Below are 114,397 nucleotides of genomic sequence, written 5' to 3'. Positions count from 1 at the left end.
GTGCATGAACGCGTACTTGAGCACGATCACCAGCAGCCCGAACGCGGCCGCGATCGCGACCTCACCCACCAGGGCGCGCCCTCGGACCCCCGCGCGGTGGGCCGCGAGCGCGGCGACGGCCGCGAGCATCGCGACTGTGAACCAGAGCGCGAGGAACGCCGCCCGGTAGACGTCCATGCCGACGAGCCTGCCGATCGCGAACACGACGAGCACCGGCAGGCTGCCCAGCAGGACCCCGGTGTTGTTGCGCAGCGCGTGCCGCAGTCGGTGCCCCGAGCTGTGGTCCTGGTCCTCGAAGCGGCCACCGACCGCGTCGGCGTACACGTGCGCCAGCCAGTAGGTGACGGACACCACGGCGGTGGCGAGGATGACGATGTCCCCGCTCTCGGCTCCCGCGCTCGTCGCCGCCAGGATGACGCTCGACACGAGCGCGCCGTAGAGGATCTCCGCCGGGCCCTTGTTCCGCATGAAGCGGTCCACGCGGGTGAACCGCTGTTGCTCCACGTTCATGTGCCCTCCGCGATCCGCCATGGGCTTCCTATCGTGGCGCACAAACTGCCGGGCTGTCGGGCTGGGCGACTCAGGCGGGCGTCGGCCAGGTCTGCAGTCGACCGCACATGCCGTACCGGCGCGGTGCAGGAGCTGCGTCCACGGCCGTCACGGACCCCCGAGAGAGGTGCTGCCCGACGCCCCTGATCAGGCCCTCGAGCGCGCCGGCCGTGGTCTCCGTCTCTGCGTAGACGGTCCGCGTCCACACGTCCTGCCACCGCGGCACCAGGGTCCGGACGATCCGTGTCGACGCCTCGTGCAGGGGCTTGAGGGCCGCGGCCGCGCCGATCCGGTCGACGGCCTCGCCCAGCTGGGCGTACCCCTCCAGCGCCAGGTCGCGCCGGCGACGGGCCGCGGCGGCGATCTCGTCCTCGGACGCGCCGGCGCCGGGCAGGGTGGCCGCCGCGCGGTAGGCGGCAGGGTCGGACAGCACGGAGGCGGGGAAGGTCAGGACGGCGTCCCCGGCCTCGGGCAGGCCGGCATTCGACATGAGGACGAGGACCTCGAGGTCACCGTCGTTGACCGCACGGTGCACGACACCCGGTCCGAACGAGACGATCGCCCCCGGCTGCAGCGGGTGCACGGTGAACCCCGCCGGGCCGAGGGTGTGCACGGAGCCGGAGCCGCCGAGCACCACGTACGCCTCCGACGACACGACGTGCAGGTGCGGCGATCCGCTGCCGGCGACGCCGACGCCGTCGGGCGCGGGCCAGTCGTACACGCGCAGGTTGCTGACCGAGACGCCCCCCGGAAGTCCGCTCATCCGACCAGGATCCCCCTGCCGAGCGTCGCGAGCGAGGCCGCCGACGCCGGGTCGGCGCCACCGTCGGCAATCACGACCGCGTACCGGAACCGGAGCGTGTCACCGGGAGCGAACGGGACCTCGGTGGAGAAGAACGGTGCGGGGTTGAGGCACCCGAAGTGCTCGGTGCGCGCGAACCACTGCGGCGGGTGCGAGGGGTTGTCGGCGCTGTCGACCATGACGACCGTCGACGCTCCCCCGGTCTCGTCGTGCCGGCCGACGAACCCCATCCACGGCCCGCGCGTCCCGCGGACCTCCTCGCCGCCGGAGAAGTCCGGGGCGAGCAGGGTGCCGCCGGTGAACGACCGGGGGCCGCGCCAGAACAGCCCGCCGTAGCCGGCGTTCTCCCGCCCGCGGGTGGTGGGCGAGCCGATGGTCAGGTCGGCGGACGACACGTTGGTCATGGTGGTCTCGAAGGTGAGCACCCAGGCGTCGTCGCGACCCGCGGGGACGACGAACCCGAGCGACCGGGTCTCGTCGATCACGTGCGCGCCCGCCTGCGTGTGCCAGGCGAGCGTGTGCGCGAGGTCGACCCGGTCGGCACCCACCGCCAGCGACGTGAGCGCCACGTGATCCATCGACCCGTCGTTCTCCAGCTGCACGTACCCCTGACCGTGCACGTAGGTGGGGCCGCCCCAGAAGTTGTGCTCGCCGACCACCGGCAGCGACCAGGCGATGCCCTTGTGCCAGACGTGGTCGTGCGGCCGGAACGCCGTGACCAGGTCGCCGCCGCGCGTCCGGACGGGGTGCAGGTAGGGGCGCGGGCTCTCGAGCTGGACGTCGGTGGGGACGTAGACGTACTGAGCGAGGGTGATCCCGTCGGCGACGACGTCGACGGCGCGGCCGACGCCGTGGAGGGCGGAGAGGCTGGTCACGAGGCGCCCGGCAGGGACAGGTCCGCGCCCAGGTCGAGGTCCGCGATCGTCACCGGCAGCCCGGTGACCAGCGACTGGTTCGCTGCGATGCCGACCGCCACGGCGCGCAGCCCGTCGAGGTACCCCGCCGGCCGGCCGAGCTCGTCGTCGGCGACGCGCAGGTGTCGTCGGAACACGTCCTTGAGCAGGATCGCGTCCCCGCCGCCGTGCCCGCCGATGCCGTCGGGGATCGCGTACTCGGTGGCCCTCTCCCAGTGCTTCTGCACGAGCAGCCGCTCCCCCTCGGGGCGCAGCGAGTCGCCGACGGAGGTCGGTGTGGCCGACGGGTCCAGCACCGCCTTCCCGAGCTCGTCGAGCTCGATCGCCCCCCGCTCGATCACCTCGAGCTCCGCGCGGCCGGCCGTGCCGTTGACGGTGACGCGGTAGCCCTCCCAGGGGCTGTGCGCGTTGAGCGAGTAGGTGAGGGTGGCGCCGCGGCGGTAGTCGACCAGCAGCGCCATGTTGTCCTCGATGGTGATGCCGGGGCCGAACACGTCCTGGTCGCGCAGGTAGCCGTCGTACTGCTCGGCGTCGAGGTAGAGGGACTTCAGGCGGGCGTCGTCGTGGAGGTCGAGCGTGAACGGGTCGCCGACGACGCCGGTGCCGCGAGCCGGCCGGGCGCCGAGCCCGCGCTCGGCGGCGTTGCGGTCGCCGTAGAACTTGAGCCCGCCGCGGGCGTAGACGCGGGCGGGCACGTCGCCGATCCACCAGTTGACCAGGTCGAAGTGGTGGCTGGACTTGTGCACCAGCAGGCCGCCGGAGTTCTTCTTCTCGCGGTGCCAGCGCCGGAAGTAGTCGGCGCCGTGCACGGTGTCGAGGGCCCACTCGAAGTGCACCGACGTGACCTCGCCGATCTCGCCGGACGAGATCACCTGGCGCAGGGAGGAGTTCCGCGGGGCGTACCGGTAGTTGAAGGTCATGACCACGTCGCGGCCGGTCTCGCGCACCGCGCCCGTGATCCGCCGGCAGCCGGGCCGGTCGATGGTGAGCGGCTTCTCGACGACGACGTCGGCCCCCGCGGCGAGCGCCCGCGCCACCAGCTCGGCGTGCGCGTGGTCGGGAGCGGTCACCACGACCACGTCCACCGATTGCTCGGCGATCATCTTCTCGAGCCCGTCGGGCGCGTACGTGGGCAGCGACGCGGGCCGCCCGAGCGCCTCGGACACGGCCGACTCGTAGTGCGCCATCCGGCCGGGGTTGGTGTCGAGGAGGGCGACCAGCGTCGCGACGTCGGCGTGCTCGCCGGTGATCGCGCCGATGTACATGCCCGCGCGATGGCCGGTGCCGGCGACCGCGTACCGCAGCTGCTCCCCCTCGGGTGCGGCGGCGAACTCGGGGATGACGCCGGGGCCGGCGGCGGTGCTGCTGCTCGATGCGGGGCGGGGTGCGGTCGGGTTCTGGTCGGTCACGGGTGTCCTCGGTGTCGTCGTCGCCTCGTTGCGGCGGACCGGTGCGGAAAGCGTTGTCCGTCACTAGGTAGCCTAAGCCGTGGGGCCCGTCTCGCACAGGCCTCACGGGCGACGGATCATGGACGAGTCGGCGGACTCGACGGACCACCCGCCCGCACCGAGCAGCGTCGCCCGATCCAGGAGAGACCCGATGTCCCAGCGCGCCACCGTCCTGCTGCACCCCGACTTCCGCGTGGGCGAGATCGACCGCCGCCTGTTCGCCTCGTTCGTCGAGCACCTCGGGCGCGCCGTCTACACCGGCATCTACGAGCCGGGCCACGAGACCGCCGACGAGCACGGGTTCCGCCGCGACGTCGCCGACCTCACCCGCGAGCTCGGCGTGAGCATGGTCCGCTACCCCGGCGGCAACTTCGTCTCCAACTACGTCTGGGAGGACGCCGTCGGGCCGGTGCAGGACCGCTTGCCGTTCATCGACCTGGCGTGGCGGACCATCGAGCCCAACACGGTCGGCACCGACGAGTTCCTCCAGTGGGCCGAGCGCGAGGGCATCGAGCCGATGATGGCCGTGAACCTGGGCACCCGTGGGGTCGCGGCGGCCGCGGCGCTGGTCGAGTACTGCAACGGCGAGGCGGGCTCGCGCTGGGCGGACCTGCGGATCGCGAACGGTCGCGAGAAGCCGTACGCGGTCAAGCTCTGGTGCCTGGGCAACGAGATGGACGGCCCCTGGCAGATCGGGCACAAGGACGCCGACGAGTACGGCAAGCTCGCCGCCGAGGCCGGCAAGGCCATGCGGCTGGTGGACCAGTCGATCGAGCTGGTCGTCTGCGGGTCGTCGTCGATGATGATGGACACCTTCGGCTCGTGGGAGCAGACCGTCCTCGAGCACACCTGGGACGTGGTCGACCACCTCTCCATGCACGCGTACTACGAGGAGCTCGACGGCGACCGCGCCTCGTTCCTCGGGTCCGGCACGTCCATGGACCGGTTCATCCGCCGGGTCGTCGCGTCCGCCGATGCCGTCGCCGCGCGCCGCCGCTCCGACAAGGTGGTCACCATCTCGTTCGACGAGTGGAACGTCTGGTACCTGCAGTCCCGCTTCCCCGGCGAGAAGAACCTGCCGCTGCAGCGCGACGCCCCGCGCATCATCGAGGACGTCTACTCGGCGCTCGACGCCGTCGTCGTCGGCGACCTGCTGGTCACCCTGCTCAACCACGCCGACCGCGTACCGGTGGCCTGCCTGGCCCAGCTGGTCAACGTGATCGCGCCGATCATGACCGAGCCCGGCGGGCCGGCCTGGCGCCAGCCCACGTTCCACCCCTTCGCGACGACGGCCCGGCTCGCCCGCGGCACCGCCCTCGACCTGCGGGTGTCCGGACCCACGATGTCGACCGCCGCGCACGGCGACGTCCCGGTGGTCACCGCCGCAGCGACCCTCGACGGCGACGACGTCGCGGTGTTCCTGGTCAACCGGTCCGCCGAGCCCGTCGAGGTCGAGCTCTCGCACCCCGGCGTCACCCTCGCGCTCGGCCGGGGCGTGCGGGTGACTGCCGACGACGAGCCCGCGGTCGAGGGACCGGAGCACGCCGCCGCCGTCGCCGAGCGTCACGTGTCGGAGGTCGACGGCCCCGCCGCAGCGACCGGCAGCACCGTGATCACCCTCGCGCCGGAGTCCTGGACCGCCCTGCCGGGGGTGCTCACCCGGGCCTGACGGTGGCGAGTGGCACCATCGAGGGATGAGGCGCATCGCGCTCGGGTTCGGATGGCTGCTCGGCGTGCTCGTCGCGGGCCTCGTCGGCGTCGGCATCGCCGCCCGGTTGAGCCCCCGGCCGGCATCGGTGGTGCTGCGGCGGAACATGGACCGCCACGGTTCCGCACGGTTCGTGGCGACCGCGCCCTTCGTGCCCGCGCACGTGGTGTCCGAGATCGACATCCCGTACCGCGACGGCGACCGCGACGCCCGGCTCGACGTGCACCGGTCGACCGGGTCGGACGGCACGCTGCCGACGATCGTCTGGGTGCACGGCGGGGCGTGGTTGTCGGGGAGCAAGGACCTCATCGCCAACTACCTGCGGGTCGTGGCCGGCGGCGGGTGCACGGTGGTGGGCGTCGACTACTCGATCGCCCCGCGCGCCACCTACCCGACCCCCGTCCTCCAGGTGCTCGACGCGCTCGCCTTCCTCACCGAGCACGCCGACGAGCTGGGCGTCGACCCGGACCGCCTGGTGCTCGCGGGCGACTCCGCGGGCGCGCAGATCGCGTCGCAGGTGATCGGCGTGGTGATCGACCCCGCGTACGCGGCCTCGATCGGCGCCCACCCGCGGGTCACCCGGGACCAGATCGCGGGTGCGGTGCTGTTCTGCGGGGTCTTCGACATGTCCCTCGCGCGCGGCCTGCGTGGCCGTCCCCGCTGGTTCGTCGACTCCGTGATGCGCTCGTTCACCGGCAGCGCGGACTACCTCGACGACCCCCGGTTCGCGGGCATCTCGGTGGTCAACCACCTGACCGCCGACTTCCCCCCGACGCTGGTGTCCTGCGGCAACGCCGACCCGCTGATCGGCCACTCCCAGTCGCTGCTCACCACGCTCGAGACCCTCGGGGTGCCCCACGAGACGCTGCTGTTCGAGCCCGACCACGAGCCTGCGCTCGGTCACGAGTACCAGTTCCACGTCCACACCGACGCGGGCCAGGAGGCACTGGCGACGATGCAGCGGTTCGTGGAGGGGCTGGACTGAGCTCAGCCCTGACGGACCGCCGCGCGGTGCTCGACCGCCACGACCGCGAGCGACAGCAGGCCCGGCACGATGACGACGAGCGGCGCGAGCATCCACACCATTACCGCGCACAGCCCGAGCGCGACGGCGAGCAGGAACGTGCCCGTGAGGTCGTCCCCGGCACGCTTGGCGGCGGTCTGCACGACGGTCGTCCACCGCGCCCCCGGCGACCAGCCGGCCGCCGCGCGCAGGACGATGACCAGCAGGATCGCGACCAGGAAGACGGTCGCGACCCGGACCCCGGCGCCGGCGGGCATCCCGCCCTGGCCGATGAGCTGCAGGTTGAACAGCAGGACCAGGAGCAGGACCGGCATGCCGATCGACACCAGCCAGACGCCGCGGCACGCCGCGCGGAAGTCCTCCCAGAGGGCCGCCACGGTGTCGGGGCGGCCGTCGAGGTGGCGCCGGACGTGGGACACCCCGGCGGCGAGCGCCGGGACGGCCGTGATGATCGGGAGGCTGAGCACCGAGACGCCGAGGCCGACGAGCAGGGCCTCGCTGAACAACCCGAACCGGCCGCCGCCGAGGAGGCGCTTGTCGGCGGGACCGGGCTGGGCGGCGTCGTCCGCGGGGCGGCCGGCGTCGTCGTCGGGAAGCGGGGTGCTCATGGCATCCAGCCTCACACGCTCGGGCCGCCCCGTGGAAACCGCCATCAGCCTTTGAGGCCCTGCGTGGCGACGCCTTCGACGAGGTAGCGCTGGAAGACCAGGAAGAAGAGCATGACCGGGATGAGGGCCAGGACGGCCATGGCCATCTGGGCGCCGTAGTCCGAGGTCGTTGTCTGGTCGACGAAGAGTCGCAGGGCGATGGGCAGCGAGTACAGGTCGGGCTTCTTCAGGTAGAGCAGGGGACCGAAAAAGTCGTTCCAGGACCAGATGAACGCGAAGATCGAGCTGGTCACCAGGGCGGGCTTCATCAGGGGCAGCATGATCGAGCGAAAGATCCGCACGTGCCCGGCGCCGTCGATGCGTGCGGCCTCGTCGAGCTCACGCGGCAGGTTGCGCATGAACTGGACCATGAGGAACACGAAGAACGCCTCGGCGGCCAGGAACTTGCCGATCAGCAGCGGCACGAAGGTGTCGACCAGGCCGAGCCGGTTGAACACGATGTACTGCGGGATGATCACCACGTGGAACGGCAGCAGGAGCGTGCCGATCATGAGGGCGAAGAAGATGTTCCGGCCGGGAAACTCGATGCGCGCGAACGCGTAAGCGCTGATCGAGCAGGAGATCGTGATCCCGATGACCGAGCCGACGGCCAGGATCACCGAGTTGCCGAAGAACGTCCAGAACGAGACGCCGCCGATGCCCTCGAGGGCCTTGGTGAAGTTGGCCAGGCTCGCGTTGGTGGGGATGAGGCTGACGTTGCCGACGATCTCGCTGGACGGCTTGAACGAGGACATCAGCATCCACACCGCGGGGTAGAGCACGATCACGATCAGGGCGAGCGAGCACAGGTGGAAGATCAGGGCCCGGCCGCGCTTGCGGTTCTTGGTGGACTGCCGCAGCCGTGCGCTGTCGTGGGCGCTGACGAGGTGGTCGGCAGTGGAGGTGACGGTGCTCATCTCACTTGCCCTCTCCGGAGTAGTGGACCCAGGACTTCGAGCTCCAGAAGAAGACGACCGCCAGGGCGCCGACGACGACCACCAGGATCCAGGCCATCGCCGAGGCGTAGCCCATCTGGAAGTCCTGGAAGCCACGGAAGTACAGGTAGAGCGTGTAGAACAACGTGGAGCGGGCGGGGCCGCCGGTGCCGTTGGAGATGATGAACGCCGAGGCGAAGATCTGGAACGCGTGGATCATCTCGAGCAACAGGTTGAAGAAGATGACCGGCGAGAGCATCGGTAGCGTGATCTGCCGGAACTTGCGCCAGGGCCCCGCGCCGTCGACCGACGCGGCCTCGTAGAGCTCGTTCGGGATCTGCTTGAGCCCGGCCAGGAAGATGACCATCGGCGCACCGAACTGCCAGACGGTCAGCAGGATGAGCATCGGCATGGTGCGCGACGGGTCACCGACCCAGCCGCCGGCCTCGAAGCCGAAGAACTGCTGGACCTGGTCGACGATGCCGTTGTCGATGAACATCGCCTTCCACACGATCGCGATGGAGACCGAGGCCCCGATCAGCGAGGGTGCGTAGAACGAGGACCGGTAGAAGCCCTTGCCGCTGAACGCGTTGTTCAGCAGCATCGCCACCGCCAGCGCGGCGAGCAGCTTGATCGGGGTTCCCAGCAGCACGTACGTGAGCGTGACCTTCCACGCCTGCAGGTAGTTCGGGTCCTGGGCGAGGCGCTGGAAGTTCTCCACCCCGATCCACTCGGGGGGCGCGAACAGGTTGTAGTTCGTGAACGCCAGGTACAGGGAGGCCAGCATCGGGCCTGCGGTCAGCAGGACGAACCCGAGCAGCCAGGGGCTGAGGAAGGCGTAGCCGGCCAGGGACTCGGACCGCTTGCGGCGCTTCCGGGCTGCGGAGTGCGCGGCGGTCGAGGGGCCTGTCGTCGGAGCCTCGGCAGTGAGGGTCACGAGCGTGATCCGTTCGTCGGTTTCAAGGTGGTGCTGGTGCGGGTGGTGGGCCGCCCGGAGATCACCGGGCGGCCCACCCCGTGTCACTGGGTGGAGAACTCGGCCTCAGAGAACCACTGCTCGGCGAACTCGTCGGGCGTGAGCGTGCCGTAGGCGAGCTCCTCGGCGAGGGTCCGCCACTTGGCCTCGATGGTGCCGAAGCCCTTGACGGGGATCGGCGTGGACTCGGTCACCTGCTCGGCGACCTTCTCCTCGTACGCGATCACCTGGGCGTCGACGCTGCCCTCGGTCGTGTCGACGGCGGCGCGCTGGTCGGCGTCGGCCGGCACACCCTTCGACGTGCCGAAGATCGTCCCGACCTCGGGGTCCGTGAGCAGGAAGTTGATCAGCGTCGCGGCCTGCTCGGGGTGCTTGGTGTTGGCCCCCGACGACAGCAGCATCGACGGCTTGAAGAACAGGGCCTTCTCGCCCGGCTCGATCGACGGGATCTGCGCCATGGACAGGTTCTGGGTGCCCGAGTCCGCGACGTAGGCGGCCAGGAAGTTGTCCCAGCTCATCTCCGAGGCGGTCTCGTTCACCGTGAAGCCACCCTTGGGTGCGAGGGCGAGGTTGCGGTCGACCGGGAAGACCTGCTTGTCGGCCCGCAGGTCGGCCGTGAGCTCGAGGAACTCGACCACGTCGGCCTCGTCGAAGCCGAAGGTGCCGTCGTCCTCGAAGGGCGTGATGCCCTTCTGCAGGAGCCACTGGATGAAGAACCAGAACGTGGCCGTGTAGTCGACCGCGCCGTAGAGGGCGTAGCCGTCAGCCGTCGTCGTGCCGGCGCCGGAGACCTCCGCGATGAAGTCGTTGTAGTCCTCCCACGTGTACTCGGCCTCGTCGGGGAAGGTGGCCCCGGTCTGCTCGATCACGTTGGGGTTCTGGAACATGGCGAACGTGTTGGTCGACGTCGGGATGCCGATCATCTTGTCCTCGAGCACGCCCGCCGTGGTGAGCGTCTCGTCGAAGCCGGAGAGGTCGATCGTCCCGTTGTCGACCCACTCCTGGAGGTCCAGCAGCTGCCCGTTCTGGTTGAACTCACGCAGGTACGACAGGTCGAACTGCATGACGTCCGGCAGCGAGCGTCCGGCGGCCTCGGTGGACCGTGCCGTCCAGTAGTCCGGGAACCCGGCGAAGCTGGTCTGGACCGTGATGTAGGGGTACTTCTCCTTGAACAGTGCCAGTGCCTCGTTGTACCGGGCTGCTCGGTCGTCGTTGCCCCACCACGTGAAGTTCAGGGTGACGGGGGACGTGTCGGGGCCGGTCGTCGTGGCCGTCGGTTCCGCGTCGCCGGATCCGCCGGACGAGCAGGCGGTCAGGGCGAGGGCGGCGACGGCCGCAACAGCGGCGGTCTTCCACAGGGTTCGCTTCATCGTCGTTGAGCCTCCTTGCTCGGGGGGTGAAAGCGCATTCCGGACGTTAGGCGAGCGCTTGCCGGGATGTCAACGGATCGCGCTGAATCGTTACAAACGCAGGAGGTCCCAGTTCCAGAGTGCCATCCACGACGCCGGGCCGCGCGCCGGTGTGTACGGTCGTGACGGCACGCGGTGGAGCCTGGAGGCGGCGTGTTGTATCGTTTCAATCTCCTGTGCTGCCCGACGACGCGCCTCACACCCTGGAGCCCCGGTGACCGACCGTCAGATCCCCTCGTGGTCCGAGCTCAAGCCCCTGATGCGCCCGAAGCCGCTGGTGCTGAACTCCACTGAGCGGCGCCTGGCCGATGCGCTGACCATCGCCGACCTGCGGACCGTGGCGCGCAAGCGCACCCCGCGCTCGGTGTTCGACTACACCGACGGCGCCGCCGAGGCCGAGATCAGCCTGCGCCGGGCACGCCACCTGTTCCGCGAGCTGGAGTTCCAGCCGTCGATCCTGCACGACGTGTCCCACGTCGACCCGACGACGGACATGATCGGCACCACGTCGGCGCTGCCCTTCGCGTTCGCCCCCACCGGGTTCACACGGATGATGAACCACGAGGGCGAGCGCGCGGTGGTCCGCGTGGCCCAGCGCCGCGGCATCCCCTACGCGCTGTCGACGATGGGCACCACGTCCATCGAGGAGGTCGCCAAGGCCGGCCCGGACGCCCACAAGTGGTTCCAGCTGTACGTGTGGAAGGACCGATCCGCGGGCGAGGACCTCATGGCACGCGCCAAGGCGGCCGGCTTCGAGGCGCTCATGCTCACGGTCGACGTCCCGGTGGCCGGCGCCCGCCTGCGCGACGCCCGCAACGGCTTCTCGATCCCCCCGGCACTGACCGTCAAGACGGTGCTGGACGCCGCGACGCACCCCGCCTGGTGGCTGAACCTGCTGACCACCGAGCCGCTGACCTTCGCGTCGCTGAGCAGCTGGTCCGGCACCGTGGCGGACCTGCTGGACAAGCTGTTCGACCCGACCATGACGATCGCGGACCTCGAGTGGATCCGCGCCTCGTGGGACGGGCCGCTGATCATCAAGGGGGTCCAGACGGTCGAGGACGCCCGCCGGGTCACGGACGCCGGCGCCGACGCGGTGGTCCTGTCCAACCACGGGGGCCGCCAGCTCGACCGGGCGCCCGTGCCGCTGCGCCTGCTGCCGGACGTCGCGGATGCCGTCGGCGACCGGACGCAGGTCTGGGTGGACACCGGGATCATGTCCGGCGCCGACATCGTCGCCGCGATCGCCCTGGGCGCCGACGCGACCCTCGTCGGGCGTGCGTACCTGTACGGGCTCATGGCCGGCGGCGAGCGCGGGGTGGAGCGGGCGGTCGACATCCTCGAGCGCGAGGTCCGCCGCACCATGGCCCTGCTGGGCGTCTCCACGGTCAAGGAGCTGGGCCCACAGCACGTCCGCCTGCCCTGAGACCCCACGCCCAGGCGGGACGTCCGCACTCGGGCAGCCTCCGACCCGCGGGAGTGCGGACGCTGGATCAGCAGTGAGCGGACACACGCCGGCCCGGGCGAGAGGGGTCGCCCGGGCCGGCCTGGTCGGTACTGACTAGCGCGTGACCTTGACCTTCACCTCCGGGCTGCTGGTCGAGCCGAGCGCGTTGGACAGCTCCGCGCGGTAGACGTGCGTGCCGATCGCGCGGCCGTTCACGGTCGTCGTGGCCTTCTGCGCGTTGGTGCCGTTGGCGGTCAGGGACCGGGTGTCGATGAGCACCCCGTCCTCGTACAGCCGGTAGGTCGTCGCGTTGGTCCCCCACCAGAGGTTGGTGGTGAGCGTGTACGACCCGTCGCCGTCCCAGTTGTCGTGGCTGAGCGCCGGGGTCCCCGGGTTGGCGGCCGTGACCTTGACGGTGAGCGGGGCGGTCGTCGTGGACCCGTGCTGGTTGGTCAGCACCGCGGTGTAGACGTACGTCCCGTTGGGCTTGCCGGCGATCTGGAACGCCGCCGACTGCGCGGACGGCGTGGCGTCGACGAGGTCGCGCGTGGCGACCGCGACGCCGTTCTCCAGCAGGGTCACGGTCTGGGCGTTCTGGCCCCACCACAGGTTCGCGGCCACCGTGAAGCTGCTGTCGTTGTCCCAGTTGTCGCTGGACAGGACCGCCTTGCCCGGCTTGGCGGTGGCCGGACCGGGCACCCGCTCGCCGGGACCGGTCGACGGTCCGGTGTAGACGATGCTCGGCGCCGCCGGCGTCGCCATGCCGTCACCGAGGAAGTACCCGGTGTGCGGCGGCTGGTTGTAGCCGGTGTTCTGCCACGCCACGCCCAGGCGGTACACCGGGTCGGACTGCAGGGTGCGCAGCCGGTGGTCGGTGAGGTCCACCGTGGTGGCGATCCGCAGGGCGGAGGAGTCGTCGAGACGCGTGACGATCTCCTCGCGCCAGTCGCCGAACAGATCGGCCTGCAGGGCGGGGGTGCCCTTGGTGCCGTTGTCGGAGAGGGTGCCGGTGGCCCGGTAGATCTCGTCCGACGAGGCCGACGACGGGTCCCACTTCGAGATCGTGGGGACGCCCGTGAGTGCCGTGGTGTCCCAGTCGTGGTCGGTGATCTCCCGCAGCAGGTCTCCGTCCCACCAGGTCAGGAAGTTCGCCGCGGGGATGGTGGTCCCCAGCAGCTCCCCGTCGGCCGCCCGCAGTTGACCCGCGCGCGAGTTCCACGTGCCGTCGGCCACCACGGCCCACGACTCGGCGCCGGGGTGCGACGCGTCGATGTCGTCCGAGGCCCCGCGACCGGTGTCGGCGGTGGCCGGCATCGACCAGAGCACCTCCCCGGTGGCGGCGTCGCGGAACGTCGCCCCGATGCCCTTGCTGTGCGGCGCCTCCTCGTGCACCGCGAACACCTCCAGGCCCGGCCGGCCGGGGTCGAGGTCGCTGACGTGCAGCGCGTCCCCGTGCCCGAGCCCGGTGCCGTAGAGCACCGTGCCGTCGTCGTCGATCGTCATGGACCCGAAGACGATCTCGTCCTTCTGGTCCCCGTCGACGTCGGCCACGGACAGGTTGTGGTTGCCCTGGCCGGTGTACTGCGAGCCGGCCTCGTTGGAGTCGAACGTCCACCGCCTCGTCAGCGAGGAGCCGTCGAAGTCGTAGGCCACCACCACGGTCCGCGTGTAGTAGCCGCGGCTGAAGATCACGCTCGGGTGCTCGCCGTCGAGGTAGACGACTCCGGCCAGGAACCGGTCGACCCGGTTGCCATAGGCGTCGCCCCACGCGCCGACGTCACCACGCGGCGGGGTGTAGTCGATCGTGTCGACCGCCGCGCCCGTGGCCCCGTTGAACACCGTGAGGAACTCCGGCCCGGTGAGCACGTAGCCCGAGGAGTTCCGGTAGTCCGCGCGCGCGTCGCCGATCACGGTACCGAGGCCGTCGACGGTGCCGTCCGCGGTCTTCAGGCTGACCTCGGCCTTCCCGTCTCCGTCCAGGTCGAACACCTGGAACTGCGTGTAGTGCGCGCCGGCCCGGATGTTCTTGCCCAGGTCGATCCGCCACAGCCGGGTCCCGTCCAGCTCGTAGGCGTCCACGTACACGTTGCCCGTGTAGCCGGCCTGCGAGTTGTCCTTGGAGTTGGACGGGTCCCACTTCACGACGATCTCGTACTGCCCGTCGCCGTCGACGTCCCCGACGGAGGCGTCGTTGGCGTGGTACGTGTACGGCTGACCGTCCTTGGTGTACGCGTCGGCCGGCTTGTCCAGCGGCACGTCCAGGTGCTGGCTGTCCCACACGCGGAACTCGGTGGTGGCCCAGCGCTCGATCCCGTCGACCACGGAGCTGACCCGGTAGACCGAGTCCGCGGTCCCGCGGACGTCCAGCACGTTGGTGCTCGTGGTGACCGGGAGCGTCGTGATCTTCGCGCCGTCCCGGTACACGTGGAACGCGATCGAGTCGGGGTCGAGGCCCAGCTGACGCCAGCCGACGTACACGCCGCCGTCGACCGAGACCGCGACCGGGGAGCGGTCGAGCCGCTCGGCCTGCCGGGCCAGGGTGGTGACGGCGGGCGTCGTGACCGTGGAGGACTGCGCGGAGACCCCGCCCGCGTTCACCGAGGCCACGCGGTACGTGTACTCGATGGTGGTGAGCACCGTGCTGTCCGTGTAGGTCGGTCCGCCGGCACGGCCCACGACGACGAACGAGCCGTCCTTGGCCTGCCGGTACACCTGGTAGAACAGCGCGCCGTCGACGGCGTCCCAGGTGAACGTGACGTCGTTCTTGTGGACGGCGCCGAGCGTCAGGCCCGTCGGCACCGCGGCCGTCGGGACGTCCGGGTCGACGGTGGTCACGTCGAGCGTGTCCGTGGGCACCGACTCCGCGCCGGCGGGGTCGAGGGCCACCACGTGGTACTCGTACGCCAACCCGACGTCCGGCGTGGTGTCGACGAACGACGTCGTGGTGACGTCGCCGAGCGCGACCGGAGCGGACGCCCCCGCGGACTTGCGGTAGACCCGGTAGCCGGCGGAGTCGGAGGTGCCGGTCCAGCTCAGCGCGACCTGCACTGACGTCCCGTCGATCGTGACGTCGTCCAGCGTCAGGGCGGACGGCGCCAGCAGCAGCGGCGTGATCTCGATGCCGTTCAGCCGGCTCGACGTCCCCGTCATCACGAGGTTCAGCTGGCCGTCCGTGACGAGCACCGGCTGGCTGACCTTCTCCGACACCGACCCCGCACCCGCGTTCGAGGCGCCGAAGTCCTTGCCCTCGAGCTGCACGTTCGAGCGGCTGGTGCCGATCCAGTCGCCGTTGTACGTCTTCACGGCGTAGGTGCCGTTCGGCACATCGACGGCGAACACGTGCTGGGTGCCCGGGAGCAGGAAGTCGCGCTGCAGGGCGTTCGGCGGCGGCGTGAAGTTGACGCCTCGGTCGCGGCCGCCCAGCCCGGTCGGGTTCAGCCAGCCCCAGCCGATCGCGGGGGTGTACGTCGAGTTCTGGTTCACCTCGGTGTAGCCGGGCATGAGCACGTTGCCGGCCAGCTGCACGTCGAACTTGTACAGCGCGGCCTTCGTGGTGACGCGCACGGCGACCGAGGGGACCGACGGTCCGCGGCCGTTCACCGCGACGACCCGCAGGTCGTACGACGCACCCTCGACGAGCCCACCGACCGCGGCCTGCGGGAGCGTGGAGGTGGCGACGAGCGCGTAGGCGTCGTCCCCGTCCGCGGCGGCCTTGCGGTAGATGCGATAGATGTCCGCGCCCTCGCTCGCCGTCCAGGTGAGCTGCACGCCGGCGTTGGAGACGCTGCCGGCCACGACCCCGGCCGGGGCGGCGGGCACGTCCGCAGGCGGCTCGACGTCCAGGACCTCGTCCGCGAGCGGGAGCGGCAGTGATGCGACATCCGTCGCGACCAGGCGCGCCAGCTGGATCGCCCCGTACTCCTGGAAGTGGGTGTCGTCGACGGTGCCGGTCGGCCGGTTGGGGTACACCCCGGCGGGGACGTGCAGGAACACGCTCGTCGACGCCTCGGGACCGATCTCGTCGAGGTACGACCGGCTGGATGCCGACAGGTCGACCAGCGGCGTGCCGGTCTCGGTGGCCAGAGCCGTGGCCGCGGCGACGTACTCGGGGAACGAGACGTTGAACGTCCCGGTCGCCGCGTCGAAGCTGCGTCGCGACACCGGCGTGACGATCACCGGCTGCGCACCGCGCTGGGTGGCACCGTCGACGAACGTCCGCAGGTACTCCGCGTAGTCGGCGGGCGCGGCGAACCGGTCGTCGACCCCGTAGGTGGCGTCGTTGTGGCCGAACTGCGCGAACAGGTAGTCGCCCGGCTTGACCTGCCGCAGGACCTCGTCGAGACGCCCCTGGCTGATGAAGTTCTTCGACGAGCGGCCGCCGATCGCGCGGTTGTCCACCGTGACGTCGTCGGACAGGAACCGGTCGAGCATCTGGCCCCAGCCGGCCTGCGGCACGTAGTCCGCGGTGTAGGTCTGCACGGTCGAGTCGCCCGTGAGCCACACGGTGGGCTCGCCGCCCGGCCCCCGCGGGCTCTGCGCGGCGATCCGGAGCTGGTTGAGCTTCGGGGCGGTGCCGGAGAAGTCAAGGTTGAGCTGGCCGTCCACGACTGCGATGTCGAACGACATCTCGAGGAACTGGCCCGCAGCCTGGGCCGTCGCCGCGACCTTCGCCATCTGCTCGGCGGTGATCGCGACGTCGGTCGCCTCGGTGGCGTCGCCCGCGATCAGGCTGACGGTGTAGTCGCCGTTGGGCAGGTCGACGACGAGCTCGGTGTCGCCCACGCTCACGAAGTCGGAGCGCAGCGCGTCGGCGGTGGCCCGGTCGGTCGCGGTGACGGCCCGGGTGTCGACGAAGCCGTAGCGGGTGGTCGCGCTGTACGCGCTGGTGGCGTCCAGCCGGATCGCGCCCGGAGCGAGCGCGCCGCTGCCCAGGTCGAAGTCGAGCACGTCCGGCACGGTCGGCGCGGTCGGCAGGCTGCTCACCGCGGCGGCCGACGGCACGGACAGTCCGGCCGCGTCGATCGCCTGCACCCGGTAGTAGCGCAGGACCGAGGTGTCGACGGCGTCGGTGGTGAGCACCGCACGAGCGCCCGTCCGGGCGACCTCGGTGTACGTCCCGTCGACGGTGTCCGACCGCGAGACCGCGTAGCCCGTCGCGCCGGCGACCTCGTTCCAGCGGAGCGTCACGGCGGTCGGGGTCACGTGCGCCAGGCGCACGGCGGCCGGCGCGGCGATCGTCGAGGTGCCGGGGTCCGGCTCCTCCGGCGTGGTCCCGGTCTGTGCGACGACGATCGAGCTCACGTACCCGCCCGCGCCGCTGCCGGTGATGCCGACGGTGAGCTGCCCGTCGGCGACCGTGGCGGGCCACGTGCCGGAGACGGTCGCGGTCTTGGTGCTCAGCGAGCCGCCACCCGCGCCCTCGAGGGTCACGGTGGTCTTGGTGGTGCTGCTCCCGGCGAGCAGGTCGCCCGAGCGCACCGTCACGTCGTAGGTGCCGTTGGGCACGTCGAGGACGAACGTCCACGCCGTGGCGAGCACGAAGTCGCGGTCCGCCGGGTCCTCGGCGCCACGGTCGCGGGAGATCGGCGTGATGCCGTCGGCCGGCACGATGCCGAAGCCGGTCGCGGCCGAGTAGCGGGTCGCGTCGGTCACCTGCTGGTAGCCGTCGGCCACCGGGCTCGTCGCGGTACCCATGTCGAACTTCCACGTGGTGACCGGGTCGGCCGCCAGGGCGGGCAGGCTCCCCGTCGCCGCGAGCGCGAGCACGGTCGCGCCGGCCAGCAGCGCCCGGGTCGTGCGTGGCGCCGGTCGTCCCTCGTCGTGCGTGCGCGTCGAGCGCATGGCATCACCCTTTGTCTCGTCGTTGAGAGCAGAGCCCGATCGGTCATCTTGGAACGATTCACCCGAGCAAGCAGGGACATTCCTACCGATCGCTCACCGGCCGCGCAAGAGTTTCGGGGAAACTGGGGAAAGCGCTCGCCGCACTGGTTTCCCGACGACTACGCAGTCATCCCCACGCGGTATCGCCCCTGATCAGCGGCAATGCCCGCGACCCGACTAGCGCGCGAGGTCGCGCCGCATCACGAAGTTCGTCAGCGCGACGCCGCGCAGCACGGGATGCTGCTCCGCCACGACCTCGAACCCCTGCCGCTCGAAGAACGGCCGCGCGGTGAGGCTCGCGTGCGTGGTGAGCTCGGTGGCGCCGAGGTCCCGTGCCGTCTCCCGCGCCCACCCGAACAGCGCCGTCGCCACGCCCGTCCGCCCGACGTCCGGGTCGACGAAGAGCATGTCGACGTACCCCTGCTCGTCGACGTCGGTGAACCCGACCACCCAGCCGTCGACCTCCGCGAGCTGCGTCCGGTGGGCCGCCCGCCGCGCCGACCAGCCCGCCACGTCGATCTCGTCCGACGCCCAGGCGGCCACCTGCTCGGACGAGTAGTCGCGGCTCGCCGTCGTCCGGATCGCGCGCAGGAACACCTCGAGGGTCGCGACGGCGTCGGACTCGCGGTACGGGCGCAGGATCACGACGACCGAGCCTAGGCGCCGACCGCACGATCAGACCGCGAACGGTGCCCCGAGCTCGGTGAACGTCGCGCCCTCGGCGGCCACCCGCGCGCACCAGTGCTCCACGTCCGCCACCACCGGGTGCCGGTCGCCGAGCTCACCGCGCCACTCGACGAACGCGTCCGGCACCGGTGTCGGGTCCGGGCCGGTCCGCACGGCCTCGAGCACCCGCAGGAACGCGCCGGTGTCCGCGACGGAGCAGCGCAGCCTGATCGCGGGGTGGGTGCGCGCCATGAGCAGCTGGGTGAGCAGGTCCACCCGCCCGCAGCGGATCCGCCGGGTGCCGCGCGGCGAGGACACCTCGATCTCGTCGGTCTCGTAGAACAGGGTCGCGGTGCCCAGCGTGCCGCGGACGGCGATCCGGGCGGGCGAGCGCTGCGGCGCGCACAGGGTCAGCCCCGCCGACACCTGCACCCCACCGCGCGTCCCGACGACGACCGCCGACGTGTCGTCCGCCTCGATCGGGTGGGCGCGGTGCAGGTCGACCCGCACGTCCGTCACGTCCTCCACGGTGCGCGCGCCGGCCAGGAGCAGCGCGGTCGCCACGGCGTGCGCGAGGGGGTTGGTGACCACCCCGTCCACCACCTCGACGCCGTCCAGCGTGCGCCGGCCGGCCCACCGGGCCCGCGCGAAGTACCCGGCGCCGCGCACCCAGGTGCCGACCGCGCCGACCCCGGTGAGCTCCCCGAGCTCCCCGGTGGCGACGATGCGCGCGACCTCGTCGACCGCCCCGGACCCGAACGTCTGGAACCCCACCTGGCAGAGCCGCCCGGTCTCCTCGACGACGGCCAGCAGCTCGGCGTGCTCGGCGAGCGACGCGGTGGTCGGCTTCTCCAGGAGCACGTCGCACCCGGCCCGCAGCGCGGCGGACGCCAGCGCGAGGTGGGTGTGGATGGGCGTCGCGATGACCACGACGTCCGGTCGGGCCTGCACCAGGAGGGTGTCGAGGTCCGGGAACCAGGGGACCTCGCCCTCGACGGGGCGCGGGTCGACGAGCGCGGTGAGGACGGCCAGGCCGCGTTCCTGCAGGTCGGCGACCTTGCGGACGTGCGTGGCGCCGTGGCCGTGCACGCCGACCACGGCGACCGTCGGCAGGTCCGTCGCCGGGTCGCTCACGGGCGTCGCCCCGCGAGGCGTCTGGGTGGTCATCCCCACGCCTGCGCGGCGAGGTGTCCCGCCTCGTCGGCACCGAGCGCCCGGTCCACCACGACGGCGGCGAGCCCCACGTCGAGCTGTCCGCCGTCGGGCACGTCGACCACGCGGTCCCACGCCAGGGCGGGGCCGGCGCCGACGTACTCGGCCACCCGCGCGAACCACGGCCGCAGCACCGCGGGGTGCTGCACCAGCAGGACGGTCGTCGTCGCCACCTCGCGGCGCTGCACGAACGCGAGCCACGGCGACAGGCTGCCGTGCACGGCCTCCTCGCCGACGAGCCCCTCGCCGAGCACCGTGGTGACGTCGGCCGACGGGAGGCGCCAGAAGATGCCGCCGTACCCGGCGCTGGGCCGGCCGTTGGTGCCGGGGCTCTCGATCCGCAGCGACCCGTGGGAGGCGTGCAGCACGCTCGACCAGCGCAGGGTCCAGCCGCGACCGTCCGCGAGGGGTGCCGCGCCCAGGCGGCGGTCCTCGGTCAGCAGGGGCCGGTCGCGCTCGTCGAGCCACTCGATCTCGTCGACGAGCGTCGCGCCCGCGTCGGCCAGCCGCGCACCACCGCTGACCTGCCGACCGTGGTTGGGCAGCAGGGTGGGGCCCTCGTCGCGCAGGAACGTGCGGCCGCCCCAGTAGCTGGTGCCGTTGACCACCGGCACGGCCATGGACACGCCGTAGTGGTGGCGGTGGTCGACCGGGCTGGTCTCGGTGAGCGCGGTGCCCGCCGCCGAGTGCACCGGGTGCAGGTACGGGCGCGGGGCGTGCACTCGGGGCACGCGCTCCCCCGACTCGTACCGGGCCAGCGGAACCGTCGAGGCATCCCTCGCCGTGCCGCTCAGCAGGTACGAGCCCAGGTCAGCGGCCCAGCCGGCCGTGGTGAGCTCGGGGACCTCGGGACCCACCGGGTCGGTCGCCGCGCGCCGCCCGAGCCGTGCCGCGGGGGGCACCGGGCCGCTGCTCGCACGGATCGCGAGGACGGGAGCGATCAGCGAGGGCGTCGGGTCGAGGGCGTCTCCGCCGACCAGCGAGCGCAGGTGCGCCCAGGCCTGCCGGCCGAGCTCGGCCTGCGGCACGGTCGCGGTGGTCAGCGAGGGCGTCGCGAACCGTGCGAGCTCGATGTCGTCGAAGCCCGTGATCGAGACGTCACCGGGTACCGCGACGCCGAGCTCGTTCAGGCGCGCGAGCAGCCCGAACGCGACCAGGTCGTTGTAGGCGACGACGGCCGTGGCCCGGGAGGCGAGCACGTCCTGCGCGGCGGCGTAGCCGGACTCGACCGACGATCCAGCGGGTCGCTCGCTCAGCCGGACGTCCTCGCGCCGGGCGGCCGCGGCGCGCAGCGCGTCGAGCCGGGCACCGTGCGACGCGCTGTCCGGCGGACCGGCCAGGTACAGCAGGTGGCGGTGGCCCAGGCTCGTGAGGTGCTCGACGATCTGGTCGATGCCGGCCGCGTAGTCGATGGCCAGGGTGGGCGTGGTGCCGTCCGCGGCGCGATTCACGACGACCACCGGGCGGATCTCGGGAAGCAGCGCGCGCAGGGTCTGCTCCGACATCCGCGGCGAGACCAGCACGAGGGCGTCGCAGCGCAGGCGGGCGTCGAGCGCGATCCGCTCCTCGTCGCCGGCGTGCTCGGCGGTGTCCGCCACCAGCACCCGGTAACCCTCTTCCGCGGCGGCCGAGGCCACCCCCCGGAGCACCTGCTGGAACATCGGGTTGGCCAGGTCGGGGACCACGACGGCGACGGTGTTGGTGCGTCCGAGCGACAGGCTCCGCGCGGTGTTGCTGGGTCGGTAGTGCAGCTGCTCGGCCACGTCACGGACGCGCGCGGCGAGCTCCGGGTCCACCGTGGAGCGGCCGTTCATCACCCTGCTCACGGTCGCCCGTGAGACGCCCGCGGCATGCGCGACCTCGGCGATGGTCGACGCGCTGCGCGTCCACCCGTTCTGCGTCACTGCAGCCTCCCGCGGTCACCCTCGAGCCACCGAGGTGGGGGTGGCTCCGCGCCGAACATACACCACGGGAAACCGGTTCCCAACCCACGGAAAGCGGTGCTACGGTACCGCCGAGGAACCGGTTTCTCGTTCGGGTCCTCCACGGCGAACACAGTGAGGTGTCGACGACATGTCCGTAGTGACGGAGCTACGCCGGACCGCCAGGTCCGCCCGGGGCGAGAAGGGCACGCCCTCGCGGCGCAGCCTGCGCAACGGTGACGGTAAGGCGGCCGCGCTCTTCCTGCTGCCCTGGTTCCTCGGCCTCGGCCTGATCACCATCGGCCCGATGGTCGCGTCGGGCTACCTGTCCTTCACGGACTACGACCTGCTGCAGCCGCCGACCTGGATCGGGCTCGAGAACTACACGCGGCTGTTCGAGGACCCCCGGCTCGCCAACTCGCTGCGCGTCACGTTCACGTACGTGTTCACCGCGGTGCCGCTGCAGCTCGCCGCGGCTCTGGGGCTCGCGCTGATGCTCGACCGGGGCCTGAAGGGTCTGCCGTTCTACCGGTCGGTCCTCTATCTGCCCTCGCTGCTCGGCGGTTCCGTCGCTGTCGCCATCCTGTGGCGGCAGGTGTTCGGCATCGACGGTCTGGTGAACCAGTTCCTGGCGCTGTTCGGCATCCAGGGCAAGGGCTGGGTGTCCGACCCGGAGACCGCGCTCTGGACCCTCGTCCTGCTGCACATCTGGACGTTCGGCGCTCCGATGATCATCTTCCTGGCCGGCCTGCGGCAGATCCCGGAGATGTACTACGAGGCCGCCGCGATCGACGGGGCCGGCGCGGTGCGCAGGTTCCGCTCGATCACGCTGCCGCTGCTCACGCCGATCATCTTCTTCAACCTGGTGCTCCAGGTGATCGGGGCGTTCCAGAGCTTTACGCAGGCGTTCGTCGTCTCCGGCGGAACGGGCGGACCTGCCGACTCGACGATGTTCTACACGCTCTACCTCTACCAGAAGGGTTTCACGGCCTTCGACATGGGGTACGCGTCCGCCATGGCGTGGTTGCTCGTCCTCATCGTCGCGGCGATGACCCTGATCAACTTCTTCGCCTCCAAGTTCTGGGTCTTCTACGATGACTGAGGTCCACGTGCGCCCCACGCCCACTGCCACCACGCTGTCGGCCCTCGCCGACGAGGCCCCCCCGGTGCAGCACCGCCGCTCCCCGTGGCCGGACCGCCGGCGCTCCGCGCTCAAGCACGCCGGGCTCATCGCGCTCTGCGTCCTGATGCTCTACCCGCTGATCTGGCTGCTGGTCAGCTCGTTCAAGCCGACCGAGCTGATCTTCCGGGACGTGTCGCTCATCCCGAGCGAGATCGACATGACCAACTACTCGGTGGGCTGGAACGCGCTGCAGTACCCCTTCGGGCGGTACCTGATGAACTCCGCGATCATCGTGCTCGGCTCACTGCTGGGGAACCTGGTGGCCTGCTCGATGGCGGCCTACGCGTTCGCCCGGCTGGAGTTCCGGGGACGCAAGCTGTGGTTCGCGGTGATGCTCATGTCGATCATGCTGCCGATCCACGTGATCATCGTCCCGCAGTACGTGCTGTTCTCGAAGCTCGACTGGATCAACACGTTCCTGCCGCTCATCGTGCCGAAGCTGCTGGCCACGGACGCGTTCTTCATCTTCCTCATGGTCCAGTTCTTCCGCGGGATCCCCAAGGAGCTCGACGAGGCCGCGCGTCTCGACGGCTGCGGGCACGGCCGCATCTACCTGCGGATCATGCTCCCGCTGTCGCTGCCCGCCCTGGCCACCACGGCGATCTTCACGTTCATCTGGACGTGGAACGACTTCTTCAGCCAGCTCATCTTCCTGATCCGGCCGGACATGTACACCGCTCCGGTAGCACTGCGCACCTTCATGGACTCCACGGGCGCCAGCTCGTGGGGCCCGATGTTCGCCATGTCGATCGTCTCGCTCATCCCCGTCTTCCTCGCGTTCCTCTTCGGCCAGAAGTACCTGGTCAAGGGGATCGCGACGACGGGCATCAAGTAGCAGTCCTAGTTCCGCCGGCCTTGAGACAGCACACCGTCGTCCTCGTCACCCAAGGAGAACCATGCGACCCCGTCCGTCCTTCCGCGCAGCTGCCGTGCTGGCCGTCGCGGCCCTCGCGCTGACCGCCTGCGCGGGCTCGTCCGACGAGCCCGCCGCCACGCCCACGTCGTCCGGCCCGCCGGAGCCCGTCGAGATCCGCTTCTCCTGGTGGGGCTCCGACACCCGCCACGAGCTGACCCAGCAGGTGCTCGACAAGTTCACGGAGAAGTACCCGCACATCACCGTGGTCCCGGACTACACCGACTGGAACAGCTACTTCGACAAGCTGGGCACCGCGGTCGCCGGCGGGGACGCACCCGACGTCATCACGCAGGAGGAGCGGTTCCTCAACGAGTACGCCTCACGCGGGGTGCTCGCCGACCTCAACGAGCTGGGCCTCGACACCTCGAAGATCGACGAGGGCGTCCTCCAGTCCGGCACCATCGACGACGCCCTCTACGGCGTGGCCACCGGCGTCAACGCGTACGCGATCGTCGCCGACCCGACCGCGTTCGAGGCGGCCGGCGTCGAGCTGCCCGACGACAAGACCTGGACCTGGGACGACTACGTCGAGATCGCCGACCAGATCTCCGCGGCGACCGGCAAGGCCGTGTTCGGCGCGCAGGACTACGGCTTCAACGAGCCCGGGTTCTCGATCTACGCCCGCCAGCGCGGTGAGTCGCTGTACACGGAGGACGGCAAGCTCGGGTACGAGGACAAGACGATCGCCGAGTGGTGGCAGCACTCGCTCGACCTGCAGGAGGGTGGCGGCCAGCCCGACGCCGCCACCACGGTCGAGGTCGACGCCGGCGGACCGGAGCTGTCGCTCGTCGCCACCGGCAAGGGCGCCATGGCGTGGTTCTGGACCAACCAGCTGACCGCGATCACCAACGCGTCCGGCAAGGAGCTCAAGCTGCTCCGCGTCCCCGGCGAGTCGGAGGAGGAGCGCACCGGCATGTACTTCAAGCCGGCCATGTTCTACTCCGTCTCCGCCAAGTCCGAGCACCCGGAGGAGTCCGCGCTGCTGATCGACTTCCTGCTCAACGACCCGATCGCCGGCGAGATCATCCTGTCCGACCGCGGTCTGCCGGCGAACACCGACGTCCGCGCCGCCGTGGAGGACAAGTTCTCCGCCACCGACAAGCAAGCCGCCGAGTTCCTCGCCGGTCTCGAGGGCGAGATCGTCGACGGCCCTGCGGTCCCGCCCGTCGGTGCCGGTCAGGTCGCCGAGATCACGCGCCGCATCAACCAGGAGGTCCTGTTCGGCCGGATGACCCCGGCCGACGCCGCCAAGCAGTACCGCCTCGAGGTCGAGTCGGCCATCGGCAGCTGACCCACCCCGCACCACCGGCGACGTCCGCACTCCCGGGGCCCCCACCCCGCAGGAGTGCGGACGTCGCTGCATGCAGGGCGGTTGCGTCCGCACTCGTGTGGGTTCCCACCCGCAGGAGTGCGGACGTTGCGAGGTGGCGGGGCTCAGGCGCTGGCGCGGATGCGGAGGGTCGGCTCGAAGATCGTCGACGTCACCCGGCGCCCCGGGTCCGCGATGGTGTCCAGCAGGATCCGGGCCATCTCCGCGGCCATCTCCTCGATCGGCTGCCGCACGGACGTGAGCGCAGGACGGGACAGGGCGCCGAGCGAGCTGTCGTCGAACCCGATCACCCGCACGTCCTCGGGCACCCGACGACCGGCCGCCTGCAGGGCCTCGATCGCGCCGAGCGCCATGAGGTCGTTGGACGCGAACACCCCGTCCAGGTCCCCGTACCCGTCGAGCAGCGCGGTCATCGCCGCGAGGCCGCTCTCGTAGGTGAAGTTGCCGCCGGCCGTGGGCACGAACGCCTGACCGTGCCGGGCCATCGCGTCCTGGAACCCGGAGAGCCGGTCCTGCGCGGAGGGCACGTCGAGCGGACCGGAGATGGCCGCGACGTGCCGGCACCCGCGGGCCACCAGGTGCTCGGCGGCGAGCCGGGCGCCGTCGCGGTTGGCGACGTCGACGAAGCTCAGCGGGATCGGGCGACCGGGTCGGGCGAACACGACGGCGGGCAGGCCGGCCTCGACGAGCAGGGCGGGCATCGGGTCCTCGCCACGGGTGGACACGACGAGGGCGCCGTCGGCGTTGCCGTTGCGCAGCGAGGAGATCACGCGCGACCGGTCGAAGTCCGTCTCCGCGAGCATGAGGATCGGGTCCACGTCGTGCGGGCGCAGGGCACGCAGCATGCCGCCGACCACCCGGCCGAAGAACGGGTCGGCGAAGTCGATGGTCGACGGCGACCCCTGCTCCTCCGCGCCGGACACGACGACGATCACCGCGCCGGTCCGGCGGGTGACCAGCGAGCGGGCCGCGAGGTTGGGGACGTAGCCGGTGGTCGCGATGGCCTCGCGGACGACCGCCTGGATCTCGGCAGCGACCCGGCGCTGGCCGTTGACGACGCGCGAGACGGTGGCCCGCGAGACGCCGGCCACGCGGGCGACGTCCTCGAGGGTGGGCGCGCCCGTCCCCGACGCGCGGCCGGGGACCGGCGTGCCCGACGGAGGCGTTGCCTCGAGCGTCCCGGCGCCGAGGCGCGCAGGCGGAGGCGCGTCGGCCGGGTCGTCTGCCATGCCCGCAGGCTACCAGGATCGGAGAGCGCTCTCGCGGATTTCGATCAGTGGTCGGCGTCACGGCGGACCATTCTCCGGTCATCAGGGCTGTACGCGCGGGTGAGAACGGGTATAGCGTCCCTTTTCGGGAGCCAGACCGGGCCCAACCCCCACCCAGCCAGCGCTGTGCCCGCCCCGAACTCGGTCGTCGCGGTAGAGCGCTCTCCCACTCGCATCACCGGCATCAGCTCAACGACGAACTGCACGCCCTGCGCACGGAGCGACGACGAGGTCGACTGCGGATCACCTCGTGTCCCCCGCGCCGGGCCAGCCCCGGAGGAGACACCTGTGTTCACGACCACCACCGACCGCCCGACCAGGAACGCACCCCCACCCGGCCGCAGCCGGCGCCTCCTGGGCGTCCTGACCGCTGCCGTGCTCGTCGCCGCCGGCATCGGCATCCCCGCCGTGGCCGCGCAGGCCGAGCCCGTCCTGCTGTCCCAGGGCAAGACCGTCACCGCGTCGTCCGTCGAGAACGCCGACTACACGCCGGCGTCCGCCGCGGTCGACGGGAACGCGGGCACGCGCTGGGCGAGCACCGCGTCCGACGCCCAGTGGCTGACCGTCGACCTGGGGGCGACCGCGCAGGTCAACCAGGTCGTGCTCACCTGGGAGGCGGCCTACGGGTCCGGGTACCAGATCCGGACGTCGGAGAACGGGACGTCCTGGACGAGCATCTACTCGACGACCACCGGCAAGGGTGGCAAGGAGACGCTGGACGTCACCGGCAGCGGCCGGTACCTGCAGGTGCTCGGCACCAAGCGCGCCACCGGCTACGGCTACTCGCTGTGGGAGGTGCAGGTCTACGGCACCCCCGGCGGGACGCAGCCCCCGACGGGCACCTGCGGCACGGCCAACGTGGCGCAGGGCAGGACCGCGACCGCGTCGTCGTCCGAGCAGGGCGCCGGCACCGCGGCCGGCCTGGCGGTCGACGGCAACGCCGGCACCCGCTGGGCGAGCACGTTCGCCGACAACCAGTGGTGGCAGGTGGACCTCGGCGCCAGCCAGGCGGTCTGCAACGTCACGCTCAGCTGGGAGGGCGCGTACGGCAAGACGTTCCGGGTTCAGGGGTCTGCCGACGGCACAGCGTGGACCACCCTGTCCACGCTCACGAACGGCACCGGCGGCACGCAGTCGATCGCGCTCACGGGCACCGCCCGGCACCTGCGCCTCGACCTGCAGACCCGGGGCACCGGTTACGGCTTCTCGCTCTGGGAGGTCGCCGTCCGCACGACCGGCACGACGACGCCCACCCCCGACCCGACCGGTCCCACCGGCCCAGCGGACGGCAAGGTCCGCGTCGCGGGCAGCCAGGGGAACTGGGCGCTGCTGGTCAACGGCCAGCCGTGGGTGACCAAGGGCATGACGTGGGGACCGGCCCCGGCCGACTTCCCGCAGCACGCCGCCAACCTCAAGGCCATGGGCGTCAACACCATCCGGACGTGGGGCACCGACGCGGGATCGAAGGTCCTGCTCGACGCCGCCGCGGCCGCGGGCATGCGCACGGTCGCCGGCTTCTGGCTGGCCCCCGGCGGCGGCCCCGGCTCGGGCGGCTGCCCGAACTACGTCACCGACACCGCGTACAAGACGAGCTCGATGAACGACATCGTCACCTGGGTCACCGCCTACAAGGACAACCCCGGCGTGCTCATGTGGAACGTCGGCAACGAGTCCCTGCTCGGCCTCGGCAACTGCTACTCGGGCGCCGAGCTCGAGGCGCAGCGCACCGCCTACGCCACGTTCGTCAACGACGCGGCCAAGCGGATCCACCAGATCGACCCCACCCACCCGGTCACGTCGACCGACGCGTGGACCGGCGCGTGGCCGTACTACAAGGCGAGCGCGCCCGACCTGGACCTCTACGGCCTGAACGCCTACAACGCGGTGTGCGACGCCAAGGCGACGTGGATCGCCGGCGGCTACACCAAGCCGTACCTCATCACCGAGGGCGGTCCGGCCGGCGAGTGGGAGGTCCCGAACGACGCCAACGGCGTGCCCGACCAGGGCACCGACGCGCAGAACGCGGCCGGCTACACGCGGGCGTGGGACTGCATCAAGGCCCACCCGGGGGTCGCGCTCGGCGCCACCCTGTTCCACTACGGCAACGAGGGCGACTTCGGCGGCATCTGGTTCAACGTGAAGCCGGGCAACAACAAGCGCCTCTCGTACTACGCGATCGCCAAGGCGTACGGCGGCTCGGCCGGGGCGGCGGGGGTCAACACTCCCCCGACGTTCAGCTCGATGACCGTGCCCAGCAGCGGCAACGTCGTCGCCGGTTCGACGTTCACCGTCACCGCGGCGGCGAGCGACCCCAACGGGGACCCGATCACCTACAACGTGCTGCTGAACAGCAAGTACGTGAACGACTCCGGAGGCCTGGCCCCCGCGACGTTCACGCGCAGCGGCACCACGTTCTCGGTGACGGCTCCGCAGACGCTCGGTGTGTGGAAGGTCTACGTCTTCGCCGAGGACGGCAAGGGCAACGTGGGCGTCGAGACGAAGTCGTTCCGCGTCGTCCCGCCGGCCGTGGGCGGCAGCAACATCGCCCAGGGCCGCACCACCACCGCGTCGTCGTTCGACCCGTACAACGGCAACTTCACGCCGAGCCAGGCGACGGACGGCAGCTACGCCACCCGATGGGCCAGCAACTGGGCCGACGACGAGTGGATCCAGGTCGACCTGGGCTCGGTCCGCTCGTTCTCGTCGATCCAGCTGGTGTGGGAGTCCGCGTTCGGCAAGGGCTACCGCATCGAGACGTCGAACGACGGGAACGCGTGGTCGACCCTGACCACGGTCACCGCGGGCGACGGGAACGTCGACACCCTGAACACCGCCGGCTCGGCCCGCTACGTGCGGGTGCACGGGACAGCCCGCGGCACCGCGTACGGCTACTCGCTGTACGAGCTGGGCGTTTATGCATAGCAGCATCGACGCTTCCGCAGCTCTTTGACACGTGCCCGGGGCGGGCGGCCACCCGCCCCGGGCACCACCCCTCGGCCAACCCCTCACAGAGCCGATACGCCGAAGGTTCGTGTGCATCGTCGCACCTCCTTCGGGTCTGTCCGATCCCTCCTGAAGGAGACCTCATGCCCACCCATCTCCACGCACCACGCTCCCGGAAAGCCCGGGCCTGGCTGGCCGGGACGTTGTCCGCGGTGCTCGTCGCGACCGGTCTCGGCGTCGCGATCGCCACGACCGCGAGCGCCGCACCCGTCAACATCTCGCAGGGCAAGCTCGCCACGTCCTCGTCGGCGGAGGGCCCGGACTTCACCGCGTCCAAGGCCGTCGACGGCAACGGCAACACCCGCTGGGCCAGCCAGTTCTCCGATGCGCAGTGGATCCAGGTCGACCTCGGCGCCACCGCCACCGTCGACCGCGTCGAGCTGCGCTGGGAGGCGGCCTACGCCAAGGCGTTCCAGGTGCAGCTCTCCCCGAACGGCACCACCTGGACCACCGTCGCGACCGCCACCAACGGCACCGGCGGCAACCAGACGGTCGCCGCGTCGGGCACGGGCCGCTACCTGCGGCTCAACCTCACCGCGCGCGGCACGGGCTACGGCTACTCGCTGTGGGACCTCGCCGTGTACGGCACGGGTGGTGCGAGCACGCCTCCGCACACCCCGAAGCCGCTGCCGCCGGCTCCGCCGGGCGCCGACACGACCGTGACGCACCACGAGTTCCAGGCCAACTGCACCCCGACGCACACGCTGAACGACGACCCGATCGTCTACCCCGGCCAGGCGGGCGCGTCGCACAGCCACACCTTCATGGGCAACCGCTCGACCAACGCGAACACCACGACGGCGTCGCTGCTGGCTGCGAACAGCACGAGCTGCACGGTCCCGCAGGACGAGTCGGCGTACTGGTTCCCGACGCTCATGCACGGTGAGAACAAGGTCGTCGCCAGCAACGAGCAGACCATCTACTACAAGACCGGGATCATCGACTACAAGAAGGTCGTCCCGTTCCCGCAGGGTCTGCGGTTCCTCGTCGGCAGCATGACGGCCACGAAGGACGAGTTCCGGACCGCTCCCGGCGCGGTCGAGGGCTTCGAGTGCGGGAACAGCTCGTTCAACTGGGACATCCCCGCGAGCTGCCCGGTCGGCTCGCAGCTCAACGTCCGCTACCAGGCACCGAGCTGCTGGGACGGCATCAACCTCGACTCGGCCAACCACAAGAGCCACATGGCGTACCCGGTCAACGGTGAGTGCACGGCGACGCACCCGGTCGCGGTGCCGATGATCGAGTTCAAGCTGTCCTGGCCGGCCGACGGGAACATGTCGGACGTCCGGTTCTCCAGCGGTCGTGGGTTCTCGTTCCACTACGACTTCTTCAACGCGTGGGACCCGGCCGTGCTCCAGGCGCTGACCGAGCACTGCATCAACGGCGGTCTGCAGTGCAACCCGCGCGGCTATGACCTGTACAAGCCGTGGGCCGGAGCGGTCCTGGACGCGAACTACAACCTCATCCCGTAGGGCCCCTCGCGCGTCCCGGTCCGCGAGGGCCGGGACGCGCCCACCTCTCCCGAAGGAATCCCATGCACACCCATGTCCACTCCCGGGCGCGAGCCTGGGTCGCGGCAGTGCTCGCGGCAGGCGTCGTCGCCGTCGGAGCGATCACCGCTGCCACCGCCGCGAACGCGGCGCCCGTGAACCTGTCCCAAGGCAGGACCGCCACGGCGTCCTCCACGGAGAACGCCGACTACACCCCCGCCCGGAACGCGGTCGACGGCAACGCCGCCACCCGCTGGGCGAGCCTGCCGGCGGACCCGCAGACCTTCCAGGTCGACCTCGGCCAGACCGCGACCCTCGACCACGTGACGCTCGTGTGGGAGGCCGCGTACGGCAAGGCGTTCACCGTCCAGACGTCCATCGACGGCTCGTCCTGGTCCACCGCGGCCACGGTCACCAACGGCACCGGCGGCACGCAGAACGTGAATGTCGCCGGCACCGCCCGGTACGTGCGGCTCAACCTCACGGCCCGCGGCACCGGCTACGGCTACTCGCTCTGGGAGTTCCAGGTCTTCGGCGAGGTCGGCGGGGTCACACCGACACCCACGCCCACCCCGACGGCGGGCACCTGCGGCACGGCCAACGTCGCCCAGGGCAAGACGGCCACCGCGTCGACCACCGAGAACGGCGGCACGCCCGCGAGCGCGGCGGTCGACGGCAACCTCGGCACGCGCTGGTCCAGCACGTTCGCGGACGCGCAGTGGTGGCAGGTCGACCTCGGCTCGTCGCAGAGCGTCTGCAAGGTCACGCTGCGGTGGGAGGGCGCGTACGGCAAGGCGTTCCGCGTCCAGACGTCCACCACCGGCACCACGTGGGCGACGGCGGCTACGGTCACCAACGGCACCGGCGGCGTGCAGACGATCGACGTCGCCGCGACCGCGCGCTACGTCAGGCTCGACCTGACGTCTCGCGGCACGGGCTACGGCTACTCGCTCTGGGAGGTCCAGATCAACGCAGGAGGCACCCCGCCCGTGACCGACCCGATCCCCGGCGGCGGCGACCTCGGCCCGAACGTCCACGTGTTCACGCCGACCACCGGGCAGGCCGCGATCCAGGCGAAGCTCGACGAGACGTTCACGGCCCAGGAGGAGGCGCAGTTCGGCACCCGCCGCGACCAGTTCCTCTTCGCCCCCGGCACCTACGACGTGCAGGCGCACATCGGGTTCAACACGTCGATCAACGGCCTCGGTCGCAACCCCGACGACGTGAACATCACCGGCGGCGTGTGGGCCGACGCGCAGTGGTTCGGCGGCAACGCGACGCAGAACTTCTGGCGTTCGATGGAGAACCTCAAGATCACGCCGTTCACCGGGGAGAACCGCTGGGCGGTCTCGCAGGCCGCGCCCATGCGGCGCATCCACGTCGCAGGGGACCTCGCGGTCTTCCCGTCGTCGTACGGCTGGGCCTCGGGCGGCTTCACGGCCGACTCCAAGGTGGACGGCGCGATGAAGTCGGCGTCGCAGCAGCAGTGGTACACCCGCGACTCGGCACTCGGCCGCTGGGAGGGCTCGGTCTGGAACATGGTGTTCTCGGGCGTGACCGGCTCACCGGCGCCGAGCTTCCCGAACCCGTCGCACACGGTGCTCGACACCACGCCCATCAGCCGGGAGAAGCCGTACCTGTACCTCGACGGCTCCAGCTACGCGGTGTTCGTGCCGTCGGCCCGCACCAACGCCCGTGGCGTCTCGTGGCCGAACACGCCGGGCACGTCGATCCCGCTGAACCAGTTCTACGTCGCCAAGCCCGGTGACACCGCGGACCGCATCAACGCCGCACTGGCCCAGGGCCTGCACCTGCTGCTCACCCCCGGGATCTACACGCTCGACAAGACGATCGACGTCACCCGTGCGGACACCGTGGTGCTCGGCCTCGGCTACGCGACGATCGTCCCGACGGCCGGCCAGACGGCCATGAAGGTCGGCGACGTCAACGGCGTCCGGATCGCCGGAGTCCTGTTCGACGCGGGCGTCACCAACTCCCCCGCGATGCTCGAGGTCGGGTCGGCTGGCAACCACACCGACCGCGCCGCCAACCCGGTCTCGCTGCACGACGTGTTCGTCCGCGTCGGCGGCCGGATCCCCGGCAAGGTGACCTCGGCCATCGTCGTCAACTCCGACGACACGCTCATCGACCACATCTGGTCGTGGCGCGGCGACCACGGGGCCGGGGTGGGCTGGAACGAGAACCCGTCCGCGTACGGCCTGGTGGTGAACGGCAACGACGTGCTCGGGCTGGGCCTGTTCGTGGAGCACTACCAGAAGGAGAACACCCTCTGGAACGGTGACCGCGGGCGGACGATCTTCTACCAGAACGAGCTGCCGTACGACGTGCCGAACCAGGCTGCGTGGCAGAACGGCACCCGTCGCGGCTACGCGGGCTATCGGGTGGCCGACGCCGTGACCACCCACGAGCTGTGGGGCGGCGGCGTGTACAGCTTCTTCAACGTCGACCCGAGCATCGTCGTCGACAGCGGGTTCCAGTCACCGGTCAAGCCGGGGGTGCGGTTCCACAACATCCTCACCGTGTCGCTCGGCGGCAACGGCGTGATCGCGCACGTCATCAACGACACCGGCGGCGTGGCGCAGGGCACGGCCACGATCCCGGCGTACCTGGTCAGCTACGGCGGCTGACCGACCACCGCGACGGCCCCGGCTCCCCTGCGAGCCGGGGCCGTCGTCGTATCTCACCCCGCCCCGCGGACTCCTTCGTGGCACCCTCGACATGCACGGGGGTGCCGCAGGTCGAGGCGCGGCTCACGGGACGGGAGGGTGTGTCGATGCCGGAGCAGGTCCTCCTTCGAGGGGCGGTCGCGTTCGACCCCGCCACCCACGGCTTCGCGTTCCCGAACGCGTTCGTCAACGAGGTGCTCACGCTGCCCAACGGCGCCAAGATCACGACGTCGGGCCGGTGCGGCGGGATGGCCTACGCGTCGCTCGACTACTTCCTCGCCGGGCAGCCGGTGCCCGCCTGGCGCGCCGACCTGTGGGCGCCGAGCCGCGTCCCGCCGGACTCCCACTGGCTCGCGCAGCTGTTCACCCAGCGCCTGCGGGACTCGTTCTTCACCGGGTCCGCCGCCAAGTTCGTCACCTGGTCCATGCACTCCGACGACGAGACCTGGGTGTTCAAGGGCGTCACCCGCTGGACCAAGGAGGAGGAGCTCCCCCGCCTCATGAAGTCCATCGACGCCGGCCGGCCCGTCGTCCTCGGGCTCGTCGTCGCGCGCAGCCTCGCGTCGATCGGCGACAACCACCAGGTGATCGCGTACGGGTACGAGCAGGACCGCGCCACGGGCCGGACCACCGTGCAGGTCTACGACAACAACTCGGTGGGCAAGGCCGTGACGCTCACGTCCGACCGCGACCAGCCCGACTGGAACGCGTCCAACGGCCACACCTGGCGCGGCTTCTTCCTGCAGGACTACACGCCCCGACGTCCTCGGGTGCTCACCAGGCGCCCGCCCGGCGTGAAGGACCAGGTCTCCACCGGCGACACCGTCAAGCTGTCGCACGTGTGGACCGGCCTCACCCTGCACTCCCACGACCTCCCGTACACGCACCGCGACAGCGACGGCCTGCAGCAGGTCACGTGCTTCTCAGGTTCCGACGACAACGACCGGTGGCTGCTCGTCGGGACCGCCGGGACGCCCGCCGGCACCGCGCTGCACGACGGGTCGGTGCTCCGGCTGCGGCACGTGTCGACCGGCCGCTGGCTCCGCAGCGAGTCCGGCATCCCCTCTCCTTTGACGCGCCAGCAGCAGGTCAGCGCCGTCGACACCCCCGACTCGTCCGCGGACTGGCGCGTCGAGATCGTCGACGACCGCCCCTGGACCGCCGGCGCCCGCGTCCGCCTCGTGCACGTCGCCTCCGGCGCCGCGCTGCACTCCCACCGCGCCTCGGACCCCCGGCTGACCGCCGGCCAGCAGGAGGTCACCGGCTATGCGGAGCGCGACGTCAACGACTGGTGGACGGTCCTCGAGCTCAGCTGACGACTCAGCCGACCCACACCTCGTCGACCGCCTGCACCAGGCTGCCCACCAGCGGCGGGGCCGTCGTCGGACCGAAGGACGCGTTCATCCCGCTCTCCACCACGACGTCATCACCCGTGACGGTCAGGGTGGCGGTCGCGACGAACGGCGCCTCGACGAACCGCACGGTCACCACGTAGGTGTCACCCGACGTCCACGTGCCGCTGACCAGCACGTCCTCGGGGTCCCGGCGCCGGAGAGTGGTGCGGGCCAGCGCCGGTTGCGCGTGCCCGACCGTGACGATCACCGTCTCCTCGCCGTGGTCGACGGTGAGCCGGTCGTGCTCGACGCCCACCTCCAGCACCGCGTTGCGGATCCCGAGCGTGTTCGGCTCGAAGGTGATCGTCCTCCCGCTCAGCCGCTCGGCCGTGCGGGACGTGGGCGATCCGGCCGGCGGGTCGAGGCGCAGGCCCGCGAGCCGGTCGGCCAGCTGCGCGCGTCCCTCGTCGTCGGCGGGCAGAGGTCCGTCCGACAGTCCCGGAAGCAGGTGCTCCCAGACCAGCTCGAGCTGGTGGTGCATGTCCTCGACGCCCGACGTGGTCACCACGACGACGTCCTGCTCCGGCAGCACCACGCAGAACTGCCCGAACGCACCGTCGCCGCGGTAGCTGTCGTGGCGTCCGCGCCAGAACTGGTAGCCGTACCCCTGCGTCCAGTCGGGATCGGGCCCTCCGTCGTTGGGCACCTGCGCGCGCGTCGCCTCGGCCACCCAGTCCGCCGGCACCACCTGCTTCCCCTGCCAGACCCCGCCCTGCAGGTAGAGCTGACCGAACACCGCCACGTCCTCCGTGGTCGCGGACAGGCCGGAGCCACCGACGTCGATCCCCTCCGGCGACTGCTGCCAGATCGCTCCCTCGATCCCGAGCGGCTGGAGCAGCCGGGGGCCGAGGTAGTCGAGCAGCCGCTGCCCGGTGAGCCGCTGCACGATCGCCGAGAGCATGAACGTGCCCGCGGTGTTGTAGACGAAGTGCGTGCCCGGCTCGTGCTCCACCGGCCGCTCCAGGAACGCCGCGACCCAGTCCTGCGCGCCCGAGTCGAAGACCGCACCGGTGGGGTCCTCGACGTGCCCGGTCGTCATGGTGAGCAGGTCCCGCACCCGCATCCGCTGCAGGTTCGCGTCCGGCGCCGCCGGTGCCTTGTCGCCCACGTGGTCCAGCACCAGGTCGTCGACCGTGAGCAGCCCCTCGGCCACGGCGAACCCGACCGCGGTCGACGTGAAGCTCTTGCTCAGCGAGTACAGCTCGTGCAGCCGGTCGGACGCGTACGGCGCCGCCCAGCCCTCCGCGACCACCGACCCGTGCCGCAGCACCATGAGCGAGTGGAGCTCGGGCCACCCGGCGAGCGCGTCGACCAGTCGGGCGAGCGCCCGCGGGTCCACCCCCTGCTCCTCGGGTGCGGATCGGGGCAGACGGCGGTGTCCAGGCATGACCCCACCCTGTCACCAGCCGCCGACAGCTGCGCTCTGCGCGCCCATCCCGCCGCCAGTTCGTGAGTTCCCGTCGAGTTCGTGAGCCGTAGCTCACGAACTCGTCCGGAAGTCACGAAGTCGGCGCTGCGACGAGCGGCCCGGGAACGCCGAACGCCCCGGTCCGCGAGGGACCGGGGCGTTCGTCGTGCGTGCGGTGCGGGGTCAGCCCACCTGGGGCAGGGTGCCCGTGCCGCTGTCGGTGACCACCGGACCCGCTGCGGGCAGGTCGGTGCCCGAGCCCGGCGTGCCGTACGAGGCGCCGACCGCGACCGGCTCGGCCGGGTGCGCCCCGCGCGGGACGCCACGGAACGTGAACTCCCCGAGCAGACCCTCGCCCTCGGCGTCCACGATCACCAGCTGGCCGGCCTTGAGCTCGCCGAACAGGATCTTCTCGGACAGTGCGTCCTCGATGTCCCGCTGGATGGCCCGGCGCAGCGGCCGAGCACCCAGGACCGGGTCGTAGCCCTTCTCCGACAGCAGCTTCTTGGCCGCAGGCGTGATCTCGATGTCCATGTCCTTGGCCCGCAGGCGCGTGGCCAGCTTGGCGACCATGAGGTCGACGATCGCGAAGATCTCCGGCTGGGACAGCTGCGGGAACACGACCACGTCGTCGACGCGGTTGAGGAACTCAGGCCGGAAGTGCTGCTTGAGCTCGTCGTTGACCTTGGACTTCATGCGCTCGTACGACGTCGACAGGTCCCCGCCGGCCTGGAAGCCGGTCATGAGGCCCTTGGCGATGTCCCGGGTGCCGAGGTTCGTGGTCATGATGATGACGGTGTTCTTGAAGTCGACCACCCGGCCCTGCGAGTCGGTCAGGCGACCGTCCTCGAGGATCTGCAGCAGCGAGTTGAAGATGTCCGCGTGCGCCTTCTCGACCTCGTCGAAGAGGACCACCGAGAACGGCTTGCGCCGGACCTTCTCCGTGAGCTGGCCGCCCTCGTCGTACCCGACGTAGCCGGGGGGCGAGCCGAACAGCCGCGAGACCGTGTGCTTCTCCGAGAACTCGGACATGTCGAGCTGGATGAGCGCGTCCTCGTCACCGAACAGGAACTCGGCGAGCGCCTTGGCCAGCTCGGTCTTCCCGACGCCCGTGGGGCCGGCGAAGATGAACGACCCACCGGGGCGCTTCGGGTCCTTGAGGCCGGCACGCGTGCGGCGGATGGCCTGCGAGAGCGCCTTGATGGCCGCCTCCTGGCCCACCACGCGCTTGTGCAGGTTCTCCTCCATGTGGAGCAGTCGGCTGGACTCCTCCTCGGTGAGCTTGAACACCGGGATGCCCGTGGCGATCGCCAGCACCTCGGCGATGAGCTCCTCGTCCACCTCCGCGACCGCGTCGAGGTCGCCGGACTTCCAGGCCTTCTCCTTCTCCACGCGCTTGAGACCGAGCTGCTTCTCGGCGTCGCGGAGGCGGGCTGCCTTCTCGAAGTCCTGCTCGTCGATCGCCGACTCCTTGTCGCGACGCGTCTCGGCGATCTGCTCGTCGAGCTCGCGCAGCTCCGGGGGAGCCGTCATGCGGCGGATGCGCAGGCGGGCGCCGGCCTCGTCGACCAGGTCGATCGCCTTGTCCGGCAGGTAGCGGTCGTTGACGTACCGGTCCGCCAGGGTGGCGGCGGCGACCAGGGCGGCGTCCGTGATGGACACGCGGTGGTGCGCCTCGTACCGGTCGCGCAGACCCTTGAGGATCTCGATCGCGTGCGCCAGGTTGGGCTCGGCCACCTGGATCGGCTGGAAGCGACGCTCCAGGGCCGGGTCCTTCTCGACGTACTTGCGGTACTCGTCGAGCGTGGTGGCGCCGATGGTCTGCAGCTCGCCGCGCGCCAGCATCGGCTTGAGGATGCTCGCGGCGTCGATGGCGCCCTCGGCGGCACCTGCACCGACGAGGGTGTGGATCTCGTCGATGAACAGGATGATGTCGCCGCGCGTGCGGATCTCCTTGAGCACCTTCTTCAGGCGCTCCTCGAAGTCACCGCGGTAGCGGGAACCCGCCACGAGCGCGCCCAGGTCCAGCGTGTAGAGCTGCTTGTCCTTGAGCGTCTCGGGCACGTCGCCGCGCACGATGTCCTGTGCGAGGCCCTCGACGACGGCGGTCTTGCCGACGCCGGGCTCCCCGATGAGGACCGGGTTGTTCTTGGTGCGGCGGGACAGCACCTGCATGACCCGCTCGATCTCCTTCTCGCGCCCGATGACCGGGTCGAGCTTGCCGTCGCGCGCAGCCTGCGTGAGGTTGCGGCCGAACTGGTCGAGGACGGCGCTGCCCGAGGGCTGACCCTCCTGCGGACCGCCGGCGGCGACGGGCTCCTTGCCCTGGTAGCCGGAGACGAGCTGGATGACCTGCTGGCGCACGCGGTTCAGGTCCGCACCCAGCTTGTTGAGGACCTGGGCGGCGACGCCCTCGCCCTCGCGGATGAGGCCGAGCAGGATGTGCTCGGTCCCGATGTAGTTGTGGCCCAGCTGGAGCGCCTCGCGCAGCGACAGCTCGAGGACCTTCTTGGCGCGCGGGGTGAAGGGGATGTGACCCGACGGAGCCTGCTGGCCCTCGCCGATGATCTCCTGCACCTGGGCGCGCACGGCCTCGAGCGAGATGCCGAGCGACTCCAGAGCCTTGGCGGCGACACCCTCACCCTCGTGGATCAGGCCCAGGAGGATGTGCTCCGTCCCGATGTAGTTGTGGTTGAGCATCCGTGCCTCTTCTTGGGCAAGGACGACCACGCGACGGGCTCGGTCCGTGAATCTCTCGAACATGTGCACTCCTCACGAGCTGCGTGCCGGCTCCCCTGGCTGGCGCACCGGGGGACGACGGGGCGGCGTTGTTCGATGCTAACGGCGGGGTGGTGCCTGGACTGCCCGTGTTCGCCGCAGGCGTGACGACGGCCCCCGGTTGCCCGGTGTCTGCCGGTTTCCGGATCCACGCGGACGCGGTGTCGCCGGTGGCCGTAGCCTGACGCAGCAGACGACCACCGGGAGCCGCCATGACCTTGCCCGACCTCGTGGTCCGTGCCGCGCGCGCCTGGGTGGGCGGAGCGTGGCAGCCCGCACAGGTCGCGGTGACCGACGGGCACATCACCGCGCTCGACGGGCCGGTGCCGGACGGTGCGACGGTCGTCGAGCTCGGCGCCGACGAGGTCCTCCTGCCCGGCCTGGTCGACAGCCACGTGCACGTCAACGAGCCGGGACGCACCGCGTGGGAAGGGTTCGCGTCGGCCACCCGCGCCGCGGCGGCCGGTGGCGTCACGACCCTCGTCGACATGCCGCTCAACTCGATCCCGCCCACCACCACCGTCCGGGCGCTGGACACGAAGCGCGCGGCGACCGCCCGCAAGCTCACCGTGGACGTGGCGTTCTGGGGCGGGGCCGTGCCGGACAACCTCGGGTCGCTCCGGCCCCTGCACGACGCTGGCGTCCGCGGGTTCAAGGCCTTCCTCACCCCGTCCGGCGTCGACGAGTTCGGGCACCTGGATCCCGCACAGCTGGAGGCCGCGCTCGCCGAGGTGGCCACCCTCGGCAGCGTGCTGGTCGTGCACGCGGAGGACCCGGCCGACCTGCGCGGCGACGGTGCCCTCGGCGAGCGGTACGCCGACTTCCTGGCCAGCCGGCCGGCCGTGAGCGAGCGGCACGCGATCGGCCGAGTGATCGACGCGATGCGGCGCACCGGCGCCCGCGCGCACGTCCTGCACCTGTCCGACGCCGGCTCGCTCGACCTGGTCCGCGCCGCCAGGGCGGAGGGCCTCCCCCTGACCGTCGAGACCTGCCCGCACTACCTGGCACTGCGGGCCGAGGACGTGCCGGCCGCCGCGACGCAGTTCAAGTGCTGCCCGCCCATCCGCGACGCCGGCAACCAGGACCTGCTCTGGGAGGCGGTGCTCGACGGGACGATCGACGCGATCGTGTCGGACCACTCCCCGTCCACCGCCGACCTGAAGAACGGAGACTTCGGGCTGTCCTGGGGCGGCATCGCGGGACTGCAGCTCGGGCTGTCGGTCGTCTGGACCGAGGCCCGCCGGCGCGGGATCGCCCTCGAGCAGCTGCTGCCGCTGTTCACGACCGGGCCCGCGCTCGTGGCCGGGCTGGACCTGGGCGAGCTGGCGGTCGGTGCGCCCGCGCACCTGGTGGCCTTCGCACCCGACGACGAGCGCGTGGTGGACGTGCACGCCCTCGAGCACCGGAACCCGGTCTCCCCCTACGACGGCTCCACGCTCGCCGGTGCCGTGCGGACGGTGTGGCTGCACGGGTCGCCGATCGTGCAGGCGGAAGCCGTGACCGCTCCGGGCACCGGCCGCGTGCTGCTGCCGGAGGTCGCCCGTGCGTGAGCCGTCAGGCCTCGCGGTGCCGGTGCCCGAGCGCCGCCGCCACCAGCGCGAGCACCCCCGCGACCAGCATCCCCACGCCGACGCCCTGCTCGCCCCCGACCTTCAGCAGCAGCGCCCCGACGCCTGCGCCCAGCAGGATCAGCAGCACCGCGAGCGAGCGCCGCGCCCATCCGTCGCCCGCCCCGCCGGCCAGCCGGCTGTCCGCCGCGAGCCCGGTGAGCGTGGACGTGACGACCACGGTGGTCACGTCCTTGACGGCGAGCCGTCGCGCGCTCGCAGCCTGGAGCCCCATCGCGACCGCCAGCAGCGCGGTGACGACGAACGCCCACCACGTCCCCTCGACCGGCGGCGCCACGAGCGCACCCAGGCCGAGCCCGACCGCGAGCACCCCGGTGGCCGCGAAGGTGCCGCTCGTGCGGTGCGACCAGCCGGCCGGTGCGGTCCGCAGCACGCGTCCGCCCACAGCGGCACCGGCCAGGAAGCCGGCCAGCGCGAGCGCCGGGCCGAGCACGGGCAGGTCGTCGGCCCCCGCGAGACCCATGCCGAGGATGACCACGTTGCCGGTCATGTTCGCGGTGAACACCCGGTCCAGCCCGAGGTAGCCGACGGCGTCGACGATGCCCGTCGTGAACGTCAGAGCCAGCATGAGCACCAGGTGTCGGCGCGCGTCGTCCCAGGTCCTCACCGCGTCATCGTGGGGGTGCAGGACCGATGAGTGCAACGTTGCAGCCGGGCGCCGGCGAGATCCGGGCGGCGGCCTACCTGCCGTCGACCCCGCAGACCGTGCTGTGGGGACGCCTGCCCTGCGGCGCCGACGAGCCCGTGCTGCGCATCGAGCCCGGCACCGAGGTCACCATCGACACGGTGAGCCACGAGGGCCTGCTGGACGACCAGGGCAGCGACCCGCTGGCGTTCTTCACCGGCCACGGGGTGGCTGCGGGCGACGTGCTGACGGACGCGATCGAGATCGTCGACACCCTCACCCGGACGAGCACCGACGGCCCGCACGTGGTGACCGGACCGATCCACGTCGAGGGCGCCGAGCCGGGCGACCTGCTGGCGATCACCGTGCTCGAGACCACCCCCCGCGTGCCGTACGGCGTCATCTCCAACCGGCACGGCCGCGGCGCGCTCGCCGGCGAGCTGCCGCGCGGGCCGGAGAACGTGAGCGTCTTCGCCACCGTGCGCGACGGCCTGGGCTGCCTGCCCGCGGTCGAGGGCGGCGCGCGGCTGATCGAGTTCCCGCTGGCCCCGTTCCTCGGGATCATGGGCGTCGCGGTGGCCGGTGACGAGCGCCCGCACTCGGTGCCGCCCGGCGCGCACGGGGGGAACATCGACATCAACCTGCTGCAGGTGGGCTCCACCCTCTACCTGCCGGTCCAGGTGCCGGGCGCGCTGGCCTACGTGGGCGACCCGCACTTCGCGCAGGGCGACGGCGAGGTCGCGCTCACCGCGCTGGAGGCCTCCCTGCGGGTCACGCTGCGGTTCGACGTGGTGCCCGCGGTCGAGGCACTGGCGCGGTTCGGGCCCTTCGAGGGGCCGCTGGTCGAGACGCCCGAGTACCTGGTGCCGACCGGTCTCGACAAGGACCTGGACGAGGCCGTCCGGAAGTGCGTCCGGGCGGCGCTCGCCCTGCTCCAGGCGCGCTGGGGCCTCGACGAGCACCTCGCCTACGCGTACCTGTCGGCGGCCACCGACATCAACATCTCCCAGGTGGTCGACAAGGTCTGCGGGGCCCACGCCCGGATCCGCGTGGCCGACTTCGACGGGCTCGCCCGATGAGCCTGCCCGCGGACCTGCAGGAGGCGTTCGACGCCTACGAGCACGCGCTCGCCACCGACGACGTCGAGGCGCTCGACGACGCCTTCGCGCCGGGGCCCCTGACGTTGCGCGGCGACGGCGACGGGCTGCTGGTCGGGCACGACGCCATCAGCGAGTTCCGCAGCACGCGCGGCGGGATCTCCCCCCGGGTGCTGAACCGGGTGGAGTTCCGGCAGCTCGCCGACGACTGCTGGCTGATCGTCGCGACCTACCGCTACGAGGGCGGCGGCACCGGGCTGCAGACGCAGGTCTGGCAGCTCTCCGAGGGCCGCTGGCGCATCACGGCCGCGCACGTCACCGGCCGGACGAAGAGCTTCGACACGTCCGTGTGGCGCACGGTCGGCGACCCGCTGTACCAGGGTGCGTTCACGGGTCCCCTGCTGGGTCTGCGGGTCGCCGTCAAGGACATCTTCGCCGTCCGCGGCTACCGGATCGGCGCCGGCAACCCGACGTGGCTGCGCGAGGCGGCCCGCGAGCGCGAGCACGCGCCGGCGGTGCTCGACCTGCTCAAGGGCGGCGCCTCGGTCCGCGGCCTCGCCCGCACCGACGAGCTCGCCTACTCGATCGCGGGCGCCAACCCGCACTACGGCACCCCCGCCAACGGCGCCGTCCCCGGAGCGCTCCCGGGCGGCTCGTCCAGCGGGCCGGCGACCGCGGTCGCCACCGGGCAGGCGGACGTGGGGCTGGCCAGCGACACCGCCGGCTCGGTCCGTGTGCCCGCCAGCTACCAGGGCCTGTGGGGGCTGCGCACCACGCACGGGCTGGTGCCGCGGCAGGGCATGCTGCCGCTGGCGCCGTCGTTCGACACGGTCGGCTGGCTGACCCGGACGGGCGCGACCCTGGAGCACGTCGTCAGCTGGTGCCTCGAGGACGACGCGCCGCTCCTGCCCTCCCGCCGGGTGGTCCCGGTCGAGGTCCTGCAGCTGGTGGAGCCGGCCACCCGCGAGGCGTTCGACGCCTGGTGCGCGGGGACGGTCGAGGAGGTCGAGGTCGGCCCGCTCGACGAGTGGTTCGAGGCGTTCCGCGTGGTGCAGGCCGCGGAGGCGTGGCGGGCGCACGGCGCCTGGATCGACGCACACCCCGACGCGGTCGGACCCGGCGTGCGCGAGCGGTTCGCGATCGCCCGCGACGTGACCGCGGCCGACGAGGCCTCCGCCCGGGCCGACGTCGAGCGGCTCGCCGGGGTGATCCGTGCGATCGCCGACGACGCGGTCCTCGTCCTGCCGACCACCCCCGGCCCCGCCCCCGCCCGGACCGCGAGCGCCGACGAGCTCGACCGGGTCCGCGGTGCCACGTTGCGGATGACCGCGCTGGCCGGCATCGGCGGTCTGCCCGCCCTCTCCGTCCCCGCCCTCACCTTCCCGTCCGCTCTCGGGCCGGCGCCGGTCGGCGTCTGCCTCGTCGGCCCCCGCGGCACGGATCTCTCGCTCGTCCGGCACGCCCGCTCCCTCGGAGGACTCGCATGACCGCCCCGGTGAACCCGCCCGCCCGCCTGCTCATGGGACCCGGACCGGTCAACGCCGACCCGCGCGTGCTGCGCGCGCTGTCCACCCCGCTGATCGGCCAGTACGACCCCGTGATGACCGGCTACATGAACGAGACGATGGCCCTGTACCGGGAGGTCTTCGCGACGACGAACGACGCGACCCTGCTCGTCGACGGCACGTCCCGCGCGGGCATCGAGGCGGCGATCGTGTCGCTGGTGCGGCCGGGCGAGCGCGTCCTGGTCCCGGTGTTCGGCCGGTTCGGGCACCTGCTCGCCGAGATCGCGCTGCGCGCGCGGGCCGAGGTGCACACCATCGAGGTGCCGTGGGGGCAGGTGTTCCCGGCCTCCGTCATCGAGGAGGCGATCGTCCGCGTCCGCCCGCACCTGCTGGCGGTCGTGCAGGGCGACACGTCGACGACGATGCTCCAGCCGCTCGACGAGCTGGGCGCGATCTGCGCGAAGCACGGCGTGCTGTTCTACACCGACGCCACGGCGTCCCTGGGCGGCAACGCGTTCGAGATGGACGCGTGGGGCCTGGACGCTGCCACGGCCGGCCTGCAGAAGTGCCTGTCCGGCCCCTCGGGGAGCGCGCCGATCAGCCTGTCGGACAGGGCGGTCGAGGTGATCCGGGGGCGCCGCCGCATCGAGGCCGGGATCCGCGAGGAGTCGGACGAGGACACCGGCGAGCCCGTGCACTCGAACTACTTCGACCTCGGCATGGTCCTCGACTACTGGGGGCCGCGGCGGCTGAACCACCACACCGAGGCGACGAGCATGCTGTACGCCGCCCGCGAGTGCGCCCGGATCATCCTGGAGGAGGGCCGGCAGGCGGTCATCGACCGGCACGAGCGGGCCGGCCGCGCGATGCTCGCGGGGGTCCGGGGACTGGGGCTGGGGGTGTTCGGGGACGTGGCGCACAAGATGCACAACGTGGTCGCGGTCGAGATCCCGGATGGCGTGGACGGGGACGCGGTGCGCGGGGCGATGCTCCAGGACTTCGGCATCGAGATCGGCACGTCGTTCGGTCCGCTGCACGGTCGCGTCTGGCGCATCGGCACGATGGGCTGGAACGCACGCCTCGACACGGTGCTCCTGACGCTCGCCGCGCTGGAGCAGACGCTCCGGCGGGCGGGTGCCCGGGTCCCTCACGGCGGCGGCGTCGACGCCGCCTACGCGGAGGCCTGATGCTCGACGCCCCCACCGCGGCGCGCCGCATCATGGCCCGCTGCGACGAGCTCGCGGCGTACACCTCGATGACCGGCGGGATCGAGCGCGTCTACCTGTCGCCCGAGCACGCCCGCGTGAACCGGGTGGCCGCCCGGTGGATGCGCGAGGTCGGGCTCGACACGTGGCAGGACGCCGCCGGCAACCAGTGCGGCCACCTGCCCGGACGCGACCCGGACGCGCCCTCGCTCCTGCTGGGCTCGCACCTGGACACCGTGCGCGACGCCGGCCGGTACGACGGGATCCTCGGCGTGCTCATGGCGATCGAGGTGGTCCGTGCGCTGCGACCCCAGGCACCGTCCCTCCGCTTCGGGCTCGACGTCGTGGCGTTCTGGGACGAGGAGGGCGCCCGGTTCGGGACGGCGCTGCTCGGGTCGTCCGCGATGGCCGGCCGCTGGAACGAGGCGTGGTGGGACCTCACCGACGAGCACGGCACCACGCTGCGCACGGCGTTCGGCGAGTTCGGTCTGGACCCGGGTCGGATCGGGACGGCCGCGCGGTCGAGGGAGTCGCTGGCCGGGTACCTGGAGGCGCACATCGAGCAGGGGCCGGAGCTCGACGACGGCGGCGCTCCCCTGGGCGTCGTGACGTCGATCGCGAGCGCCAGACGGTTCGCCGTGCAGATCGACGGCGAGGCCCGACACGCCGGCGGGGCCCGGTACGAGAAGCGGCACGACGCGCTGCTCGGCGCCAGCGAGGTCGCGCTGGCCGTCGAGCGGCTCTGCCGCGCCGAGCACCACATCATCGGCACCGTCGGCCGCCTGGAGACCTTCCCGGGCGCGGTCAACGTGGTGCCCGGCGAGGCCCGCCTCACGGTCGACCTGCGCGGCGAGCACGACGACGACCGCGACAGGGTCTGGGGCTCCATCACGCGGGAGCTCGACGAGATCGCCGGTCGACGCGGTCTGACCTGGTCCGCCCGCGAGCTGCACGAGGCACCCGCCGTCATGTGCGACACCCTGCTCCAGGACGTGGTGCGCGCCGGGATCGAGGACACCGGCCGCCGGCACGTCCCCGCCCTGTTCAGCCGTGCGGGGCACGACGCCATGGCCATCGGAGCGGTCACCGGCGTCGGCATGCTGTTCCTGCGCAACCCCGACGGCATCAGCCACCACCCGGACGAGGACGTCAGCCTGGCGGATGTGGAGACCGGCCTGCGGGCGCTGACCGCGACGGTCGAGCACCTCGCACGCGAGACCTCCTGAGAGGATCGGTCGGTGGAACCCCTCGTCTTCGACCCCGTCCCCGACATCCGGCTCATCGCGGTGGACATGGACGGCTCCCTGCTGGACGACGAGAAGCGGATCCACGACGACTTCTGGCCGCTCCTCGACGAGCTGGACCGCCGCGGGATCCGCCTGTGCCCGGCGAGCGGCCGGCAGTACGCGACCCTGCGCCGGCAGTTCGGCCGCGACGAGCTGGTCTACATCGCGGAGAACGGCTCCTACGTGGTCCAGCACGACGAGGAGATCAGCTCCGACGGCCTCGACCTGGGCACCGCGCGCAAGGCCGTCGAGACCGTGCGGGCGGCGAGCCACCTCGACCTGGGGACCGTGCTGTGCGGCAAGCGGTCGGCCTACGTGGAGCGCACGGACGACGCGTTCCTCGACCACGCGACGCCCTACTACGCCAAGCTCGAGCACGTCGACGACCTGACCGTGGTCGACGACCAGATCCTCAAGGTGGCCGTCTACGACTTCGGCTCCGCGGTGACGGGTGCGGGCCGGCTGCTGCAGCCGTTCGACGGGCTGGTCTCGGGCGAGCACTGGGTGGACGTGATGAGCCCGACCGCCGACAAGGGCCACGCGCTGCGAGCCGTGCAGGCCGCGCTCGGGGTCACCGCGGAGCAGACCATGGTGTTCGGCGACTACTTCAACGACATCGGCATGCTCGACGCGGCGTACTACTCGTTCGCCATGGACAACGCGCACCCCGAGGTCCGCGCGCACGCCCGGTTCGTCGCACCCGCCAACACCGCCAACGGCGTGGTCCGGACGATCACCTCGGTGCTGGGCCTGCGATGACCGTCGCCGGGCTGCTGCTCACCCCGGGGTTCGGCGGAAGTCGCGACAGCCCCGCGCTCGTCGCCGTCGAGACCGCCGTCGCCCCGCTGCCCGTGCTCCGGCTCGACCTCCCGAAGACCGCGGCACCGGCGATCGCCGCGGTCCGGGCGCAGGCCGAGGCGTTCGCGTCGTCACTCGGCGTCGGCACCGAGGCCCTGGTGCTCGGCGGCCGCTCGTTCGGCGGTCGGATGTGCTCGATGGCCGTCGCGGAGGGCCTGCCCGCCGCCGGACTGGTCCTGCTCTCCTACCCGCTGCACCCACCGGGCCGCCCGGACAACCTCCGCACGGCGCACCTGCCCGACCTCCGCGTCCCGGTCCTGGCGGTCTCGGGCACCACCGACCCGTTCGGCTCCCCCGAGGAGCTCACCACCCACCTGTCCGTGATCCCGGGTCCCGTCACCACCGTCTTCGTTCCCGGCACGCACACGCCGACGAGCGATACCGCTGTGGCCACCGCGGTCCGCGACTGGCTCAGCACGCTCGCGTGAAGACTTCGTCGCGCCCGGAGGAACGAAGTCCTCACGCGAGTGGTCAGGGGCGCGCGGAGCGCCTGCCCCGGGGGGACACGGTGCAGGACGCGTTGAGCCGCTCCCTCAGAGCTCGTTCGACCGGTCGGCGTCGGCGCCCTGGACGACCGCGGGGACCACGCCGCGCTCCTCCAGGACGCGCACGACGAACGAGGCGGCGACCATCGACGCCCCCACCCACACGGCGATCGAGATGACGGCCTCGAGCCAGCCGAAGACGTCGACCACCCCGAAGCCGTAGACGTCGACACTGAAGGGGAACGCGTTCATGAGGGCGTAGAACGCCGGCTGGACGACGAGCCTGGCGCCGAGCGCCACGACCACGCCGGTCCAGAGGATGCGGCGGGCGGTCCAGTACGGCGGCATGGCGGTGGCTCCTTCGTCGGCGACGGTGCGGGCGACACGCTAGCGAGAGGAGCGCAGACGCGGGCGCCATTCGGCGCGACCGCGGGCTGAGACGATCGTCGGCATGGACTCCCTGACCGTGCTGCGCTCCGCGTTCGCCCCCGTGCCCGGCTACCTCGACGCGGCCACGTGCGGGCTGCCGGCCCGGGCGACCGTGGACGCGATGCGCGGCGCCCTGGACACCTGGCAGGCCGGCAAGGCCGACCTCGCGGTGTACGACGAGGCGGTCAGGGCCTCGCGCGCCGCCTTCGCCCGGCTGGTCGGGGTCGACCTGTCATGGGTGGCGACCGGCTCGCAGACGTCCGCGCTGGTCGGCATGGTCGCGTCGAGCGTGCCCGACGGCGCCGAGGTGCTCGTGGTCGACGGCGACTTCGCCTCGGTCGTCTTCCCGTTCCTGGTGCACGCCGACCGCGGCGTCACCGTCCGGCAGGTGCCGCTGGAGTCGCTGGCCGACGAGGTCCGGGCGTCCACCCACACCGTCGCGTTCTCCCTCGTGCAGTCGCGCGACGGCCGGATCGCCGACGTCGACGCGATCCGCACGGCGGCCGCCGCGACCGGGGCCGTGACCGTCTGCGACGTCACGCAGGCCGCCGGCTGGCTGCCCGTGGACGCGACGCTGTTCGACGTCACGGTCTGCGCGTCCTACAAGTGGTTGTCCGCCCCACGCGGCACCGCGTTCCTGACGGTCCGCCCCGAGCTGCTCGACCGCCTCCGACCGACCAGCGCGGGCTGGTACGCGGGCGAGGAGATCTGGTCGTCGGTCTACGGCCCGCACATGGTGCTCGCCACGGACGCCCGACGGCTGGACGTGTCCCCCGCCTGGCTCTGCTGGGTGGGCGCGGTCCCCGCGCTGGAGCTCGTCGCGGACGCACCCGCGGACGACGTCCGTCGCTACACGGTGGGCCTCGCCGACTCCTTCCGTGCCGGGCTCGGGATGGCGCCCGCCGGGAGCGCGATCGTGGCCCTGCCCGACGACGAGGCCGGTTCCCGACGAGCCCTCCTCGCGGCCGGCGGCACCCGGGCGGCCGGCCGGGGCGGCGGCGTCCGGCTCGCGTTCCACGTCTGGAACGACGCCGACGACGTGGCGCGCGCCGTGACTGCCCTGGGCAACTCCTGAGGGGAACCTGAGGGTCGATTCGGGGGTATCCCCTATATCCCTGGGCCCGGCGACCTCGAAATCCTAGGATCGCTCACAGCACCGAGACCGGCGTCCGCCGCGGTATCTCCGGGCAGGCGGCCCGCCCCTTTCCAGTCGTCGTCGACATCCCCTGCAAAGGAACACCCATGTCTCAGGTCGCCGGATGGATCACCCATCGCTACCTCAAGTTCGCCGTCATCGTCTTCTGGCTCGTCGTGGTCGCGCTCCTCGGGCCCCTCGCGGGCAAGCTCACGGGCGCACAGGACAACGACGCCAAGTCCTGGCTGCCCGCCAACGCCGAGTCGACCGAGGTGCTCGACGTCGCGGGCAGCTTCGTGTCCGCCAACACGATCCCCGCGGTCATGGTCTACGAGCGCTCGTCCGGCCTCACGCCCGACGACCTCGCGGCCATCGCGGCGGACGCAGCGGAGTTCGGCACGCTCGACACGCTGGACGGCGAGGTCGTCGGCCCGATCCCGTCGGAGGACGGCCAGGCCGCGCAGATCATCGTCCCGCTCGACCTCGGGTCCGACGGCTGGAACCTCGCCGCCGACGCCGTCGTCGACCTGCGGGCCACCGCGGAGGACGGCCCCGACGGTCTCGACGTCTACGTGACCGGTCCGGCGGGCTCAGCCGCGGACTCGTCCGAGGCGTTCGAGGGCATCGACGGCACGCTGCTGTACGCGGCGGTCGCCGTCGTCATCGTCATCCTGCTCATCACGTACCGCAGCCCGATCCTGTGGATCCTGCCGGTCATCTCCGCGGGCGTCGCGCTCACCGTGTCGCAGGCGCTCATCTACCTGCTCGCCGACAACTACGACCTCACCGTGAACGCGCAGAGCGCCGGCATCCTCACGGTCCTCGTGTTCGGCGCGGGGACGGACTACGCCCTGCTCCTGGTCGCCCGCTACCGCGAGGAGCTGCGCAAGCACGGCGACCGGCACGAGGCGATGGCCCTGGCCCTGCACCGCGCCAGCCCGGCGATCATCGCCAGCGGTGCCACGGTGGCCATCGGCATGCTCGCCCTGCTGTTCGCGACGATGAACTCCACGGCCGGCCTCGGCCCGGTCGCCGCGATCGGCATCGGCGTGGCCCTGCTCGTCATGCTCACCCTCCTGCCGGCGCTCCTGGTCACCTGCGGCCGCTGGATCTTCTGGCCGCGCACCCCCAAGCTCGGCGACAGCGAGCCGTCCGAGCACGGCTTCTGGGCGCGCGTCGGCGGCCGGATCGAGCGCCGGCCCCGGGCGACGTGGATCGGCACGTCCGCGGCGCTCCTCGTCGCGTGCGTCGGCATCGTGGCGCTCAACGCGACCGGGCTGACCACCGAGGAGTCGTTCCGCGGCGAGCAGCCGTCGATCGTGGGCGAGAAGGTGCTCTCCGCGCACTTCCCCGGCGGCGCCGGCTCCCCCGTCGTCGTCATCGCGGACGCGGACCACGCCACCGACGTCGCCGCGGTCCTCGCGGACGTCGAGGGGATCGACCCGGCGAGCGTCTCCGAGCCCGTCGTGCTGGACGACCTCGCGTACATCGAGGGCACCCTGACGTCCGCACCCGACGCCGACGAGGCCTACGACACGGTCGACCGGGTGCGCGAGGCGGTGCACGCGGTGCCCGACGCGGACGCGCTGGTCGGCGGCACGACGGCGGTCAACCTCGACGTCCAGCGGGCCTCGGCCGACGACAACCGGCTGATCATCCCGATCATCCTGCTCGTCGTGTTCGTCATCCTCATGGTCCTGCTGCGGGCGATCGTGGCGCCGCTGGTGCTCGTCGGCACCGTCGTGCTCTCGTTCGGCGCCGCCATCGGCATCAGCGCGCTCGTGTTCAAGTACGTGTTCGGCTACGCCGGCGCGGACACGTCGTTCCCGCTGTTCGTGTTCGTGTTCCTGGTCGCCCTGGGGATCGACTACAACATCTTCCTCATGACCCGGGTGCGCGAGGAGGCCCTGCGGATCGGGCATCACCGTGGCTCCCTGGTCGGCCTGGCAGCCACCGGCGGGGTCATCACCTCGGCCGGACTGGTCCTGGCGGGGACGTTCGCGGTGCTCGGCACGCTGCCCCTGGTGGCGTTCGCCGAGATCGGGTTCGCCGTGGCGTTCGGCGTGCTGCTGGACACCCTCATCGTGCGATCGGTGCTGGTCACGGCGCTGAACCTCGACATCGGCAAGACGATGTGGTGGCCCAGCGCGCTGAGCAAGCAGAAGGAGCCCGAGCCCGCGGAGCAGCCCGTCGCGGTCCCCGTCTCCTGACCCGCTGACCCGAGATGCCCGGATCCTCCGCGATCCGGGCATCTCGCGCTAGCGTGGCCGCACGAGCGTGCACCACTCGTCGCAGCTTGAGGAGCTCTCGGTGACAGATACTCTCAGCAGCACTGAAGCTCCCACCCGGTGGTGGGCGCTCGACCCCGAGGCCGCGAGCGCGCAGCTCGGCACGGACGTCGGGGCCGGCCTGACCACGGCGGAGGTGACGACCCGCCGAGAACGCTACGGACCCAACACGCTCACCGCGCAGGCCGCACCGTCGGTGTGGTCGGTGGTGCTCGCGCAGCTGCGCGACCCGATGAACATCATGCTCGTCGCGGTCGCCGCGGTGAGCGCCGCGATCGGGCAGGGCTCGACCGCGCTCATCGTCGGGTTCCTGGTCGTGGTGAACGTGGTCATCGGCGCGCGGCAGGAGATGCTCGCGCGCAAGAGCGTCGACGCGCTGGCCACCATGCAGGAGCCGCAGTCGCGCGTGCGGCGGGACGGCGCCCTGGTGCAGATCCCCGCGCACGAGCTGGTCCCGGGCGACATCGTCGAGCTCGAGGCCGGCGACATCGTGCCCGCCGACGGCCGGCTGCTGCGGACCGCCACGATGGAGACGCAGGAAGCGGCGCTGACCGGCGAGAGCACCCCGATCGGCAAGGACGTGATCACCCTCGCCGACGCGGAGGTCCCGCTCGGCGACCGCGCCAACATGGCGTTCCAGAACACGTCGGTCACCCGCGGCACCGGCACGATGCTGGTCACCGCGACGGGCATGACGACGCAGATCGGCAACATCGCCACCCTGCTGTCGTCGGTGGAGAAGACGAAGTCGCCGCTCCAGCGCGAGCTCGACAAGCTGACCAAGGTGCTCGGGGTCATCGCGTGGAGCGCGGTGGCGGTCATCGTGCTCATCGGGGTCCTGCGCGGCCAGTCGCCGAGCGACCTGCTGTTCCTGGCGACCGCGGTCGCCATCTCCGCGATCCCCACGGGTCTGCCGACGTTCGTGCAGGCCATGCTCGCGTACGGAGCCCGTCAGCTGGCCGACGCGAAGGCCGTCGTCGCCAACCTCAACGACGTCGAGACGCTGGGGGCGACCAGCTCCATCAACTCCGACAAGACGGGGACGCTGACCCTCAACGAGATGACGGTCACCGCGCTGTACACGATCGGTCAGCACTTCACCGTCGAGGGCAGCGGGTACGCGAAGACGGGCCGCATCCTGCAGACGGCGGGCGCGGACGTCCCGGATCTGACACCGCTCGCGTACGGCCTGTGCCTGGCCAGCGACGCGACGGTGTCCGACTCCGGCGGCGTCATCGGCGACCCGACCGAGGCCGCGCTCGTGGTGCTCGCCGCGAAGCTGGGGATCGACGCGGAGGAGAGCCGCCGGACGTACCCCCGCGTCGCGGAGGTGCCGTTCGACTCGGCCTACAAGTTCATGGCCACCGCGCACTGGCTGCCCTGGCGGGGCGACCGGTCGCTCGTCGAGGTGGTCAAGGGCGGCCCGGACGTGGTCCTGCAGCGCTGCACGCACGCCCTCGCCGGTCCCGGCCAGACCGTCCCGCTGGAGGACATGCGCGCCGACATCGAGGCGGAGATGGAGCGGCTCGCCGAGCAGGGTCTGCGCACGCTCGCCTTCGCGACGCGGTTCCTCACGCCGGCCGACGAGGCCGCCCTGGTGGCCGACCCGATGTCCTACGTCGAGGACCTGGTGTTCGTCGGGCTGGTCGGCATCGTCGACCCGCTGCGGCCCACCGCCAAGGTGGCAGTCGACATCGCGCTGAAGGCCGGCATCGAGGTCCGCATGATCACCGGCGACCACGCGGTGACCGCGAGCGCGATCGGCAAGCAGCTCGGGCTCGGCCCGGGAGCGATCAGCGGACCCGAGCTGGCTGCCCTCACCGACGAGGAGCTGCTCGAGCGGCTGCCGAACCTGCACGTGTTCGGCCGCGTCACCCCCGAGGACAAGCTCCGGCTGGTCCAGCTCATGCAGAAGCAGGGCCTGGTGGTCGCCATGACGGGCGACGCGGTCAACGACGCCGCCGCGATCAAGCAGGCCGACATCGGCGTCGCGATGGGCTCCGGCAGCGAGGTCACCAAGCAGGCAGCTCGCCTGGTGCTCACCGACGACAACTTCAGCACCCTGGTGCACGCCGTCGAGCTGGGCCGCAGCATCTACCAGAAGATCACCGCGTACATCCGCTTCCAGATGAGCCAGCTCATCGGTCTGGTGGTCCTGTTCCTGGCGGCCAGCGTCTTCGACATCGCCGACGGTGTCGCGATGACCCCGATGATGGTGCTGTTCCTCAACTTCTTCGTCTGCGTGTTCCCCGTGATCGCCATCATGCTCGACCCGGTGGGACCCGGGATCATGGACCGGGCGCCGCGCGACCCGGACGTCGGGATCACCAACGGCCCCGCCGTGCGCCGCTGGATCATCAACGGCGCGATCCTGTGCATCGCCTCGGCGATCCCGCTGGTGCTCGGTCCGGACACCCCGGCCGCCGACCACCCGACGGCGTCGATGACGATGGCATTCGTCGTCATGGGACTCGGTTCGGTCCTGTCCGGCCTCGTCCTGCGCCGCGAGCCGGAGTCCGGCCTGGCCGCTCCGGTGCTGACCGCGGTCAAGGTGCTCTCGGTGCCGGTGATCCTCGTCGTGCTGGCCACCGAGCTGGGCTTCCTGCAGCGCTGGCTCACGACGCAGCCGCTCACCGGGTCCCAGTGGCTCGCCTGCCTGGGGCTCGCCCTGCTGCTGCCCGTCGTCGCGGAGGTCGACAAGGTGCTCATGCGCCGCAGGGCCACCCGGCCCGTGCTCGCTCCCCCGGAGGCGGTGAGCCCGGCGCGCGCCCGGGCCTGAGACGAGGGGATCGACATGACCACCACACCGGAGGACGACACCGCGGCATCCGCGGGGAATCCCCGACTCGCCATCCTGCTGGCGATGGCGATGTTCGTCCTCGTGGTGGACACGTCGCTGATGAACGTCTCGATCTCCGCTGTGGTCCGCGACCTCGACACGACCGTCAGTGGCGTGCAATCCGCGATCGCCCTCGAGGCGCTGGTCTCGGCCGCGTTCATCCTCATCGGCAGCAAGATCGGCGACCTGTTCGGCCGCAAGAGGGCCTACGTGGTGGGCCTGCTCGCCTACGCCGTCGGTGCCCTGGCCATGACCCTCGCGCAGAGCCTGGCGGCCATCGTCGTCTTCTGGGCCGTCATCGGCGGGCTCGGTGCCTCGCTGCTCCTGCCGGCGATGCAGTCGCTCATCCACGGCAACTTCGCCGGTGCGGCCCAGCGCAAGGCGTTCGCCCTGGTCGGCGCGGCCGCGGCGATCGCGGCGGCGGTCGGCCCCTTGCTCGGCGGATTCATCACCACGTACCTGTCCTGGCGGCTGGCGTTCCTGCTCGAGGTCGTGATCATCGCCGTCGTGCTCTCGGGGATCCGCCTGGTCAAGGACGTCCCGTACACGGGATCGCGCCACATCGACGGTGTCGGTGCCGTGCTCTCGGTGCTCGGCATGGGCGGCGTCGTGCTCGGCATCCTGGTCTGGCAGGAGGGTGGCGAGTCGGTGGCCGCGATCCTGGCCGTCGGCGTCGTGGCGCTCGGCTCGCTGGTCGTGTGGCTCCGCCGGCGCAGGCGGCTGGCGCAGCCGACCCTGATCGACCCCGACCTGTTCGCCTCCAAGGTGTTCCGGTTCGGGATCACCGAGCAGTCGCTCCAGCAGATCGCCCTCGGCGGCACCATGATCGCGCTGCCCATCTACCTGCAGGTGGTGCTGGAGTACAGCGCGATGGGGGCCGGCCTGTCGATCGCACCGCTGTCGCTGAGCATGTTCGCCGTCGCGCTCGTCGCGGGGAAGAAGGCCGGCACCCGTAACCCGAGCGGCATCATCCGGTGGGGGTTCACGCTCCTGCTCGTGGGCGTCGCGGCCGTGATCCTCGTCGTGCCGCGGGCGGACTCCGGCTGGTGGCTGGTGGTCCCGCTGCTCGTCGCCGGGTCCGGGCTGGGCCTGCTGGTGTCGCAGCTGAACAACTACACGCTGGCGCCGATCTCCGAGGAACGCGTCAGCGAGGCCGCGGGGATCAACTCCGCCGCCGGGTCGTTCGGGCTGTCCTTCGGCCTGGCGTTCGCGGGCGCGATCCTGCTGGCCGCGCTCTCGACGATCTTCACGTCGATGACGTCCGAGAGCACGGTGCTCGACGCCTCCGAGCAGACGCAGGTCGCGCAGGCGCTCGAGCGCGACGTGCAGGTGGTGAGCACCACGCAGCTCGAGGAGCTGCTCGCCGACCAGCCGGAGGAGACGCAGGACGAGATCATCCGGATCAACACCGAGGCCCGGCCGCTCGCCCTGCAGATCGCCATGCTCGTCCCGCTGGTCGCCGCGCTCGCCGGCCTGCTGGTCTCGTTCCGCATGGCCAGGCTCCCCTACGCGCCACCAGCCGCACCCGTCGAGGCCGCGGTCTGGGGATGAGACAGGCAACGCCCCTCCTTCGGAAGGACAGACATGACTGAGACCCGGAACTCGTTCGCGGTGGGACTGACCGTCTTCGCCGCGGTCCTCATGCTGCTCATCGGGACCTTCCAGGCCGTCGAGGGCCTGGTCGCCCTGCTCGGTGACACGCTCTACGTGGTCGGTCCGGAGTGGACGTTCTCGTTCGACGTGACGACGTGGGGCTGGATCCACCTGATCACCGGGATCGTCGTCGCCGTGGCCGGGTACTTCCTGCTCACGGGAGCGGTGTGGGCGCGCAGCATCGCGGTGTTCCTGGCTGCCCTCAGTGCCCTGCTCAACTTCCTGTGGCTGCCGTACTACCCGGTCTGGAGCGTCATCGTCATCGCGCTGAACGTGTTCGTGATCTGGGCGCTGACGGCCCACGGCCGCGACATCACCAGGTAGTCAGTCGCCGATCATCGGCGGCGGCGCCTGCAGGTCGTAGGCGCGGAACAGGACGGCGTGCTCGACCCCCATCGCGCGTCCCTGCATGCCCGCGATCATCGGGAGCATGTCCCGGGGAGCGGGGTGCCCGGGCAGCCCGGCGAGGTACTCGGCGTGGGCCTCCAGCGACGCGATCCCGGCCTGCAGCGCGTCGCCGGTCACGTCCACGCCGTGCGTCGGCCGGGGGTCGCCGCCCACCAGCAGCCAGCGCACCTGCCAGGGCTCGAGGGCGTCGTCGTCCAGCAGCTCGGTGAACACCCACCGGTTGCCGGCGTCGCGCACCGCGTCGAGCGTGGCCAGGCCGGCGACGCGGTGGTCGGCCATGTTGAGCCCGGCCACGAACTCGACCTCCCACGACCCGGTGAGCACCACGTCGGGCCGGTACTCCCGGATGCGCCGGGCGATGTCCCGCCGCAGGGGCAGCCCGTACTCGAGCACCCCGTCGGGGTGCTCCAGGAACCGCACGTCCGTCACGCCCACCGCGGCGGACCCGGTGACCTGCTCGCGGGTGCGGACCTCGCGGGTGCGGTCCGGCGGCGACGCGTCCATGCCGGCCTCCCCGCGGGTGAGCACCAGGTAGGCGACCTCGACCCCGCGTGCCGTCCAGACGGCCACCGCCGAGGAGGTGCCGTACTCCACGTCGTCGGGGTGGGCCACGACGCACAGCACGCGGCGGAACTCGGTATCCGGCAGCGCCGGCAGCAGCTCGGGCATGGTCGCGACGCTAGCGGGCGTCGAGCACCGTCCGGAAGGCCTCCAGCGCCCGCGGGGAGAAGAGCACGAACCGCACGAGGTCGACGCCGGGAGCGTCTCCGTGGTCGCGCACCGCCCTGACGGCGACCTCCGCGACCTCCTCGACCGCCCAGCCGTAGACGCCGGCGCTCACGGCGGGGAACGCGACGGTGCGCGCACCGAGCCGGCGCACGAGCTCCAGCGACCGCGAGAAGCACGACGCGAGCAGGGCGGGATCGGTCTGCCCGGCGTGCCGGTTGGGCCCGACCGTGTGCACCACCCACCGCGCGGGGAGCCGGAACCCGGGGGTCGCGACGGCGTCGCCCACGGGCAGCCCGTCGGGCAGCGTGGTCCGCCGCAGCTCCCGGCACGCCGCCAGCAGCTCCGGACCGGCGGCGGCGTGGATCGCACCGTCCACGCCCCCACCGCCGAGCAGGGACGAGTTCGCCGCGTTGACGACGACGTCGACGTCCTGCGTCGTGATGTCGCCCCGGACCGCCTCGATCAGCACCCGGCCATCATGACTCGCGGACATGGGTAAGGCCCCTCGGACGCTTACTCCGAGGGGCCTTCACCGGTGCTCAGGCTACAAGGCGGGTGTGCGCGGACGGGTGAACGACACGCGGCTCGTCCACAAATTCTGTCCACAGCCCTGTGTTAACCGGATGTTTCCGCAGGTGAACCTGTGGACAAGGTTGTGGGCACAGCGGTGGACAAAGAAAGGTCCAGGAAGCCCTTGTGGCCCCTTCCCCTGGAGGACTAGAAATCTCACATCGAGATCGACAGATCGAGAACCGCAGGTGAAGGACCCCACCCGGGTCGACTGAAACCGCAGGTCAGGTGGGCTCTTCGGAGTCCACGTGGACCGGGTCGACGATCGCTCGGACAGGACCGGAACCTCGACGCACGAGCCCCTTCGGGGACGCGAGCAGGCGGCGCAGAACGCCCTTCGGGGAGGTGGCGCCGGTGGGGACAGGCTGTGGATGTCGGGCCGACCGGAGAACGGACGACCACATCGTCGTGGCAACACGACGACCCGCGGATGACGACGCGGGGGTCGTCAAGGCGCCGGTTGGTTGCTCGCAGTCGTCCCGCCCACGGCGGGCCACAGGCGTCGGAACCCCTCGGGGTGACCATGCCGGTGGCGAACCGGGGTGACGGGACGTAGCCGCACCGTCAGCGCGGCGTCGGTCCCCGGTCCGCCGGAGACGGAAGACCTGCGAACACGGTAGGGCCCCTCGGACGCTTACTCCGAGGGGCCCTCTCCGTGTGACACGACCGTTCGGGGTGCCGGCCCTCCGCGGGCGGTGAGTCCAGATCACCACGGCCGCGGCGCTGCGGCCAGGGAGGGCATGCCGTGACGACCACCTCTGCCGACCTGTTCCCGTCGGACCAGCACGCGAACCCCCGATGGGTCGCCCGCGCTGTCGGGCTGCTCGTCCTGTGGGCTGCCTGGACCTTCGCGATCGCCGCCGTGCTGCTCGTCACCGGGACCGCGGGCAGGTCGTCCGACTGGCTGGTGGCCGTCGTCGCGATGCTCACCGCGCTCGCCCCGACGTGGCTCGTCGTCCGGGCGGCACGCCGGCGATGGGCGATCATGGCCGGTTCGGCCGTGGTCCTGCTCGGGCTCGGGCTGGCGCTCGGCACGCTCGGCGGTCCGAGCCTCGCCCGCATGACGAGCGTCGGGGCGTCCCTCCCGGTCGCGACCGGGGCGCAGCTGATGACCACGGCGAGCGTCGAGAACGCCCTGTGCATGCAGGAGTGCTCGCGGGTGGTCCACCTGTACGCCGTGCCGGATCCGGGCGCCGCCCAGTCGGAGGTGGGCGCGGGCCTCGTGGCGTCGGGGTGGCGGGCGGAGAACGCCGGTGGGTTCTGCCGCGACGGCTTCGGGGTGACGTTCGTCGACGGCGCGGACCCGGCCGTGGTCGACCCACCCGCCGCGCCGACCGGGCTCGAGCTGATGAGCGTCGTGACCACCGACTGCGGGCACATCTAGCGCGTCAGGCGTCGGGCACGGACTCCAGCAGGATCGTCACCGGGCCGTCGTTGACCAGCTCGACGGCCATGTCCGCGCCGAACACCCCGGTGGCCACCTCCAGCCCGCGGGCGCGCAGCGCGTCGACGACCGCGTCCACCAGCGGCTGCGCCACCGGCCCGGGTGCGGCGGCGTTCCACGTGGGCCGGCGGCCCTTGCGGGTGTCGGCGTAGAGCGTGAACTGGCTGACGACGAGCACCGGAGCACCGACGTCGACCGCGCACTGCTCGTCACGCAGGATGCGCAGCTCCGCGATCTTGCGCGCGATCAGCTCGACCTGCGCGGCCCCGTCCCCCGGCGTCACCCCGACCAGCGCGACGAGACCGGCCCGGTCGATCGCGCCGACGACGATCCCGTCGACCGTGACCGACGCGCGCGTGACGCGCTGGACCACCGCCCTCATGTGCCGAAGGCCGCGACGACCTCGCCCACCGGGGCACCGTGGCCCAGCACGGGCGTGAGCCCGACGGGCTCGACCAGCGCGGGGTCGACGCCGGCCACCACCAGGGCAGCAGCGAGGACGGCCGGCCTCGGGCGCGCCGAGCCGTCGAGGATCTTCACCGCCACCGCCCCGCCGTCGGGCAGACCGGCCGCGTAGACCCCGTCGGCGCCGTCCTTGGCCACGAGCCCGGGGACCGCTTCCATGAACCGGGTGGCGTCCCGGCCGGTCCCCGCGACGTGCCAGGGGTGCGCGGACATCGCCCTCCCCACGCGCGCCTCGAGCCCGTCGCCCGACGCCAGGCGCGCGAACGACCGGGCCAGCCCGCGCAGCGTCGTGGAGAACAGCGGGGCACCGCAGCCGTCGACCGTCGCCAGCTCCACCGGGACGCCGGTCAGCTCCCCGATCACGGCCCGGGTGGACAGCTGCAGGGGGTGCTCGGGGTCGAGGTACCCGTCGGTGGACCAGCCGGCCGCGACGCACGTGGCCAGCATGCCCGCGTGCTTGCCCGAGCAGTTCTGCGTGAGCGGCTCGGTGCCGTGCCCGTCCGCGCGCCACTGCCACGCGGAGTCGGCGTCCAGCGGCCAGTCGGGGGTGTTCCGCAGGTCGTCGGCACCCAGCCCGGCAGCGGCCAGCAGACCTCGGACGACGTCGAGGTGCCCCGGCTCGGCGTTGTGGCTGGCGCACACGAGCGCGAGCGTGGCGCCGTCGACGTCCAGTCCCGCGCGGAGCATCGCGACCGCCTGCAACGGCTTGAGCGAGGACCTCGCCCAGAGGGTCCCGTCGGCGTCGCCGAGCACCAGCCGCTCCGACCCGTCGGGCGCGAGGACGACCACGTGGCCGGCGTGCACGGACTCGACGAGCCCCCCGCGCAGCACCCGCGCCAGCGGGACCGCGTCGGTGCCGATGTCGGGCACGCTCACCAGCCGCCGGACGGACCGCTCGGGCCTCGGGGGCCACGACGGCGCGAGTACGGCGTGACGGCCGGCTTGACGTCCACGAGGTAGACGATGGCGCCCACCGCGGCCAGCAGGGCCAGGAACGACGGCAGGTGCGGCACGCCCGGGATGGGGATCACGCTGAACGAGACAGCCGTGGCCACACCGACGATCGCCCCCCAGAAGCCCTTGGTCCGCTTGCCCGCCTGCGGGAACGCGCTCGCGGGCCGCCGGAGCAGGTCGATGAGCGCCCACAGGCTCAGCCCGAAGATGGCGATGTAGAAGACGAAGAAGATGACGACCTGCGCGCTGGCGATCACGGGGTGAGCCTACGAGACGTCACGGCACCACGAGCAGCCCCTCGGCCCGCGCCGCGGCGACGAGGTGGTCGTCCCAGGCCGCCACGACCAGGTCCGGGGACCGCAGCTGCAGCGCCGACGCGAGGTGCAGGGCGTCGGCCGCACGCAACGGGTGCCTGCCGACCAGCGCGGCCGCCGCCTCGGTCACCACGTCCCGCAGCTCCAGCACGTGCAGCGCGGGCCACAGCCGCTCCCACGCGGCCAGCGCCTGCGCGGCGGCCTCCCCGTCGAGGCGACCCGCCCGACGGCCACCCGCGAGCACCGCCCGCACCTCGGCGTCCGCCAGCCGGGACGTGACCACGAGGTCGGCGCCGTCCCAGAGCGCAGCGACGAGAGCGGACCCCGGCTCGGCGACGCAGAGCTTCACCAGCGCGCTGGTGTCCAGGTAGACGATCGCCATCTCAGCGGCGCAGCCGGCGGACCAGGTCCGAGACCCCGCCCTTGGCAGCGGACCGGTCGCCCGACCGGGCGGTGGGCCGCGTGGTCGTGGCCGGCGTCAGCAGGCCGTCGCGCTCGAGCCGGCTGAGCAGGTCCGCCGACTCGATGCCGCTGAGCCGGGCCACGGGGATCCCGCGCTCGGTGATCACCACGTCCTCCCCGGCGCGCGCCGCCTCGATCCACTGCCTGAGCTCTGCGCGCAGCGCGCTGACCGGGACGTCCACGCAGCGACCGTACCGAACCCGCGGGTCCGCGGGTCAGATCTGCGGCAGGGAGTCGCGGGCCTCGCGCGGCGGGACGCCGGCCGCCTCCAGCAGGTCGACCACCAGCGAGCGCTGCAGCAGGACGAGGCTCTGCACCTGCCAGTCGCGGGCGGCCAGCTGGAACGGGTCGAGCGCCCCGGCGACGGCGAGCAGCTGCGACCGTGCCCGCTCCGGGTCGCGCCCGGAGCCCAGGGCGGCGGCGAGCTCGTCGGCCGCACGCGCGGTGTCCTCCACCTGCGCGGCGATCGTCGTCAGGTCGTGGCTCTGCGCGTCCACCGTCGACCGGGACCGGCGGGCCAGGACGCGGGCGTTGCGCATGGCGCGGTCGATGAGCACCGCGTTGCCACCGAGCCCCGCCAGCTCCTCGCGGTACTTGCGGATGGCCGGGGACACCCGGGCCAGCTCGGTCGCGCTCGTCGCGGTCTCGGACCACTCGTCGAGGGCCGGCTGGGACGCCCGCCCGCGCACCAGCGCGTCCTGCACGTCGTCCGTCGACCCGGTCCGCAGCCCGCTGGCCAGGAGGCGGAGCACGGCGGCCAGGTCCTCCACCGCGGCCCGCGCGAGGGTCCGCAGGTGCCGCCGCGGGTCGCGCGGGGTGAGCAGCGCGACCGCGAGCGCCACCGCACCGCCGATCGCGGCATCGATCCACCGGCCGAGGGGACCACCGGTCGCGGCGACCGCGGGCAGGCCGACGATGACCAGCGCCTGCACGCCCGCCTGCGTGGTGAGCATCCCGCCGCGGTCGAGGAACCGGGCCAGGATCGCGGCGATGAACAGGACCACGGCGACCTGCCAGGGACCGTTGCCGATGAGGTGCACCAGCAGGTCCCCGAGCCCGACGCCGATAGCCACCCCGACCGCCAGCTCCGCCACCCGCCGCACGGACCGGTCGGTGGTGAACCCGAGGGCGATCCAGGCGCTGACGGGCGCGAAGAACGGGTACGGGTGACCCACGGCGTACTTGGCGATGGCGAACGAGATCGCCGCGGCCAGCGACGCCTGGAGGATCGGGAACCAGGCCGCCCGCACGCGGGACGACCCCTGCCGGACCCGCGCCCTGATCACCAGGCGGGCGCGTGAGTCGGTGCCCGTCACGAGGAGCTCACAGCATCGGGTGCTGCCCCAGGCCGCGGGTCAGGGGTCCGCGGGCGGCCGGGCGGTCCACGGACACCCCGTCACCGGGCACGATCTGCTCCTGCCCGGCGGCGACCGCACCAGCCTCGCTGTCGACCACCAGCTCGGTGTCCGACGGCACCGACCGCTTCACCACGGCGAGCGCGACCGGGCCGAGCTCGTGGTGCCGCGCGACGGTGGTCACCTGACCGACCACCCGTCCGGGCTCCTGCGAGCTGTCCGTCTTCACCACGTCGTGCACCGCGGCACCGGGCTCGGGCAGCAGGTGCCCGGACCCGTCGAGGTGCAGCATCACCAGGCGGCGCGGCGGCCGGCCGAGGTTGTGCACGCGGGCGACCGTCTCCTGCCCGCGGTAGCAGCCCTTGGTCAGGTGCACGGCGGTGCGCAGCCAGTCGAGCTCGTGCGGGATGGTCCGGTGGTCGACCTCGTGGGACGCGCGCGGACGCCACGCCTCGACACGGGCGGCCTCGCTGGCCCACGTGCCGACGAGCGGCCAGCCGGCGGCCTCCCGGGCGCGCACCTCCTCGACCAGCCGGTCGCGCGGCACCAGCACGAGCCGCCAGTCGCGGTCCGCGCCGGGGTGCTCGTCGTCGGCCGGCCCGTACCGCGTGCCGCCGACGCCGGTGGTCGGCCACGGGTCGCGCCAGGTGATCCGCTCGTCCGCGGTGCCCTCCGCGTCGACGGGCTCGCCGATCGCCGCCCAGTCGTCGGTCACGTCCGCGATCTCGACCCGGAGCATGAACTTCATCCGGTTCAGCCACGCAGCGAGCCCGATCGGCGTCTCGGTGAGCAGCCAGGTGGTCTCGCCGTCGTCGACCACGCCCGCCGCGTGCTCGACGTGCCCCTGCGGGCTGAGCACCAGCAGCTCGGTCGACGTCCGCGGGGCCAGCGCGGTCAGCTCCTGCGAGGTGATCGAGTTCAGCCAGGACAACCGGTCCGGACCGGTGACGGTGACCACGCCCAGATGGGACTGGTCGACCACGGCGCCGCCGCGGGACAGGGCGCGCTGCTCGGCCGTCGGGTCGCCGTAGTGCCACGCGACGCCGTCGTCGGGACCCGCGGCCCGGACCGCACCCCGCCGGGCCAGCAGGGGGCTGCTGTGCCGCGGGGGCTCGCCGTGCGATGCCGGGGTCTCTACGGGTGCGTCGGTGGTCATCAGGCCTCGTCGTCGGAGAGGGCCTCGGCGCGCGCGAGGCGGCCGGAGGCGTAGGACTGCATGGGGTGGCCGAACGCCGCGATGTCGTGCGCCCACATGAGCTCACCGTTCACCAGGCCGTACAGGCGCTTGCCGGCGCTGACCTCGGCACCGCTGGCCGCGCGGACGATCGCGTCGCTGACCAGGTCGATCCGGCCCTTGCCCACCGCGCCGATGTACAGGGCGACATGGCCCGACGGGTCGGCGACCAGCAGCTCGACCGGGTGCTGCTCCTCGGTGAGTCCCCAGTCGGTGGGCCGCTCGGGCGGGATCCGCCAGTAGCCGGACTCCGTCTGCCAGACCGGGGCGGGCGGCTCGTCCTCGAGCGCGGCCGTGTCGGACGGCGCCACGACGAGCCGGATGGTCGACGTGTACGACAGGTACGGTCCGCCGTCGCTGGCGATGACGATCTCCTGCGTGAACGTCGCCTCGTCGATGCCGGGGTAGTCGACGACTCCCTCACCGCGCCAGGTGCCGAGGAGCCAGGCCAGAGGGTAGACCTCGGGAGCGAGCCCCTCGGGGTCGGGCAGCACGAACGGCACAGCGGTCCTCCCAGTCAGTCAGGGCATGACGTCAGCGCTGGCCCTTGTAGAGCCGGTAGACGACGAAGCAGGCGAACCAGCCGATGACGAGCGTCGCCGCGACCAGCAGGCCGATGAAGACTCCCTCGAGTGCAGTCATGCCGACGATCCTAACGAGAGCGCACCCCTAACCTGTTCCGATGACCCCCACGCCACGCCCCCTCGTGATCAAGACCACGTCCGGCACCGAGCGCCCGGAGGCCACCAACCAGGCCTTCACGGTGGCCGCCGCGGCGGTCGCTGCCGGCGCCGAGGTCAGCCTCTGGCTCACGGGCGAGTCGGCGTGGTTCGCCCTGCCGGAGCGCGCGGGCGACCTGGTGCTCGAGCACGCGACCCCGCTCGCCGAGCTGCTGGACCTGGTGCTCGAGGGGGGTCGCGTGACCGTGTGCACGCAGTGCGCCGCGCGCCGGGGCATCGGGCCGGACGACGTGCTGCCCGGCGTCCGGATCGCGGGCGCCGCCGTGTTCGTCGAGGAGTCGCTCGCGGAGCGCGCGCAGGCGGTCGTCTACTAGGCGGTCCGGCCCGAGCGCACGCGCAGGCCGAGCAGGTACAGCTCGCACCCGAGGCACAGGCCGAACACCGCGTTGAGGAACGCCGCCACCAGGGCGAACGCGGCCGCGACGGGCACGGCGGCGCTCACGCCGGCGAGCCCGAGCACCAGACCGGCGCCGGTGATGAGCAGGCCGACCAGCTGCGCGAACGTCGGCGGGCGGGGGTCCTCGAGCTCGGTCGGCGGCGCCAGGCGCGGGCGGACGACCTTCTTGAACACCCAGCCCTGCCAGGTGCGGCCGATGCCGCCGAACGCCCCGAGCGCGAAGCTCGCGACGACCACCGCGAGGACCACGTAGGCCGCGGGGGTGGTGCCGAGCAGCAGCACGGCGACGAGCAGGACGAGGGTGACGGCGGCGCCGAAGCGCGGGCCGCGGGGATCGATGCCGGCGGGGGCGTCAGTGCGTACGGGCGTGCTCATGGGGGCTCCTGGGGTCGTGCGAGGGGGTGGGGGTCCGTCGGCCGGGATCACCGCACGGCCGGCAGTCGCCCCCCGGAGGAGCGCGGCGTCAGACGGCGGGGACCCCGCCCGGACACGACGCCTCGAGCGCAGCGAGCGCGTGGCGACGGTCGGTGGCACCGGACATGCGACCGACCACGACGCCGTCGGCGTCGAGCAGGAGCGTGGTCGGGGTGCGCATGATGCCGAAGCGTCGCACGAGATCGAGGTGCTCGACCACGTCCATCTCGACGTGTGAGAGGCCCTCGCGCTCGGACACCAGCTGCGCGAGCACCGCGTGGGTGCGGCGGCACGGTGCGCAGACCTCGCTGGAGAACTGCACGAACGTGGCCCGGGCGCCGAGCGGAGCACCCAGCTGGGCCGCGGTCAGGCGCGAGTCGTCGGCGGCGTCCGCCGGAGCCGACGCCAGCAGCGCCGGGTCGACCGCGGTGTACCGGCCGTTGCGCGCACGCCACCAGAGCCCGAGCACGGTGGCCAGGGCAAGCACGGCGACGACGAGGACGATGCGGGGCACGGTCAGCCCACCAGGACCCGGCCGACGACGTACACGAGGATGCCGGTCACCGTCACCGGCAGGGTCACCGCGGCGAGCGACGGCCAGCGGCGCTCGAGCGAGGGCAGCTGGTCGAAGAGCGCGTGCAGGGTGGCGACGAGGATGCCGACCGCGAGGCCCAGCAGCGCACCGGCGAGGGGATCGATCCCGGGGAGCAGCAGCGCGCCCAGGGTGCCGGCAGCGGCCGACGCGCCCGCCGTGACCAGCGCACCGACCCACGGCGCCAGGTGCAGCGCCACCACGGCGGAGCCCACGGCCAGCGCCAGCGCCCCGGCGACGACGATCGGCTCGCCCCCGGGGGTCCGGCCGATCGCGACCCAGCCGGACACCGCGACGGCGACGAGGGTCCCGGCGACGGTCCCCGACACCGACTCGACCAGCCGGGTGCGGCCGTCGCGACGCAGGAGCTCGTTGACGAACGCCAGCAGGATCGCCGCCGCGAACACCACCGGCAGGTCCCGCAGGTACGGCTGCGTGGTGGTGAGGTGGACGACCGTGACGGCCCCGACTCCCCCGAGCGCGACCACGGCGGCGGAGCCCGGGATGAACGGGAGGCCTGCGAGGGCCGGCCAGCCGAGCGCGAAGACGACCGCGAGCACGGCGGCGGTGATGCTCAGCGGGAGGCCGCCGAGGTAGCCGGCGACGGCGACGGCGGCGGCGAGCACGGCCGTGACGACCGCCCGGGTGGCGAGCTGCATGGGTCTCCTACCGTCCCGCGGGGGTCACGGACGCCGACGGCGAGAGCGCGCACGGGCGACCGGTCTGCAGGGAGGGGAGGAGCACGCCGCCGATTGTCGCATCTCGGCACCGTTTCACCCGCGTTACAGGTCATCCGTGTGGGGGATGCCACGCCAGCCCTCGACACAGCCGCGCAACCTGGCCGTAGCGCGCGGTACCGTGGCCCCCACTCGCACGCGGGGAGGTTCCAGGTGGCAGATCTGCTGCTGCTCACTCCAGCGTCCGGGGGCTCCGCCCAGGTGCTCCCGGCCCTCGGTCTGTTGTCCCATCGCGTCCGTGTGCTCCCCGTCGAACCGTCGGCTCTCGTGGACGCACCGGATGCGGACATCGTCGTGCTCGACGCGCGGCGGGACCTGGTCACCGCCAGGACCACGTGCCGGCTCCTGCGCGCCACCGGCCTGACCGTCCCCCTCATCCTCGTGCTCACCGAGGGCGGCCTCACGGTCGTCACCGCCGAGTGGGGCGCGGACGACATCATCCTGGAGACGGCCAACCCGGCCGAGGTGGAGACGCGCTTCCGGCTCGTCATGGAGCGCGCGGCCACCGCGGGCTACGACGACGCCCCGCAGGAGATCTCGTCGGGCGAGCTCACCATCGACGCCGGCGGCTACACCGCTCGCCTGCGCGGGCGGCCCCTGGACCTCACCTACAAGGAGTTCGAGCTCCTCAAGTACCTCGTGCAGCACCCCGGCCGCGTGTTCACGCGCGCCCAGCTGCTGCAGGAGGTCTGGGGCTACGACTACTACGGAGGCACCCGGACGGTCGACGTGCACGTCCGACGCCTGCGCGCCAAGCTCGGGCCCGAGCACGAGCAGCTCATCGGCACGGTCCGCAACGTCGGCTACCGCTTCGACCCGCCGAAGGACCGCCGCGGCGCCGTCGAGGGTCGCGCCGAGCTACCGGAGCCCGCGGAGGCGTAGCCCGCTAGCCTGACCCCAGGTGTGCCGGGAAGCCTGGTCGGCAGTCGCTCCCGCCTGCCCGGAGGTCCACGTGCCCACCCCCGCCCGCCGCCTGTTCGCCGCCCTCTCCCCCGGTTCCGAGCGCAACCTGCTCGACACCCTGCGCGAGGAGCGCGTCGGCGGCGCGCTGCTGCTGGCCGGGACGGTCGTCGCCCTGCTCTGGGCCAACGTCGACCCGTCGTCCTACACGGCGGTCTCCGACACCGTCGTCGGACCCGCGGCGCTGCACCTGGACCTCACGTTGGCCACCTGGGCGACCGACGGCCTGCTGGCGGTCTTCTTCTTCGTCGTCGGCCTCGAGCTCAAGCGCGAGATCGTCGCCGGAGAGCTGCGCAACCCGAGCACCGCGGTGGTGCCCATCGTCGCGGCGGTCGGCGGCATGCTCGTGCCGGCGATCTTCTACCTGGCCGTCAACCTGACGGCGGCCGACGGGAACGCGCGCGGCTGGGCCGTGCCGACGGCCACCGACATCGCGTTCGCGGTCTCCGTCCTCGCGATCGTCGGCCGCAGCCTGCCGAACGCCCTGCGCGCGTTCCTGCTCACGCTCGCCGTGGTCGACGACCTGCTGGCGATCATCGTGATCGGGGTCGTCTACACCGAGTCCGTCTCGGCCCTCTGGCTCGGCGCCGGCGCCGCCACCGTGGTCGTGTTCGCGCTCGTCATCCGGCGGGGGTGGGTCAGCGGGTGGCTGCTGGTGCCGCTCGGGGTGGTGGCGTGGGCCGCGGTGCACGCGTCCGGGGTGCACGCGACGATCGCCGGCGTGGCGCTGGGTCTCGTCGTGCCGGGCACGCAGGAGGCCACCCGACGGGCACTGCACCTGACGGAGCTTCCGAGCGAGTCGCTGGCCGAGCGGTGGGAGCACGCCTGGCGCCCGCTGTCCGCCGGCATCGCGGTGCCGGTGTTCGCGCTGTTCGCCGCCGGGGTCACGCTCACGGCCGACGCGCTGCAGACGACCTTCGCCGACCCCGTGGCACAGGGGGTTGCCCTGGGCCTGGTGCTCGGCAAGCCGATCGGCATCCTCGGCGCCACGTACCTGGTCGCCCGCTTCACGCGCGCCGCGCTGGCCCCCGGGCTCGGCTGGGCCGACGTCGGCGCGGTCGGGCTGCTCGGCGGGATCGGGTTCACCGTGTCCCTCCTGGTGGGCGAGCTGGCGTTCGGGGCCGGCAGCCCGCACGACGAGCACGTGGTCGTCTCGGTGCTGGTCGCGTCGCTCGCCGCCGCCCTGCTCGGCGGTGGCGCCCTCGCGCAGCGCGACCGACATCACGCCCGGGAGGCGGCGACAGCCTCCCGCACCGAGCGCGGGAACCGGTAGGTTCGCACCGATGAGCACCGTCGACTCCGCCTCGCTCCTCATCGACGGCCCCTGGGAGCACCGCTACGTGGCCGCGAACGGCGCACGGTTCCACGCGGCTGTCGCCGGCCCCGACGACCGGGACGCACCCCTGGTCGTCCTGCTGCACGGCATCCCGCAGTTCTGGTGGGCCTGGCGGCACCAGCTCCCCGCCCTCGCCGACGCGGGGTACCGCGTGGCGGCCATGGACGTGCGTGGCACGGGCGGCTCGGACAAGCCGCCGCAGGGCTACGACGTCCCCACGCTGGCGGCGGACGTGGCCGGCGTCATCCAGTCGTTGGGTGCCGCGGACGCGGTGGTCGTCGGCAGCGGCACGGGTGGCGAGATCGCGTGGGCGATGGCCGGTCTGCACCCCGAACGGGTCCGCGCGGTCGGGGCCCTGGCCGCGCCGCACCCGCTGGACACCCGCGGGCACCTGCGAGCGGCGGTCCGCCCCGCCGCCCTGCGGCGGCTCGCGTTCGCCCAGCTCCCGTCGTTCCCGGAGCGCGCCCTCATGGAGGGCGATCTCGTGGCCCGCCTGCTGCACGAGTGGGGCGGCGCGCGCGGCTGGCTGGACGCCCGCGCCGAGGCGACGTACCGGTCCGCCGCGCGCGTGCCGTTCGCGGCGCACAGCCAGATGGAGCAGCTGCGCTGGCTGGTCCGCTCGATGCCGCGCCCCGACGGTCGGCGCTACCACGCGGACCTCGAGGAGAACACCCGGGCCCTGCCCGTGCTCCAGCTGCACGGGGGCCGGGACGGGCTCCGCCCGGCGTCGCACGCCACCTTGTCCAAGGACACGGCCGCCCTGGTCGCGTCCCGCTACCAGTTCGAGCTGCTGCCGCAGGTGGGGCACTTCCCCGCCGAGGAGGCCCCGGACCGCGTCACCGAGCTGCTCCTGGCCTGGCTGCGCGAGACCGTCCCCGCTATGGCTTGACGAGCGCCGCCGCCTTCACCGGATCGAGCTCCCCGATGCCGGCCGACGGGCACATCGACGCCACCGGGCAGGCGCCGCACGCCGGCTTGCGCGCGAAGCACGTGCGCCGGCCGTGGAAGATCAGCCGGTGCGAGGCCATGGTCCAGTCCTTGCGCGGCAGCAGGGCGCCGAGCTCCTTCTCCACCACCACGGGGTCCTCGCTGGTGGTGTAGCCGAGCCGCGTGGACAGGCGCATGACGTGGGTGTCCGTGGTGATGCCGGGGATGCCGAACGCGTTGCCGAGCACCACGTTGGCGGTCTTGCGCCCGACGCCGGGCAGCGTGACCAGGTCGGTCAGCCGAGGCGGCACCTGTCCGCCGAACCGCTCGACCAGGTCCCGGGACAGGCCCATGACCGACCTGGCCTTGGCCCGGAAGAACCCCGTGGGCCGCAGGATCTCCTCCAGCTCCTCGGGGTTGGCCGCCGCGAGCGCGGCCGCGTCGGGGTAGCGCGCGAACAGGATCGGCGTGGTGAGGTTCACGCGGACGTCGGTGGTCTGCGCCGAGAGCACCGTGGCCACCAGCAGCTCGAACGGCGAGGTGAAGTCCAGCTCGCAGCGCGCGTCCGGGTACCGCACGGTCAGGGCACGGTCGACGCGGCGCGCTCGTCGGGTGCGGGCAAGGGGCGACTCGATGTCTGCTCCGATCACCTCGGCAGCGTACGACCCGGTGCCGACACCCGTTCGGGGAGGCTCTGACCTCCGGTGCTGCTCCCTTGGAGTGATTCGGGGGCGCACACGGCGACCCGCGCTCAAGGTCGACCCGTACCGGGCCGAAACCAGACATCGAGCCCGTCCGACGTTTCCGTCTGAGGAGGACCTGTCCGCATGACGCCCCCCGTCGAGCAACGGGTCAGTGATCTCCGCCTCGACCGGCGCGCGTTGCGTGCGGAGCACGCCCGGGTCACCTGGTGGCGTCGGCTGGTCCGGGCCCGCCTTGACCTTGCGGTCGCCCAGGCAGCCCGCCCGCAGACGCTCGGCGAGGACGTCGCGTTCCAGCTCCCGCTGGAGGTCGGGCTCGACGTCCCGCGCCCGGCGGCGCTCGCCGCGGTGCTCGCCGACGCGGGAGACGAGGGCGTCGGCGCCGACGTGGGCCGCCTGCACGAGCTGCGCGCACTGGACGAACAGCTCTCCACCTACGCCGCGGGCGTCGAGGCCGCCCTCACCCGCGCCACCGACCGCCTCATCACCCGGCTGGCGGTGGACCCCGGGGTGGTCGTCGCCGGGCTTCGCGAGCCCTTGGGCCGCGGATGACGCCCACCATGGGGCAGACTGAGAGCCGCGCAGGCCGCTGACCAGCAGTCGGTGCGTCTGGACCCAGAGGTGAGTGATGCCGCGACCGGGACGATCCGGTCAGCGGCCAGAGAGGTGAGGTCCCTGTGGAGGACGACATCGTGCTGTCGGCGCCGCTGTTCGCCGGGCTCGACCAGGAGTCGTCGGAGGCGCTCGTCGCGTCGATGAAGCCGATCGACATCGCCCGCGGCGACGCCCTGTTCCACGAGGGTGAGCCGGGCGACCGGCTCTACGTCGTGCGCGAGGGCAAGATCAAGCTGGGCCGACGCTCCAACGACGGACGCGAGAACCTCCTGGCCGTCCTCGGCCCGGGCGAGATGTTCGGCGAGCTCAGCCTGTTCGACCCGGGTCCCCGCACCGCGACCGCGACCGTCGTCGCCGACGCGGTGGTGCTCGAGCTCGGTCACAGCGACCTCATCCGCTGGCTCCAGGACAAGCCCACCGTGGCGCCGCACCTGCTCCAGGCGCTCGCCCGCCGGCTGCGCCGGACCAACGAGGCGCTCGCCGACCTGGTCTTCTCGGACGTGCCCGGCCGCGTCGCCAAGGCGCTGCTCGACCTGTCGACCCGCTTCGGCGAGAAGGTCGACGAGGGCATCCGCGTGGCGCACGACCTGACGCAGGAGGAGCTGGCGCAGCTGGTCGGTGCCTCGCGGGAGACCGTGAACAAGGCGCTCGCCGACTTCGCCGCCCGCGGGTGGGTGCGCCGCGAGGGCCGCGCGGTGGTCCTGCTCGACGTGGAGCGACTGGAGCGTCGCGCCCGCTGACGCGGTCAGGCCAGCTCGACCACGATCTCGACCTCGACCGGCGAGTCCATCGGCAGCACGGCAACGCCCACGGCCGAGCGCGCGTGCACGCCGGCGTCGCCGAGCACCGCGTGCAGCAGCAGGCTCGCGCCGTTGACGACGGCCGGCTGGCCGGTGAACGCGGGGTCGCTGGCCACGAAGCCGACGACCTTGACCACGTGCACGATCCGGTCGAGCGCGTCGGCGCCCCGCGGCCCACCCTCGGCGGCGACGACCGCGGCGACAGCCGCGAGCGCGTTGAGCGCGGACGTCCGGGCGTGGCCGGCGGCGTCCTCCGGGGTGACCAGGCCGGCACCGACGCCGACCTTGCCGGTGGCCGGCAGGGCCCCCGCCACGAAGGGCAGCTGCCCACTGGTGTAGACGTAGGACCCGGACCGCACAGCCGGCAGGTACGCGGCGAGCGGCAGCGCCACCTCGGGGAGCTCGAGCCCGAGCTCGGCGAGGCGGGCAGCGGCGCCCATCAGGACTCCTTGGGCCGCTTGAGGTAGGCCACGAGGCCGGCGTCAGGGCCCTGGATCACCTGCACGAGCTCCCACCCGTCGGCGCCCCACTGATCGAGGATCGCCTTGGTGGCGTGAATGATGAGCGGAATCGTCGCGTACTCCCACTGCGTAGCCATGCGGCTCACCCTAGGGCCACGCGCCGGTGTCGGAGCGCTCTCACGAGCCGTCGACGGCGTCCGACCCGACCAGCTCGGTCCGCCAGGACCGCACCTCCGGTCGGCGCCGGAGCAGGGCCCGGCGCTCGCGCTCCGTCATGCCGCCCCAGACCCCGAAGTCCATGCGGTTGTCGAGCGCGTCCGCCAGGCAGGCGAGCCGTACGGGGCAGCTGGTGCACACCGTGCGGGCCTCGCGCTGGGCGGCCCCCTCGACGAACAGCGCGTCGGGCGCGAGCTTGCCCTTGCCGCATGCCGCGAGCGCGGTCCAGTGCGTGTCCTGCACGAGTGTGGTCACGCATCCTCCCGAGCACGCCGACGGGGCGTGCCGTGGCAACCGCACCCGAGTCCTGCCGGGAAACTAGCGCTCCGACGACCACTCTGGCGAGACTCCGTTCGGGTCATTCCGTCAGATGGACGCTTGACCGGGTCGGAGCGGGTGCAGTCACGGTCGTCGAGAGCATGTGCAGGTCCCGTGCAGGTCGGGGCGTCCGGCCCGATCCGTGGCAGCCCTGACAGGGGCGCCTACTACCCTGACGGCATGCCGAACCCTGCGCGCCAGCGCGGCCGACAGGTCAACGTCTTCCAGGCGTTGGCCCTCCTGCTCACCTTCGCGCTCGTCGCGGGCGTGGGCGGGGTGCTCGCCGCCGGTCTCGTCCTGCCCGGAGTCGCGGTCGCCAACGGCGTCACCGACCTGACGGTCACCGCGTTCGACGACCTGCCGACGGAGCTCGACCAGGGCACGCTGCCGGAGAAGTCGGTCATCAAGGCCGCGGACGGCACGCTGCTGGCGACGTTCTACCAGCAGAACCGTGTCGTCGTGCCTCTCACCGAGATCTCGCCGATGCTCCAGCACGCCGTGATCGCGACCGAGGACAAGCGGTTCTACCAGCACGCGGGCGTCGACCCCACGGGCATGCTCCGCGCGTTCGTGCAGAACCAGGCCAACGACGGCGGTCAGCAGGGCGCCTCGACGCTCACCCAGCAGTACATCAAGAACGTCCTCATCGACGCCGCTCTGGCCAAGGAGACCAAGGCCGAGCAGCTCGAGGCGATCCAGGCGGCGCGCGAGGCCGACGGCACCGAGGGCTACGCGCGCAAGCTGCGCGAGGCCAAGCTCGCCATCGCGCTCGAGAAGACGATGACGAAGGACGAGATCCTCGAGAAGTACCTGAACATCGCGCCGTTCGGTGCCTCGGTCTACGGCGCCGAGTCGGCTGCGCAGTACTACTTCACCAAGCCCGCGAAGGACCTGAACTACCTCGAGGCCGCCACGATCGCCGGCGTCACGCAGAGCCCGACCAAGTGGGACCCGGTGCTGAACCCCGAGGCCTCGCAGGAGCGGCGCAACCGCGTGCTCAAGCTCATGTACGAGCAGAAGTTCATCACGGAGGCCGAGTACGAGGCCGGCCGCGCCACCCCGCTGGCAGCCACCCTCCACCCCTCGCCGCTCAAGCAAGGCTGCATGACCGCGGGCGACGTGGTGCCCGGCTCCGGCTACTTCTGCGACTACGTCACCAAGGTCATCGGCAACGACCCGGCGTTCGGTGAGACCAAGAACGACCGCATCAAGCGCCTCTACCGCGGTGGCCTCACGATCACCACCACGCTGCAGCCCGGCGAGCAGGCCATCGCCGACGCCGAGGTCAAGAACGGCATCCCCGTCGACGACCCCTCGGGCGTGGCCAGCTCCATCGTCGTCGTCGAGCCCGGCACCGGGAAGATCACCGCGATGGCGCAGAACCGCCTCTACACCGCGGTGGCCGAGCACGGGGACCGCGAGACGCCGGTCAACTTCAACACCGACAACGCCTACGGCGGCGCGTCGGGCTTCCCGCCCGGCTCGACGTTCAAGCCGTTCACCCTCCTCGAGTGGCTCAAGCAGGGGCACAGCCTCCAGGAGACGGTCGACGGCAGCGTGCGGCCCCTGAACCAGAACATGTTCACCTCGTGCGGCGCCAAGGGCCGCAACGAGAAGTGGACCCCCGGCAACGCCGAGGGCAACGGCAAGACGATGACCGTGCTGGACGCCACCAAGAACTCGGTCAACCTGGCGTACCTGACCATGGCCATGCAGCTCGACCTCTGCGGGATCATGGACGGCGCCGCGCAGATCGGGATCCACAAGGCCGGCGGCAAGTCGGGCGAGGGCACCGCGGACCCGTACCCCGCCAACGTGATCGGGAGCAACTCGATCGCCCCGCTGTCGATGGCCGCCGCGTTCGCCACGTTCGCCGCCAACGGCACGTACTGCACGCCCATCGCCATCACCAGCGTGATCGACGCCGACGGTGTCGAGCTGGCGGTGCCGAGCGCCAACTGCAGCCCGGTGATCGACCCCAAGTACACGAGCGCCCTGACGTTCGCGCTGCGCAACGTCTGGCAGGGCACGGCCGACGGCGTCACGCCGCCCCCGTTCCCGACCGCCGGCAAGACCGGGACCACCAGCCACAACGAGCACACGTGGTTCGTGGGCTACTCGCCGCTGCGTGCCGCCGCGGTGTGGGTCGGCTACTCCGACGGCATGCGCCCGGTGCAGAACATCACGATCGCCGGCAAGAAGGTCCGGTACGCGTACGGCGCGACCATCGCGGCCCCGACCTGGAGCCGGTTCATGACCCAGGCGCTCTCCGGCGCGCCCAACGGCGACTTCCCGGCACCCGGTGACAAGGAGGTGTTCGGCGAGAAGGTGGCCGTGCCGTCCGTCGTCGGCCTCAGCGAGGCGGACGCACGCAACCGGCTCTCCGCTGCCGGGTTCCGTGCGTCGGTCGCTCCCGCGCAGGTGCCCTCCGCGCTCCCGGCCGGGGCGGTCGTCTCCCAGAGTCCGTCCGGCACCGCCGTGCGGGGCTCCTACGTGCAGCTGACCCTGTCCAACGGGCAGCCGCCCGTGGCACCGGTCGATCCGAACCAGCCGGGGCAGGGGCAGGGGCAGGGACCGCCTGACAACCGCGGCCGCAACCCGTGACGGACGGCGCCGGCCGCACGCTCGCCCGCACCGCCGGCGCCGTCGCGCTGGCCGGTGCGGGCGCGCTCGCGTACGCCTCGCTGATCGAGGTCCGCTGGTACACGCTGCGCGAGGTCACCGTCCCGGTGCTCCCGGCCGGTCAGGACCCCCTGCGCGTCCTGCACATCTCCGACCTGCACCTGACGCCGGGCCAGCGCAGGAAGGTCGACTGGGTGCGCGACCTGGCGTCGCTGGACCCGCACCTCGTGGTGAACACGGGCGACAACTGGGCCCACCTCGACGCGATGCCGGCGCTGCTCGAGGCGCTGGAGCCGCACCTCGCGGTGCCCGGTGCGTTCGTGCTCGGCTCCAACGACTACATCGCGCCGACGCCCAAGAACCCGGCCCGGTACCTGCTCCCCGACGCCCGCCGTCGGACCGCCGGACGCCCGGCGGAGCTGCCCTGGCGCGAGCTCACCGCCCGGTTCCGGTCGGCGGGCTGGATCGACCTCACCAACCGCCGGGACGTGCTCAAGGTCGACGGCCGCGTGCTCTCGCTCGTCGGCACCGACGACGCGCACCTCGACCGCGACCGGTTCCCTTCGGCCGGCGGTGACGACGACGCCCGCACCGGGTCGACCCCGGTGGACCTGCACCTGGGCGTCACGCACGCGCCGTACCGCCGCGTCCTGGACCAGCTGCACGCGGACGACGTGGACCTGGCGATCGCCGGGCACACGCACGGCGGACAGCTCGCCCTGCCGTTCTGGGGCGCCCTGGTGACCAACTGCGACCTGGACACCCGCCGCGCCAAGGGCCTGCACGGCTGGCCCGGTCCGCGTCCGGACCAGCCCGGGGGTGCGGGCTCCACGTGGATGCACGTGTCCGCGGGTCTCGGCACGTCGCCGTACGCGCCCGTGCGGTTCGCGTGCCGGCCCGAGGCGACGCTCCTCACACTCGTCGCTCCCTGATCCGGTTTCGTCGCAACCGGGGTCGTCGGCTATCCTTGCCAGGCTCCACGGGGTGTGGCGCAGCTTGGTAGCGCGCTTCGTTCGGGACGAAGAGGTCGTGGGTTCGAATCCCGCCACCCCGACAGACGAGAAAGGCCCCTGATCAGCAGATCTGCTGATCAGGGGCCCTTCTCGTGCGCTCAGCCGCGTGGTCGCAGGTACGCCGCGCTGCCGTCGCTGGTGCGGATCCGCACGTGGGTGGACGAGGTCGGGTCGACCTGGCCCTCGACCGTCTGCCGGCCGTCGGCCGTGGAGATGTCCAGCGCCACGGGCTCCCCCGTCCCGTACACCGTCACGTCGCCGTCGCTCGCCATGGCATCCACGTCCCCCTGCACCTCCGAGATGTCGGTGCGGCCGTCGCTGGTGCGGGTGGTGACCGAGCCAGAGACGTCCGAGACCGTGATCGAGCCGTCCGCGGAGCTCGCGTAGACCGAGCCGCGGATGTCGCTGACGTCGGTGCGGCCGTCGCTCGTGCGGATGCTCACGTCCCCGTCGATGTCCGACACGGACGACTCCCCGTCGCTCTGGTGGACGTCGAGCGGGCCGCTCAGGCCGGTCGCGGTGACGCCGCCGTCGCGGGCGCGGATGATCACCGACGTGCCGTCCGGCACCGTGACGTCCAGCGAGGTCGCGCAGAAGCCGGGCCGCCACCAGTCGCAGCGGTACTGCACCCGCAGCCGGTCGGCCAGCTCGTCGACCGAGTAGTGCGCGCGGGTGAGCGCCGTGGTCGCGGTGCGCTCCACCTCGACGCGGTCGCCGCCGGTGGTCACGGTGATCTGGCCGTCGGCGACCAGCTCGACCACCGGCGCGGCCGCGTAGTCGGCGCTCTCGGAGCGGGTGGTCGCGTCGTCGGACCCCATGACGAGCAGGTCGAGGGCGCTGAAGCCGGCGGAGACCAGCAGGAGGCCGCCGACGATCGCGCCGGTCCAGGTCAGCGCGCGTGCGCCGGGGCTGCGCGGTGTCGGACCCGCGGGGGCGGCCGGCCGCTCCAGGGTGGTGGTCATGGTCGTTCTCCGTTCGTGGGTTCGTGCTCCAACCAGCGCAGCACGGCGAGCACGCGGCGGTGGTCGTCGGCGGCCTGCGGGAGGTCGAGCTTGGTGAGGATGGAGGTCACGTGCTTCTCGACCGCCGGCAGGCCGACGACGAGGCGGTCGGCGATGGCGGCGTTGGAGCGGCCCTCCGCCATGAGACCGAGCACGTCCCGCTCGCGCGGGGTGAGGGTCTCGAGGCCCGAACGGCGGGTCCGGGCGAGGATCTGGGCGACGACCTCGGGGTCGATCACCGTGCCGCCGGCGGCCACGCGGCCGAGCGCGTCGAGGAACTCGTCCACGTCGGCCACCCGGTCCTTGAGCACGTAGCCGAGGCCGCGCACGTCCCCCGCGAAGAGCTCGCGGGCGTACCGCTGCTCGACGTACTGCGACAGGACGAGAACGGGCAGCTTCTTGTGCAGGCTGCGCAGGTGCACCGCGGCCCGCAGGCCCTCGTCGGTGTGCGACGGAGGCATCCGGACGTCGGTGACCAGCACGTCGGGGAGCTCGTCGTCGGGCCCGAGGGCGGCGACGACCTCGTCGGCGGTGGTGTAGCCGGTGACCTCGTGCCCTTCCGCCTCGAGCAGCCTGGTCAGGCCGTCGAGCAGCAGGACCGAGTCTTCGGCGATCACGATGCGCACGGCACCTCCACGGTGAGTCGGGTGCCGGCTCCGGCCGGGCTGTCCAGGTCGAACGTGCCGTCGAGGGCGGCGACACGGCTGCGCAGTCCGTCGAGCCCGCTGCCGGGTGTCGCGGTCGCTCCCCCACGGCCGTCGTCGGCGATGACGATCTGCAGGAGGGCGTCCGGGCTCACGGTGGCGGTGACCGTCACCTGCTGGGCGTCGGCATGCTTGGCGGCGTTGGTGAGGGCCTCGGCGACCACGAAGTAGGCGGCGGCCTGCGCGGACGTGCTGGCGCGGCTGAGGGCCGGTGGGTCGGGCACGTCGACACGGACCGGGACCGGGCTGCGGGCGGCCAGGGCGGACAGGGCGGCGTCGAGCCCGCGGTCGGTGAGCACGGCGGGATGGATGCCGCGGACCAGGTCGCGCAGCTCGGCGAGCGTCTCCTTGACCTCGCGGTGCGCGTGCTCCAGCGCGGCGGCGGCCTCGGGGTCGCTCGACACCTTCCGGCGGGCGGTGCCCAGCTCGACGCCGAGCGCGACCAGCCGCTGTTGCGCGCCGTCGTGCAGGTCCCGCTCGATGCGGCGGCGCTCGTCGTCGGCGGCGCCCACGGCGGCGGTGCGGGTCTCGGTCAGCTGGACCGCACGCCCCTCGGCCTGCGCGGCCCTGGCCTGTGCCTGCCGCGCCGCCTCGAGCGCCTCGGCCCGTGCGGAGGCCCCCAGCAGGGACCGCCCGATCCGGACGATCGCGAGGGACCCGGCCTGGGTGGCCAGGGCGGCGATCCAGGCGCACGCGAGCCCGGCCGGGACCATGAGGATCAGCGGGAAGGGCGGATGGGTGAGCCCGTTGGTCGCAGCGATCACCGGGTAGACCAGGCAGCCGAGCGCGAACCCGCCGGCGACGGTGACCAGGACGCTCTGGACCGTGAGGAGCAGGCCCGCGACCACCACGTAGGCCGAGTGCGCCCAGGTGCGACTGTCGGACAGGATCGCCCACCACGAGGCCCACACCCCGTCGCGCCGAGGGTAGGTCGGCGCCGAGATCTCGACCGCCAGCTGGGCCTCCAGCCGCGTCCGCTCGAGCTGGGCGAACGGCCGGCCCACCCACAGGGTGGCGACGAGCATCGGGATGCCGACCAGGAGCGCGACGAGCGACAGGGACAAGGACAGGGCGACGACCAGCCCGATCGCGGCGACCAGGAGGACGACGGATCCGACGACGAGCTGCGAGATCCCCCGCCACGTCGCCACCGACACGGGGGCCGCGGCGAGAGCGCGCAGGTCGGTGAACGCGGGGGCGACGACGCGCAGGTCGTCGGACACGCTGCCCGGGGACGTCGGTGAGGTCATGACAGTGACGCTAGGGGTCCGGGGCGACCGGCTGACAGCCTGACCACCCACCAGCACGCGGTGGGGTTTTCCCTACCCCGCGCAGGACGGGCCGGCCCTCCGCGGAGGACCGGCCCGTCGTCGGTGCGCTAGCCGATCGTGCAGGTGGCGCCGTTGAGCGTGAACGCCGTCGGGTTGGTGTTGGTCCCCGTGTGGGAGCCGTTGAACCCGATGTCGGTGCTCTGCCCGGCACCGAGGGTGCCGTTCCACGCCGCGTTCTTGGCGGTGACCGCCGTGCCCGACTGCGACCAGTCGGCGCTCCAGCCCTGCGTGACCTTCTGGCCGTTCGCGAACGTGAACCCGAGGGTCCAGCCGTTGAGGGCCGTCGTGCCGGTGTTGGTCACCTTGACGGAGGCCGTGAAGCCCGTGTTCCAGCTGCTGGCGGTGTAGGCCACCTTGCAGGAGCTGGTCGTCGTCGGGGACTTGGTGGTCACCGACAGGGCCGAGGACGCGGCGGAGACGTTGCCCGCGTTGTCCCGTGCCCGGACGGTGTACTGGTACGCCGTCGCCGCCGTGAGGCCGCTGTCCGTGTAGGACGCCGTGGCCGGCGTGCCGACCTTGGTGGTCCCCCGGTAGACGTCGTACCCGGCGAGGCCCGAGCCGCCCGTGTCCGTGGACGCGGTCCACGTGAGGGCGACGCTGGTCTCCGTGACCGTCGTCGCGACGAGGCCCGCAGGCACCGACGGGGCGATCGTGTCCACCGTGGTGGCCGGCAGCGTCGTCACCGACAGCGCGCTCGACGCCGCGGAGATGTTCCCCGCCACGTCACGCGAGCGCACGGTGTACGAGTACGCCGTCGCCGCCGTGAGGCCGGTGTCGGAGTACGACGTCGTCGTGGTGGAGCCGACCTTCGTCGCGCCCCGGTAGACGTCGTACCCGGCCAGGCCGGAGCCGCCCGAGTTGTCGGTCGACGCCGCCCAGCTCAGCGTGAGGCTGTTCTGGGTGACCGCGCTCGCGGCGAGGCCCGTGGGGACGCTCGGCGCGACCGTGTCGGTGGGCGTCGCCCTGGTGGTGACCGCGAGGGCCGACGAGGCGGCGGACACGTTGCCCGCCACGTCCTTGGCCCGGACGGTGTACGAGTACGCCGTCGACGCGGTCAGGCCGGTGTCGGTGTACGACGTGGTGGTCGAGGAGCCGACCAGCGCGCCACCCCGGTAGACGTCGTACCCGGCGACGCCGGAGCCACCCGTGTTGTCCGTCGAGGCCGTCCACGAGATCGTGGCCGACGTCGCAGTGGTCGTGCCGACGAGCAGACCGGTCGGGACGCTCGGCGCGACCGTGTCGGTCGGGGCGGGCGTCGAGAACAGCCGGTCGTAGTCCGCCATGGCCCCGGCGATGGCCGTCTGGGCCCAGAACCGGTGGAAGGTGAACGTCGGCGCGGCGCCGCCGTCCAGGTACGCCTGGACCTTGGACCACTGGGGGTCCTGCTTGTACCAGGAGCGGATGTCCAGGAACGAGACGCCCGGCTTGATGACGTCGCCGTTGGGCATCGTGCCCGTCCAGCCGGCCGGGATGTAGACCCCGTTGCCGCCCGCGACGTACGTGTCGTCGAACCGGCCGAAGTCCGTGCGGGTCTCCGGCGCGCTGACGCCCAGCGGGTCCTGGTTCGAGGCCCAGATGGCGTCGAGCAGGGCCTTGACCTTGGCCTGGATGGCGGTGTTCCCCGACTTGGCGGCGTAGAACAGGAGCGTGCGGGCGGTGTCGCCGGCGACGCCGACGTCCTGGCCGCTGCTCTTGACGACGACCTTGAGACCCGAGTTGGAACCCGGGCTCGCAGCGTTCCAGGTGTCCGGCTTGCCGGTCCAGGTCAGCTCCGACGGGACGGACCACGTGGAGCCCGAGACCGTGATGTTGGCCGCGGCCCACGGGGCCCACTTGTCGAGGATCGCCTTGGCCTGCGCGTTGCCCGACGCGTAGTACAGCTCCGCGACGCGCTGCATGCCCCACGCCTGCATGCCGAACCACTGGTTCGACGGCGGGTCGTTGTAGACCGGAGCCTCGGTGTAGCCCATGCCGTAGAAGGTCGGCGTGCCGGCCGGGGGCGTGGCGTACGCGCCGTCCCAGCTGTTGGTCGCGCCACCGGCGATGCCGCCCTCAGGGGCCTGCAGCCACTTGTAGAACTCGAGCTGGCGGGTCAGCGAGCTGGCCCAGTCCGACTTGGCGGTCGGCGACTTCGGCGTGAGGGCCGGGTCGGTGGACAGCACCCAGGCCGCGAGCGGGTTCTGGTAGCCGAAGTGCGCATGCGAGGACCCGATGCGCCAGGCCCAGCCGGCCGACGAGTCGAGCGCGCCGCCCCACGCGTAGTACCAGGAGAGCAGGCCGTGCGCGCTCTCCTTGCCGGAGCCGGCGGGGCACGACGGCGAGGTGCAGCCGACCGCCTTGAAGTACTTGTCGAACAGCGCGTAGCGCAGGTAGTCGCCCATCTTGGCGGCCTTGGCCACCGTGCCGGCGATCTGCGCCTGCTTGCCCTGCGCGGTCGCCCACTGGTTGGCCCAGTAGACGGCCTCGACCGCACGCGCGTCGGCGTCGGGGGCGTTGGTGTACTTCCACTGCTTGGCGTACGAGGCGTCCTTGGTGAAGAGGTCCAGGTAGCCGTTGGTGCCGCCGTACTTGAACTCCTCGCACGACGGCTGCGGGACGGTCTCCCAGACCGACTCCTGCGGGCCGCGCTGGAAGGTGTTGATGTAGGACGTGCCGGTGGCTGTCGGGCCGAGCTCGCAGCCCGCTCCCGGGGTGGCGCCGAACCCGTACTTGTTGTCGACGTCGGCGAGCCAGTGCATGCCGTACACGTCGGAGTTGCCGTAGGTGGCCTTCAGCTCCGCGCCGATCGGGTCCTTGCCCGACGTCACGCCGCTGTTCAGCTGCGACGGGTAGCTGCTCGGGTGGTTGAACTCCGAGGCGTACGTCGCCGGGCTGTTGGGGTTGTAGAACGAGTTGGTGGGCTGGTCCGCGCTCGTCGGGATCATGTACTTCTCGAGCGTGTCCCACGAGTGGTTGAACGGGGCCCAGTCCTCGGTGACCTGGCCGTAGAGCGCCTCGAGCCACACCCAGTAGGAGTACGCCTCCGACGTCGTCTCGTGGCCGTAGTCGGGCGCCTCGACGATGAGGGTCTCGACGGAGTGGTACGGGATGCCCTGGGGGCTGAAGTACCCGTTCGCCGGGTCCTTGAGCTTGTCGTACATGGTGAGGAACCGCTGGGTGTACTCGCCGTCGGCCACGGCGGCCTTGACGGGCGAGGCGGCCGGCACCGTGATGGTGGCCGGGCCGGCGGCCATGGCGGGCTGGATCCCGCAGATGGCCAGCAGCGATGCTGCGCTCAGGGTGGCCGTGGCCACCCAGGCAGATCGCCGTCGGGTCGATGAGGACATCTACTCGTACCTTTCTGGCTGTCGGATGCGCGCCCGCGTCGTCGCGGGTACGCCCCGCGCCCGCACGCAAGCGCGTGCGGGCGGTGACGGAGGTGCACGAAGGAACTGGCCCTCGGTGCCGGGTACTCCGCAACGGTGCGGGTGTCCGGGCAGACGGCGGCCGGGTCGGCGCCCACTTTCCGGCGGTGCACAGCCAGCGTCCAGACTCCTAAACGATTCGAGTGGGAGCGCGACCACATGGTCCTCAGGACCACCGGAAGAAGCGCGCCGCCACCGGCACCCCGACGACGGTCCACGCCACCAGGACCAGCAGCGACGTGGTGGGGAACGGCTGGCCGTACCAGGCCGCGGCGAGCGCCTCGCTGCCCGCCCCGAGGGGCGTATACCCCGCGATCGTCTGGACCACGTCGGGCATCAGGGGCAGCGGCAGCCACACCCCCGCGAAGAACAGCGAGACGAAGTAGACGGTCATCCCCCAGGCGGTCGCGGCGGCCGCGTTCGGTGCCAGCGCCGCGATCACGGACCCGACCGCGAAGGCCGCGAGGACGGTGAGCAGGAACGCGAGCAGCAGGACGAGTGGCTGGGCCGGCGCGGCCACGTCGACCACGGTCACGCCGAGCACGTACATGAGCACCGCCGCGACCAGCAGGGCGGCCAGGTTCACCAGCACCTGGGCGACCAGGATGCGCGACGGCGGCACGGGTGTGGCCGACAGCCGCTTGAGCACCCCCCGGCCGCGGTAGCCCGCGATGGTCTGCGGGTAGGAGGAGAGGCCGACCGTCGCCACCGCGAGGGCCAGGACGGTCGGGGCGTAGCCGGTGATGCCGTTGATCTGCGACAGGACCGGGTCCTGGTCGTTGAACGGCAGGTCCGCCCACGGCATCACCAGGCCGAGCACGGTGAGCAGGACGGCGGGGAAGAGGATCGCGAAGAACGCTCCCGACGGCTCCCGCAGGAAGAGCCGGGCCTCGACCGTGGTCAGGCGGGCCTGGGCGCCCGTGAGGGACGCGGTGACGCTCGAGCTGGACATGGTCAGACCTCCACAGGTGTCGTGAGTGCGACGAACGCGTCCTCGAGCGAGCTCTGCTCGAGGCGCAGGTTCTCGGGGCGGATGCCGTGCTGGGCCAGCGCGACGAGCACGTCCTGGACGACGTTGTCGCGGCCGCGGACCTCGAGCTCCCCGTCCCGCTCCGTCAGCGCGCCGAGGCCGTCGAGCAGCCCCAGCGGCACCGGGGCGGACGGGCGGAAGCGGAGCACCTGCTCGGCCGTCGCGCGCGCGACCAGCTCCGCCGGCGTCCCGGTCGCGGCGACCCGGCCGGCGTCGATGAGCGCGATCCGGTCGCAGAGCCGCTCGGCCTCCTCCATGAAGTGCGTGACCAGCACGATGGTCACGCCGCGGTCGCGGATGCGCTCCACCACCTCCCACGTGTCGCGGCGCGCGTGCGGGTCGAGCCCGGTGGTGAGCTCGTCGAGGATGGCCACCTGCGGGTTGCCGACGAGGGCGAGCGCCACCGACAGCCGCTGCTTCTGGCCGCCCGACAGCTGCTCGAACCGCGCACCCGCCCGGTCGGCCAGCCCCAGCTCGTCGAGCAGCTGCGCCGGGTCCGCGGGGTCGGGGTAGAACGAGGCGTACAGGTCGAGGGCCTCGCGGACCACCAGCTTCGGCTGCAGCTGGCTCTCCTGGAGCTGGAGGCCGACGACCTGCCGGAGGCTCTCCCGGTCCTTCTGGGGATCCAGGCCGAGGACCCGGACCGTGCCGGAGTCGGCCTGCCGCAGCCCACCGATGATCTCGACGGTGGTGGTCTTGCCGGCCCCGTTGCGGCCCAGCACGCCGAAGATCTCGCCGCGGTGGACCTCGAGGCTGACGTCGTCGACGGCGACCGTGCCGCCGTAGCGCTTGTGCAGGTTCTCGACCTGGATCACGGACATCGCGGGCTCCTTCAGGGTGTGGGGTGCCGCGGGAGCGGCCGACGGCCGGTCCCGTGACGTCGGGTCGTGTCAGGAGGTGCGGTGGGGCACCGACGCACCACGCGTCAGGCGGTCGAACGCGACCGCCATGAGGCCCGCGATCAGCAGGGTCACCGCGGCGCCGACGAGGAGCGGCTGGTCGCCGCCGAACCACGCGGAGGTCGAGAACGGGCCGGCGTCCTGCGCGAGCAGGGCCGAGACCAGCAGGATCGGGCCGGCGGTCAGCGGCAGCGCGAGGGTCCCCCACCAGCCGCCGAGCCGCTGGTAGGACATCCCGACCAGGAGCCCGGACACGTAGGCGACGAGGAACAGCAGTGCCGAGCTGACGAACAGCGTCGCGACGTCGGTGCCGTCGGGAGAGAACCCCTCGACGATCCGCCACTGCCACCCGAAGGCGTCGAACACGGCGCGCTCCACGACCAGCAGGCCGGCGAACACGACGCCGTAGACGAGGGCCAGGCCGCCGGCGGCGAGCAGCGACCCGAGCGCGAGGCTGCGCCGGGTCAGCCCGGCTGCGACGTGCACCGGCAGGTAGGCCGCGGTGATCGCGATGAGCACGGAGAACGGGAACCAGATCGCGCCCTGCCGAGCGAACGCCATGACGCTGTTGTTGACCTCACCCACCTGGTTGATCACCACGAGCGCCCCGGCCACGACGACGATCGCCATGCCCCAGGCCCACGCGGCGAGGTACAGGTTCATCCAGAGCAGCCACGTCGCGGTGGCGCGCACGGAGCTGCGGGTCGGGAGACGTGCCGTGTCGATGCTCATCGGGACTCCTCCGTGGTCGAGGCGGCGGCCGGGCGGTCGGTGAGGTGGACGAACAGGTCCTGGAGCGCCACGGGCCCGAGCTCGAGCCCGTGCTGCCGGGCCAGGGCCGCGTCGTCGGGCCGCGCGCCGATGAGGGTCGCCTGCGCGGTGCGACCGAGCTGCTGCCGGGCGACCACGTCGCGCCCGACGACGAAGGCGGTGACCGCGTCGGCCGGGCCGGTGACCGTCACGCCGCCGGCACGGAGCGTCTCCGCGTCGGACGCCGTCAGCACGGTCCCGCGGTCCAGCACCACGACGTCCTCGAGCAGTCGCTCGATCTCGCCGATCAGGTGGCTGGAGAGCACGATCGTGCGCGGGTGCTCCACCCAGTCGGCCAGCAGGGCGTCGTAGAACGCGTACCGCGACGGGGCGTCCATACCGAGGTGGACCTCGTCGAGCAGGGTCAGCGGGGTTCGGCTGGCGAGCCCGACGACGACCCCGAACGCGGACCGCTTTCCCCGCGAGAGGCGGTCGGGCCGGCTGAGGGGGTCGAGCTCGAAGCGGTCCATCAGCGTGCCCGCCAGCTCCCGGGAGAACAGGGGGCGGCGGTCCCCGAGGAACTCGAGCGTCTCCTTGAGCTTCTGGTCGTTGGCGACGTCGCCGCTCTCGCGCACCAGGCACGTCCCGGCCAGCACCCGCTCGTTCTCCCAGGGGTCCTCCCCGTCGACGAGGACCGTGCCGGACGTCCGACGGCGGAACGCCGCCAGGACCGACAGCGCGGTCGTCTTGCCCGAGCCGTTGCGGCCGAGCAGCCCCGTGATGACGCCGGGGCGGAGGGTGAACGACACCGCGTCGAGCGCGGTCGTCGTGCCGTAGCGTGCCGTGAGGTCCCGGACCTCGACGCCGAACCCGGTCATCGCTGCTCCCCCGTCGTCAGCCGCGCGACGATCTCGTCCGTGGTGATGCCCAGCACCCGCGCCTGCTCGAGCATCGGCTCGACGACGTCCGCGAAGAACGTCGCCCGGCGCTGCTCGAGCAGACGCTCCCGGGCGCCGTCCGCGACGAACATCCCGATGCCGCGGCGCTTGTAGAGGACGCCCTCGTCGACCAGCTCCGTGAACGCCTTCGCGGCCGTCGCGGGGTTGATCCGGAACGTCGTCGCGTACTGCGTGGTGGACATGACCTGCTCCTCCGCTGCGAGGGCTCCCGACAGGACGTCGGCGCGGATCTGGTCCGCGATCTGCACGTACAGGGGGTCTCGACCGTCGAACACGGTGCACCTCCTGTCCTGTTCAGTGGTTCATTACATGACCAACTAACCACAGAACCGGAACCGCCACAAGACCCGGACACAGCAACGTCCGCACTCGTGAGGGCTCCAGCCCCCTCGAGTGCGGACGTCGCGGTGGTGTCAGACGGCGGTGAGGCGCTGGGCCGCGACCAGCTCGGCGATCTGGACCGCGTTCAGCGCGGCGCCCTTGCGGAGGTTGTCGTTGCTGATGAACAGCGCGAGACCGCGGCCGCCCTCGACGCCCTCGTCCTGGCGCAGCCGGCCGACGAACGACGGGTCCTGACCGGCGGCCTGCAGGGGCGTCGGCACGTCGGTCAGCTGGACGCCGGGCGCGGTCGCCAACAGCTCGGCGGCACGTTCCGGGGACAGGGCGCGGTCGAACTCCGCGTTGATCGACAGCGAGTGGCCCGTGAACACCGGCACGCGCACGCAGGTGCCGGACACCAGCAGGCCGGGCAGGTCGAGGATCTTGCGCGACTCGTGCCGCAGCTTCTGCTCCTCGTCGGTCTCGAACGAGCCGTCGTCGACCAGGTTCCCGGCCAGCGGGATGACGTCGAACGCGATGGGCCTGACGTACTTCACCGGGGCGGGGAGCGTCACGGCCGACCCGTCGTGCACCAGCGCGAGCGTGTCCTGCTCGACGGCGGCGCGGATCTGGCTGTCCAGCTCGTCGGCCCCCGCGAGGCCCGACCCGGAGACGGCCTGGTACGTCGAGACGACCAGCCGCTTGAGGCCGGCCTCGTCGTGCAGGACCTTGAGCACCGGCATCGCGGCCATCGTGGTGCAGTTCGGGTTGGCGATGATGCCCTTGACGGCCCCCGCGAGCGCGCCCGGGTTCACCTCGGAGACGATCAGCGGGACCTCGGGGTCGCGACGCCAGGCCGACGAGTTGTCGATGACCAGCGCACCGGCCGCAGCGAACCGCGGGGCGTGCACCTTCGAGGCGGCGCCGCCCGCGGAGAACAGGGCGACGTCGATGCCGGACAGGTCCTCGGTCTCGACGTCCTCGACCACGACGTCGGTGCCCTTCCACGGCAGGGTCGTGCCGGCGGACCGCGCGGACGCGAAGTAGCGGATCGAGTCGACCGGGAAGTCGCGCTCGTCGAGCAGCCGGCGCATGACGCCGCCGACCTGGCCGGTGGCGCCGACCACCGCGATGTTCAGACCCATGGCCCTACCGTCCCGTCCCGCCGTACACGACGGCCTCGTCTTCCGTGGAGTCCAGCTCGAACGCGGTGTGCACCGCGCGGACGGCCTCGTCGAGCGAGTCCGCGCGGGTGACCACCGAGATCCGGATCTCCGACGTCGAGATCATCTCGATGTTGATGCCGGCGTCCGCCAGCGCGGCGAACAGCTTGGCGGAGACGCCGGGGTGCGACTTCATGCCCGCACCGATGAGTGACAGCTTGCCGATCGTGTCGTCGTACTGCAGCGACGCGAAGCCGATGTCGGGCTGGTGCTCGGTCAACGCGGCCGTGCCGGCGGCGCCGTCCGTGGCGGGCAGCGTGAAGGAGATGTCCGTCAGGCCCGTGGCGGCGACCGACACGTTCTGCACGATCATGTCGATGTTCACGCCCGCGCCGGCGACCACCTGGAAGATGCGGGCGGCCTTGCCGGGCACGTCGGGGACGCCGACGACCGTGATCTTGGCCTCGCTGCGGTCGTGCGCGACGCCGGCGATGATCGGCTGTTCCACAATCTCTCCTTCGGCAGCGGGCTGGTCCGTCACCAGGGTGCCCGTATGAGTGGTGAACGACGAGCGCACGTGGATCGGTACCCCGTACCGACGGGCGTACTCGACGCAGCGCAGGACCAGCACCTTGGCGCCGCTCGCCGCGAGCTCGAGCATCTCGTCGTAGCTGACCCGGTCGAGCTTGCGGGCGTTCGGCACGATCCGCGGGTCTGCGGTGAACACGCCGTCGACGTCCGTGTAGATCTCGCAGACGTCGGCCATGAGGGACGCCGCGAGCGCGACCGCCGTGGTGTCCGAGCCGCCGCGTCCGAGCGTCGTCACGTCGTTGGTGGTCGGGTTGACGCCCTGGAACCCGGCGACGATGGCCACCGAGCCCTGCGCGAGGGTCTGCCGGATGCGGCTGGGCGTGACGTCGATGATCCGCGCCTTGCCGTAGGCCTCGTCCGTGATCACCCCGGCCTGCTGGCCCGTGAACGACTTGGCCTCGACGCCCAGGTTGTGGATCGCCATGGCCAGCAGCGACATGGAGATGCGCTCGCCGGCGGTCAGGAGGATGTCCATCTCGCGCTGCGGCGGCAGCGGGGTGACCTGCTGGGCGAGGTCGATGAGCTCGTCGGTGGTGTCGCCCATGGCGCTCACCACCACGACGACGTCGTGACCAGCACGCTTGGCCTCGGCCACCCGCTTCGCGACGCGCTTGATGCTGGTGGCGTCGGCGACGGAGGAACCGCCGTACTTCTGCACGATCAAGGCCACGGGAGAGCTCTTTCGCGGGCTCGGACAGGACCGGGCGAGTGTACGGCCGTGCCCATCAGGTGGGCACTGAGTTTCAGATGGCGGATCACGGCCGCTCAGCCCTCCACAGCACCTGCACAGACGCCGACTCTGAACGCCCTCCCCGCAGGCAGGTCGAGGCCTAGGTTGGCGCCATGTCGAGCACCGTCGATGACGACACCACGACCGCACCCCCGCCCGCGACACCCCCGCCCGGAGCCGGCATCGAGGTGCGCGGTCTGCACCGAGCGTTCGGGCAGGTCAAGGCGCTCGACGGCGTCGACCTGACCGCGCGGGCCGGAGCGGTCACCGCGCTCGTCGGACCCAACGGCTCCGGCAAGACGACGCTGCTCCTGGTGCTCGCGGGCCTGCTCGTCCCGGACGCCGGCTCGGTGACGGTCGCAGGGCACGACCCGATCGCCCACGGCCCGGCCGCCCGCGCGCGGACCGGCTGGATGCCCGACACGTTCGGCACCTGGGACTCCCTGACCGCGCGCGAGGTGCTGCTGACGTTCGCGGCCGCGTACCGGCTGTCGGAGGCGGCCGCCACGGCCCGGGTCACCGAGCTGCTGGGCACCGTCCACCTCACCGAGTTCGCCGACCGCCCCGCGAGCGTCCTGTCCCGCGGCCAGAAGCAGCGCCTCGGCCTGGCCCGCGCCCTGGTGCACGACCCCGCGGTGCTGCTCCTCGACGAGCCGGCCAGCGGGCTCGACCCCCGCTCCCGCGTGGACCTGCGGATCCTGCTGCGCCGGCTCGCCGACGAGGGCCGCACCGTGCTCGTCTCCAGCCACGTGCTCTCCGAGCTCGACGAGATGGCCGACGACGCAGTCTTCCTCTCCCGCGGCCGCACGGTCGTCCCCGACGCCGGTCCGGGCGGCGGCCGCTCCTGGCACGTGCGTGCGCTGTCCGTCGACGCCCTGACCACCTGGCTGACCAGCACCGGCGCGGCGTGGCGGCCCGACGAGGCGCCGGTCTCCCCCACCGGCTCCGGCGGCGTGCTGCTCGAGGTCGACGGCGAGGAAGGTGCCGCCCAGCTGATCCGCGACGCCGTCGCCGCGGGGGTCGCGCTCGTGTCCGTGGTGCCGGCCGGCGGGGCGCTCGAACAGGCCTATCTGACCCTCGAGGAGGACCGGCGATGACGATGTCCGAGGTCGAGCTCGAGCACGAGCCGTCGACGACGCCGCCGAAGGCCCCGCGCTCCGCCACGTGGGGGCTCACGTGGCACGGCGTCCGGACGGTCGCCGTGCTGGAGCTGCGTCAGCGGGTGCGGTCGACCCGGTGGATCGTCGCGCTGATCGTGTGGTTCGTGGTCGTCGGCGGGATCACGCTGCTGACCTCCGGGGCCATCACCGCCCTCTCGTCCGGCGAGGCGTTCGGCGAACGCCCGTCGAACGGACCGCTCCTGTTCGGCGCCGTCACGTTCCTCGTGCTCGGCCTCGGGCTGCTGGTCACGCCGACCCTCGCGTCGACCGGGATCAACGGGGACCGCAACGCCGGCACGCTGGCGACGCTGCAGGTCACGCTGCTGACCCCCGCCGAGATCGCCGCCGGCAAGCTGCTCGCCGCCTGGGCCGCCGCCTGCGCGTTCCTGGTGGCGAGCCTGCCGTTCTTCGGGATCGCGCTCGCCCTCGGCGGCACCCCCGGCACCGCGCTGCCGCGGGTCGTCCTCCTGGTCGCGGTCCTGCTGGCCGCGGTGTGCGGCATCGGGCTGGGGTTCTCGGCGCTCACCGCGCGCACGGCCGGATCCACGGTGCTCACGTTCCTCACGGTCGCGGCACTGACCCTGCTGACCCCGATCCTCTTCGGGCTCACCTACCCCTCGATCTCGCGCACCCAGACCGTCGAGGTCTCGACCGTCCCGCAGGACTGGACCGGCGAGGTGGACGCCGAGTGCCAGGTGAGCGTCCAGCAGCGGACCGTCACCCACACGGAACGCACCTGGTGGCTGCTGGGCCTGAACCCGTTCGTCGTGCTGGCGGACGGTGCCGGAACGACCGAGTACACGAGGTTCTCCGGGAACGACAACGACCCGCTCGGTGCCATCCGGGACGGCGTCCGTGAGCTGCGTGCGGGCCCCACGATCCCGCTCGACGAGTGCTGGACCGACCAGACCTCGGTCGACGACAGGACCGAGGCGGCGTCGCGCACTCCCGTGTGGCCGTGGGGGCTGGCCGTGACCGTGCTGCTGGGCGCCGGCGGATTCGTGGTCGCGGTGCGCCGGCTCCACGTGCCCACCCGGACACTGGCCCGGGGGACGCGCGTCGCCTGACGGGTCGGGGCTCGTCGGGTCGACGGGTCAGGGCTGGAGGGCGTCGTACTCCGCCTCTGCGGCGACGTCGTCCTCCACGTCCAGCCGCAGGTGCGCCAGCATCGTCTGCAGGGTGCGCAGCACGCTCGACGCGCGCTCGCCCCAGTCGGACAGGTAGGAGAACTGCCACCACCAGAGGGCCTCGAGCACGCCGCCGGTCTCGTAGTGCCGCAGGCCCTGGGCCAGCGCCCCGGCGATCGCGACGAGGTCGCCGGACACGCTCGCGGGCTGGACGTCGACGCCCAGCAGCGGGTCGACCACCGCCGCGTACTCGTCGATGCCCTCGAACACGTTGGCCAGGTTGGCCCGCAGGGGTTCCACGTCCGGGTCGGGACCGAGGTCGGGCTCGAACCGCTCGGAGGGGACCACGTCCGTCGTCGCACCCAGCCGGGCGCCGGCCGCGAGCACGTCGCTGACCGCGAGCAGCAGCAGCGGCAGCGACGCGTCCGGGTTGGCCCCCGACGCGACCTCGGTGATGGTGGTCAGGTAGCTGCGGGTCTCGGCCGCGACCGCCTGGGCGATCTCGCGAAGATCCGCGTCTGCCGTGGTGCTCATGTGCCCGCTCCCCTACGCACTGATCCGTCGTCGGCCCTCGAACGCGCGGCCAAGGGTGACCTCGTCCGCGTACTCCAGGTCCCCGCCCACCGGCAGGCCCGACGCCAACCGGCTGACCGTCAGGCCCATCGGGACCAGCAGCCGCGCCAGGTAGGTGGCCGTGGCCTCGCCCTCGACGTTCGGGTCGGTGGCCAGGATGACCTCGGTGACGGTGCCGTCCGCGAGCCGCGTCATGAGGCCGGCGATGCGCAGGTCGTCCGGGCCGACGCCCGCGATCGGGTTGATGGCACCGCCGAGCACGTGGTACTTGCCACGGAACTCGCGGGTCCGCTCGATGGCGACGACGTCCTTGGGCTCCTCGACGACGCAGATGGTCACCGGCGAGCGGCGCGGGTCGCGGCAGATGCGGCACTGCGGCTCCTGCGCGACGTTGCCGCAGATCTCGCAGAACCGGACCCGCAGCTTCACCTCGGTGAGCGCGTCCGACAACCGGCGGACGTCCGCCGGATCGGCCGAGAGGATGTGGAACGCGATGCGCTGGGCGCTCTTGGGACCGACTCCGGGCAGTCGCCCGAGCTCGTCGATCAGGTCCTGGACCGCGCCTTCGTACACGCCTGCCAGCCTACGGGGTCGGCGGGGTCCCGCCGTCGGACGCCACCAGCTCCAGCTCGAACCCCTGGGCGTCCTCGAGGTAGGCCGCGTAGTGCTCCGGCCCGCCCGCGAACGGGTGCCGGTCCGCGAACAGCAGCGACCAGCCGTGCGCGGGGGCGGCCTCGACGAGCGCGTCCACGTCCGCGCGCGAGCCGCCCCAGAGGGCCAGGTGGTTCAGGCCGGGTCGGAGCCGGTCGTGCGGAACCGACGCCACGTCCGGGCCGGACTCGAGCACCACGTACGGCCCCGGGTCCCGCCCCCAGCTGACGCCGTCCGGCCACCGGTCGCGCACAACATAGCCCAGCCGGGTCAGCAGCCAGCCCCAGCTCCGCTCCGCCGCGTTCAGGTCCGCCACCCAGATCTCCAGGTGGTGCAGCGCACCGGGCGACTCGTCGGTCACGACGAGCCGTCGTCCAGCTGCTCGTCGATGACCGTGCCGCCGAGCATCTGCGCCACCAGCGGGGCACCCATCAGGCTCGAGGTGGTGATGTCCGGGTCGTCCGGCGACGGGTCGTCCGGGACGCCGGGCGTCATCCGCGACGCCGACTCGCGCGCCGCGGCCATGCCACGCTCCCGCGCGGTGCCGGCGGGCGGCGGGGCCATGTCCTGCGGAGGTGCGTCCGGGGTGGCCGGCTCACCGGGCTCGTCGTCCGGCGGCTCGGGCATCGGGGGTTCGTCGTCCCACGACGCCGCCGCCTCGGCCGGGGTCACCGCGCGTGGGTTGGCGCGATCGTCGGGTGCGGGTCGCGTCGCGGCCGGTGCCGCGGGAGCCGCGCTCACCTGCTCCGCGAGGATGCCCTCGACCCGCACGTCGAACCCGAGGGTCTCCCGCACGGCCCGCGCGACGACGTCCGCGTGGGCTCCGTTGCGGAACGTGGTGGCGAGCGCCGGGTTGTCGAAGGCCACCCGCAGTGTGGTGGCGTCGAGCTCGGCCACCTGGGCGTTCCGCGGGTCGATGAGCGCCCACGTGACCCGGCGCAGGCCCTTGACCGTCTCCAGGACCTCCGGCCAGCGGCGGCGGAGGACCTCGGTGTCCGGACCGCCGGACGACGCGCGGGCCGGGGTCGGTGCAGGGGCCGGTGCGGCCGGAGGGGCGGGGGCCTTCTCGGGCTCGACGGGGTGGACGTCGGCCGCCGGCGGCGCGGGATCCCACGGCGGGCTGTCGTCGGCGTCGCTGGTCGGTGGCTCGACCGGCACCTCCGTCGGCTCCGGGGCCACCGCCGCTCGAGACGACTCGGTCGGTGCGGCGACGGGTGCCGGAGGCTTCGTCGGCACCGGCTCGGGACGCGTGGTCGTCCCCGCACTCGGGGGTACGACCGCAGGAACCTGCGGCGCGACGTCCACGGGCCCGACAGCAGGGACCTCGGGTGCGGCGGCAGGAACCGGCGGCGCGGGGGTCTGCGGTCCGGCGACCGGCACGCGCACCCCGGCCGCACCGTCGGCGGGCAGGCCGCGCTCCAGCCGGTCGAGCCGGGCGCCGAGGCCCGAGCGGGTGTCCTCCGCCGCGGGCAGCAGCAGCCGCGCCATGAGCAGCTCGAGGTGCAGGCGCGGGGAGGTCGCACCGGTCATCTCGGTGAGCGCCGCGTTGCAGAGGTCGGCGGACCGGGACAGCTCCGAGGCGCCCAGGTGGCGGGCCTGCAGGCGCATGCGGTCGAGCTGGTCGGTCGGGACGTCGCGCAGGGCCGCATCGGCCGCGTCGCCCGAGGCCGCGATGACGATCAGGTCGCGGAGTCGCTCGAGCAGGTCCTCGACGAACCGCCGCGGCTCGTGGCCGGTGGAGATCACGCGGTCTACCACGCGGAACGCCGAGGCCCCGTCGCGGGCGGCGATCGACTCGACCAGGTCGTCGAGCAGCGACGCCTGCGTGTACCCGAGCAGAGCGGCGGCGCCCTCGTACCCGACCTCGCCGCCCCCGGAGCCGGCGATCAGCTGGTCCAGCACGGAGAGCGTGTCGCGCACCGAGCCCCCGCCCGCGCGCACGACCAGCGGCAGCACGCCGGAGGCCACGGGCACGCCCTCGCTGTCGCAGAGCTGCTGCAGGTAGGGGACCAGCACGTCCGGCGGGACCAGGCGGAACGGGTAGTGGTGGGTGCGCGAGCGGATGGTGCCGATGACCTTGTCCGGCTCGGTCGTCGCGAAGATGAACTTGATGTGCGGCGGCGGCTCCTCGACGATCTTGAGCAGCGCGTTGAAGCCCTGGTTCGAGACCATGTGGGCCTCGTCGAGGATGAACACCTTGTAGCGGTCCCGCGCGGGCGCGAACGTGGCGCGCTCCCGCAGCTCACGGGCGTCGTCGACACCGCCGTGGCTGGCCGCGTCGATCTCCACCACGTCCAGGCTGCCCGGTCCGCCGCGCGCCAGCTCGACGCAGGACGGGCACACGCCGCAGGGGGTGTCGGTCGGGTTCTCCTCGGTGTTCTCCGCGCAGTTCAGGATGCGGGCGAGGATGCGGGCGGAGGTCGTCTTGCCGCAGCCGCGCGGACCGGAGAACAGGTACGCGTGGTTGACCTGACCGCTGCGCAGCGCCTGCCGCAGGGGCGCGGTGACATGGTCCTGACCGATCACCTCGGCGAAGTTCTCGGGCCGGTAGCGCCGGTACAGGGCTGTCGTCACGCCACGAACCCTAGACGTCCTCGCCCACACACGGTCAGTCGGCCCGCACCACCGTGTCCGCCAGCACCGACCGCAGCAGCGGCCGGGACGTCTCGGTCGCCGCGTAGACCAGCGCGCACCCCCCGGCGAGGAACCCGAACAGGAGGAGGAGCCCCTGCGGGGAGCTCACGGCCGCGGCGCCGAACAGGGGGAAGAGCATCACCAGAGCGGTCGCGGCCGAGCCCACCGACACGAACAGCAGCGGGACCAGCACCGACCGGCGACGCACCGAGTCGAGCAGCTCCACCGGCATCCCGGCCAGGTTCTGCAGGGCGATCTCGCGCCGCCGGTCCAGCACCGCAGCCGCCTGCGCGATCCCGGCCGAGACCGCTGCCAGGAGGAACGCGACGACGAGCGTGACCATCCCGCCGGTGACCAGGTCGGCCATGAGGGTGTCGCCCTGCGGGTCCCCCGTGGTGTCCACGGCGGTGATCGCCGGCAGCACCGCGAGGGCACCCGCGACGAACCCGGCGAGCCCGAGCCCCCCGACCACACGCCATGCCGCCCTCGGGTCGTCCAGCAGCCGGCGTGCAGCCAGCAGCCGCGCCGGCGTCGTGGCGCGCCGCAGCTGCACCTTGCCGACGAGCGCGAGCACCCACGGACCGACCGCGTTGAGCGTCGCGAAGCCGACCGCCAGCGCCCCGACGAGCGCGCCGACGGCCGCCGCACCGAGCGCCCCGGCCGCGGCGCTGACCACCATGAACAGCCCGATCCCGACGACGGCGATCACCAGCCGCAGCCACGTCATGCCCTTCGGCGTCTCGCGCCGGGCGACGCCGAGCGGTGACACGCTCACGCGCCGCAGCGAGAACGCCCCGGACAGGGCGGCCAGCAGCGGCACCGCCACGAGCGTGACCGCGAGGCCCTGCCAGCCGACCCAGAGCTCGGCGACGGAGAACGTGGTGCCCTGGAACGGCAGGAGCGCGACGGCGGGCAGGAGCGCGCCGTAGAGCAGGATGCCGAGGACCGCGCCGACGAACCCCTGCCAGGCGGTCTCCGTGACTGTCAGGCCGACCACCTCGCGGGGCGTCGCGCCGAGCAGCCGCAGGGTGGCCAGCCGCGCATCGCGTCGGGAGACCCCGAGCCGGGCGGCCGCACCGCCGAGCGTCAGCAGCGGCACGACCAGCAGGACGACCGCGGTCCAGGCGAGGCTCAGGTACAGGCTGCGCAGGTCGTCCTGCCCGGGTGGCACCGGCAGCGCGGCGCGGTCGGCGAACCCGAGCAGTCCGCCGACGACGCTCAGGGTCAGCCCCGTGGTGACTGCGAACGCGGTGACGGCCAGACCGGTGGTCACGCGGGCGTCGCGACCGCCGGCGCGCTGGAACCGGGGCGCGAGCGCGACGACCGCGTTCACCGCGGCACCTCGGCGGTCGCGCCGACGACGAGCCCGTCCCGGACCTCGATGCGCCGGTCGCACCAGTCCGCCACCTGGCTGTCGTGGGTGACGACGACCAGGGACGCACCCGCCGCCTTCGTCGTCTCCGTGAGGATCCGCATGACGTCGTGGCCGGTCGCCTGGTCGAGCGCACCGGTCGGCTCGTCGGCGAAGACGACCGCGGGGCCGGTGATCAGCGCCCGCGCGACGGCCACCCGCTGTGCCTGCCCCCCGGACAGCTCCCCCGGCCGACGCCCCTCCATCCCGGCGAGGCCGAGCGACGCGAGCCAGCGGCCGGCCAGCTCGGTGGCGTCGCGCCGCGAGGTGCCCAGCAGCATGGCCGGCAGCGCGACGTTCTCGATCGCCGGCAGCTCGGAGAGCAGCTGGCCGAACTGGAACACGAAGCCGTAGCGCTGCCGACGCAGCAGCGAGCGCTCACGGTCGGACAGCCCACCCACCGGCCGCCCGTCGAGCGCGACCGAGCCGGAGTCGGGCGGCAGGATGCCGGCCAGGCAGTGCAGCAGCGTCGACTTGCCGGAGCCGGACGGGCCCATGACGGCGAGCGACTCACCGTCGTGCAGGTCGACGTCGACGCCGGCGAGCGCGGTGGTGGAGCCGAAGCGCTTGACCAGGCCGCGGGCGGACAGGCGAGGGGTGGCGGTGTTCATGCCGCCAGGCTGCCGGGCCGCACCTGTGCACGACATCGACCTCCGGGCCCTCCCTCGAGGCCACGGACTGCACCCAGGGACGGACGCGGGTCGTCCCGTGGCCACACCGGGTGATCGTGCGGGGTGAAGTCATCGTGCGAATCACCGCGAAGACCGCACCACCGATGGATGAATCTTCAACCACGCCATACGGTCACAGCCTGCCGATCGCCGCGCCCAGCTCCCGCCGCGCAGCCCGCGCACGAACCCCACCGACCGACGACCGGAAGCAGACCACCATGAGCACCACGCTCGACCAGACCCTCGCCGCCGCGCTCGAGATCGATGGTGCGACCGCCGTCGCCCTCGTCGACTACGAGAGCGGGATGTCCCTCGGGCACCAGGGGACGGGCATCGACCTCGACGTCGCCGCCGCCGGGAACACCGAGGTGATCCGGGCCAAGCTGCGCACCATGGCCGCCCTCGGCCTGGACGACCGTATCGAGGACATCCTCATCACCCTCGGCCAGCAGTACCACCTGATCCGCCTGCTCCAGGGCGCCGACGGCAGCGGCCTGTTCCTCTACCTCGTGCTGGACAAGAGCCGCGCCAACCTCGCGCTGGCCCGCCGCCAGCTGTCGAACCTCGAGCGCACGCTCACCATCTGACCCGTGGTGCCCGCGCGGGCCGCGCGGGCACCACTGCACCCTGAAGAGGACCCTCGTGATCGTCCGCCAGCACGCCCTCCAGATCGCCGCGGTCGTGCGGCGGGACATGGAGGGGATCCGCCGCGTGAGCGTCGTCCGCACCGACGGGCGACCGTTCTTCGACGATCCTGGCGACACCCCGACCGGTGAGGACTCCGAGGCAGTCGCGGCTGCCGTCGCGGCGACCGTGTCCTACGCCCGGCGGGCCGGCACCGCCCTGGCGACCGGGGCGATCGACGCCCTCACGATCCGGGGCCGGGAGGCGACCGTGGTCGCGCAGCCCCTCGACGACCTGCACGTACTCGTCGTGACCTGCGGACCGGACGTGAACCTCGTCCTGCTCGGTCGCGTGCTCGCCCGGATCACCGCCACCCACGGCCCGTCGTCCTGACCCGAGCTCAGACGAGCAGGGCGACGCCGGCCAGGACGACCGCCCCCGCGCCCACCACCGAGACGGCGAGGCGCGCGCGCAACGGGAGCCGCCCCCCGAACACTCCGCTCCCGACCGCCAGCAGCACCTGCCAGGCGAGCGACGCCGCCCCCGCCCCCACGACGAACGCGACCGCCGATGCCGCCCCGGAGACCCCCAGGGCGAGCCCGACCGCCACGGTCGTGAAGGTCAGCGCCGTCATCGGGTTGATCGCGGTGAGCCCGACGAAGCGCGCGTAGGCCACCAGGGGCGACGAGCCGGCAGACGGTCCGGTCTCCGGCGCCCGCCGTGCGGCGCGGACGGACGCGACGAGCCCCACAGCCCCCACGACCACGAGCACCGCCGCGCCGATCCCTCGGACCAGGGACGCGTGCTCGCCCAGCACGCGGCTGACGGGCGCACCGACCGCGACCGCCACGACGGCGTACGCAAGGTCCACGGTCGCGATGCCGCACGCCGCCGCGACCGCCACCCGGACACCCTCGACCAGGCCGGTGCGCAGCAGGAGGACACCGACCGGCCCGACTGGCATGGCCACCGCCAGGCCGGCCAGCACGCCGAGGAGCAGGGGTGACGACACCCCCACAGCGTGCGCAGCGCGGGGTCAGAGGTCACGCGGATACTGCGGGAACTCACGCGCGGCTGCGATGATCGTCGGATGGACGCCGTCGACGACGCAATCCTCCGCGAGCTGACCGCGGATGCGCGGTTGCCGTTCCGCGAGCTCGGGCAGCGGGTGGGTCTCAGTCCCAACGCGGCGGCGAACCGCGTCCGCCGGCTGCTCGAGGACGGGACCATCCGCGGGTTCACGGTGGTGACCGCCTCGTCGCCGGCCCGCCCGGGCACGGGCCTGGAGGTGTTCGTCGAGGTGCGCCTGGCCGACGGGACCACCAACGAGGCGTTCACCGCCGCACTCGGCCAGGGCTTCCCGCAGGTGCTCGACGCCGTGCACGTCACCGGCTCCTACGACTACCTGCTGCACGCCGTGGTGGCGGACCCGGCAGCGCTGGACCTGTTCGTCCGCCGGCTCAAGCGCGAGGCCGGGGCGGGCCAGACGTTCACGCGTCTGGCGCTGCGGGCATAGAAAAGGACCCCCCGCACACCCGCCAGAGCTCACCTGCCCTTGCTGCCTTCCGGCCCTGGGGGAGTTCAGCGAGATGACGCCGCACGAGGGGTCGGGGAAAAGCCTAACCCAACGGGACGGGGTCGCGTTCACACCCCGGACACCCGCTCGACTCTCGCGATGCCGTGATTGTGGGCAGACTGCGAGCATGGCCAGTGAGACGGAGCGGTACGACTACGACCTCGTCGTGATCGGCACCGGCCCGGGCGGGCAGAAGGCCGCGATCGCGGCGGCGAAGCTCGGGCACCAGGTCGCCATCATCGAGCGCCAGCACATGATGGGCGGCGTCTCCACGAACACCGGCACCATCCCGAGCAAGACCCTGCGCGAGGCCGTCATGTACCTGACGGGCATGGCACAGCGCGAGGTGTACGGGGCCAGCTACCGCGTGAAGTCCGACATCACGATGGAGGACCTGTTCGCGCGCACCCAGCACGTGATCGGCCGCGAGCACGAGGTCATCCGTGCCCAGCTGCTGCGCAACCACATCGACATCCTCAGCGGCACCGGCTCGTTCGTCGACGCGCACACCATCGGGGTCCTCGACGACGACGGCGTCCGCCGCACCCAGGTGACCGCGCGGTTCGTCGTGATCGCCACCGGGTCGCGCCCGCACCGGCCGGACTCCGTGCACTTCGACGGGCGCAGGGTCCTCGACTCCGACGGCGTCCTCGCGCTCGAGAAGGTGCCGAACTCGATGGTGGTGGTCGGCGCCGGGATCATCGGCATCGAGTACGCGTCGATGTTCGCCGCGCTGGGCACCCGCGTCACCGTCATCGACAAGCGTCCGGCGATGCTCGAGATGTGCGACCCCGAGGTGGCCGAGTCGCTGAAGTTCCACCTGCGGGACCTGTCGGTCTCGTTCCGGTTCGGCGAGGAGGTCGCCGGCGTCGACAGCAACACGCACGGCACCGTGACCCGGCTGGCGTCGGGCAAGCGGATCGCCGCCGACGCCGTCATGTACTCCGCCGGCCGCCAGGGTCAGACCGACGCGCTCAACCTGGAGGCCGCCGGCCTGACCGCCGACTCCCGCGGACGCATCGCGGTCGACGACCAGTACCGCACCGCGGTGCCGCACGTGTTCGCGGTCGGCGACGTCATCGGGTTCCCCGCGCTGGCCGCGACGAGCATGGACCAGGGCCGGCTGGCGGCGTACCACGCGTTCGAGGAGCCGGCCCGCGAGCTCCAGTCCGTGCAGCCGATCGGCATCTACACGATCCCCGAGATCTCCTACTGCGGCCGCACCGAGGAGGAGCTGACCACGCAGACCATCCCCTACGAGGTCGGCGTCGCGCGGTACCGCGAGCTGGCCCGCGGGCAGATCGTCGGCGACTCCTACGGGATGCTCAAGCTCCTCGTCCACACCGAGACGCGCGAGCTGCTGGGCGTGCACATCTTCGGGACGTCCGCCACCGACCTGGTGCACATCGGCCAGGCGATCATGGCGTGCGGCGGGACCGTGGACTACCTCGTCGACACGGTCCTGAACTACCCGACCCTGTCCGAGGCGTACAAGGTCGCGGCCCTCGACGCGACGAACAAGATCCGCCAGGTGGCCCGCTTCAGCCTCTGATGCAGAGGTGCAGGTTGACGCGCCGCGCTGGAGTCCCCACGATCGAACTCGTACGGCGCCCTGACCTGACTGAATGGCCAGCCAGGCGGCGGCGGGCGTCGGTCGCGGAGGATCGTCATGACCTCGCCCGTCTCGCTGCGCGACTTCGACGCGGTCCTCTTCGACCTCGACGGCGTCCTGACCACCACCCGCACGGTCCACGCGGCGGCGTGGAAACGGATGTTCGACGAGTTCCTCGCCGAGTGGGACACGACCCACGGAACGCACCTGCCGGCGTTCGACGAGCTGTCCGACTACGCCTCCGCCGTCGACGGCAAGCCGCGCGAGATCGGCGTCCGCGACTTCCTCGCCTCCCGCGGCATCACGCTCCCTCCGGGCACGCCCGACGCGCCGGCCGAGGAGCAGTCCGAGTGGGGGCTGGGCAACCGCAAGCAGATCCTCGTCGAGGACGAGATCGCCCGGAACGGGGTCGAGGCGTTCCCCGGGTCGGTCGCCTGGGTACGCGAGCTCCGGGAGGCCGGCCTGCGGACCGCCGTGGTCTCGAGCAGCCGCAACTGCGCGGCGGCCCTCGAGGCGGCGGGCATCGCGAACCTGTTCGACGCCCGGGTCGACGGCGAGACGATCCTCGAGCTGGGGCTGCGCGGCAAGCCGGCGCCGGACGGGTTCCTCGAGGGAGCGCGCCGCGTCGGCGTGACCCCGGAGCGCGCCGTCGTCGTCGAGGACGCCGTCGCGGGCGTCGCGGCGGGCCGAGCAGGAGGGTTCGGCCTCGTCATCGGCGTCAATCGCGACAACCACACCGAGGAGCTCCGGGCCAACGGCGCCGACATGGTCGTGGACGACCTCGGCGAGCTGCTCGCCGCTCCTGACGACGCGGTCCACCGCTCCGGACCTCGTCGCCACCGCCTGATGGCAGCGGCGCGGCGCATCGTCGCGGCGTCCTCCGACTACCCGGCCGACCCGTGGCAGCTCGTCGAGCGGTCCTACAACCCCGGCTTCGTCGAGCAGACGGAGACGCTGTTCGCCTTGTCCAACGGGTTCCTCGGCATCCGCGGGGCGTTCGAGGAGGGCACGCCCTCGATCACCCCGGACACCCTGCTCAACGGGTTCCACGAGACCTGGCCGATCGTGTACCCGGAGACGGCGTTCGGCTTTGCGACGACGGGACAGACGATCCTGCCGGTGCCGGACGGGACGACGATCCGGCTGCTCGTCGACGAGGACCCGGTCACCTGCGAGACGACGGAGGTCGACACCTTCGAGCGCGTCCTCGACATGCACCGCGGAGTGCTCACCCGCACGGTCGTGTTCCGCCTGCGCGACGGACGGCGGTTCCGGGTGCACACCGAGCGGCTCGTGTCGCTCGCCCGGCGGCACCTCGCGTGCCTCCGGTACGAGGTGACGGCCCTGGATGCACCGGGGCGGCTCCTCGTCTCGTCGGAGCTCGTGACCCCCGCGACCACCGCGCCGGCCGACGAGGTCGAGCTGGACCCCCGCCAGAGCCGCGCGCTCGCCCACGACGGACTGCGTCCGGACGTCGAGCAGGTCGACGGGATGCGCGTCGTGCGCACCTACCGGACGCAGAGCAGCGGGCTCGCCGTGGCGGCAGCCATGGACCACGAGGTCGACGCGCCGGCCCTCGCCCACGTCCGCACGTCGCTGGACGCCACGCGCGCGACCGTCGTCGTGGAGGTGGACGCGCAGGTCGGCGTCACCGTCGGGCTGACGAAGTGGCTGGGCTACCACTACGGCGCCGAGGACTGCGCCGTGCTGGCCGACCGGGCGAGCCTCACGCTGCACCAGGCGCGGGCGGTCGGGCGGGACGTCGTCGTCGCGGAGCACGAGCGCGAGGTCGCCGACTTCTGGGGACGCAGCGAGGTCGTGTGGGAGGGCGCGAGCGCCGCGCAGCAGGCGCTGCACATCAGCCAGTTCGCCCTGCTCCAGGCGTCGTGGCGCAGCGAGGGACACGGCGTGCCGTCGAAGGGCCTCACCGGGACCGGGTACGAGGGCCACTACTTCTGGGACACCGAGGCGTACCTGCTGCCGTTCCTCATCCACACGTCCCCCGACGTGGCGCGCAGCCTCCTCATGCACCGCGTGCGCATGCTTCCCGACGCGCGACGCCGGGCGGCCGAGGTGGGGTGCTCGGGCGCGCTCTTCCCGTGGCGCACCATCAACGGCGAGGAGGCGTCCGCGTACTACGCGGCGGGCACCGCGCAGTACCACATCAACGCCGACATCGCGTATGCCCTCGAGCAGTACGTCGAGGTCACGGGTGACACCGAGCTGCTCGTCGAGCACGGCGCCGAGCTGCTCGTGGAGACGGCCCGGATGTGGGTGGACCTCGGGTTCTTCTCCGACCGGCCCGACGGTCAGTTCGTGATCCACAAGGTCACCGGGCCCGACGAGTACTCGACCGTCGTCGACAACAACCTGTTCACCAACGTGATGGCGGCCCAGAACATGCAGGCGGCCGCCGACGCGGTGGCGCGGCTCCGGGCCGAGTGGCCGGCGGACCTGCAGCGGCTCGTGGAGCGCGTCGGCCTGCGCGACGACGAGGAGGGCCGGTGGCGACGCGCCGCCGAGCGGATCTACGTGCCGTACGACGAGAAGGCAGGCGTGCACCTGCAGGACGAGAACTTCCTCGAGCTGCCGCTCTGGGACTTCGCCGGCACCCCCGAGGAGAAGTACCCGCTGCTGCTCCACTACCACCCGCTGCACATCTACCGGCACCAGGTCATCAAGCAGGCCGACGTCGTGCTCGCCACCGTGCTGCTGCCCGACCGCTTCACGGCCGAGGAGCGGCTCCGCATCTTCGAGTACTACGACCCGCTGACCACGGGTGACTCGTCGTTGTCGGAGTGCATCCAGGCGATCGCCGCCGTCGACGTGGGCAAGTACCGGACCGCCGAGGAGTACCTCGTCGACGCCGCCGCGGTCGACATCGCCGACACGGCCGGCAACCTGCGCGACGGCGTGCACGTCGCCTCCGCCGGGGGCACCTGGATGGCGCTCGTGCAGGGGTTCGCCGGCTACCGGTGGCGCGGCACACGGTTCGCGCCGATGCTCCCGACGCGCGGGCGACGCCTGCGGTTCCCGCTCCGGATCCGCGGCTCGGTGCTCCAGGTGGACATCGAGCCGGAGCGTGTGACGTACACGGTCCTGAGCGGCGGACCGGTGTCGGCGTCCCACCACGGGGAGCCGTTCACCGTGTCGTCCGGCGCGCCCGTGTCGTTCACCGGCGTCTTCCACACGAGCGACGACAACGCGCCCGTGGACGACGAGGCGGCCACCTCCCGCGCCCCATCCCCTGCCGTCTGAGAGGCCCCGCAGGTTCGGGTACTCTTGTGCGGCGTCGGAAGGCACGGGGTTGGTAGTCGTGCCTCTGCTGACCAGGAGGATTCGCCTAGTGGCCTATGGCGCACGCTTGGAAAGCGTGTTGGGTGAAAGCCCTCGGGGGTTCGAATCCCCCATCCTCCGCACATCGAAGGGTCCGTGAGCAGCTGCTCACGGGCCCTTCGTCATGCGTCGGGCGTCAGAGCCAGAACTCGCTGAGCTGCTCGGCGAGGGCTCGGCCCTGATCACGCCCGGCTCGGGCGGCAGCCGGACGCAGCGACGGATCCATCGCACTGGCGCCGAACAGGTGATCCGAGGCGCTGCCCGGGACGACCGTCTCGACCCTGCTGCCCCTCGCACGGAGCTCGTCGACCTGCGCTGCCAGCCGCGTGCCCCACTCCGGCGGGTACAGCGATCGGCCGCCCAGGGGCGAGAGCACGAGCACCCGGTGGTGCCCGGCTGCGAGGTCGGCGTTCTCGGCGTTGGACCGGTAGCCGCCGTCGAGGTACCAGCCGTCGCCGATGCGGTAGGGCGAGCCGCCGCCGGACGTGCTGGCGGCGACGGCGTCGACCAGGTCGACCCCGCTGTCGCGGTCGAACACGACGGGGTCGCCGGTCCGGGCGTCGACAGCCGTGATGAGCACCCTGCGCTGCGGCCAGCTCCGGGTGGGCAACCGCGCTGCGACGATGGCGCGCCACCGCTCCGGCCAGGACCCGTCCGACGCCGCGGCCGTGGCGAGTGCCGCCGCGCCCATCCTCCGGCGCATGTCCGCGTGGTCCTCGGCGGCGGCAATGATCCGCTTGAACGTCTCCAGATGGTCGGTGACCGGCCGGGCACCTGCTGGACCGGTCCGCGGTGGGGGCGCCGCGGCAAGAGTGGCGGCGAGCAGCTCGGTCGGGCTCGCGCCGGCCAGCTGGGCGGCGGCCGTCGCGCCGGCCGACGTGCCGACGGTCAGGTCGGCTGTGGTCACGTCCAGTCCGGCGTCGAACAGACCGGCGATGACGCCGATCAGCCACGCGTTGCCCGTCGACCCGCCGCCGCCGAGGACCAGCGCTCGCTCGCCGGCGGCCGTCGGCGACGGGGACTGCAGGGGTGACGAAGGTGTGGTGTGCATGGGAGTCGCCTCTCAGCGAGTTGCCTGGTGGGCGCTCCCGGTGGCGACGACGTCAGTCGCGGGATCGTGGAGTGCGGGGGAGCACCACTGTGGACACTGCGTTCACGGGTCTCACCTCCTGCCGATGGATCGTCGATCTCCGGAACCGTCGCACACCCGCGACGGGTGGACAACGGGAATTGGACGGGACCTTCTGCTCTACCCCACCCCTGAGCGCCCGACGAACGCTGGGAGCGCGCGACGAGGCGTCCGCCGCCAGGCGGCTCCGCCCTCGCCCGAGGGAGTGAGCGCCATGACCAGGCACGTGGTCGTGCTGGGCGCGGGGACCGCCGGCACGATGCTGGCCAACAAGCTGCGTCGGAAGCTGGACGACACCTGGGTGATCACGGTGGTCGACCGGGACGATGCCCACCCCTATCAACCAGGCTTCCTGTTCGTGCCGTTCGGCGGCTCGACGGACGGGCTGGTCCGGTCACGGCACGCGTTCGTGCACGACGGCGTCGAGCTGGTGCTCGAGGGCGTCGACCGCGTGGACGCCGCGGCCCAGGAGGTGCTGCTGCTGGACGGACGCCTGCTCCCCTACGACTACCTGGTGATCGCGTCCGGAGCGTCGCTGCGCCCGGATCAGACCCCCGGGATGCTCGGTCCCGAGTGGCGGCGCAGCATCTTCGACTTCTACACGCTCGACGGCGCTAAGGCCCTGGCCGGCGCACTGCGGGACTTCCGCGGCGGCCGCCTGGTCGTGCACATCACGGACGTGCCGATCAAGTGCCCGGTCGCCCCGCTCGAGTTCACGTTCCTGGCCGACGACTGGCTGCGTCGGCGCGGGCTGCGCACCTCGACCACCCTGACCTACGTCACGCCCCTGGACGGTGCCTTCACCAAGCCCCTCGCCTCGCAGCGGCTCGGATCGATGCTCTCCGACCGCGACGTCGCCGTGGAGCCGGACTTCCTCGTGGAGCACATCGAGGACAGGACGCTGGTGTCGTACGACGGTCGCGAGGTCCCCTTCGACCTGCTGGTCACGGTGCCGTTGCACATGGGCGCCGAGTTCGTCACGCGATCCGGGCTGGGCGACGAGCTGGGTTTCGTCCCGGTCGACAAGCACACGCTGCAGTCGACGGCCGACCCGCACATCTTCGCGGTGGGTGACGCGGCGGACCTCCCCACCTCGAAGGCCGGCTCCGTCGCGCACTTCTCCGTGGACGTCCTCGTCGACAACCTCGTGGAGCTGGCGGCCGGCCGCCCGATGAGCCACTCGTTCGACGGGCACGCCAACTGCTTCGTCGAGTCCGGCGACGGCAAGGCCCTGCTCCTGGACTTCAACTACGAGACGGAGCCCCTCCCCGGCACGTTCCCGGCGCCGTACGTCGGGCCGATGAGCCTCCTCAAGGAGAGCCGGACCAACCACCTCGGGAAGCTCGCGTTCCGCTGGGTCTACTGGAACGTCCTGCTGCCGGGACGTCCGATGCCGCTCGCGCCGGCCATGTCGATGGCGGGCAAGCAGACCTCGAGCACGACGACCTAGGAAGGGACGCACGATGCCTGTCACGACCCTCGACGGACACCAGATCCACGTCGACGCGGAGGGGTTCCTCACGGACCTCTCGGAGTGGGACGACGAGCTCGCCACGGTCCTGGCGTCGCAGATCGGTCTCACGTTGACCGAGGAGCACCGAGCGGTGCTCCGGTTCCTGCGCGACGACTTCGCGCAGCGCGGCGAGACCGCGACCTTGCGGCGGGCGTCCGCCGGGACCGGGGTTCCTGTCAAGGACCTGTTCCGACTCTTCCCGCAGAAGCCGGCCAAGAAGATGGCGTACGTCGCCGGCCTGCCCAAGCCCGTGGGCTGCGTCTGACCCGGCACGACGACGAAAGGCACTGCCATGACCACCACCGAGACCGATCCCGTCGTCGTCCCCCGGTTCGACGCCGACGAGCCCACCGGCCGCAGGCTCGCGATCATCTGCTCCAAGGGCAACCTCGACATGGCCTACCCCGGCCTGATCCTGGCGAACGCCGCACTCGGCGAGGGCGTCGAGACCCACCTGTTCTTCACGTTCTGGGGCCTGGACATGATCACCAGGTCGACGATGGGCGACCTGAAGTTCACCATGCTCGGCAACACCGCCACGCACATGCCGCAGGGCCTGGGCGGCCTGCCCGGGATGACCGCGATGGCCACCTCCAGGCTGAAGAAGGCGATCGCCGACCTGGACGTCCCCGACGTGCCCGAGTTCCTCGAGCAGATCGTCGCGTCCGGCGGGCACCTGTGGGCGTGCCGGCTGTCTGCGGACATGAACCACCTGACGCTCGACGACCTCGACCCGGACGTCGAGGGGATCATCAGCGCCAGCGACTTCATCGAGAAGACCGACGGGGCGCAGCTCCTCTTCATCTAGCGGCTGCGCCCGAGTTGGCGCACGGATACCCCCCGGGGTATTCTTCTTCCTATGAACCACTCGCCCGAGACCCCCGACCGTCGGCGACTCGTCATCGTCGGCGGTGTGGCCGGCGGCATGAGCGCCGCCGCACGAGCGCGGCGCCTGGACGAGCGCGCCGAGATCGTCGTGCTGGAGCAGTCCGAGTACGTCTCGTTCGCCAACTGCGGCCTCCCGTACCACCTGTCCGGCGAGATCGAGCGCCGGGACGACCTGCTGCTGCACACGCCCGCCTCGCTCGGCGCGGCGCTCGCGCTCGACGTGCGCACCGGCAGCCGGGTCACGGCGATCGACCGCGCCGCCCGCACCGTCTCGGTGACCACCTCGGAGAGCTCGTACCAGCTGCCGTACGACGCGCTCCTGCTCTCCCCCGGTGCCGTCGCGGTGCGTCCGCCGATCGACGGCCTGGACCACCCCGCCGTGCACTCCCTGCGGACCATCCCCGATCTCGACGCCCTCGACGAGCACGTCACGCGGCTGGTCGACGGTCGCAGCGACGACGACCGGGCGCGCGCTGTCGTCGTCGGCGCCGGCTTCATCGGTCTCGAGGCGGTCGAGGCGCTGGTCGCCCGCGGCCTGGAGGTCGACGTGGTCGAGCTCGCGGACCACGTCCTCCCGCCGCTGGACGCCGAGCTGGCACCCCTGCTCGCCGACGAGCTCCGCGCGCACGACGTCGGCCTGTACGCGGGCGTCTCGGCGAACTCCGTCACTCCCGGCGCCGAACGCGGCGTCGACCTCGCCCTGTCGGACGGGACCACGCTGAGCGCCGACCTGGTCGTGGTCAACGTCGGCGTGCGTCCGGCGAGCGGGCTGGCCCGCGACGCCGGCCTCGCGATCGGTCCGACCGGCGCCATCCGGGTCGACGCCGACCAGCGCACCTCCGACCCGCACATCTGGGCCGTCGGCGATGCGGTCGAGGTCATCCACGCGGTCACCGGCGCGGTGGGTCCGGTGCCGCTGGCCGGACCCGCCAACCGCCAGGGCCGCCGAGCCGCGGACTCCATGCTCGGTCGTCGCCCCACCCCGCAGGCACCGGTGCTGGGCACCGCGATCGTGCGCGTCTTCGGGTTCACCGCGGCCGTGACCGGCGCGAACCAGCGCACCCTGGCCGAGGCGGGGATCCTGCACGAGGTGGTCCGTATCCACCCGGGCCACCACGCCGGCTACTTCCCTGGCGCGGAGCAGATCCACCTCGTCGCCAGCTTCGCTCCGGACGGTCGGCTGCTCGGCGCTCAGGCGGTGGGCCGTGCGGGGGTGGACAAGCGCATCGACGTCCTGGCCACCGCACTGCGCGCCGACATGACCGCCGACGACCTCGCCGAGCTCGAGCTGGCCTACGCCCCGCCGTACGGATCGGCCAAGGACCCGGTGAACATGCTCGGGTTCGTCGCCCAGAACGCGCTCGACGGGACCACCCCGCAATGGCACGCGACCGATCTGGACGACGTGCTGGCCGACACCCTCGTCCTGGACGTCCGCTCGCCGGCCGAGTTCGACCGCGGCCACCTCAAGGGCGCGCTCCACATCCCGCACACCGAGCTGCGCGGCCGTCTGGGCGAGGTCCGCGCGGCCGCCGCGGGCCGACCCGTCAGCGTGCACTGCGGATCCGGCGTGCGCTCCCACATCGCGACCCGCGTCCTGCTCGCCGAGGGCATGGACGCGCGCAACCTGTCCGGCGGCTGGCTCACCCTCACCGCCGTCCGCCCCGACCTCGTCGCCTGAAGGAGAGACCCCATGTCGCTCACCAGCAGCCTCCGCCGACTCTTCGGCAGCACGGACGACGGCAACGACACCCTGCGGCCCACGGTCGGCGCTGCGCGAGCGCTCGAGCTCGTCCGCGACGGCGCCGCCCTGCTCGACGTACGGGAACGCTCGGAGTGGAACACCGGCCACGCGCCCCAGGCCGTGCACGTGCCCCTCGGCGAGATCGACAAGGCCCCCCGACGGCTGACGCAGGACACGCCCGTCGTGGTGATGTGCGCCTCGGGCATGCGCTCGCGGCGAGCCGCCAAGCACCTGCGCACGCTCGGCTTCGACGCCACGAGCCTGTCCGGCGGCATCGGCGCCTGGCAGTCCGCCGGCGGCGCCGTCCGCCGCTGAACCCCCAACCCGGACGAAGGAGAACCCCATGTGCTCACCCGCCCGCTGCTCCGCCTGCGGCAAGGTCACCTGGTCCGGCTGCGGCATGCACGTCGACGCCGTCATGGCCGACGTCCCCCGCAGCCAGCAGTGCACCTGCCGCTGAGCGTCGACCCGGCACCGCCCGGGTACCGTGACCCACCCCCGACGAAGGAGAACGCCGCCATGGAGCTGGACAAGGACGAGATGGCCAAGGTGTCCAACCGGCTCAAGCGCGCGCAGGGCCAGCTCGCGGCGGTCGTGCGCATGATCGACGAGGGCCGCGACTGCGAGGACGTCGTCACCCAGCTGTCCGCGGTCTCCCGTGCCCTCGACCGCGCGGGGTTCGCCATCATCGCCACCGGCATGCGGCAGTGCCTGACGCAGCCGGACGACGGCGAGCCGGGCACCCTCGACGTGCAGAAGCTCGAGAAGCTCTTCCTCTCGCTCGCCTGACCGGGCGCGGTCAGGCCGTCGCGCCCCAGCCGTCGACGAACGCCACCAGCAGCTCCCCCTCGGTCCCCGTCGGCTCGCCGAAGGTGTCGAGGCTGTCCAGGGTGAGCCCGGCGGAGGTGACCAGCCGGAACCCGATCCCGGTCCCGGGACGCACCTCGACCTCGACGCCGGCGGGAGCGCCCGCCAGTACCGCGCCGAGGTCGTGGGCCTGCTCGAGCGTGAGGTCCGCCGTCCTCACGTCCAGCCCGTTCGCGTCCACCGTCGCGGCTGTCAGGAGAGTGGCCCACGCCGGTGCGGAGAGCGCGTCCAGGACGGGCAGGTACGCCGCCGGCTGCCCGTCGTACGAGGACACCGCGAACCGGTCGCCGGCCGTCCGGATCGTCAGCGCGACACCGTCGTACTGCGGGCCGTCGCCGACGGCGGCGTACATCGCGCGCAGGGTGAGCAGGTCGGCGACGGTGACCTGCGCGGAGTCCGGGGAGAGCACGGCGCCCACGACGGGTCCTGCCGCGGTCAGCTCCGCGAGCAGCGCATCGGCCGCCGTGTAGTCGCCCTGGCCGGTCCTCGTGACGTTCCCGAACTGCACGGTCGTGCGCACTGCCGGCGCCGCTCGGCGAGCGAGAGCCTCGACCTCGGGCGTCTCGTCGACGGCCACCCGCACGTCCAGCGTGGTGTCCGTGAGCTGGGCCGCCGTGACGGGGAACGCGGCGAGCACCGCCTCGAACGCGGCACGCGGGCCGGTCGCGCCGCTGGTGCGGTCCGCGACGATGGAGAACGTCTCCGCCGCGTCCCGGACCGTCAGCAGCTCCCCCGCCCGCACGTCCTTGGCCGCGAGAAGGGTGCGGAGCTGGTCGAAGACGACGAGGAAGCCGTCCGGAGCGGTCACCGTCACGCCGCCCTCAGAACGTCCGGAGGCTTCCGCGGCGGTGAACTCCGTCGCCGCGGTGCTCCGGTCGACGTGGTCGGCGAGCTGGATCATCGCGAGGTTGGCCGCGGGTGCCCCGGGGAACACGGCGAACCGGGCGACGAAGTCGCCCCTCGTGTACCCGATCGTGAACGTCGCCGACGCGCGGGACTCGAAGCTGGTGGCGCGACGCGCGACGTCGGCGACCTGCGACACGGTGGCGTCCGGGTCGACGACGACGCCCGCCCACAGGGTGCCGCTCCAGGGCAGGTCGTTGTTGGAGTTCATGTCCAGGCTGTCGACGTGCTCGGTGTCGGCCATCCACAGCCGGAACTCCGCGGCGGCCTCCGACCCGGCGTCGACGGACCCGCAGGCCGACACCCCGGTCATGGTGAGGCCGACGAGCACGACGAGGAGAAGACGGGCACGGCGGATCACGGAGTCCTCCAAGGATCGAACCCCTCGAGTGAGCCTCGGGCCGCGGTGCGACCTGCGCTCATCGGTTCGTTCGGGGACCGCGCGAACGTACGCCCACCCGAGCCCGTCGGGTGCGTCCGCGCCGGGCTCGGTCGGTTACGGTGTGCTGCCCTTGCGCCTTGAGGTGCGTGTTTGCTGCGCGCGATCCGCTGCACCCACCACCCGCACGAGGAGTCTCCGTGGCCACCGATCACCGAGCACGGCAGCGCCCGAACGTCCCGGCAGGGCCACGGACCTCGGCCGACGAGCCCTTGTCGACGAGCGGGATCGCGCTGCGTGGCGCCCTCGTCGTCGGCGGGCTCTACCTGGTCTGGCTCGGCGCGCACGGCTCGCCGTTCCCCGGCACCTTCGGCGGGGACGACCGCAACGCCTGGATTCTCGCGGGGCCGGGCGCCTGGACGGCGCAGTCGGTGGTCGTGCTGGCGGCGGGCGTGCTCGCGGTCCTCTTCGGAGCTGCCGGCCTGCTGTCCGCCGCGCCGTTCGGGGGCACCGCGTTCCGAGCGCGACTGCGCGCCCGCAACGACCTGATCCTCTTCGCGCTCTGCGGCGTGCTCTTCACGGCGGCGCTCGTCGCGCTCGCGGTGCTCTGGTCGTCGGGCGTGGCCTTCCGCACGTACGAGGTCGACGACTCCCCGGCGGGCGGGGCGATGTACGGCATCCTCATCGGCGTCTGCGCGATCGTCGCCGGGGTCGGCTGGGCGATGGTCGTCACCTTCGTCCGCGGGCCCGCGCGCACGCTCCTGCCGAACGAGAACCTCCCCACGGGGCGGCTGCTCCTGCGGCCCTTCGGCTACCTCGCCCTCGGCATCGTCTGGCTGGCGCTCTGGCTCGTGATCCTGGCCGTCGCCGCTGCCCTTCCGGTCGCCCTCTCCGACCGCGACCCGATCGGGCTCGCAGACGTGCCGCTGTCGCAGAGCGTGGGAGTGGTGGACCTGCAGGAGAACCCGCTCAAGCTCGTCGCGGTCGTCGTCCTGCTCGTGCCGGTGCTCGCCGCGATCTTCGGCTGGGTCGTCGTCATGTTCCCGCTCACGGCGTGGCCGCTCGCCGCGCTGTCGTTCGTGTACGTGGCCCGGTCGCTGCGTCCGAGCTTTGCCGGAGAGGCGCTGTCGGCGACGTCGTCCACCGACGAGGCGGTCGGGCAGCCGACGGCGACGGAGACCGCCCTGTCTCTCCTGCCGGTGCGCAGCAGCCGGCTCACCGACCTCCTGACGACGGCGTATTTGGCGGGGTGGACCCCGTCGTTCGCGATGATCCGCTCGTGCTTCTGGCTCGGGCTCGGCTACGTGTTGTTCACCGTCTGGATCGCGTGGCCGGTGACCGACGTGACCCTCGTCGTGCTGTTCTCCGCCATCAGCCTCGGGCTTGCCGGGTACACCGTGTTCCGGCTCGTCGGCCTCGCCCGCGCGGTTCCGACCCGACCTGTGCGCCCGCGCGCTCGCAAGGCCTAGGCGGTCTCACGGTCGGTCGGACGCGAGAGCCACGCGACCGCCCCCTGCGCCGCGACGACCCCTGTGCTGAACGACGCCTGCAGCAGGTAGCCGCCGGTGGGCGCCTCCCAGTCGAGCATCTCCCCCGCGACGAACGTGCCCGGCAGGCGGCGCAGCATCAGCGACTCGTCGACCTCGTCCCACGCGATCCCCCCCGCGGTCGAGATCGCGCGGCCGATCGGCATCGGTGCGGTCACCACCACCGGCACGGCCTTGACCAGGGCAGCCGTCGTGGCGGCGTCGCTCGGCAGCGGTCCCCCGCTGGACTCGCGCAGCAGCGAGATGCCGACCGGGTCGAGGGCGATCGAGCGGCGGAGCCAGGTCGAGCCGGAGTCCTTCGGGCGGCGGCGCTCCTGGAGGCGCTCGGTGAGCTGCTCGATGGTCAGATCGGGTCGGAG

General features: G+C 72.4%; 100 protein-coding genes, 2 tRNA genes and 1 other RNA gene (2 of these 103 running past the window's edge). 47 read left to right on the top strand and 56 right to left on the bottom strand.

Annotated features, from left to right (window positions below; translation table 11 throughout):
• From ASD18_RS05665 to ASD18_RS05650, 4 genes are all read right to left on the bottom strand, one after another.
• Positions 1-510 carry the 5' portion of a hypothetical protein gene (locus tag ASD18_RS05665; protein ID WP_056087876.1) on the bottom strand. 3 nt of this gene lie to the left of the window's left edge, so only the first 510 of its 513 coding nucleotides appear in the window; it begins with the start codon at positions 508-510; its stop codon lies off the left edge, out of view.
• A 70-nt stretch (positions 511-580) separates the two neighbouring features.
• Positions 581-1,312 (bottom strand): cupin domain-containing protein, encoded by a 732-nt coding sequence (locus ASD18_RS05660; RefSeq protein ID WP_056087873.1) that lies wholly within the window; start codon positions 1,310-1,312, stop codon positions 581-583.
• Positions 1,309-2,226, bottom strand: a complete 918-nt coding sequence (locus ASD18_RS05655; RefSeq protein WP_056087871.1) for a PmoA family protein — start codon at positions 2,224-2,226, stop codon at positions 1,309-1,311. Before ASD18_RS05655 ends, ASD18_RS05660 begins: the two co-directional genes overlap by 4 nt.
• Complete coding sequence (locus ASD18_RS05650; RefSeq protein ID WP_056087869.1) at positions 2,223-3,674, bottom strand: Gfo/Idh/MocA family protein; 1,452 nt, start codon at positions 3,672-3,674, stop codon at positions 2,223-2,225. The genes ASD18_RS05655 and ASD18_RS05650 overlap by 4 nt, the downstream gene beginning before the upstream one ends.
• A gap of 190 nt (positions 3,675-3,864) precedes the next feature.
• Here ASD18_RS05650 and ASD18_RS05645 point away from each other — a divergent pair, with 190 nt between their 5' ends.
• Together ASD18_RS05645 and ASD18_RS05640 are read left to right on the top strand one after the other, a co-directional pair.
• Positions 3,865-5,382 carry an alpha-N-arabinofuranosidase gene (locus ASD18_RS05645; protein ID WP_056087864.1) on the top strand — a complete coding sequence of 506 codons (1,518 nt, stop codon included), beginning with the start codon at positions 3,865-3,867 and terminating at the stop codon, positions 5,380-5,382.
• Between the two features lie 25 nt (positions 5,383-5,407).
• Positions 5,408-6,406 carry an alpha/beta hydrolase gene (locus ASD18_RS05640; protein WP_056087861.1) on the top strand — a complete coding sequence of 333 codons (999 nt, stop codon included), beginning with the start codon at positions 5,408-5,410 and terminating at the stop codon, positions 6,404-6,406.
• Between the two features lie 2 nt (positions 6,407-6,408).
• Here ASD18_RS05640 and ASD18_RS05635 read toward each other — a convergent pair whose 3' ends face one another.
• The 4 genes from ASD18_RS05635 to ASD18_RS05620 all read right to left on the bottom strand — a co-directional run bounded on the left by ASD18_RS05635 (position 6,409) and on the right by ASD18_RS05620 (position 10,373).
• On the bottom strand, positions 6,409-7,053 hold the full coding sequence (locus ASD18_RS05635) for a hypothetical protein (RefSeq protein WP_156387903.1): 645 nt from the start codon (positions 7,051-7,053) through the stop codon (positions 6,409-6,411).
• Between the two features lie 44 nt (positions 7,054-7,097).
• Positions 7,098-8,009 (bottom strand): carbohydrate ABC transporter permease, encoded by a 912-nt coding sequence (locus ASD18_RS05630; RefSeq protein WP_082573553.1) that lies wholly within the window; start codon positions 8,007-8,009, stop codon positions 7,098-7,100.
• 1 nt (position 8,010) lies between these two features.
• A complete protein-coding gene (locus ASD18_RS05625) occupies positions 8,011-8,964 on the bottom strand; it encodes a carbohydrate ABC transporter permease (RefSeq protein WP_056087859.1) in 954 nt (317 codons plus the stop codon).
• Between the two features lie 83 nt (positions 8,965-9,047).
• Entirely contained in the window at positions 9,048-10,373 is a 1,326-nt protein-coding gene (locus tag ASD18_RS05620) for an ABC transporter substrate-binding protein (RefSeq protein WP_056087855.1), read from the bottom strand.
• A gap of 253 nt (positions 10,374-10,626) precedes the next feature.
• Between ASD18_RS05620 and ASD18_RS05615 the strand changes: the two genes are divergently transcribed.
• On the top strand, positions 10,627-11,838 hold the full coding sequence (locus ASD18_RS05615) for an alpha-hydroxy acid oxidase (protein WP_056087852.1): 1,212 nt from the start codon (positions 10,627-10,629) through the stop codon (positions 11,836-11,838).
• Positions 11,839-11,973: 135 nt separating this feature from the next.
• Here the strand turns inward: ASD18_RS05615 and ASD18_RS21760 are convergent, their stop codons facing one another.
• From ASD18_RS21760 to ASD18_RS05595, 4 genes are all read right to left on the bottom strand, one after another.
• Positions 11,974-17,700, bottom strand: coding sequence for an SGNH/GDSL hydrolase family protein (locus tag ASD18_RS21760; protein ID WP_056087849.1), 5,727 nt, complete (start codon positions 17,698-17,700; stop codon positions 11,974-11,976).
• Positions 17,701-17,916: 216 nt separating this feature from the next.
• The gene (locus ASD18_RS05605; protein WP_056087846.1) at positions 17,917-18,384 is read right to left on the bottom strand and encodes a GNAT family N-acetyltransferase; all 468 of its coding nucleotides are present in this window, start codon (positions 18,382-18,384) and stop codon (positions 17,917-17,919) included.
• A gap of 30 nt (positions 18,385-18,414) precedes the next feature.
• Positions 18,415-19,572, bottom strand: a complete 1,158-nt coding sequence (locus tag ASD18_RS05600) for a Gfo/Idh/MocA family protein (protein WP_056087841.1) — start codon at positions 19,570-19,572, stop codon at positions 18,415-18,417.
• Positions 19,569-21,521: a DUF6807 family protein gene (locus tag ASD18_RS05595; protein WP_056087838.1), complete on the bottom strand. Its 1,953-nt coding sequence runs from the start codon at positions 21,519-21,521 to the stop codon at positions 19,569-19,571. The genes ASD18_RS05600 and ASD18_RS05595 overlap by 4 nt, the downstream gene beginning before the upstream one ends.
• A gap of 169 nt (positions 21,522-21,690) precedes the next feature.
• On the opposite strand from ASD18_RS05595, the gene ASD18_RS05590 reads away from it, so the two are divergent.
• The 3 genes from ASD18_RS05590 to ASD18_RS05580 all read left to right on the top strand — a co-directional run bounded on the left by ASD18_RS05590 (position 21,691) and on the right by ASD18_RS05580 (position 24,929).
• Complete coding sequence (locus ASD18_RS05590) at positions 21,691-22,641, top strand: carbohydrate ABC transporter permease (protein WP_056087832.1); 951 nt, start codon at positions 21,691-21,693, stop codon at positions 22,639-22,641.
• Positions 22,634-23,557, top strand: a complete 924-nt coding sequence (locus ASD18_RS05585) for a carbohydrate ABC transporter permease (RefSeq protein WP_082573551.1) — start codon at positions 22,634-22,636, stop codon at positions 23,555-23,557. Before ASD18_RS05590 ends, ASD18_RS05585 begins: the two co-directional genes overlap by 8 nt.
• Before the next feature lie 61 nt (positions 23,558-23,618).
• Positions 23,619-24,929: an ABC transporter substrate-binding protein gene (locus ASD18_RS05580; RefSeq protein ID WP_056087829.1), complete on the top strand. Its 1,311-nt coding sequence runs from the start codon at positions 23,619-23,621 to the stop codon at positions 24,927-24,929.
• Positions 24,930-25,072: 143 nt separating this feature from the next.
• Here the strand turns inward: ASD18_RS05580 and ASD18_RS05575 are convergent, their stop codons facing one another.
• Positions 25,073-26,197, bottom strand: coding sequence for a LacI family DNA-binding transcriptional regulator (locus ASD18_RS05575; RefSeq protein ID WP_082573549.1), 1,125 nt, complete (start codon positions 26,195-26,197; stop codon positions 25,073-25,075).
• Between the two features lie 327 nt (positions 26,198-26,524).
• Here ASD18_RS05575 and ASD18_RS05565 point away from each other — a divergent pair, with 327 nt between their 5' ends.
• The 4 genes from ASD18_RS05565 to ASD18_RS05550 all read left to right on the top strand — a co-directional run bounded on the left by ASD18_RS05565 (position 26,525) and on the right by ASD18_RS05550 (position 34,732).
• Positions 26,525-29,158, top strand: a complete 2,634-nt coding sequence (locus ASD18_RS05565) for a discoidin domain-containing protein (RefSeq protein WP_056087820.1) — start codon at positions 26,525-26,527, stop codon at positions 29,156-29,158.
• A gap of 164 nt (positions 29,159-29,322) precedes the next feature.
• On the top strand, positions 29,323-30,711 hold the full coding sequence (locus ASD18_RS05560; protein ID WP_056087817.1) for a DUF1996 domain-containing protein: 1,389 nt from the start codon (positions 29,323-29,325) through the stop codon (positions 30,709-30,711).
• 62 nt (positions 30,712-30,773) lie between these two features.
• Positions 30,774-33,377 (top strand): discoidin domain-containing protein, encoded by a 2,604-nt coding sequence (locus ASD18_RS05555; protein WP_056087814.1) that lies wholly within the window; start codon positions 30,774-30,776, stop codon positions 33,375-33,377.
• 146 nt (positions 33,378-33,523) lie between these two features.
• Positions 33,524-34,732: an MIR domain-containing protein gene (locus ASD18_RS05550; RefSeq protein WP_156387902.1), complete on the top strand. Its 1,209-nt coding sequence runs from the start codon at positions 33,524-33,526 to the stop codon at positions 34,730-34,732.
• A 4-nt stretch (positions 34,733-34,736) separates the two neighbouring features.
• Here ASD18_RS05550 and ASD18_RS05545 read toward each other — a convergent pair whose 3' ends face one another.
• Both ASD18_RS05545 and ASD18_RS05540 read right to left on the bottom strand, forming a co-directional pair.
• Complete coding sequence (locus ASD18_RS05545) at positions 34,737-36,197, bottom strand: serine hydrolase (protein ID WP_082573548.1); 1,461 nt, start codon at positions 36,195-36,197, stop codon at positions 34,737-34,739.
• 204 nt (positions 36,198-36,401) lie between these two features.
• Positions 36,402-38,981, bottom strand: coding sequence for an ATP-dependent Clp protease ATP-binding subunit (locus tag ASD18_RS05540; RefSeq protein ID WP_056087807.1), 2,580 nt, complete (start codon positions 38,979-38,981; stop codon positions 36,402-36,404).
• 227 nt (positions 38,982-39,208) lie between these two features.
• Here ASD18_RS05540 and allB point away from each other — a divergent pair, with 227 nt between their 5' ends.
• Entirely contained in the window at positions 39,209-40,546 is a 1,338-nt protein-coding gene (gene allB, locus ASD18_RS05535) for an allantoinase AllB (protein ID WP_056087802.1), read from the top strand.
• A gap of 4 nt (positions 40,547-40,550) precedes the next feature.
• Here the strand turns inward: allB and ASD18_RS05530 are convergent, their stop codons facing one another.
• Positions 40,551-41,192, bottom strand: a complete 642-nt coding sequence (locus ASD18_RS05530) for a YoaK family protein (protein ID WP_056091626.1) — start codon at positions 41,190-41,192, stop codon at positions 40,551-40,553.
• Between the two features lie 65 nt (positions 41,193-41,257).
• Here ASD18_RS05530 and ASD18_RS05525 point away from each other — a divergent pair, with 65 nt between their 5' ends.
• The 6 genes from ASD18_RS05525 to ASD18_RS05500 are packed head-to-tail and all read left to right on the top strand — an operon-like array spanning position 41,258 to position 47,628.
• Complete coding sequence (locus ASD18_RS05525) at positions 41,258-42,328, top strand: acetamidase/formamidase family protein (protein ID WP_056087798.1); 1,071 nt, start codon at positions 41,258-41,260, stop codon at positions 42,326-42,328.
• Positions 42,325-43,833 carry an AtzH-like domain-containing protein gene (locus ASD18_RS05520; protein WP_056087794.1) on the top strand — a complete coding sequence of 503 codons (1,509 nt, stop codon included), beginning with the start codon at positions 42,325-42,327 and terminating at the stop codon, positions 43,831-43,833. Before ASD18_RS05525 ends, ASD18_RS05520 begins: the two co-directional genes overlap by 4 nt.
• Positions 43,830-45,038: an alanine--glyoxylate aminotransferase family protein gene (locus ASD18_RS05515; protein WP_056087791.1), complete on the top strand. Its 1,209-nt coding sequence runs from the start codon at positions 43,830-43,832 to the stop codon at positions 45,036-45,038. Before ASD18_RS05520 ends, ASD18_RS05515 begins: the two co-directional genes overlap by 4 nt.
• Positions 45,038-46,282 (top strand): allantoate amidohydrolase, encoded by a 1,245-nt coding sequence (locus tag ASD18_RS05510; RefSeq protein WP_056087787.1) that lies wholly within the window; start codon positions 45,038-45,040, stop codon positions 46,280-46,282. The genes ASD18_RS05515 and ASD18_RS05510 overlap by 1 nt, the downstream gene beginning before the upstream one ends.
• Positions 46,283-46,294: 12 nt before the next feature.
• A complete protein-coding gene (locus ASD18_RS05505; protein ID WP_056087783.1) occupies positions 46,295-47,101 on the top strand; it encodes a Cof-type HAD-IIB family hydrolase in 807 nt (268 codons plus the stop codon).
• Positions 47,098-47,628 (top strand): alpha/beta family hydrolase, encoded by a 531-nt coding sequence (locus ASD18_RS05500; protein WP_056087779.1) that lies wholly within the window; start codon positions 47,098-47,100, stop codon positions 47,626-47,628. Before ASD18_RS05505 ends, ASD18_RS05500 begins: the two co-directional genes overlap by 4 nt.
• 105 nt (positions 47,629-47,733) lie before the next feature.
• Here ASD18_RS05500 and ASD18_RS05495 read toward each other — a convergent pair whose 3' ends face one another.
• Positions 47,734-48,033, bottom strand: a complete 300-nt coding sequence (locus ASD18_RS05495) for a hypothetical protein (protein WP_056087774.1) — start codon at positions 48,031-48,033, stop codon at positions 47,734-47,736.
• A gap of 103 nt (positions 48,034-48,136) precedes the next feature.
• Here ASD18_RS05495 and ASD18_RS05490 point away from each other — a divergent pair, with 103 nt between their 5' ends.
• From ASD18_RS05490 to ASD18_RS05470, 5 genes are all read left to right on the top strand, one after another.
• Positions 48,137-49,189, top strand: a complete 1,053-nt coding sequence (locus ASD18_RS05490) for an aminotransferase class V-fold PLP-dependent enzyme (RefSeq protein ID WP_056087772.1) — start codon at positions 48,137-48,139, stop codon at positions 49,187-49,189.
• Positions 49,190-49,356: 167 nt separating this feature from the next.
• Positions 49,357-51,459, top strand: coding sequence for an MMPL family transporter (locus ASD18_RS05485; protein WP_056087770.1), 2,103 nt, complete (start codon positions 49,357-49,359; stop codon positions 51,457-51,459).
• Between the two features lie 100 nt (positions 51,460-51,559).
• On the top strand, positions 51,560-54,316 hold the full coding sequence (locus ASD18_RS05480; protein ID WP_056091624.1) for a cation-transporting P-type ATPase: 2,757 nt from the start codon (positions 51,560-51,562) through the stop codon (positions 54,314-54,316).
• Positions 54,317-54,331: 15 nt separating this feature from the next.
• Complete coding sequence (locus ASD18_RS05475; protein ID WP_056087767.1) at positions 54,332-55,927, top strand: MFS transporter; 1,596 nt, start codon at positions 54,332-54,334, stop codon at positions 55,925-55,927.
• A gap of 33 nt (positions 55,928-55,960) precedes the next feature.
• The gene (locus tag ASD18_RS05470) at positions 55,961-56,353 is read left to right on the top strand and encodes a hypothetical protein (protein WP_056087764.1); all 393 of its coding nucleotides are present in this window, start codon (positions 55,961-55,963) and stop codon (positions 56,351-56,353) included.
• Here ASD18_RS05470 and ASD18_RS05465 read toward each other — a convergent pair whose 3' ends face one another.
• Positions 56,354-57,106, bottom strand: a complete 753-nt coding sequence (locus ASD18_RS05465; protein WP_056087761.1) for a PIG-L deacetylase family protein — start codon at positions 57,104-57,106, stop codon at positions 56,354-56,356. It abuts the gene before it with no gap.
• A 10-nt stretch (positions 57,107-57,116) separates the two neighbouring features.
• Positions 57,117-57,635: an O-acetyl-ADP-ribose deacetylase gene (locus tag ASD18_RS05460; RefSeq protein ID WP_056087757.1), complete on the bottom strand. Its 519-nt coding sequence runs from the start codon at positions 57,633-57,635 to the stop codon at positions 57,117-57,119.
• 846 nt (positions 57,636-58,481) lie between these two features.
• Between ASD18_RS05460 and ASD18_RS05455 the strand changes: the two genes are divergently transcribed.
• Positions 58,482-59,120, top strand: a complete 639-nt coding sequence (locus ASD18_RS05455) for a hypothetical protein (protein WP_056087755.1) — start codon at positions 58,482-58,484, stop codon at positions 59,118-59,120.
• A 4-nt stretch (positions 59,121-59,124) separates the two neighbouring features.
• Here ASD18_RS05455 and dtd read toward each other — a convergent pair whose 3' ends face one another.
• Genes dtd through ASD18_RS05415 form a run of 8 tightly spaced genes read right to left on the bottom strand, consistent with a single transcriptional unit; the run spans position 59,125 to position 64,467 of the window.
• Positions 59,125-59,562, bottom strand: a complete 438-nt coding sequence (dtd, locus tag ASD18_RS05450; protein WP_056087750.1) for a D-aminoacyl-tRNA deacylase — start codon at positions 59,560-59,562, stop codon at positions 59,125-59,127.
• On the bottom strand, positions 59,559-60,506 hold the full coding sequence (locus ASD18_RS05445; RefSeq protein WP_369817278.1) for an asparaginase: 948 nt from the start codon (positions 60,504-60,506) through the stop codon (positions 59,559-59,561). Before ASD18_RS05445 ends, dtd begins: the two co-directional genes overlap by 4 nt.
• A gap of 11 nt (positions 60,507-60,517) precedes the next feature.
• On the bottom strand, positions 60,518-60,856 hold the full coding sequence (locus ASD18_RS05440) for a DUF2516 family protein (RefSeq protein ID WP_056087745.1): 339 nt from the start codon (positions 60,854-60,856) through the stop codon (positions 60,518-60,520).
• 19 nt (positions 60,857-60,875) lie between these two features.
• The gene (locus ASD18_RS05435) at positions 60,876-61,295 is read right to left on the bottom strand and encodes a type II toxin-antitoxin system VapC family toxin (protein WP_056087742.1); all 420 of its coding nucleotides are present in this window, start codon (positions 61,293-61,295) and stop codon (positions 60,876-60,878) included.
• Between the two features lies 1 nt (position 61,296).
• The gene (locus ASD18_RS05430) at positions 61,297-61,557 is read right to left on the bottom strand and encodes a type II toxin-antitoxin system Phd/YefM family antitoxin (RefSeq protein WP_056087740.1); all 261 of its coding nucleotides are present in this window, start codon (positions 61,555-61,557) and stop codon (positions 61,297-61,299) included.
• Between the two features lie 33 nt (positions 61,558-61,590).
• On the bottom strand, positions 61,591-62,691 hold the full coding sequence (locus ASD18_RS05425) for an aromatic acid exporter family protein (protein ID WP_056087736.1): 1,101 nt from the start codon (positions 62,689-62,691) through the stop codon (positions 61,591-61,593).
• 7 nt (positions 62,692-62,698) lie between these two features.
• The gene (locus ASD18_RS05420) at positions 62,699-63,886 is read right to left on the bottom strand and encodes a folate-binding protein YgfZ (RefSeq protein WP_056087733.1); all 1,188 of its coding nucleotides are present in this window, start codon (positions 63,884-63,886) and stop codon (positions 62,699-62,701) included.
• Complete coding sequence (locus tag ASD18_RS05415) at positions 63,886-64,467, bottom strand: FABP family protein (RefSeq protein ID WP_056087731.1); 582 nt, start codon at positions 64,465-64,467, stop codon at positions 63,886-63,888. Before ASD18_RS05415 ends, ASD18_RS05420 begins: the two co-directional genes overlap by 1 nt.
• Before the next feature lie 179 nt (positions 64,468-64,646).
• Here ASD18_RS05415 and ASD18_RS05410 point away from each other — a divergent pair, with 179 nt between their 5' ends.
• The gene (locus tag ASD18_RS05410; protein WP_056087725.1) at positions 64,647-65,018 is read left to right on the top strand and encodes a DsrE family protein; all 372 of its coding nucleotides are present in this window, start codon (positions 64,647-64,649) and stop codon (positions 65,016-65,018) included.
• On the opposite strand, the gene ASD18_RS05405 is transcribed toward ASD18_RS05410, so the two are convergent.
• The 3 genes from ASD18_RS05405 to ASD18_RS05395 form a co-directional block, all read right to left on the bottom strand.
• Positions 65,015-65,476, bottom strand: a complete 462-nt coding sequence (locus ASD18_RS05405; RefSeq protein ID WP_056087722.1) for a DUF4395 domain-containing protein — start codon at positions 65,474-65,476, stop codon at positions 65,015-65,017. The two genes, ASD18_RS05410 and ASD18_RS05405, sit on opposite strands and share 4 nt — an antisense overlap.
• An 88-nt stretch (positions 65,477-65,564) precedes the next feature.
• Positions 65,565-66,029 (bottom strand): thioredoxin family protein, encoded by a 465-nt coding sequence (locus ASD18_RS05400; RefSeq protein ID WP_056087719.1) that lies wholly within the window; start codon positions 66,027-66,029, stop codon positions 65,565-65,567.
• A gap of 2 nt (positions 66,030-66,031) precedes the next feature.
• Positions 66,032-66,766: a hypothetical protein gene (locus ASD18_RS05395; protein WP_056087716.1), complete on the bottom strand. Its 735-nt coding sequence runs from the start codon at positions 66,764-66,766 to the stop codon at positions 66,032-66,034.
• Positions 66,767-66,997: 231 nt separating this feature from the next.
• Between ASD18_RS05395 and ASD18_RS05390 the strand changes: the two genes are divergently transcribed.
• The 3 genes from ASD18_RS05390 to ASD18_RS05380 all read left to right on the top strand — a co-directional run bounded on the left by ASD18_RS05390 (position 66,998) and on the right by ASD18_RS05380 (position 70,029).
• Complete coding sequence (locus ASD18_RS05390) at positions 66,998-67,726, top strand: response regulator transcription factor (protein ID WP_056087713.1); 729 nt, start codon at positions 66,998-67,000, stop codon at positions 67,724-67,726.
• Positions 67,727-67,796: 70 nt separating this feature from the next.
• Positions 67,797-69,077: a Na+/H+ antiporter NhaA gene (gene nhaA / locus ASD18_RS05385; RefSeq protein ID WP_056087710.1), complete on the top strand. Its 1,281-nt coding sequence runs from the start codon at positions 67,797-67,799 to the stop codon at positions 69,075-69,077.
• 10 nt (positions 69,078-69,087) lie between these two features.
• On the top strand, positions 69,088-70,029 hold the full coding sequence (locus ASD18_RS05380; protein ID WP_056087708.1) for an alpha/beta fold hydrolase: 942 nt from the start codon (positions 69,088-69,090) through the stop codon (positions 70,027-70,029).
• On the opposite strand, the gene nth is transcribed toward ASD18_RS05380, so the two are convergent.
• On the bottom strand, positions 70,019-70,717 hold the full coding sequence (gene nth / locus ASD18_RS05375) for an endonuclease III (protein ID WP_235522269.1): 699 nt from the start codon (positions 70,715-70,717) through the stop codon (positions 70,019-70,021). The genes ASD18_RS05380 and nth overlap by 11 nt on opposite strands.
• A 177-nt stretch (positions 70,718-70,894) precedes the next feature.
• Between nth and ASD18_RS05370 the strand changes: the two genes are divergently transcribed.
• Both ASD18_RS05370 and ASD18_RS05365 read left to right on the top strand, forming a co-directional pair.
• Positions 70,895-71,320: a hypothetical protein gene (locus ASD18_RS05370; RefSeq protein ID WP_056087706.1), complete on the top strand. Its 426-nt coding sequence runs from the start codon at positions 70,895-70,897 to the stop codon at positions 71,318-71,320.
• A 125-nt stretch (positions 71,321-71,445) separates the two neighbouring features.
• Positions 71,446-72,123, top strand: coding sequence for a Crp/Fnr family transcriptional regulator (locus ASD18_RS05365; protein ID WP_056087703.1), 678 nt, complete (start codon positions 71,446-71,448; stop codon positions 72,121-72,123).
• 5 nt (positions 72,124-72,128) lie between these two features.
• Here the strand turns inward: ASD18_RS05365 and ASD18_RS05360 are convergent, their stop codons facing one another.
• The 3 genes from ASD18_RS05360 to ASD18_RS05355 are packed head-to-tail and all read right to left on the bottom strand — an operon-like array spanning position 72,129 to position 73,115.
• Positions 72,129-72,623, bottom strand: coding sequence for a RidA family protein (locus ASD18_RS05360; protein WP_056087700.1), 495 nt, complete (start codon positions 72,621-72,623; stop codon positions 72,129-72,131).
• Positions 72,623-72,781 carry a DUF4177 domain-containing protein gene (locus ASD18_RS20990; protein WP_146925896.1) on the bottom strand — a complete coding sequence of 53 codons (159 nt, stop codon included), beginning with the start codon at positions 72,779-72,781 and terminating at the stop codon, positions 72,623-72,625. Before ASD18_RS20990 ends, ASD18_RS05360 begins: the two co-directional genes overlap by 1 nt.
• Positions 72,782-72,821: 40 nt before the next feature.
• Complete coding sequence (locus ASD18_RS05355) at positions 72,822-73,115, bottom strand: WhiB family transcriptional regulator (RefSeq protein WP_369817249.1); 294 nt, start codon at positions 73,113-73,115, stop codon at positions 72,822-72,824.
• Positions 73,116-73,358: 243 nt separating this feature from the next.
• On the opposite strand from ASD18_RS05355, the gene ASD18_RS05350 reads away from it, so the two are divergent.
• The 3 genes from ASD18_RS05350 (at position 73,359) to ASD18_RS05340 (ending at position 76,854) form a co-directional block, all read left to right on the top strand.
• On the top strand, positions 73,359-75,782 hold the full coding sequence (locus ASD18_RS05350; RefSeq protein ID WP_082573547.1) for a transglycosylase domain-containing protein: 2,424 nt from the start codon (positions 73,359-73,361) through the stop codon (positions 75,780-75,782).
• Positions 75,779-76,732 (top strand): metallophosphoesterase, encoded by a 954-nt coding sequence (locus tag ASD18_RS05345; protein WP_056087697.1) that lies wholly within the window; start codon positions 75,779-75,781, stop codon positions 76,730-76,732. The genes ASD18_RS05350 and ASD18_RS05345 overlap by 4 nt, the downstream gene beginning before the upstream one ends.
• A 48-nt stretch (positions 76,733-76,780) precedes the next feature.
• A tRNA-Pro gene (locus tag ASD18_RS05340) sits at positions 76,781-76,854 on the top strand.
• 57 nt (positions 76,855-76,911) lie between these two features.
• On the opposite strand, the gene ASD18_RS05335 is transcribed toward ASD18_RS05340, so the two are convergent.
• The 11 genes from ASD18_RS05335 to ASD18_RS05285 all read right to left on the bottom strand — a co-directional run bounded on the left by ASD18_RS05335 (position 76,912) and on the right by ASD18_RS05285 (position 89,633).
• Positions 76,912-77,775, bottom strand: coding sequence for a DUF4097 family beta strand repeat-containing protein (locus ASD18_RS05335; RefSeq protein ID WP_056087694.1), 864 nt, complete (start codon positions 77,773-77,775; stop codon positions 76,912-76,914).
• Positions 77,772-78,440 carry a response regulator transcription factor gene (locus ASD18_RS05330; protein WP_056087691.1) on the bottom strand — a complete coding sequence of 223 codons (669 nt, stop codon included), beginning with the start codon at positions 78,438-78,440 and terminating at the stop codon, positions 77,772-77,774. The genes ASD18_RS05335 and ASD18_RS05330 overlap by 4 nt, the downstream gene beginning before the upstream one ends.
• Entirely contained in the window at positions 78,428-79,768 is a 1,341-nt protein-coding gene (locus tag ASD18_RS05325) for a sensor histidine kinase (protein ID WP_056087687.1), read from the bottom strand. The genes ASD18_RS05330 and ASD18_RS05325 overlap by 13 nt, the downstream gene beginning before the upstream one ends.
• Before the next feature lie 128 nt (positions 79,769-79,896).
• Positions 79,897-83,175 carry a glycoside hydrolase family 48 protein gene (locus tag ASD18_RS05320; RefSeq protein WP_056087684.1) on the bottom strand — a complete coding sequence of 1,093 codons (3,279 nt, stop codon included), beginning with the start codon at positions 83,173-83,175 and terminating at the stop codon, positions 79,897-79,899.
• A 244-nt stretch (positions 83,176-83,419) separates the two neighbouring features.
• A complete protein-coding gene (locus ASD18_RS05315; protein ID WP_056087681.1) occupies positions 83,420-84,205 on the bottom strand; it encodes an ABC transporter permease in 786 nt (261 codons plus the stop codon).
• Positions 84,206-84,207: 2 nt separating this feature from the next.
• Complete coding sequence (locus ASD18_RS05310; RefSeq protein ID WP_056087679.1) at positions 84,208-85,104, bottom strand: ABC transporter ATP-binding protein; 897 nt, start codon at positions 85,102-85,104, stop codon at positions 84,208-84,210.
• Positions 85,105-85,173: 69 nt separating this feature from the next.
• Complete coding sequence (locus ASD18_RS05305; RefSeq protein ID WP_056087676.1) at positions 85,174-85,914, bottom strand: hypothetical protein; 741 nt, start codon at positions 85,912-85,914, stop codon at positions 85,174-85,176.
• The gene (locus ASD18_RS05300) at positions 85,911-86,810 is read right to left on the bottom strand and encodes an ATP-binding cassette domain-containing protein (protein ID WP_056087674.1); all 900 of its coding nucleotides are present in this window, start codon (positions 86,808-86,810) and stop codon (positions 85,911-85,913) included. The genes ASD18_RS05305 and ASD18_RS05300 overlap by 4 nt, the downstream gene beginning before the upstream one ends.
• A complete protein-coding gene (locus ASD18_RS05295; protein ID WP_056087672.1) occupies positions 86,807-87,166 on the bottom strand; it encodes a GntR family transcriptional regulator in 360 nt (119 codons plus the stop codon). Before ASD18_RS05295 ends, ASD18_RS05300 begins: the two co-directional genes overlap by 4 nt.
• A 138-nt stretch (positions 87,167-87,304) precedes the next feature.
• Positions 87,305-88,354, bottom strand: coding sequence for an aspartate-semialdehyde dehydrogenase (locus tag ASD18_RS05290; RefSeq protein ID WP_056087668.1), 1,050 nt, complete (start codon positions 88,352-88,354; stop codon positions 87,305-87,307).
• Positions 88,355-88,358: 4 nt separating this feature from the next.
• Complete coding sequence (locus ASD18_RS05285) at positions 88,359-89,633, bottom strand: aspartate kinase (RefSeq protein WP_056087665.1); 1,275 nt, start codon at positions 89,631-89,633, stop codon at positions 88,359-88,361.
• A 173-nt stretch (positions 89,634-89,806) separates the two neighbouring features.
• Here ASD18_RS05285 and ASD18_RS05280 point away from each other — a divergent pair, with 173 nt between their 5' ends.
• Positions 89,807-90,790 (top strand): ABC transporter ATP-binding protein, encoded by a 984-nt coding sequence (locus tag ASD18_RS05280; protein ID WP_056087662.1) that lies wholly within the window; start codon positions 89,807-89,809, stop codon positions 90,788-90,790.
• Complete coding sequence (locus ASD18_RS05275; protein WP_056087659.1) at positions 90,787-91,920, top strand: ABC transporter permease; 1,134 nt, start codon at positions 90,787-90,789, stop codon at positions 91,918-91,920. Before ASD18_RS05280 ends, ASD18_RS05275 begins: the two co-directional genes overlap by 4 nt.
• 27 nt (positions 91,921-91,947) lie before the next feature.
• On the opposite strand, the gene ASD18_RS05270 is transcribed toward ASD18_RS05275, so the two are convergent.
• The 6 genes from ASD18_RS05270 to ASD18_RS05245 are packed head-to-tail and all read right to left on the bottom strand — an operon-like array spanning position 91,948 to position 97,860.
• Positions 91,948-92,514 (bottom strand): DUF5063 domain-containing protein, encoded by a 567-nt coding sequence (locus ASD18_RS05270; protein WP_056087655.1) that lies wholly within the window; start codon positions 92,512-92,514, stop codon positions 91,948-91,950.
• A gap of 12 nt (positions 92,515-92,526) precedes the next feature.
• The gene (gene recR / locus ASD18_RS05265) at positions 92,527-93,126 is read right to left on the bottom strand and encodes a recombination mediator RecR (protein ID WP_056087653.1); all 600 of its coding nucleotides are present in this window, start codon (positions 93,124-93,126) and stop codon (positions 92,527-92,529) included.
• 10 nt (positions 93,127-93,136) lie between these two features.
• Positions 93,137-93,565 (bottom strand): VOC family protein, encoded by a 429-nt coding sequence (locus ASD18_RS05260; RefSeq protein ID WP_056087650.1) that lies wholly within the window; start codon positions 93,563-93,565, stop codon positions 93,137-93,139.
• On the bottom strand, positions 93,562-95,778 hold the full coding sequence (locus ASD18_RS05255; RefSeq protein ID WP_056087647.1) for a DNA polymerase III subunit gamma and tau: 2,217 nt from the start codon (positions 95,776-95,778) through the stop codon (positions 93,562-93,564). Before ASD18_RS05255 ends, ASD18_RS05260 begins: the two co-directional genes overlap by 4 nt.
• Before the next feature lie 34 nt (positions 95,779-95,812).
• Entirely contained in the window at positions 95,813-97,171 is a 1,359-nt protein-coding gene (locus ASD18_RS05250) for an FtsX-like permease family protein (protein ID WP_056087642.1), read from the bottom strand.
• Positions 97,168-97,860, bottom strand: a complete 693-nt coding sequence (locus tag ASD18_RS05245; RefSeq protein WP_056087640.1) for an ABC transporter ATP-binding protein — start codon at positions 97,858-97,860, stop codon at positions 97,168-97,170. Before ASD18_RS05245 ends, ASD18_RS05250 begins: the two co-directional genes overlap by 4 nt.
• A gap of 278 nt (positions 97,861-98,138) precedes the next feature.
• Between ASD18_RS05245 and ASD18_RS05240 the strand changes: the two genes are divergently transcribed.
• Positions 98,139-98,507: a hypothetical protein gene (locus ASD18_RS05240; RefSeq protein WP_056087636.1), complete on the top strand. Its 369-nt coding sequence runs from the start codon at positions 98,139-98,141 to the stop codon at positions 98,505-98,507.
• Positions 98,508-98,562: 55 nt separating this feature from the next.
• Positions 98,563-98,937, top strand: a complete 375-nt coding sequence (locus ASD18_RS05235; RefSeq protein ID WP_056087632.1) for a roadblock/LC7 domain-containing protein — start codon at positions 98,563-98,565, stop codon at positions 98,935-98,937.
• A gap of 7 nt (positions 98,938-98,944) precedes the next feature.
• Here the strand turns inward: ASD18_RS05235 and ASD18_RS05230 are convergent, their stop codons facing one another.
• A complete protein-coding gene (locus ASD18_RS05230) occupies positions 98,945-99,556 on the bottom strand; it encodes a LysE family transporter (RefSeq protein ID WP_056087629.1) in 612 nt (203 codons plus the stop codon).
• A gap of 78 nt (positions 99,557-99,634) precedes the next feature.
• On the opposite strand from ASD18_RS05230, the gene ASD18_RS05225 reads away from it, so the two are divergent.
• On the top strand, positions 99,635-100,060 hold the full coding sequence (locus ASD18_RS05225) for an Lrp/AsnC family transcriptional regulator (RefSeq protein WP_056087626.1): 426 nt from the start codon (positions 99,635-99,637) through the stop codon (positions 100,058-100,060).
• Here ASD18_RS05225 and ffs read toward each other — a convergent pair.
• Positions 100,060-100,156, bottom strand: an RNA gene (gene ffs / locus ASD18_RS20690) — signal recognition particle sRNA small type. The two genes, ASD18_RS05225 and ffs, sit on opposite strands and share 1 nt — an antisense overlap.
• Positions 100,157-100,247: 91 nt before the next feature.
• On the opposite strand from ffs, the gene sthA reads away from it, so the two are divergent.
• From sthA to ASD18_RS05210, 3 genes are all read left to right on the top strand, one after another.
• A complete protein-coding gene (sthA, locus tag ASD18_RS05220; protein ID WP_056087623.1) occupies positions 100,248-101,672 on the top strand; it encodes a Si-specific NAD(P)(+) transhydrogenase in 1,425 nt (474 codons plus the stop codon).
• 117 nt (positions 101,673-101,789) lie between these two features.
• Positions 101,790-104,990 (top strand): beta-phosphoglucomutase family hydrolase, encoded by a 3,201-nt coding sequence (locus tag ASD18_RS05215; RefSeq protein ID WP_056087620.1) that lies wholly within the window; start codon positions 101,790-101,792, stop codon positions 104,988-104,990.
• Positions 104,991-105,064: 74 nt separating this feature from the next.
• Positions 105,065-105,149 (top strand) — tRNA-Ser (locus ASD18_RS05210).
• Positions 105,150-105,204: 55 nt separating this feature from the next.
• Here ASD18_RS05210 and ASD18_RS05205 read toward each other — a convergent pair.
• The gene (locus tag ASD18_RS05205; protein WP_056087618.1) at positions 105,205-106,119 is read right to left on the bottom strand and encodes a patatin-like phospholipase family protein; all 915 of its coding nucleotides are present in this window, start codon (positions 106,117-106,119) and stop codon (positions 105,205-105,207) included.
• 292 nt (positions 106,120-106,411) lie between these two features.
• On the opposite strand from ASD18_RS05205, the gene ASD18_RS05200 reads away from it, so the two are divergent.
• The 6 genes from ASD18_RS05200 to ASD18_RS05175 all read left to right on the top strand — a co-directional run bounded on the left by ASD18_RS05200 (position 106,412) and on the right by ASD18_RS05175 (position 111,131).
• Positions 106,412-107,647, top strand: a complete 1,236-nt coding sequence (locus ASD18_RS05200; RefSeq protein ID WP_056087616.1) for an NAD(P)/FAD-dependent oxidoreductase — start codon at positions 106,412-106,414, stop codon at positions 107,645-107,647.
• Positions 107,648-107,660: 13 nt separating this feature from the next.
• On the top strand, positions 107,661-107,975 hold the full coding sequence (locus ASD18_RS05195; protein ID WP_056087613.1) for a TusE/DsrC/DsvC family sulfur relay protein: 315 nt from the start codon (positions 107,661-107,663) through the stop codon (positions 107,973-107,975).
• A 27-nt stretch (positions 107,976-108,002) separates the two neighbouring features.
• On the top strand, positions 108,003-108,518 hold the full coding sequence (locus ASD18_RS05190; protein ID WP_056087609.1) for a DsrE/DsrF/DrsH-like family protein: 516 nt from the start codon (positions 108,003-108,005) through the stop codon (positions 108,516-108,518).
• A gap of 51 nt (positions 108,519-108,569) precedes the next feature.
• Positions 108,570-110,279 carry an FAD-dependent oxidoreductase gene (locus tag ASD18_RS05185; RefSeq protein ID WP_056087606.1) on the top strand — a complete coding sequence of 570 codons (1,710 nt, stop codon included), beginning with the start codon at positions 108,570-108,572 and terminating at the stop codon, positions 110,277-110,279.
• A gap of 12 nt (positions 110,280-110,291) precedes the next feature.
• Positions 110,292-110,657: a rhodanese-like domain-containing protein gene (locus ASD18_RS05180; RefSeq protein ID WP_082573546.1), complete on the top strand. Its 366-nt coding sequence runs from the start codon at positions 110,292-110,294 to the stop codon at positions 110,655-110,657.
• A 204-nt stretch (positions 110,658-110,861) separates the two neighbouring features.
• Positions 110,862-111,131 carry a metal-sensitive transcriptional regulator gene (locus tag ASD18_RS05175; RefSeq protein ID WP_056091608.1) on the top strand — a complete coding sequence of 90 codons (270 nt, stop codon included), beginning with the start codon at positions 110,862-110,864 and terminating at the stop codon, positions 111,129-111,131.
• Between the two features lie 10 nt (positions 111,132-111,141).
• Here the strand turns inward: ASD18_RS05175 and ASD18_RS05170 are convergent, their stop codons facing one another.
• Positions 111,142-112,473 (bottom strand): hypothetical protein, encoded by a 1,332-nt coding sequence (locus tag ASD18_RS05170; protein ID WP_056087603.1) that lies wholly within the window; start codon positions 112,471-112,473, stop codon positions 111,142-111,144.
• Positions 112,474-112,691: 218 nt separating this feature from the next.
• On the opposite strand from ASD18_RS05170, the gene ASD18_RS05165 reads away from it, so the two are divergent.
• On the top strand, positions 112,692-113,960 hold the full coding sequence (locus ASD18_RS05165; RefSeq protein WP_156387901.1) for a hypothetical protein: 1,269 nt from the start codon (positions 112,692-112,694) through the stop codon (positions 113,958-113,960).
• On the opposite strand, the gene ASD18_RS05160 is transcribed toward ASD18_RS05165, so the two are convergent.
• Positions 113,957-114,397, bottom strand: partial view of a TIGR03862 family flavoprotein gene (locus ASD18_RS05160; RefSeq protein ID WP_056087597.1) — the end only. Its footprint extends 804 nt past the window's final position; only the last 441 of its 1,245 coding nucleotides appear in the window; its start codon lies off the right edge, out of view — the gene reads right to left on this strand; the stop codon is at positions 113,957-113,959. The genes ASD18_RS05165 and ASD18_RS05160 overlap by 4 nt on opposite strands.

This window comes from Cellulomonas sp. Root137 (genome assembly GCF_001426725.1).
Classification (GTDB): domain Bacteria; phylum Actinomycetota; class Actinomycetes; order Actinomycetales; family Cellulomonadaceae; genus Cellulomonas.
Note: the sequence above shows the minus strand (reverse complement) of the source record. Positions and strands in the feature narration are given on the sequence as shown.

What these genes read in the sequence shown, in the direction of transcription:
- ASD18_RS05660 (WP_056087873.1), bottom strand. Translation starts at nt 1,312, where the DNA reads ATGAGCGGACTTCCGGGGGGCGTCTCGGTCAGCAACCTGCGCGTGTAC.
- ASD18_RS05645 (WP_056087864.1), top strand. Translation starts at nt 3,865, where the DNA reads ATGTCCCAGCGCGCCACCGTCCTGCTGCACCCCGACTTCCGCGTGGGC.
- ASD18_RS05640 (WP_056087861.1), top strand. Translation starts at nt 5,408, where the DNA reads ATGAGGCGCATCGCGCTCGGGTTCGGATGGCTGCTCGGCGTGCTCGTC.
- ASD18_RS05635 (WP_156387903.1), bottom strand. Translation starts at nt 7,053, where the DNA reads ATGAGCACCCCGCTTCCCGACGACGACGCCGGCCGCCCCGCGGACGAC.
- ASD18_RS05630 (WP_082573553.1), bottom strand. Translation starts at nt 8,009, where the DNA reads ATGAGCACCGTCACCTCCACTGCCGACCACCTCGTCAGCGCCCACGAC.
- ASD18_RS05620 (WP_056087855.1), bottom strand. Translation starts at nt 10,373, where the DNA reads ATGAAGCGAACCCTGTGGAAGACCGCCGCTGTTGCGGCCGTCGCCGCC.
- ASD18_RS21760 (WP_056087849.1), bottom strand. Translation starts at nt 17,700, where the DNA reads ATGCGCTCGACGCGCACGCACGACGAGGGACGACCGGCGCCACGCACG.
- ASD18_RS05600 (WP_056087841.1), bottom strand. Translation starts at nt 19,572, where the DNA reads ATGACCACCCAGACGCCTCGCGGGGCGACGCCCGTGAGCGACCCGGCG.
- ASD18_RS05590 (WP_056087832.1), top strand. Translation starts at nt 21,691, where the DNA reads ATGTCCGTAGTGACGGAGCTACGCCGGACCGCCAGGTCCGCCCGGGGC.
- ASD18_RS05585 (WP_082573551.1), top strand. Translation starts at nt 22,634, where the DNA reads ATGACTGAGGTCCACGTGCGCCCCACGCCCACTGCCACCACGCTGTCG.
- ASD18_RS05580 (WP_056087829.1), top strand. Translation starts at nt 23,619, where the DNA reads ATGCGACCCCGTCCGTCCTTCCGCGCAGCTGCCGTGCTGGCCGTCGCG.
- ASD18_RS05575 (WP_082573549.1), bottom strand. Translation starts at nt 26,197, where the DNA reads ATGGCAGACGACCCGGCCGACGCGCCTCCGCCTGCGCGCCTCGGCGCC.
- ASD18_RS05560 (WP_056087817.1), top strand. Translation starts at nt 29,323, where the DNA reads ATGCCCACCCATCTCCACGCACCACGCTCCCGGAAAGCCCGGGCCTGG.
- ASD18_RS05555 (WP_056087814.1), top strand. Translation starts at nt 30,774, where the DNA reads ATGCACACCCATGTCCACTCCCGGGCGCGAGCCTGGGTCGCGGCAGTG.
- ASD18_RS05550 (WP_156387902.1), top strand. Translation starts at nt 33,524, where the DNA reads ATGCCGGAGCAGGTCCTCCTTCGAGGGGCGGTCGCGTTCGACCCCGCC.
- ASD18_RS05545 (WP_082573548.1), bottom strand. Translation starts at nt 36,197, where the DNA reads ATGCCTGGACACCGCCGTCTGCCCCGATCCGCACCCGAGGAGCAGGGG.
- ASD18_RS05540 (WP_056087807.1), bottom strand. Translation starts at nt 38,981, where the DNA reads ATGTTCGAGAGATTCACGGACCGAGCCCGTCGCGTGGTCGTCCTTGCC.
- allB (WP_056087802.1), top strand. Translation starts at nt 39,209, where the DNA reads ATGACCTTGCCCGACCTCGTGGTCCGTGCCGCGCGCGCCTGGGTGGGC.
- ASD18_RS05530 (WP_056091626.1), bottom strand. Translation starts at nt 41,192, where the DNA reads ATGCTGGCTCTGACGTTCACGACGGGCATCGTCGACGCCGTCGGCTAC.
- ASD18_RS05525 (WP_056087798.1), top strand. Translation starts at nt 41,258, where the DNA reads ATGAGTGCAACGTTGCAGCCGGGCGCCGGCGAGATCCGGGCGGCGGCC.
- ASD18_RS05520 (WP_056087794.1), top strand. Translation starts at nt 42,325, where the DNA reads ATGAGCCTGCCCGCGGACCTGCAGGAGGCGTTCGACGCCTACGAGCAC.
- ASD18_RS05515 (WP_056087791.1), top strand. Translation starts at nt 43,830, where the DNA reads ATGACCGCCCCGGTGAACCCGCCCGCCCGCCTGCTCATGGGACCCGGA.
- ASD18_RS05510 (WP_056087787.1), top strand. Translation starts at nt 45,038, where the DNA reads ATGCTCGACGCCCCCACCGCGGCGCGCCGCATCATGGCCCGCTGCGAC.
- ASD18_RS05500 (WP_056087779.1), top strand. Translation starts at nt 47,098, where the DNA reads ATGACCGTCGCCGGGCTGCTGCTCACCCCGGGGTTCGGCGGAAGTCGC.
- ASD18_RS05495 (WP_056087774.1), bottom strand. Translation starts at nt 48,033, where the DNA reads ATGCCGCCGTACTGGACCGCCCGCCGCATCCTCTGGACCGGCGTGGTC.
- ASD18_RS05490 (WP_056087772.1), top strand. Translation starts at nt 48,137, where the DNA reads ATGGACTCCCTGACCGTGCTGCGCTCCGCGTTCGCCCCCGTGCCCGGC.
- ASD18_RS05485 (WP_056087770.1), top strand. Translation starts at nt 49,357, where the DNA reads ATGTCTCAGGTCGCCGGATGGATCACCCATCGCTACCTCAAGTTCGCC.
- ASD18_RS05475 (WP_056087767.1), top strand. Translation starts at nt 54,332, where the DNA reads ATGACCACCACACCGGAGGACGACACCGCGGCATCCGCGGGGAATCCC.
- ASD18_RS05470 (WP_056087764.1), top strand. Translation starts at nt 55,961, where the DNA reads ATGACTGAGACCCGGAACTCGTTCGCGGTGGGACTGACCGTCTTCGCC.
- ASD18_RS05465 (WP_056087761.1), bottom strand. Translation starts at nt 57,106, where the DNA reads ATGCCCGAGCTGCTGCCGGCGCTGCCGGATACCGAGTTCCGCCGCGTG.
- dtd (WP_056087750.1), bottom strand. Translation starts at nt 59,562, where the DNA reads ATGAGGGCGGTGGTCCAGCGCGTCACGCGCGCGTCGGTCACGGTCGAC.
- ASD18_RS05435 (WP_056087742.1), bottom strand. Translation starts at nt 61,295, where the DNA reads ATGGCGATCGTCTACCTGGACACCAGCGCGCTGGTGAAGCTCTGCGTC.
- ASD18_RS05420 (WP_056087733.1), bottom strand. Translation starts at nt 63,886, where the DNA reads ATGACCACCGACGCACCCGTAGAGACCCCGGCATCGCACGGCGAGCCC.
- ASD18_RS05410 (WP_056087725.1), top strand. Translation starts at nt 64,647, where the DNA reads ATGACCCCCACGCCACGCCCCCTCGTGATCAAGACCACGTCCGGCACC.
- ASD18_RS05405 (WP_056087722.1), bottom strand. Translation starts at nt 65,476, where the DNA reads ATGAGCACGCCCGTACGCACTGACGCCCCCGCCGGCATCGATCCCCGC.
- ASD18_RS05395 (WP_056087716.1), bottom strand. Translation starts at nt 66,766, where the DNA reads ATGCAGCTCGCCACCCGGGCGGTCGTCACGGCCGTGCTCGCCGCCGCC.
- ASD18_RS05380 (WP_056087708.1), top strand. Translation starts at nt 69,088, where the DNA reads ATGAGCACCGTCGACTCCGCCTCGCTCCTCATCGACGGCCCCTGGGAG.
- ASD18_RS05370 (WP_056087706.1), top strand. Translation starts at nt 70,895, where the DNA reads ATGACGCCCCCCGTCGAGCAACGGGTCAGTGATCTCCGCCTCGACCGG.
- ASD18_RS05360 (WP_056087700.1), bottom strand. Translation starts at nt 72,623, where the DNA reads ATGGGCGCCGCTGCCCGCCTCGCCGAGCTCGGGCTCGAGCTCCCCGAG.
- ASD18_RS20990 (WP_146925896.1), bottom strand. Translation starts at nt 72,781, where the DNA reads ATGGCTACGCAGTGGGAGTACGCGACGATTCCGCTCATCATTCACGCC.
- ASD18_RS05350 (WP_082573547.1), top strand. Translation starts at nt 73,359, where the DNA reads ATGCCGAACCCTGCGCGCCAGCGCGGCCGACAGGTCAACGTCTTCCAG.
- ASD18_RS05335 (WP_056087694.1), bottom strand. Translation starts at nt 77,775, where the DNA reads ATGACCACCACCCTGGAGCGGCCGGCCGCCCCCGCGGGTCCGACACCG.
- ASD18_RS05325 (WP_056087687.1), bottom strand. Translation starts at nt 79,768, where the DNA reads ATGACCTCACCGACGTCCCCGGGCAGCGTGTCCGACGACCTGCGCGTC.
- ASD18_RS05320 (WP_056087684.1), bottom strand. Translation starts at nt 83,175, where the DNA reads ATGTCCTCATCGACCCGACGGCGATCTGCCTGGGTGGCCACGGCCACC.
- ASD18_RS05315 (WP_056087681.1), bottom strand. Translation starts at nt 84,205, where the DNA reads ATGTCCAGCTCGAGCGTCACCGCGTCCCTCACGGGCGCCCAGGCCCGC.
- ASD18_RS05310 (WP_056087679.1), bottom strand. Translation starts at nt 85,104, where the DNA reads ATGTCCGTGATCCAGGTCGAGAACCTGCACAAGCGCTACGGCGGCACG.
- ASD18_RS05305 (WP_056087676.1), bottom strand. Translation starts at nt 85,914, where the DNA reads ATGAGCATCGACACGGCACGTCTCCCGACCCGCAGCTCCGTGCGCGCC.
- ASD18_RS05300 (WP_056087674.1), bottom strand. Translation starts at nt 86,810, where the DNA reads ATGACCGGGTTCGGCGTCGAGGTCCGGGACCTCACGGCACGCTACGGC.
- ASD18_RS05290 (WP_056087668.1), bottom strand. Translation starts at nt 88,354, where the DNA reads ATGGGTCTGAACATCGCGGTGGTCGGCGCCACCGGCCAGGTCGGCGGC.
- ASD18_RS05280 (WP_056087662.1), top strand. Translation starts at nt 89,807, where the DNA reads ATGTCGAGCACCGTCGATGACGACACCACGACCGCACCCCCGCCCGCG.
- ASD18_RS05275 (WP_056087659.1), top strand. Translation starts at nt 90,787, where the DNA reads ATGACGATGTCCGAGGTCGAGCTCGAGCACGAGCCGTCGACGACGCCG.
- ASD18_RS05270 (WP_056087655.1), bottom strand. Translation starts at nt 92,514, where the DNA reads ATGAGCACCACGGCAGACGCGGATCTTCGCGAGATCGCCCAGGCGGTC.
- ASD18_RS05245 (WP_056087640.1), bottom strand. Translation starts at nt 97,860, where the DNA reads ATGAACACCGCCACCCCTCGCCTGTCCGCCCGCGGCCTGGTCAAGCGC.
- ASD18_RS05240 (WP_056087636.1), top strand. Translation starts at nt 98,139, where the DNA reads ATGAGCACCACGCTCGACCAGACCCTCGCCGCCGCGCTCGAGATCGAT.
- ASD18_RS05225 (WP_056087626.1), top strand. Translation starts at nt 99,635, where the DNA reads ATGGACGCCGTCGACGACGCAATCCTCCGCGAGCTGACCGCGGATGCG.
- sthA (WP_056087623.1), top strand. Translation starts at nt 100,248, where the DNA reads ATGGCCAGTGAGACGGAGCGGTACGACTACGACCTCGTCGTGATCGGC.
- ASD18_RS05215 (WP_056087620.1), top strand. Translation starts at nt 101,790, where the DNA reads ATGACCTCGCCCGTCTCGCTGCGCGACTTCGACGCGGTCCTCTTCGAC.
- ASD18_RS05205 (WP_056087618.1), bottom strand. Translation starts at nt 106,119, where the DNA reads ATGCACACCACACCTTCGTCACCCCTGCAGTCCCCGTCGCCGACGGCC.
- ASD18_RS05200 (WP_056087616.1), top strand. Translation starts at nt 106,412, where the DNA reads ATGACCAGGCACGTGGTCGTGCTGGGCGCGGGGACCGCCGGCACGATG.
- ASD18_RS05195 (WP_056087613.1), top strand. Translation starts at nt 107,661, where the DNA reads ATGCCTGTCACGACCCTCGACGGACACCAGATCCACGTCGACGCGGAG.
- ASD18_RS05190 (WP_056087609.1), top strand. Translation starts at nt 108,003, where the DNA reads ATGACCACCACCGAGACCGATCCCGTCGTCGTCCCCCGGTTCGACGCC.
- ASD18_RS05185 (WP_056087606.1), top strand. Translation starts at nt 108,570, where the DNA reads ATGAACCACTCGCCCGAGACCCCCGACCGTCGGCGACTCGTCATCGTC.
- ASD18_RS05180 (WP_082573546.1), top strand. Translation starts at nt 110,292, where the DNA reads ATGTCGCTCACCAGCAGCCTCCGCCGACTCTTCGGCAGCACGGACGAC.
- ASD18_RS05175 (WP_056091608.1), top strand. Translation starts at nt 110,862, where the DNA reads ATGGAGCTGGACAAGGACGAGATGGCCAAGGTGTCCAACCGGCTCAAG.